This window comes from Mesorhizobium prunaredense (assembly GCF_900156895.1).
Lineage (GTDB): Bacteria > Pseudomonadota > Alphaproteobacteria > Rhizobiales > Rhizobiaceae > Mesorhizobium > Mesorhizobium prunaredense.
In genome coordinates this window covers 113,498-225,531 of the sequence record NZ_FTPD01000082.1, presented here as the reverse complement: position 1 = coordinate 225,531, position 112,034 = coordinate 113,498, and the positions used below count along the sequence as shown (strand labels likewise).

110 protein-coding genes, 1 tRNA gene and 1 pseudogene (1 of these 112 cut by a window edge) are annotated in these 112,034 nt (G+C 62.3%); 37 read left to right on the top strand and 75 right to left on the bottom strand.

What is annotated here, in order from left to right:
• Positions 1 to 214: the beginning of a lysophospholipid acyltransferase family protein gene (locus BQ8794_RS33880; protein WP_077384077.1), read on the bottom strand. It extends 1,085 nt beyond the left edge of the window; only the first 214 of its 1,299 coding nucleotides appear in the window; it begins with the start codon at positions 212 to 214; the stop codon falls past the left edge of the window.
• Positions 215 to 312: 98 nt separating this feature from the next.
• Positions 313 to 1,140 carry a cell envelope integrity EipB family protein gene (locus BQ8794_RS33875; protein WP_077384076.1) on the bottom strand — a complete coding sequence of 276 codons (828 nt, stop codon included), beginning with the start codon at positions 1,138 to 1,140 and terminating at the stop codon, positions 313 to 315.
• A 138-nt stretch (positions 1,141 to 1,278) separates the two neighbouring features.
• Between BQ8794_RS33875 and BQ8794_RS33870 the strand changes: the two genes are divergently transcribed.
• The 4 genes from BQ8794_RS33870 to BQ8794_RS33855 all read left to right on the top strand — a co-directional run bounded on the left by BQ8794_RS33870 (position 1,279) and on the right by BQ8794_RS33855 (position 4,295).
• The gene (locus BQ8794_RS33870; RefSeq protein ID WP_077384075.1) at positions 1,279 to 1,743 is read left to right on the top strand and encodes a RidA family protein; all 465 of its coding nucleotides are present in this window, start codon (positions 1,279 to 1,281) and stop codon (positions 1,741 to 1,743) included.
• Between the two features lie 7 nt (positions 1,744 to 1,750).
• A complete protein-coding gene (locus BQ8794_RS33865) occupies positions 1,751 to 2,479 on the top strand; it encodes a glycerophosphodiester phosphodiesterase (protein ID WP_077384074.1) in 729 nt (242 codons plus the stop codon).
• A gap of 41 nt (positions 2,480 to 2,520) precedes the next feature.
• The gene (locus BQ8794_RS33860) at positions 2,521 to 3,738 is read left to right on the top strand and encodes a GNAT family N-acetyltransferase (RefSeq protein WP_077384073.1); all 1,218 of its coding nucleotides are present in this window, start codon (positions 2,521 to 2,523) and stop codon (positions 3,736 to 3,738) included.
• A gap of 122 nt (positions 3,739 to 3,860) precedes the next feature.
• Positions 3,861 to 4,295: an HIT family protein gene (locus tag BQ8794_RS33855; protein WP_077384072.1), complete on the top strand. Its 435-nt coding sequence runs from the start codon at positions 3,861 to 3,863 to the stop codon at positions 4,293 to 4,295.
• 83 nt (positions 4,296 to 4,378) lie between these two features.
• On the opposite strand, the gene clpA is transcribed toward BQ8794_RS33855, so the two are convergent.
• The 6 genes from clpA to BQ8794_RS33825 form a co-directional block, all read right to left on the bottom strand.
• Positions 4,379 to 6,844, bottom strand: coding sequence for an ATP-dependent Clp protease ATP-binding subunit ClpA (gene clpA, locus BQ8794_RS33850; RefSeq protein ID WP_077384071.1), 2,466 nt, complete (start codon positions 6,842 to 6,844; stop codon positions 4,379 to 4,381).
• A 6-nt stretch (positions 6,845 to 6,850) separates the two neighbouring features.
• Complete coding sequence (gene clpS, locus BQ8794_RS33845; protein WP_023801212.1) at positions 6,851 to 7,177, bottom strand: ATP-dependent Clp protease adapter ClpS; 327 nt, start codon at positions 7,175 to 7,177, stop codon at positions 6,851 to 6,853.
• Positions 7,178 to 7,481: 304 nt separating this feature from the next.
• A complete protein-coding gene (locus tag BQ8794_RS33840) occupies positions 7,482 to 9,086 on the bottom strand; it encodes an ABC transporter permease (protein ID WP_244555190.1) in 1,605 nt (534 codons plus the stop codon).
• A 116-nt stretch (positions 9,087 to 9,202) separates the two neighbouring features.
• Positions 9,203 to 10,228: an extracellular solute-binding protein gene (locus BQ8794_RS33835; RefSeq protein ID WP_077384154.1), complete on the bottom strand. Its 1,026-nt coding sequence runs from the start codon at positions 10,226 to 10,228 to the stop codon at positions 9,203 to 9,205.
• A gap of 114 nt (positions 10,229 to 10,342) precedes the next feature.
• Positions 10,343 to 11,407, bottom strand: a complete 1,065-nt coding sequence (locus BQ8794_RS33830) for an ABC transporter ATP-binding protein (protein ID WP_077384153.1) — start codon at positions 11,405 to 11,407, stop codon at positions 10,343 to 10,345.
• A gap of 141 nt (positions 11,408 to 11,548) precedes the next feature.
• Positions 11,549 to 11,878 (bottom strand): phasin family protein, encoded by a 330-nt coding sequence (locus BQ8794_RS33825; RefSeq protein ID WP_077384070.1) that lies wholly within the window; start codon positions 11,876 to 11,878, stop codon positions 11,549 to 11,551.
• Between the two features lie 332 nt (positions 11,879 to 12,210).
• On the opposite strand from BQ8794_RS33825, the gene BQ8794_RS33820 reads away from it, so the two are divergent.
• The gene (locus BQ8794_RS33820; protein WP_077384069.1) at positions 12,211 to 13,641 is read left to right on the top strand and encodes a D-alanyl-D-alanine carboxypeptidase; all 1,431 of its coding nucleotides are present in this window, start codon (positions 12,211 to 12,213) and stop codon (positions 13,639 to 13,641) included.
• Positions 13,642 to 13,685: 44 nt separating this feature from the next.
• On the opposite strand, the gene BQ8794_RS33815 is transcribed toward BQ8794_RS33820, so the two are convergent.
• The 4 genes from BQ8794_RS33815 to BQ8794_RS33800 form a co-directional block, all read right to left on the bottom strand.
• Positions 13,686 to 14,387, bottom strand: coding sequence for a DnaJ domain-containing protein (locus tag BQ8794_RS33815; protein ID WP_174654580.1), 702 nt, complete (start codon positions 14,385 to 14,387; stop codon positions 13,686 to 13,688).
• Positions 14,384 to 15,115, bottom strand: a complete 732-nt coding sequence (locus BQ8794_RS33810) for a VWA domain-containing protein (RefSeq protein ID WP_167378939.1) — start codon at positions 15,113 to 15,115, stop codon at positions 14,384 to 14,386. The genes BQ8794_RS33815 and BQ8794_RS33810 overlap by 4 nt, the downstream gene beginning before the upstream one ends.
• A gap of 97 nt (positions 15,116 to 15,212) precedes the next feature.
• The gene (locus BQ8794_RS33805; protein WP_077384066.1) at positions 15,213 to 15,650 is read right to left on the bottom strand and encodes a DUF1489 family protein; all 438 of its coding nucleotides are present in this window, start codon (positions 15,648 to 15,650) and stop codon (positions 15,213 to 15,215) included.
• Between the two features lie 123 nt (positions 15,651 to 15,773).
• Positions 15,774 to 17,177: an L-serine ammonia-lyase gene (locus BQ8794_RS33800; protein ID WP_077384065.1), complete on the bottom strand. Its 1,404-nt coding sequence runs from the start codon at positions 17,175 to 17,177 to the stop codon at positions 15,774 to 15,776.
• Positions 17,178 to 17,338: 161 nt separating this feature from the next.
• Between BQ8794_RS33800 and BQ8794_RS33795 the strand changes: the two genes are divergently transcribed.
• Complete coding sequence (locus BQ8794_RS33795; protein ID WP_077384064.1) at positions 17,339 to 18,094, top strand: DUF599 domain-containing protein; 756 nt, start codon at positions 17,339 to 17,341, stop codon at positions 18,092 to 18,094.
• Here BQ8794_RS33795 and BQ8794_RS33790 read toward each other — a convergent pair.
• The 6 genes from BQ8794_RS33790 to BQ8794_RS33765 all read right to left on the bottom strand — a co-directional run bounded on the left by BQ8794_RS33790 (position 18,031) and on the right by BQ8794_RS33765 (position 22,442).
• Positions 18,031 to 18,840 carry a YdcF family protein gene (locus BQ8794_RS33790; RefSeq protein WP_077384063.1) on the bottom strand — a complete coding sequence of 270 codons (810 nt, stop codon included), beginning with the start codon at positions 18,838 to 18,840 and terminating at the stop codon, positions 18,031 to 18,033. The genes BQ8794_RS33795 and BQ8794_RS33790 overlap by 64 nt on opposite strands.
• Before the next feature lie 28 nt (positions 18,841 to 18,868).
• The gene (locus BQ8794_RS33785; RefSeq protein ID WP_077384062.1) at positions 18,869 to 20,434 is read right to left on the bottom strand and encodes an amidase; all 1,566 of its coding nucleotides are present in this window, start codon (positions 20,432 to 20,434) and stop codon (positions 18,869 to 18,871) included.
• A complete protein-coding gene (locus tag BQ8794_RS33780; protein ID WP_077384061.1) occupies positions 20,434 to 20,892 on the bottom strand; it encodes a GNAT family N-acetyltransferase in 459 nt (152 codons plus the stop codon). The genes BQ8794_RS33785 and BQ8794_RS33780 overlap by 1 nt, the downstream gene beginning before the upstream one ends.
• Before the next feature lie 7 nt (positions 20,893 to 20,899).
• Positions 20,900 to 21,187, bottom strand: coding sequence for an Asp-tRNA(Asn)/Glu-tRNA(Gln) amidotransferase subunit GatC (gatC, locus tag BQ8794_RS33775; RefSeq protein WP_077384060.1), 288 nt, complete (start codon positions 21,185 to 21,187; stop codon positions 20,900 to 20,902).
• A 92-nt stretch (positions 21,188 to 21,279) separates the two neighbouring features.
• On the bottom strand, positions 21,280 to 21,696 hold the full coding sequence (locus BQ8794_RS33770; RefSeq protein WP_077384059.1) for a hypothetical protein: 417 nt from the start codon (positions 21,694 to 21,696) through the stop codon (positions 21,280 to 21,282).
• 38 nt (positions 21,697 to 21,734) lie between these two features.
• Complete coding sequence (locus BQ8794_RS33765) at positions 21,735 to 22,442, bottom strand: metal-dependent hydrolase (RefSeq protein WP_077384152.1); 708 nt, start codon at positions 22,440 to 22,442, stop codon at positions 21,735 to 21,737.
• 100 nt (positions 22,443 to 22,542) lie between these two features.
• On the opposite strand from BQ8794_RS33765, the gene ruvX reads away from it, so the two are divergent.
• Positions 22,543 to 23,028 (top strand): Holliday junction resolvase RuvX, encoded by a 486-nt coding sequence (gene ruvX, locus BQ8794_RS33760; RefSeq protein ID WP_077384058.1) that lies wholly within the window; start codon positions 22,543 to 22,545, stop codon positions 23,026 to 23,028.
• Here the strand turns inward: ruvX and BQ8794_RS33755 are convergent.
• The 5 genes from BQ8794_RS33755 to BQ8794_RS33740 form a co-directional block, all read right to left on the bottom strand.
• A complete protein-coding gene (locus tag BQ8794_RS33755) occupies positions 22,995 to 23,306 on the bottom strand; it encodes a DUF6105 family protein (protein ID WP_077384057.1) in 312 nt (103 codons plus the stop codon). The two genes, ruvX and BQ8794_RS33755, sit on opposite strands and share 34 nt — an antisense overlap.
• A complete protein-coding gene (locus BQ8794_RS33750) occupies positions 23,306 to 23,896 on the bottom strand; it encodes a hypothetical protein (protein ID WP_077384056.1) in 591 nt (196 codons plus the stop codon). The genes BQ8794_RS33755 and BQ8794_RS33750 overlap by 1 nt, the downstream gene beginning before the upstream one ends.
• Positions 23,897 to 23,968: 72 nt before the next feature.
• Entirely contained in the window at positions 23,969 to 24,193 is a 225-nt protein-coding gene (locus BQ8794_RS37240; protein ID WP_342189078.1) for a hypothetical protein, read from the bottom strand.
• A complete protein-coding gene (locus BQ8794_RS37235; protein WP_342189077.1) occupies positions 24,187 to 24,408 on the bottom strand; it encodes a hypothetical protein in 222 nt (73 codons plus the stop codon). Before BQ8794_RS37235 ends, BQ8794_RS37240 begins: the two co-directional genes overlap by 7 nt.
• A 153-nt stretch (positions 24,409 to 24,561) precedes the next feature.
• Positions 24,562 to 26,190 carry a DNA alkylation response protein gene (locus tag BQ8794_RS33740; RefSeq protein ID WP_077384055.1) on the bottom strand — a complete coding sequence of 543 codons (1,629 nt, stop codon included), beginning with the start codon at positions 26,188 to 26,190 and terminating at the stop codon, positions 24,562 to 24,564.
• 158 nt (positions 26,191 to 26,348) lie between these two features.
• Between BQ8794_RS33740 and BQ8794_RS33735 the strand changes: the two genes are divergently transcribed.
• The 5 genes from BQ8794_RS33735 to BQ8794_RS33710 all read left to right on the top strand — a co-directional run bounded on the left by BQ8794_RS33735 (position 26,349) and on the right by BQ8794_RS33710 (position 31,117).
• Positions 26,349 to 27,329, top strand: a complete 981-nt coding sequence (locus BQ8794_RS33735) for an aspartate carbamoyltransferase catalytic subunit (protein WP_077384054.1) — start codon at positions 26,349 to 26,351, stop codon at positions 27,327 to 27,329.
• Entirely contained in the window at positions 27,326 to 28,612 is a 1,287-nt protein-coding gene (locus BQ8794_RS33730; protein WP_077384053.1) for a dihydroorotase, read from the top strand. The genes BQ8794_RS33735 and BQ8794_RS33730 overlap by 4 nt, the downstream gene beginning before the upstream one ends.
• Before the next feature lie 19 nt (positions 28,613 to 28,631).
• A complete protein-coding gene (gene plsY / locus BQ8794_RS33725) occupies positions 28,632 to 29,219 on the top strand; it encodes a glycerol-3-phosphate 1-O-acyltransferase PlsY (RefSeq protein WP_077384052.1) in 588 nt (195 codons plus the stop codon).
• Entirely contained in the window at positions 29,216 to 30,340 is a 1,125-nt protein-coding gene (dprA, locus tag BQ8794_RS33720) for a DNA-processing protein DprA (RefSeq protein WP_077384051.1), read from the top strand. The genes plsY and dprA overlap by 4 nt, the downstream gene beginning before the upstream one ends.
• 492 nt (positions 30,341 to 30,832) lie before the next feature.
• Positions 30,833 to 31,117 carry a hypothetical protein gene (locus BQ8794_RS33710; RefSeq protein WP_077384049.1) on the top strand — a complete coding sequence of 95 codons (285 nt, stop codon included), beginning with the start codon at positions 30,833 to 30,835 and terminating at the stop codon, positions 31,115 to 31,117.
• 203 nt (positions 31,118 to 31,320) lie between these two features.
• On the opposite strand, the gene BQ8794_RS35375 is transcribed toward BQ8794_RS33710, so the two are convergent.
• Positions 31,321 to 31,545, bottom strand: coding sequence for a hypothetical protein (locus tag BQ8794_RS35375; RefSeq protein WP_143744830.1), 225 nt, complete (start codon positions 31,543 to 31,545; stop codon positions 31,321 to 31,323).
• 519 nt (positions 31,546 to 32,064) lie between these two features.
• Between BQ8794_RS35375 and BQ8794_RS33695 the strand changes: the two genes are divergently transcribed.
• A complete protein-coding gene (locus BQ8794_RS33695; RefSeq protein WP_077384047.1) occupies positions 32,065 to 32,349 on the top strand; it encodes a DUF982 domain-containing protein in 285 nt (94 codons plus the stop codon).
• Between the two features lie 427 nt (positions 32,350 to 32,776).
• On the opposite strand, the gene BQ8794_RS33685 is transcribed toward BQ8794_RS33695, so the two are convergent.
• A tRNA-Lys gene (locus tag BQ8794_RS33685) sits at positions 32,777 to 32,852 on the bottom strand.
• Between the two features lie 440 nt (positions 32,853 to 33,292).
• On the opposite strand from BQ8794_RS33685, the gene BQ8794_RS37535 reads away from it, so the two are divergent.
• Complete coding sequence (locus tag BQ8794_RS37535; RefSeq protein WP_425293612.1) at positions 33,293 to 33,598, top strand: BA14K family protein; 306 nt, start codon at positions 33,293 to 33,295, stop codon at positions 33,596 to 33,598.
• A gap of 83 nt (positions 33,599 to 33,681) precedes the next feature.
• Here the strand turns inward: BQ8794_RS37535 and glpK are convergent, their stop codons facing one another.
• From glpK to coaD, 22 genes are all read right to left on the bottom strand, one after another.
• Positions 33,682 to 35,175: a glycerol kinase GlpK gene (glpK, locus tag BQ8794_RS33675; protein WP_077384045.1), complete on the bottom strand. Its 1,494-nt coding sequence runs from the start codon at positions 35,173 to 35,175 to the stop codon at positions 33,682 to 33,684.
• An 88-nt stretch (positions 35,176 to 35,263) separates the two neighbouring features.
• Positions 35,264 to 36,988, bottom strand: coding sequence for an ABC transporter substrate-binding protein (locus BQ8794_RS33670; protein WP_077384044.1), 1,725 nt, complete (start codon positions 36,986 to 36,988; stop codon positions 35,264 to 35,266).
• Between the two features lie 77 nt (positions 36,989 to 37,065).
• Complete coding sequence (locus BQ8794_RS33665; RefSeq protein WP_077384043.1) at positions 37,066 to 37,347, bottom strand: DUF2160 domain-containing protein; 282 nt, start codon at positions 37,345 to 37,347, stop codon at positions 37,066 to 37,068.
• 1 nt (position 37,348) lies between these two features.
• Positions 37,349 to 38,227: a carbohydrate ABC transporter permease gene (locus BQ8794_RS33660; RefSeq protein ID WP_077384151.1), complete on the bottom strand. Its 879-nt coding sequence runs from the start codon at positions 38,225 to 38,227 to the stop codon at positions 37,349 to 37,351.
• 43 nt (positions 38,228 to 38,270) lie between these two features.
• Positions 38,271 to 39,137 (bottom strand): carbohydrate ABC transporter permease, encoded by an 867-nt coding sequence (locus BQ8794_RS33655; protein WP_077384042.1) that lies wholly within the window; start codon positions 39,135 to 39,137, stop codon positions 38,271 to 38,273.
• Positions 39,138 to 39,139: 2 nt separating this feature from the next.
• Positions 39,140 to 40,210: an ABC transporter ATP-binding protein gene (locus BQ8794_RS33650; RefSeq protein ID WP_077384041.1), complete on the bottom strand. Its 1,071-nt coding sequence runs from the start codon at positions 40,208 to 40,210 to the stop codon at positions 39,140 to 39,142.
• Positions 40,211 to 40,222: 12 nt separating this feature from the next.
• Positions 40,223 to 41,305: an ABC transporter ATP-binding protein gene (locus BQ8794_RS33645; RefSeq protein ID WP_077384150.1), complete on the bottom strand. Its 1,083-nt coding sequence runs from the start codon at positions 41,303 to 41,305 to the stop codon at positions 40,223 to 40,225.
• A gap of 28 nt (positions 41,306 to 41,333) precedes the next feature.
• On the bottom strand, positions 41,334 to 42,860 hold the full coding sequence (gene glpD / locus BQ8794_RS33640; protein ID WP_077384149.1) for a glycerol-3-phosphate dehydrogenase: 1,527 nt from the start codon (positions 42,858 to 42,860) through the stop codon (positions 41,334 to 41,336).
• A gap of 139 nt (positions 42,861 to 42,999) precedes the next feature.
• Positions 43,000 to 43,767 (bottom strand): DeoR/GlpR family DNA-binding transcription regulator, encoded by a 768-nt coding sequence (locus BQ8794_RS33635; protein ID WP_077384040.1) that lies wholly within the window; start codon positions 43,765 to 43,767, stop codon positions 43,000 to 43,002.
• 125 nt (positions 43,768 to 43,892) lie between these two features.
• Entirely contained in the window at positions 43,893 to 45,302 is a 1,410-nt protein-coding gene (locus BQ8794_RS33630; protein ID WP_077384148.1) for a pyridoxal phosphate-dependent decarboxylase family protein, read from the bottom strand.
• Positions 45,303 to 45,357: 55 nt separating this feature from the next.
• Entirely contained in the window at positions 45,358 to 46,089 is a 732-nt protein-coding gene (locus BQ8794_RS33625; protein WP_077384039.1) for a proteasome-type protease, read from the bottom strand.
• A 31-nt stretch (positions 46,090 to 46,120) separates the two neighbouring features.
• Positions 46,121 to 46,915 (bottom strand): transglutaminase family protein, encoded by a 795-nt coding sequence (locus BQ8794_RS33620; protein ID WP_077384038.1) that lies wholly within the window; start codon positions 46,913 to 46,915, stop codon positions 46,121 to 46,123.
• 61 nt (positions 46,916 to 46,976) lie between these two features.
• Positions 46,977 to 47,918 carry an alpha-E domain-containing protein gene (locus BQ8794_RS33615; RefSeq protein ID WP_077384037.1) on the bottom strand — a complete coding sequence of 314 codons (942 nt, stop codon included), beginning with the start codon at positions 47,916 to 47,918 and terminating at the stop codon, positions 46,977 to 46,979.
• Between the two features lie 63 nt (positions 47,919 to 47,981).
• Positions 47,982 to 48,341 (bottom strand): four helix bundle protein, encoded by a 360-nt coding sequence (locus BQ8794_RS33610; RefSeq protein ID WP_077384036.1) that lies wholly within the window; start codon positions 48,339 to 48,341, stop codon positions 47,982 to 47,984.
• Positions 48,342 to 48,396: 55 nt separating this feature from the next.
• Positions 48,397 to 49,809: a circularly permuted type 2 ATP-grasp protein gene (locus BQ8794_RS33605; protein ID WP_167378938.1), complete on the bottom strand. Its 1,413-nt coding sequence runs from the start codon at positions 49,807 to 49,809 to the stop codon at positions 48,397 to 48,399.
• 418 nt (positions 49,810 to 50,227) lie between these two features.
• Complete coding sequence (locus BQ8794_RS33600; RefSeq protein WP_077384035.1) at positions 50,228 to 50,464, bottom strand: Lrp/AsnC ligand binding domain-containing protein; 237 nt, start codon at positions 50,462 to 50,464, stop codon at positions 50,228 to 50,230.
• Between the two features lie 220 nt (positions 50,465 to 50,684).
• Positions 50,685 to 51,815: a tRNA guanosine(34) transglycosylase Tgt gene (tgt, locus tag BQ8794_RS33595; RefSeq protein ID WP_077384034.1), complete on the bottom strand. Its 1,131-nt coding sequence runs from the start codon at positions 51,813 to 51,815 to the stop codon at positions 50,685 to 50,687.
• Complete coding sequence (gene queA, locus BQ8794_RS33590) at positions 51,812 to 52,924, bottom strand: tRNA preQ1(34) S-adenosylmethionine ribosyltransferase-isomerase QueA (RefSeq protein WP_077384033.1); 1,113 nt, start codon at positions 52,922 to 52,924, stop codon at positions 51,812 to 51,814. Before queA ends, tgt begins: the two co-directional genes overlap by 4 nt.
• Positions 52,925 to 52,936: 12 nt before the next feature.
• Positions 52,937 to 53,335 (bottom strand): hypothetical protein, encoded by a 399-nt coding sequence (locus BQ8794_RS33585; RefSeq protein ID WP_077384032.1) that lies wholly within the window; start codon positions 53,333 to 53,335, stop codon positions 52,937 to 52,939.
• Positions 53,332 to 53,844 carry a peptidylprolyl isomerase gene (locus BQ8794_RS33580; RefSeq protein WP_077384031.1) on the bottom strand — a complete coding sequence of 171 codons (513 nt, stop codon included), beginning with the start codon at positions 53,842 to 53,844 and terminating at the stop codon, positions 53,332 to 53,334. The genes BQ8794_RS33585 and BQ8794_RS33580 overlap by 4 nt, the downstream gene beginning before the upstream one ends.
• A 28-nt stretch (positions 53,845 to 53,872) precedes the next feature.
• A complete protein-coding gene (locus BQ8794_RS33575; protein ID WP_077384146.1) occupies positions 53,873 to 54,463 on the bottom strand; it encodes a peptidylprolyl isomerase in 591 nt (196 codons plus the stop codon).
• A gap of 75 nt (positions 54,464 to 54,538) precedes the next feature.
• Positions 54,539 to 55,039, bottom strand: coding sequence for a pantetheine-phosphate adenylyltransferase (gene coaD / locus BQ8794_RS33570; protein WP_077384030.1), 501 nt, complete (start codon positions 55,037 to 55,039; stop codon positions 54,539 to 54,541).
• A gap of 325 nt (positions 55,040 to 55,364) precedes the next feature.
• Between coaD and BQ8794_RS33565 the strand changes: the two genes are divergently transcribed.
• Positions 55,365 to 55,517, top strand: coding sequence for a hypothetical protein (locus BQ8794_RS33565; RefSeq protein WP_077384029.1), 153 nt, complete (start codon positions 55,365 to 55,367; stop codon positions 55,515 to 55,517).
• Positions 55,518 to 55,579: 62 nt separating this feature from the next.
• Here the strand turns inward: BQ8794_RS33565 and gyrA are convergent, their stop codons facing one another.
• Together gyrA and BQ8794_RS33555 are read right to left on the bottom strand one after the other, a co-directional pair.
• Positions 55,580 to 58,390, bottom strand: a complete 2,811-nt coding sequence (gyrA, locus tag BQ8794_RS33560; RefSeq protein ID WP_077384028.1) for a DNA gyrase subunit A — start codon at positions 58,388 to 58,390, stop codon at positions 55,580 to 55,582.
• Positions 58,391 to 58,582: 192 nt separating this feature from the next.
• A complete protein-coding gene (locus BQ8794_RS33555; RefSeq protein ID WP_077384027.1) occupies positions 58,583 to 59,437 on the bottom strand; it encodes a helix-turn-helix transcriptional regulator in 855 nt (284 codons plus the stop codon).
• Between the two features lie 85 nt (positions 59,438 to 59,522).
• Between BQ8794_RS33555 and BQ8794_RS33550 the strand changes: the two genes are divergently transcribed.
• Together BQ8794_RS33550 and BQ8794_RS33545 are read left to right on the top strand one after the other, a co-directional pair.
• On the top strand, positions 59,523 to 60,059 hold the full coding sequence (locus tag BQ8794_RS33550) for a hypothetical protein (RefSeq protein ID WP_077384026.1): 537 nt from the start codon (positions 59,523 to 59,525) through the stop codon (positions 60,057 to 60,059).
• Positions 60,060 to 60,137: 78 nt separating this feature from the next.
• The gene (locus BQ8794_RS33545; RefSeq protein WP_077384025.1) at positions 60,138 to 60,767 is read left to right on the top strand and encodes a MarC family protein; all 630 of its coding nucleotides are present in this window, start codon (positions 60,138 to 60,140) and stop codon (positions 60,765 to 60,767) included.
• Between the two features lie 87 nt (positions 60,768 to 60,854).
• On the opposite strand, the gene BQ8794_RS33540 is transcribed toward BQ8794_RS33545, so the two are convergent.
• Both BQ8794_RS33540 and BQ8794_RS33535 read right to left on the bottom strand, forming a co-directional pair.
• Positions 60,855 to 61,280 (bottom strand): OsmC family protein, encoded by a 426-nt coding sequence (locus BQ8794_RS33540; RefSeq protein ID WP_077384024.1) that lies wholly within the window; start codon positions 61,278 to 61,280, stop codon positions 60,855 to 60,857.
• A gap of 129 nt (positions 61,281 to 61,409) precedes the next feature.
• Positions 61,410 to 61,925 carry a single-stranded DNA-binding protein gene (locus BQ8794_RS33535; RefSeq protein WP_027151956.1) on the bottom strand — a complete coding sequence of 172 codons (516 nt, stop codon included), beginning with the start codon at positions 61,923 to 61,925 and terminating at the stop codon, positions 61,410 to 61,412.
• A 221-nt stretch (positions 61,926 to 62,146) separates the two neighbouring features.
• Here BQ8794_RS33535 and BQ8794_RS33530 point away from each other — a divergent pair, with 221 nt between their 5' ends.
• The 7 genes from BQ8794_RS33530 (at position 62,147) to BQ8794_RS33500 (ending at position 69,129) form a co-directional block, all read left to right on the top strand.
• The gene (locus BQ8794_RS33530; protein ID WP_143744827.1) at positions 62,147 to 62,536 is read left to right on the top strand and encodes a cupin domain-containing protein; all 390 of its coding nucleotides are present in this window, start codon (positions 62,147 to 62,149) and stop codon (positions 62,534 to 62,536) included.
• Positions 62,537 to 62,612: 76 nt separating this feature from the next.
• Positions 62,613 to 62,927, top strand: a complete 315-nt coding sequence (locus BQ8794_RS33525) for an ArsR/SmtB family transcription factor (RefSeq protein WP_077384023.1) — start codon at positions 62,613 to 62,615, stop codon at positions 62,925 to 62,927.
• Positions 62,924 to 63,418 (top strand): SRPBCC family protein, encoded by a 495-nt coding sequence (locus tag BQ8794_RS33520; protein ID WP_077384022.1) that lies wholly within the window; start codon positions 62,924 to 62,926, stop codon positions 63,416 to 63,418. Before BQ8794_RS33525 ends, BQ8794_RS33520 begins: the two co-directional genes overlap by 4 nt.
• Positions 63,419 to 63,439: 21 nt before the next feature.
• Positions 63,440 to 64,045 (top strand): ATP-dependent Clp protease proteolytic subunit, encoded by a 606-nt coding sequence (locus BQ8794_RS33515; RefSeq protein ID WP_077384021.1) that lies wholly within the window; start codon positions 63,440 to 63,442, stop codon positions 64,043 to 64,045.
• 115 nt (positions 64,046 to 64,160) lie between these two features.
• Positions 64,161 to 64,379 carry a hypothetical protein gene (locus tag BQ8794_RS33510; RefSeq protein WP_342189065.1) on the top strand — a complete coding sequence of 73 codons (219 nt, stop codon included), beginning with the start codon at positions 64,161 to 64,163 and terminating at the stop codon, positions 64,377 to 64,379.
• A gap of 815 nt (positions 64,380 to 65,194) precedes the next feature.
• Entirely contained in the window at positions 65,195 to 68,116 is a 2,922-nt protein-coding gene (gene uvrA / locus BQ8794_RS33505; protein ID WP_077384020.1) for an excinuclease ABC subunit UvrA, read from the top strand.
• 206 nt (positions 68,117 to 68,322) lie between these two features.
• Positions 68,323 to 69,129: a DUF72 domain-containing protein gene (locus tag BQ8794_RS33500; protein WP_077384019.1), complete on the top strand. Its 807-nt coding sequence runs from the start codon at positions 68,323 to 68,325 to the stop codon at positions 69,127 to 69,129.
• Between the two features lie 33 nt (positions 69,130 to 69,162).
• Here BQ8794_RS33500 and BQ8794_RS35915 read toward each other — a convergent pair whose 3' ends face one another.
• The 6 genes from BQ8794_RS35915 to urtA form a co-directional block, all read right to left on the bottom strand.
• Complete coding sequence (locus BQ8794_RS35915; RefSeq protein WP_077384018.1) at positions 69,163 to 69,339, bottom strand: hypothetical protein; 177 nt, start codon at positions 69,337 to 69,339, stop codon at positions 69,163 to 69,165.
• A gap of 309 nt (positions 69,340 to 69,648) precedes the next feature.
• Positions 69,649 to 70,344: an urea ABC transporter ATP-binding subunit UrtE gene (urtE, locus tag BQ8794_RS33490; protein WP_077384017.1), complete on the bottom strand. Its 696-nt coding sequence runs from the start codon at positions 70,342 to 70,344 to the stop codon at positions 69,649 to 69,651.
• 69 nt (positions 70,345 to 70,413) lie between these two features.
• A complete protein-coding gene (gene urtD, locus BQ8794_RS33485) occupies positions 70,414 to 71,160 on the bottom strand; it encodes an urea ABC transporter ATP-binding protein UrtD (RefSeq protein ID WP_077384016.1) in 747 nt (248 codons plus the stop codon).
• 3 nt (positions 71,161 to 71,163) lie between these two features.
• A complete protein-coding gene (urtC, locus tag BQ8794_RS33480) occupies positions 71,164 to 72,408 on the bottom strand; it encodes an urea ABC transporter permease subunit UrtC (protein WP_077384015.1) in 1,245 nt (414 codons plus the stop codon).
• Positions 72,405 to 74,021: an urea ABC transporter permease subunit UrtB gene (gene urtB, locus BQ8794_RS33475; RefSeq protein WP_077384014.1), complete on the bottom strand. Its 1,617-nt coding sequence runs from the start codon at positions 74,019 to 74,021 to the stop codon at positions 72,405 to 72,407. Before urtB ends, urtC begins: the two co-directional genes overlap by 4 nt.
• Positions 74,022 to 74,145: 124 nt before the next feature.
• The gene (gene urtA / locus BQ8794_RS33470) at positions 74,146 to 75,456 is read right to left on the bottom strand and encodes an urea ABC transporter substrate-binding protein (protein ID WP_077384013.1); all 1,311 of its coding nucleotides are present in this window, start codon (positions 75,454 to 75,456) and stop codon (positions 74,146 to 74,148) included.
• Positions 75,457 to 75,758: 302 nt separating this feature from the next.
• Between urtA and BQ8794_RS33465 the strand changes: the two genes are divergently transcribed.
• Complete coding sequence (locus BQ8794_RS33465) at positions 75,759 to 76,154, top strand: hypothetical protein (RefSeq protein WP_077384144.1); 396 nt, start codon at positions 75,759 to 75,761, stop codon at positions 76,152 to 76,154.
• Positions 76,155 to 76,220: 66 nt separating this feature from the next.
• Here the strand turns inward: BQ8794_RS33465 and BQ8794_RS33460 are convergent, their stop codons facing one another.
• The 3 genes from BQ8794_RS33460 to BQ8794_RS33450 all read right to left on the bottom strand — a co-directional run bounded on the left by BQ8794_RS33460 (position 76,221) and on the right by BQ8794_RS33450 (position 78,864).
• Entirely contained in the window at positions 76,221 to 77,792 is a 1,572-nt protein-coding gene (locus BQ8794_RS33460) for a GMC family oxidoreductase (RefSeq protein WP_077384012.1), read from the bottom strand.
• A gap of 48 nt (positions 77,793 to 77,840) precedes the next feature.
• Positions 77,841 to 78,389 (bottom strand): Twin-arginine translocation pathway signal, encoded by a 549-nt coding sequence (locus BQ8794_RS33455; RefSeq protein ID WP_077384011.1) that lies wholly within the window; start codon positions 78,387 to 78,389, stop codon positions 77,841 to 77,843.
• 79 nt (positions 78,390 to 78,468) lie between these two features.
• Complete coding sequence (locus tag BQ8794_RS33450; protein ID WP_077384010.1) at positions 78,469 to 78,864, bottom strand: VOC family protein; 396 nt, start codon at positions 78,862 to 78,864, stop codon at positions 78,469 to 78,471.
• 278 nt (positions 78,865 to 79,142) lie between these two features.
• Between BQ8794_RS33450 and BQ8794_RS33445 the strand changes: the two genes are divergently transcribed.
• Positions 79,143 to 79,448 carry a ribbon-helix-helix domain-containing protein gene (locus BQ8794_RS33445; RefSeq protein WP_077384009.1) on the top strand — a complete coding sequence of 102 codons (306 nt, stop codon included), beginning with the start codon at positions 79,143 to 79,145 and terminating at the stop codon, positions 79,446 to 79,448.
• On the opposite strand, the gene BQ8794_RS33440 is transcribed toward BQ8794_RS33445, so the two are convergent.
• Together BQ8794_RS33440 and cckA are read right to left on the bottom strand one after the other, a co-directional pair.
• Positions 79,445 to 80,155, bottom strand: a complete 711-nt coding sequence (locus tag BQ8794_RS33440; RefSeq protein ID WP_077384008.1) for a purine-nucleoside phosphorylase — start codon at positions 80,153 to 80,155, stop codon at positions 79,445 to 79,447. The two genes, BQ8794_RS33445 and BQ8794_RS33440, sit on opposite strands and share 4 nt — an antisense overlap.
• An 84-nt stretch (positions 80,156 to 80,239) precedes the next feature.
• Positions 80,240 to 82,810 (bottom strand): cell cycle histidine kinase CckA, encoded by a 2,571-nt coding sequence (gene cckA / locus BQ8794_RS33435; protein WP_077384007.1) that lies wholly within the window; start codon positions 82,808 to 82,810, stop codon positions 80,240 to 80,242.
• Positions 82,811 to 83,182: 372 nt separating this feature from the next.
• Here cckA and BQ8794_RS33430 point away from each other — a divergent pair, with 372 nt between their 5' ends.
• Positions 83,183 to 83,953, top strand: coding sequence for a flagellar biosynthetic protein FliO (locus tag BQ8794_RS33430; RefSeq protein WP_167378937.1), 771 nt, complete (start codon positions 83,183 to 83,185; stop codon positions 83,951 to 83,953).
• A 200-nt stretch (positions 83,954 to 84,153) separates the two neighbouring features.
• Here the strand turns inward: BQ8794_RS33430 and dksA are convergent, their stop codons facing one another.
• Positions 84,154 to 84,570, bottom strand: a complete 417-nt coding sequence (gene dksA, locus BQ8794_RS33425) for an RNA polymerase-binding protein DksA (RefSeq protein WP_006202025.1) — start codon at positions 84,568 to 84,570, stop codon at positions 84,154 to 84,156.
• Between the two features lie 263 nt (positions 84,571 to 84,833).
• Here dksA and BQ8794_RS33415 point away from each other — a divergent pair, with 263 nt between their 5' ends.
• The 6 genes from BQ8794_RS33415 (at position 84,834) to BQ8794_RS33390 (ending at position 91,444) form a co-directional block, all read left to right on the top strand.
• A complete protein-coding gene (locus tag BQ8794_RS33415; protein ID WP_077384005.1) occupies positions 84,834 to 85,337 on the top strand; it encodes a SixA phosphatase family protein in 504 nt (167 codons plus the stop codon).
• A 65-nt stretch (positions 85,338 to 85,402) separates the two neighbouring features.
• Complete coding sequence (locus BQ8794_RS33410) at positions 85,403 to 86,917, top strand: YcjX family GTP-binding protein (RefSeq protein ID WP_077384004.1); 1,515 nt, start codon at positions 85,403 to 85,405, stop codon at positions 86,915 to 86,917.
• Complete coding sequence (locus BQ8794_RS33405) at positions 86,914 to 88,002, top strand: YcjF family protein (protein ID WP_077384003.1); 1,089 nt, start codon at positions 86,914 to 86,916, stop codon at positions 88,000 to 88,002. Before BQ8794_RS33410 ends, BQ8794_RS33405 begins: the two co-directional genes overlap by 4 nt.
• A 189-nt stretch (positions 88,003 to 88,191) precedes the next feature.
• Positions 88,192 to 88,746 (top strand): hypothetical protein, encoded by a 555-nt coding sequence (locus BQ8794_RS33400; protein WP_077384002.1) that lies wholly within the window; start codon positions 88,192 to 88,194, stop codon positions 88,744 to 88,746.
• A gap of 294 nt (positions 88,747 to 89,040) precedes the next feature.
• A complete protein-coding gene (locus BQ8794_RS33395; RefSeq protein WP_077384001.1) occupies positions 89,041 to 90,876 on the top strand; it encodes a monovalent cation:proton antiporter-2 (CPA2) family protein in 1,836 nt (611 codons plus the stop codon).
• Positions 90,877 to 90,895: 19 nt separating this feature from the next.
• Positions 90,896 to 91,444: a DUF924 family protein gene (locus BQ8794_RS33390; RefSeq protein WP_077384142.1), complete on the top strand. Its 549-nt coding sequence runs from the start codon at positions 90,896 to 90,898 to the stop codon at positions 91,442 to 91,444.
• Between the two features lie 175 nt (positions 91,445 to 91,619).
• Here BQ8794_RS33390 and folK read toward each other — a convergent pair whose 3' ends face one another.
• From folK to folP, 3 genes are all read right to left on the bottom strand, one after another.
• Entirely contained in the window at positions 91,620 to 92,132 is a 513-nt protein-coding gene (folK, locus tag BQ8794_RS33385) for a 2-amino-4-hydroxy-6-hydroxymethyldihydropteridine diphosphokinase (protein ID WP_077384000.1), read from the bottom strand.
• On the bottom strand, positions 92,116 to 92,475 hold the full coding sequence (gene folB / locus BQ8794_RS33380) for a dihydroneopterin aldolase (protein ID WP_077383999.1): 360 nt from the start codon (positions 92,473 to 92,475) through the stop codon (positions 92,116 to 92,118). Before folB ends, folK begins: the two co-directional genes overlap by 17 nt.
• Positions 92,476 to 92,584: 109 nt before the next feature.
• On the bottom strand, positions 92,585 to 93,427 hold the full coding sequence (folP, locus tag BQ8794_RS33375; protein WP_077383998.1) for a dihydropteroate synthase: 843 nt from the start codon (positions 93,425 to 93,427) through the stop codon (positions 92,585 to 92,587).
• 84 nt (positions 93,428 to 93,511) lie between these two features.
• Between folP and BQ8794_RS33370 the strand changes: the two genes are divergently transcribed.
• Positions 93,512 to 94,129, top strand: a complete 618-nt coding sequence (locus BQ8794_RS33370; protein WP_167378936.1) for a DUF922 domain-containing Zn-dependent protease — start codon at positions 93,512 to 93,514, stop codon at positions 94,127 to 94,129.
• Positions 94,130 to 94,170: 41 nt separating this feature from the next.
• On the opposite strand, the gene BQ8794_RS33365 is transcribed toward BQ8794_RS33370, so the two are convergent.
• From BQ8794_RS33365 to BQ8794_RS33355, 3 genes are all read right to left on the bottom strand, one after another.
• A complete protein-coding gene (locus tag BQ8794_RS33365; protein ID WP_077384141.1) occupies positions 94,171 to 95,199 on the bottom strand; it encodes an NAD(P)/FAD-dependent oxidoreductase in 1,029 nt (342 codons plus the stop codon).
• A 208-nt stretch (positions 95,200 to 95,407) separates the two neighbouring features.
• On the bottom strand, positions 95,408 to 95,728 hold the full coding sequence (locus BQ8794_RS33360) for a 2Fe-2S iron-sulfur cluster-binding protein (RefSeq protein ID WP_006334837.1): 321 nt from the start codon (positions 95,726 to 95,728) through the stop codon (positions 95,408 to 95,410).
• A gap of 101 nt (positions 95,729 to 95,829) precedes the next feature.
• Positions 95,830 to 96,198: an Hpt domain-containing protein gene (locus tag BQ8794_RS33355; protein WP_077383996.1), complete on the bottom strand. Its 369-nt coding sequence runs from the start codon at positions 96,196 to 96,198 to the stop codon at positions 95,830 to 95,832.
• Positions 96,199 to 96,487: 289 nt separating this feature from the next.
• Between BQ8794_RS33355 and BQ8794_RS33350 the strand changes: the two genes are divergently transcribed.
• On the top strand, positions 96,488 to 103,381 hold the full coding sequence (locus BQ8794_RS33350) for a kinesin (RefSeq protein ID WP_077383995.1): 6,894 nt from the start codon (positions 96,488 to 96,490) through the stop codon (positions 103,379 to 103,381).
• Positions 103,382 to 103,612: 231 nt separating this feature from the next.
• Here the strand turns inward: BQ8794_RS33350 and BQ8794_RS33340 are convergent, their stop codons facing one another.
• From BQ8794_RS33340 to BQ8794_RS33325, 4 genes are read right to left on the bottom strand one after another with little or no spacing between them, the layout of a single operon-like run.
• Positions 103,613 to 104,296, bottom strand: coding sequence for an ABC-type transport auxiliary lipoprotein family protein (locus tag BQ8794_RS33340; RefSeq protein WP_244555188.1), 684 nt, complete (start codon positions 104,294 to 104,296; stop codon positions 103,613 to 103,615).
• A 46-nt stretch (positions 104,297 to 104,342) separates the two neighbouring features.
• Entirely contained in the window at positions 104,343 to 105,716 is a 1,374-nt protein-coding gene (locus BQ8794_RS33335) for an MlaD family protein (RefSeq protein WP_077383993.1), read from the bottom strand.
• Positions 105,717 to 105,730: 14 nt separating this feature from the next.
• Entirely contained in the window at positions 105,731 to 106,549 is an 819-nt protein-coding gene (locus BQ8794_RS33330) for an ABC transporter ATP-binding protein (protein ID WP_077383992.1), read from the bottom strand.
• Between the two features lies 1 nt (position 106,550).
• Positions 106,551 to 107,738, bottom strand: coding sequence for an ABC transporter permease (locus tag BQ8794_RS33325; protein WP_077383991.1), 1,188 nt, complete (start codon positions 107,736 to 107,738; stop codon positions 106,551 to 106,553).
• 99 nt (positions 107,739 to 107,837) lie between these two features.
• On the opposite strand from BQ8794_RS33325, the pseudogene dgcA reads away from it, so the two are divergent.
• Positions 107,838 to 108,820 (top strand): annotated as a pseudogene (gene dgcA, locus BQ8794_RS33320) (N-acetyl-D-Glu racemase DgcA).
• On the opposite strand, the gene BQ8794_RS33315 reads toward dgcA, so the two are convergent.
• Both BQ8794_RS33315 and BQ8794_RS33310 read right to left on the bottom strand, forming a co-directional pair.
• On the bottom strand, positions 108,791 to 110,008 hold the full coding sequence (locus BQ8794_RS33315; RefSeq protein WP_077384140.1) for an MFS transporter: 1,218 nt from the start codon (positions 110,006 to 110,008) through the stop codon (positions 108,791 to 108,793). The pseudogene dgcA and the gene BQ8794_RS33315 overlap by 30 nt on opposite strands.
• Positions 110,009 to 110,244: 236 nt before the next feature.
• Positions 110,245 to 111,075 (bottom strand): UDP-2,3-diacylglucosamine diphosphatase, encoded by an 831-nt coding sequence (locus BQ8794_RS33310; RefSeq protein ID WP_077383990.1) that lies wholly within the window; start codon positions 111,073 to 111,075, stop codon positions 110,245 to 110,247.
• Between the two features lie 119 nt (positions 111,076 to 111,194).
• Between BQ8794_RS33310 and BQ8794_RS33305 the strand changes: the two genes are divergently transcribed.
• The gene (locus BQ8794_RS33305; RefSeq protein ID WP_077383989.1) at positions 111,195 to 111,974 is read left to right on the top strand and encodes an SDR family oxidoreductase; all 780 of its coding nucleotides are present in this window, start codon (positions 111,195 to 111,197) and stop codon (positions 111,972 to 111,974) included.
• The last annotated feature ends 60 nt before the right edge of the window (positions 111,975 to 112,034 follow it).

Here is a 112,034-nt window from a genome sequence, read left to right as displayed (position 1 = left end):
CGCCGCAACAGGCCTTCAGCCGCTGCCGGTCGTCGTCGGGGAAGTCGATATGGCGGACATTGGCGACTCCGCGCAATCCGGCCACGCGGTTGAACGGCAACAGGTCGCGAAACCCGGGAATGCCACGCAGCATGACGACCCGGTTGACGACAGTCATGATCCTGATCAGCGCCGGATTGGGCGTCGGCGCCACGAACACATCGATTTTGCTCAACCCACCCCCCGATCGATCCCTCGGCGTAGAGGTTGAAATGCAATTGCGGCGTGTTCAAGTCATTCGCCGCCGCCTTGCGGCGTGGCTAACCCCAGGCTCTATTTCGGCGGACAGGGTTTCGTCTGATCGAACAGCGAAAGATTGACCAGCTTGCCGGTCATCGAGAAGTCGTTGTAGTCCATGAGGAGGTCGCGCGTGATGCCGTTCTCATGCAGCTTGAAGCTGATCCGGTATTCCGGCACCTCCTCGCCCGACTTGTCGGTGCTGTCGAAATAGGCGATGTCGACTGGCCAGTATTTGTCGGTGGCGAGTTTTGCCAGTGCCGGCACTTCCGGATCGGTCTTGTCGGCATCGGTTTTCTTGCCGACGACGACGGTGGTGGTCATCACCTTGTTGGCATCTTCCGAACCGTCGAACAGGTTGGTTTCGTAGAAATTTTCGCCCTTTTCGGCCTTGTCGATCAGTTCGACCAGATGCTGCGTCGGAAACTGTGTGGCCGGCAGTTCGACGCTGCTCTGCTCCGGCTTGTCGATGTCGACCTTGAGGCCGTTTGTCTCCTTCGTCGCGGTGCCCTTGACCTCCTTGTCGAGATTCTGGTCGACGAAGGATTTTGTCACGAACGAGAAGGTCTCGCCTTCGGCGTCCTCGAAAGTGGTCGTCTGCTGGTCGGTCAGCCTTGTATTCTCGTTGGTGACGATCTGGGTGACGAAACGGAACTTCACCGTATAGCCTTCGCAAGGCGAGCCGTTGAACTCGTAGACCATGCGGCCGGAAATGCCGGTGATGCCGGAGCGGTCGGAGGCCTTGTCCAGGGTCAGATCGTAAACCGCGCGATGCGCCTGCAGCGCCGGTACGGCAAAAGCCGGCGCCATCGAGAACACCGCTGGCAGCAGGACAGCGTGGAATGCGAGGCGTGTTGCGCGCATGAGGGGCTCCGATCATCGCGCCTGATGGCAGGCCGCAGGGAAAGAGGGTCCAGCTTAAAAAAAGTCGTGGCGGAAGCGAGGCAAAAATTGCAATTTCGGCCCGGCCTGCGCAGCGTCATCAAGCAATAGGGAATTACCATGAGTGAAACAATCGAAAAGCGGCTAAGCGATCTCGGTGTGACGCTTCCGGTCGCTGCCGCGCCCGCCGCCAATTACGTGCCCTATTGCAGGTCAGGCAATCTGCTGTTCATCGCCGGACAGCTGCCGCTCAGCGAGGGCAAGCTGCAGGCGAGCGGCCTGCTCGACCGCGATGTCGACATCGCAACTGGCCAGGAAGCGGCAAAATACTGCGCGATTAACATATTGGCGCAGGCCAAGGCGGCACTTGGCGATCTCGAGAAAATCCGCCGCGTGGTGAAGATCACCGTCTTCGTCGCCTCGGCGCCGGATTTTTTCGAGCAGCACCTGGTTGCCAACGGCGCCTCGGATCTTCTGGTTGCAGTGCTCGGCGATCCCGGCAAGCATGCCCGCGCCGCCGTCGGTGCCGCCTCCCTGCCGCTTAATGCCGCAGTGGAAATCGAAGCCATCTTCGAAGTCGAATGAGCCCGGCATGACCGACCTTTCCTGGCTGACCGCCCGACCGATTGCCCATCGCGGCCTCCACGACATGAACAAGACGCGCTGGGAGAACACGCTTTCCGCCTTTGCCGCTGCGGCTGAACGCGGCTATGCGATCGAATGCGATGTGCATCTGTCGTCAGACCGCATCCCGGTGATCATCCACGATAGCGATCTGAAGCGGCTGACCGGCCAGGACGGTTTCGTCTGGCAGCGCACGGCAGCAGAAATGACGGCCCTCAAGATCGGCGGCACATCAGATCGTCTGCCGACGCTGCAGCAGGCCCTCGACCTGGTCGATGGTCGCGTGCCGGTGGTCATCGAGCTGAAAGGGGTTCCCGCCCGTGACGAAGGCTTGGTGGAAAGCGTCGGCAAGATGCTCAAGAACTACAGGGGCAAGGCGGCGATCATGTCGTTCGACCACTGGCTGATCCGCGACTTCCCGAAACACGCGCCCGGCATTCCGGGCGGGCTGACCGCTTATGGCAACGAAGTCAAGCTGATCGAGGCGCATTTCGCCATGCTGGCGCACGACATCGCCTTCACCTCCTACGCCGCAGGCGACCTGCCGAACCGGTTTGTCAGTTTTGTGCGCGAAAGGCTCAAAATGCCGGTCATCACCTGGACCGTGCTCGACCAACCGGCGGTCGACCTGACCTTCAGATATGCCGACCAGATGACGTTCGAAGGATTTGAGCCGGATCTTGTGCAGGTCGCATGAACCGAGCTTGCATGGACCGGCACGGAGCTTAAATAGGCTTCATGGATCAAGGCGATGAAGGCGACGGGCAAACGGCGAATGGGGCGTATTCGATCCGGGTTGCCTCCGGCATCGGAGCCTTCACCTGCGCTGAATGGGATGGCCTCGGCGGGACCTCATGCGGCGACACAGAAAACGGCTACAACCCGCTCGTTTCATTCGCTTTTCTGAGCTCTCTTGAGGATTCTGGCTGCGCCGTGCGGCGCACCGGCTGGCAGGGCCATCATCTCAGGCTCGAGACAGCGCAGGGAAAGCTGCTCGGTGCCATTCCCTGCTACCTGAAATCGCACAGCCAGGGCGAATATGTTTTCGATCACGGCTGGTCGGACGCGTTCGAGCGCGCCGGCGGGCGTTACTATCCAAAACTGCAATGCGCCGTGCCGTTCACGCCGGTCACCGGCCCTCGCCTGCTGGTCAACAAGGGCGAGGACAGTCGCGCCGTGAAGGCCGGCTTGGCAGCCGGCCTGAAGGCGGTGACCGACAAGCTCGGCGTTTCCTCCGCGCACGTGACCTTCGCGCAGCTGAGGGATGTCGAGGCGCTGGAAGCGGCGGGCTTCCTGCACCGCACCGACCAGCAGTTCCACTTCTTCAATGAGGGCTATTCGACCTACGACGATTTTCTCGCCACTCTGGCATCGCGCAAGCGCAAGGCGATGAGGAAGGAGCGGCGCGAGGCGCTCGCTCACGGCATCTCGATCGACTGGCTGACCGGCAAGGACCTGACCGAAAGGGTCTGGGACGACTTCTTTGCCTTCTACATGGATACCGGCAGCAGGAAATGGGGGCGGCCCTATCTCAGCCGCGAGTTTTTCTCGATGATCGGCGAGCGCATGGCCGACGACATCCTGCTTGTGATGGCCAAGCGCAATGGACGCTACATTGCCGGCGCTATCAATTTCATCGGTTCCGATGCGCTCTACGGGCGCAACTGGGGCTGCATCGAAGACCATCCCTTCCTGCATTTCGAGGTCTGCTATCACCAGGCGATCGACTTCGCGATCGACCGTAAGCTGAAGGTGGTCGAAGCCGGCGCGCAAGGCGAGCACAAGCTGGCGCGCGGCTACAGGCCGGTGACCACGCATTCGGCGCATTACATTGCGCATCCCGGCTTGCGTAACGCGGTCGCCGACTATCTCAGGCGCGAGCGCCGCGAGGTGGAGCGGATGGCCGGCTATCTCGAAGAGCGCACCCCGTTCCGCAAGGATCTGGCGGACGATTAGTTGGAGCGACGTGCGTCCAATTGGACGCACAAAGTACGCTCTAAAGCATCGTACTTTCCGAAAATCGATTCCGATTGTCGGGTCGATGCGGTAGGAGCAAGACACAATCCGGAGCGCACGCCATGGCCGAAAAAACCACCTACGACAGCAACAATATCTTCGCGAAAATCCTGCGCGGTGAAATCCCGTCACATAGCGTCTATGAAGATGACGCGGTTGTCGCCTTCATGGATGTGATGCCGCAAGGGCCGGGTCATACGCTGGTTGTGCCGAAGGCGCCGTCGCGCAACCTGCTTGACGCAGATCCGGGAACGTTCGGCCCACTCTTCGCCGTCGTGCAAAAGGTAGCGGTGGCGGTGAAGAAGGCCTTCGGCGCCGATGGCGTCACCATCCTGCAGTTCAACGAGCCCGCTTCGGGCCAGACCGTCTACCACCTCCATGTCCATGTCATTCCACGCTTCGAGGGCATCCCTTTGAAGCCGCATAGCGGGCAGATGGAGAAGCCGGAAGTGTTGGCTGAGAACGCCGGCAAGATACGGACGGCGCTGGCAAACTGACGCCGGGCGTCGCGCGTCCGGCCACCCACCAGCGCCTCGAAGCAAAAAACCCCCGTTTCCGGGGCTTTTTAGCTTTTAGGCCATCACCCCTTGCGGGGCAGTTGCGGCACCAGGCTGCGCTTGCCGCCATCCTTGCCCTTGGGCTCCGCCTTCTGCGCGACCGCCTTTTTCGCGGCCGGCTTCTTGCCGGCAGCTTTCCTGGGTTTCGGCGTGTCGTCCGGTTCTTCCTTCTTCGGCTTGACCGGCGCCTCGTCGGCGAGCGACTCGAGCTTCAGCCCGGTTTCGCCGGTCTCTTTCTTGTCGACGGTGACACGCACCGTGCCGCCCTTCTTGAGCTTGCCGAACAGCACCTCGTCGGCCAACGGCTTCTTGATGTGCTCCTGGATGACGCGGCCGAGCGGCCGTGCTCCCATGCGCTCGTCATAGCCCTTCTCGGCCAGCCAGGCGATCGCCTCCTGCGACAGGTCGAAGGTGACGCCACGCTCGGAGAGCTGGGCCTCGAGCTGCATGACGAACTTCTGCACCACCTGGTGGATGACCGGCACCGGCAGCGATCCGAACGGGATGATCGCATCGAGACGGTTGCGGAACTCCGGCGTGAACAGCCGGTTGATCGCCTCGACATCGTCGCCTTCGCGCTTGGTCGAGCCGAAACCGATAGCCGCGCGCTGCGCATCCGAGGCGCCCGCATTGGTGGTCATGATCAGGATGACATTGCGGAAGTCGATCTGCTTGCCGTTGTGGTCGGTCAGCTTGCCATGGTCCATGACCTGCAACAGGATGTTGAACAGATCCGGATGCGCCTTCTCGACCTCGTCCAGCAACAGCACGCAATGCGGATGCTGGTCGACGCCGTCGGTCAACAGGCCGCCCTGGTCGAAGCCGACATAGCCGGGAGGCGCGCCGATCAGCCGTGAGACGGTGTGGCGTTCCATATATTCGGACATGTCGAAGCGGATCAGCTCGACACCGAGCGAGGCGGCGAGCTGCTTTGCCACTTCGGTCTTGCCGACGCCGGTTGGCCCCGAGAACAGGTAGGAGCCGATCGGCTTCTCCGGTTCGCGCAGGCCGGCCCGCGCCAGCTTGATCGCCGAGGTCAACGCCGTGATCGCGGTGTCCTGACCGTAGACGACGCGCTTCAGCTCGACGTCGAGACCGGCCAGCACCTTCTCGTCGTCGGCGGAAACCGTCTTCGGCGGAATGCGGGCGATGGTGGCGATCGTCGCTTCGATCTCCTTGATGCCGATGGTCTTCTTGCGCTTGGCCTCCGGCAACAGCATCTGCGAGGCGCCGGTCTCGTCGATCACGTCGATCGCCTTGTCCGGCAGCTTGCGGTCGTTGATGTAGCGCGCCGACAGTTCAACCGAAGCCTTGATCGCCTCAGACGTGTAGCGAACCTTGTGGAATTCCTCGAAATACGGCTTGAGACCCTTCATGATCTCGATGGCGTCCTCGATGGTCGGTTCGTTGACGTCGATCTTCTGGAAGCGCCGCACCAAGGCGCGGTCCTTCTCGAAGAACTGGCGGAACTCCTTGTAAGTGGTCGAGCCGATGCAGCGGATCGTTCCGGACGACAGCGCCGGCTTCAACAGGTTCGACGCATCCATGGCGCCGCCAGACGTCGCCCCTGCCCCGATCACGGTGTGGATCTCGTCGATGAACAGAACCGCGCCCGGATAGTCCTCGAGCTCCTTGACGACCTGCTTCAGCCGCTCCTCGAAATCACCGCGATAGCGGGTGCCGGCCAGCAATGTCCCCATGTCGAGCGCGAAGATGGTGGCGTTGTGCAGCACTTCCGGCACGTCGCCCTCGACGATGCGCTTGGCGAGGCCCTCGGCGATCGCCGTCTTGCCGACGCCGGGGTCGCCGACATAGAGCGGATTGTTCTTGGAACGGCGGCACAGCACCTGGATGGTGCGGTTGATCTCGGACTCGCGGCCGATCAGCGGATCGATCTTGCCGGCCTTGGCCTTGTTGTTCAGATTGACGCAATAGGCGGTCAGCGCGTCCTGCTGCTGCTTTTTCTTGCCGCCGTCCTCTTGCGGCTCGGCGCCGCTCTGGCCCTGCTCGTCATCGGCGCCGCGCGGCGACCGCGTCTCGGATGCGCCGGGCCGCTTGGCGATGCCATGCGAGATGTAGTTGACCGCGTCGTAGCGGGTCATCTGCTGCTCTTGCAGGAAATAGGCGGCATGGCTCTCGCGCTCGGCGAAGATGGCAACGAGCACGTTGGCGCCGGAGACTTCCTCGCGGCCGGACGACTGCACATGGATCACCGCGCGCTGGATGACGCGCTGGAAACCGGCCGTCGGCTTGGAATCCTCGTCATAGCCGGTAACGAGATTGTCGAGCTCGGTGTCGATGTAGGTGAGAACCGTATGCTTCAACTCGTCGAGATCGACGTTGCAGGCACGCATGACCGCGGCCGCCTCGGTGTCGTCGATGAGCGCGAGCAGCAAATGTTCAAGGGTTGCGTATTCGTGGTGCCGCTCATTGGCGAGCGTCAGCGCCTGGTGAAGCGCCTTTTCCAGGCCTTGGGAGAAAGCCGGCATGTTACCTCACTTCTTCTCCATCACGCATTGCAGCGGATGCTGATTCTGTCGGGCGAAATCCATGACCTGAGACACTTTGGTCTCGGCCACCTCGAATGTATAGACCCCGCACTCGCCCACTCCATGATTGTGAACATGAAGCATGATGCGTGTGGCGGCTTCACGGTCCTTCTGGAAAAAACGCTCCAGCACATGAACCACGAATTCCATGGGCGTGTAGTCGTCGTTGAGAATGAGGACCCGGTAAAGGCTAGGCTTCTTGGTCTTGGTTTTGGTGCGCGTGATGACGGCCGTGCCGCGACCGGTCTCGTTGCCGTCGCTGCCGTTTTGCATCCGCACCACATCTGTTGTGGCAGTCAAACCTGTCGTCACGTAACCCTGCCTTTTCGAATCCCCATGCGCGTTCGACATGTAGGTGTTCGATGAATGATTTTAAGCCCTTCTGTTTAGCTGACAATATGGCTAGGTGGCCAAACTTGACCGATTTTTCGAAATCGTGAAGGCAGCAGAGCCCCTGATTTCAAAATCGAGGGCATTGACGCGATCCGACAGGCGTGGAGCCCTTACGGTTTATCGTGGATGCGTCAGCTAACAGACGCGCTTTAGGTGCCAGCGAGACTGTTAAGGCCGGGCACACTCAGGATTTCCATCGTCCAACACGAGCAAGAATAGCGACAGGCAAGGTGCCGACGAGAACTATGGCAAGTGCGGCGATCGACGCTTCCTCGTAGGTCCCGCGCGCCGCCTCGCCGTAGAGATGCGTCGCCAGCGTCTCGAAATTAAGCGGCCTCAACAGAAGCGTCGCCGGCAATTCCTTCATGCAATCGACAAACACGAGCAAGCCCGCAGCGACGAGCGACGGTTTCGAAAGCGGCAGATGAATATGCCGGAATGTGCCAGTCACATTCTGGCCGAGGCTGCACGCGGCGTGATCGAACGAGCGCGGAATGCGGCTGAAGCCCGCCTCGACCGAACCGACCGCAATCGCCAGGAAGCGTGCGACATAGGCGTAGCCGAGCGCTGCTCCGGACCCGATCAGCAGCAGGCCGGTTGGCGCGCCCAGCCATGCGAGCGCGGCTCGGTCGATCATCTGATCGAGCGCCGCGACGGGCAACAATATTCCTATGGCCACCACGGTGCCGGGCATCGCATAGCCGACCGAGGAAATCCGCTGCAAAGCCGCCGTGATGCGGCCGGGAAGCGAGCGCGCCGTATAGGCGATAACCACGCCGAAGAGCAGGATTGCGAGCGTAGCCATGGCCGACAGGGTGACGGTATTGAGCGTTTCCGACAAAAGCCGGGGCGACAGTCCTGCGAAACGGACGCGTTTCCACGCCTCGACGACAAGGTAGCTCGCCGGGGCGATGAACCCGATGAACACCGGCAAGAGGCCGAGTGCAAAAACGACCAGACCGGAAACGGTGCCGAGACGATGCGGTGTGAAACTCCGCGCCTTTTGTGCGCTCGACCAATAACGCTGACGACGACGCGCCCAACGCTCGATGGTGACGAGCGCGACCACCAATGACAGCATGGCGAGCGCAATCTGCGCCGCGCCCGGCAGGTCGGACCGCGTCACCCATGTCGTGTAGACCGAGACCGTCAGTGTCTTCACGCCCAGGAATTCCGAGGCACCGATGTCGTTCAGCGCCTCCATCAGCGCGAGGCTGACGCCGACAGCGATCGCCGGGCGCGCCAGCGGCAGCGCAACGCGCCACAAGACGCCGCCTCGGCCACTTCCAAGCGTGCGCGACACCTCGACCAGATTGGCCGCTTGGGTGAGAAACATCGCCCGCGTCGTCAGGTAGACATAGGGGTAGAGCACGAAGCCGAGCAGCACGATGCAGCCGGCCGTCGACCGGATGTCGGGAAGGCGGAATTCGTGTGGGCTGGTGTAGCCAAGGGCCGCTCTGACCGCACCCTGGACCAAGCCGATCGGATGGAGAAGATCGAGATAGACGTAGGCGATTATGTAAGTCGGCACCGCGAGCGGGAGGAGCAGCGCCCATTCGAGAAACCTGCGGCCGGGAAAGTCATAGGCGGTGACAAGCCAGGCCGTCGAGGTGCCAAGAAGCGTGACGACGACACCGACGCCGACGAGCAGCGCCGTGGTCTGCTGGAAGGCCTGCGGCAGCACATAAGCGAGGAGATGCGGCCAGAGCCCGCTCGATCCCCGCAGCGCCTGCCAGATAAGGGCGAGAACCGGGATCGCCACCAGCAAAGCGATAAGCGCGGTCGCCATGAACCACAGTCGCCCGGACCTGTATCGGGCGACCTTCAGAGTGGAGGCTTTACGCAGGCCGACATCCGACATCGGGAGTTCACCGGGCGCAGCACTGCCCACGCCCGGATCGCCCATCAGTTGTCGAAGCCGACCTTCTCGGCCAGTTCGCTTGCCTGCTTGCGATGCTTGACGATTTCCGTCATCGGCACGGGATCGACCTTCAACGCGCCTAATGAGGCGATGATCGGGTCGATCGGAGCGCCGGCCTTGACCGGGTATTCGAAATTTGCCTTGGCATAGAGTTTCTGGGCGTCGTCGGAGACCAGATATTCCAGCAGCTTCACCGCCTCACCCTTGTTCGGCGCATGCTTTGCGACGGCCGCGCCGCTGACGTTGACCTGCGTGCCGCCATCCTTGAACGTTGGCAGGACGACCTTGATCGCGTCGCCCCAGGCGACCTGCTCCTCACCGCCCTTGCCGGAGCGCATCAGTCCGACGTAATAGGAATTGGCGATGCCTATCTGGCAAATGCCGCCGAGGATGTCCTTGGCCACATCGCGGTCGCCGCCGCCCGCCTTGCGGGCGAGATTCCCCTTGACGGCGGCAAGCCATGCTTCCGTCGCCTCGGCGCCGTGATGTGCGATGTAGTCGGCGAAAAGAGCGGTGTTGTAGGGATGCTGGCCGGACCGGATGCAGAGCTTGCCCTTCCATTTTGGATCGGACATGTCCTCGTAGTTGAACGCGGCAAGATCGAGATCCTTGGCCGCGTAGAGTACGCGGGCCCGCATCGACAGAGCAAACCAGTTGTTGGCCGGGTCACGCAGGTTCTCCGGGACCGCGGCTTTCAGAACATCGGACTCGACCGCCTGCGTGAGGCCTTTTTCGGCCAGGTCGGCGAGGTTGCCGACATCGACCGTCATGAGAATATCGGCAGGTGAGCTTTCCCCTTCCGAGGCCACACGCTCCGCAAGACCATCCTTCATAAAGACTGTATTGACCTTGACGCCGCTCGAGGCGGTGAAGGCGTCAAGCAGCGGCTGGATCAGCCCAGGCTCACGCGTGGTGTAGATGTTCAGTTCGGCCGCCATGGCGCTGGCCCCGCCAGCGAGGGCGAAGACGCCGCCCACCAGGGCTAGTCGCAATGTGGAAAGGCTCTTCATGCAGCGGTCCTCCATTAATTGATTGGTGCGGCCGGCATGGTTGACAGCCCGGGAATTGCTCGATCATATATGACTAATTTAGTCAAGTTACTTTGCGACCAAAGCGCTTGCGACTTATGCCGCAGCGAATATCAGGACGCCGCCTGCATCGATGGTCAGGTGGATCGGCTCACCCGGCTTTACATCGATCCGGCTGGTGGTGCGCAAGCGCAAGAGATCAGCAACGCCCTCGATCCTGACCAACAATTCTTCGATCTCACCCAGAAAAGAACGGTTGACGACAAGCGCCGGCAGACCTTCGTCCGGACCGGAAAGGCAGAGAGCCTGCGGACGGATGCAGGCAAACGCCTTGCCGCCTTCCGGAAGACCGAGTCGGGCTGGAAAGGTGCCCAGCACCGTTTCGACCCGGCCATCGCGGTAGATGCCCTCTACCCTGTTGCACGGGCACAGAAATTCGGCGGCGTAAAGTGAATTGGGATGATCATAGATATCGTAGCCCGTCCCGACCTGCACAACACGCCCCGCCTGCATCAGCACAACCCGGTCACCGACGGAAAGGGCCTCCTCTGGGTCGTGCGTGACGAGGATCGCCGTCGTCCCCAAGGCTCTCAACGTCGAAATGGTCTCGTCGCGCACCCGCTCCCGCAGGCCACGATCAAGATTCGAGAAAGGCTCGTCCATCAGCAGGATGACGGGTTTTGGGGCAAGCGCCCGAGCCAGTGCGACTCGCTGCTGCTCGCCACCCGAAAGCGTGTGTGGGTAACGGCCGGAAAGCGCCTGGATGCCGATTCGGGCGATCACCTCGGCCGCACGGGCGCTCGCCTCGCGCCGCGACAGCCGCCTGAGCCCGAAGGCCACATTCTCCTCGACGGTCAAGTGCGGGAACAGGGCGTAATCCTGGAACATGAAACCGATGTTGCGGTCTTCGGGCGCGACAAAGCTGTTCGCGCCCGCGATCTCAGTGCCATTGAGCAGAATTCTTCCGCTGTCGGCAGTATCAACTCCTGAAATGATCCGCAAAAGCGAGGATTTGCCGCAACCGGACTGGCCGACCAGGCAGACGATCTCTCCGGGCGCAATCGAAAGCGAAACATCATCCAGCGCCAGGGTGTCGCCGAAGCGTCGGCTGATATGTTCCAGCGTTAGCGGAGCGCCGGCATCATTTATCGACCCATGCATCATTCGCCCTCCGACAAGCTGGCTCATTGCTGTTTAGATCAGCGTCGATCGGCTGGAAACTTAATGCCATGAAAAAACCCGGCCGCACATTCGCGACCGGGTCCGCTGGCCCGAGGGCCGTGTTCACATCTTATAGCGAGATTACTTCGCCTTTGCGACGATCGATTCGAACGGCTTGTAGGCTTCCTTGGCGAGTTCGGCATAGAGATCACCGATCTTGGTGGCTTCGGTGACGAAGGATTCGTACGACTGCCTGGCAAAATCGGACTGGATCTCGATCGCCTTCTCCAGCGACTTGGCCGACAAAAGTTTCTCGGCTGCTGCGCTGCCGGCCTCGAAGCTTTTCTTGGTGTACTCGCCCGCCTCGGTGGCGATGGCCTGCGCACCCTTCGAAAGGGACGCGAAGCTCTTCAAGCCGCTATCCGCAAACTCCTTGCCGTATTTGCTGAAATCTTCATAGGTCTGGGTCATTCACGCAATCCCTTGCCAGTTGTCCTTGAGCGGTGGACGCGGCCTTGTCCCGGGCCGCGTTGTGCAATGCAAGTAATATATTGTGCACTGCACAAAAGTCAAGTTTTTACCGAGTGCGGGTTTAGTGCGGCCCCGGCCATCCGGCCAGCAAATCGGCGCAACCATCGGGCAATGGCGAAAATTCGAATAAAGAAAAGCTCAAGCTCGAAGAAAATGGTGAACGCCGCGGTTACCATAAACGGATTGGTAACGCTGGCTGCGATAGCTTGGCTTGAAGTGAGGCAGGACCCCTTTGCCGCCTCCACCGCAACAAAAATTCAAAGGAACCATCGGTGCGTCAGGCGTTGTCGGGCATTCTCTCCAAATCCGCGTCCTTTTTGAAAACGATCATGATCCTCGCTTTGGCGACGACATTCGTCGTTGCCGGCTCTGCTTCGTCCATGGCGGCGAGGTCGGCGGCCATCGTCATCGACGCCAAGACCGGCAAGGTGCTTTACTCTTCGAATTCCGATGGCCGACGCTATCCAGCCTCGCTCACCAAGATGATGACGCTTTACCTGGCCTTCGAGGCCATGGCGAACGGCAAGATCGGCAAGAGCTCCCGGGTCGTCTTCTCGGCCAATGCTGCTGCCGAGCCGCCGACCAAACTCGGCGTCAAACGGGGCGGCGCGATCACCGTCGAGACCGCGATCCTGTCGATGGTGACCAAGTCGGCAAACGACTCGGCAACCGCGCTCGGCGAACTTCTCGGCGGCAATGAAGCCAATTTCGCCCACATGATGACAGCCAAGGCGCGGGCACTGGGCATGAAGGGGACCGTTTTCCGCAACGCCCACGGCTTGCCAAATCCCGGTCAGTTCACCACCGCGCGCGACATGGCGGTGCTCGGCATCGCGCTGCGGGAGCATTTTCCCCAGTATTACGGCTATTTCTCGCAGCGTTCCTTTCTCTACGGCCGCAGGCGCATCAACGGCCACAACCGCCTGCTTGGACGCATCAAGGGCGTCGACGGCATCAAGACTGGCTACACCCGCGCCTCCGGCTACAATCTCGTCTCCTCGGTCGACGACGGCGACCGCCGCATCGTCGCGGTGGTCATAGGCGGAAAATCCGGCGGCAGCCGCGACAACCAGATGGCCGCATTGATCAAAACCTACATGCCCAAGGCGTCGTCGCGCGGCAGCGGCATGCTGATCGCCAAGGCTGGCGGCGGCAACCCGATCACCGCTCTGGCGAAAGTATTCCTGCCCAAGCGCGACGCGCCGACGCCGGACAGCAGGCCGGACGACGATGCCCCGTACAACGAGGCCCCGGACGGCGATGCCATTGCCTCCCTGGTGGAGGAAACCGAGCCCGTCGTTGAAGAAGCCACCCCCGTCGTTGAGACCAGGCCCGTCTCTCAGACCAGGAAGATCGCGACAGTGGCCGCGGCCACGGCGGACGATGTGGCGACCGCACGGGTCGCAGCAGCCTATGGCGAACCGGCAACGGTTGATCCCGTCAACACGGCATCGGTGCCGTCCGGCTGGGCAGTCCAGGTCGCCTCTTCGCCAAAACAGTCCGAAGCCCAGGCTCTCCTGGACGAGACGAGCAAACAGGCGCCTTCGGTCCTGGCCGATGCTGTGGGCTTCACCGTCGCCTTCGAAAAGGACGGCGTCACCTACTACCGCGCCCGGTTCGGTTTTGGCTCGAAGACTGCCGCCTCGAAAGCCTGCAATGCCCTGAAGAAAAAGAAAATCGAGTGCTACGCCGTCCACCAGTAGGAGGCGTCGAAACATCTCCCGGAAGAATTCTGCGTCGAAGGAGACTAGTTGTGATTGGAGAGCAAGACGTCCTTGGCTTCGTTGATCCGCGCCGCCAGAAACGAAGTGCCGCCGAGATCGGGGTGCAGGCGCTGCATCAGGCGGCGGTGCGCCTTGCGGACATCCGCCGCGGCGGCCCCCGCTTCAAGACCAAGGATCTTGTAGGCCTCCTCCTTAGTCATGGCGCCCGAACCTGGCGAAACACCCAGCCCGTCGCCACCATTCGCCTCCGCGTCTTCGCGCCAGATGGGAAATCTGCCGTCAAGATACGTCTCTAGCAGCTGGCGGCTCTCCGGGTCGCCGGGGAGCTCGCGATAAAGCTGCTGCAATTCCGCAAGGCTCATCGTTCCCAGCATCTTGCCTTCATGGCGGCCGGCGAGCACGAGGCCCTCCAGAGTGCCGGTATCGTGATCAAGCTCCATTTCGAGTGCCGCGGTGCGCACCGTCGAATACTTGCCCGGCTCCAGTTTCGCAGTCGGCCGCTTCATCCGCATCGAGCCATACCAGGCGAGCGCCGTCGACAGGATCAAGCCGCCGATGCCTGCGCGTCCAACCAGAAGCGCGGCGACGCCGATCAGTGCCAGCAGGACGGGCCCAAGCGTCCTCATCCAGCTTGCGAGTTTCGCGGGGTCGGCGCGCAGAAACACCATGGCCACGCCGAGCAGCACCAAAAGCAACGCCACGAATGCGATAGTCGCGCCCATCATTTCCTGCCGCTCCGCAGATGCTCGATCATCAGCCGGTCTTCCGGCCTGCCCCTGGCCTCCAGAGCCTTCAGCCCGCCGGTCGCAAACACGGCGACCGCCGATAGCAGGCTGGCCAAGGTTGCGGCGGCCCGCCGGTCAAATCGGAACCAGGCGCCTTTGGACAGCCGCGCAATTTCCTTGAACGCCTTTTCCGCGCCGGCATCATGGCCCTCCTGAAAGACGAAGACAGGAACGCCGTGCAGGCCGAGGCTGCCGGCCTTTTTCGCCAGATCGTCGATGTTTTCCTCCATCGCATCGCCGATATAGACCAGCGCGTTGACCTTGGCCGCCGCCGTCTGTTTCAGCGCATGGGCGAGCACCTTGCCGATCTGGGTGTGGCCGCTACGGCATTCGATCCGCGTCATCAGCTGCTTCAGCGCGTTCGTATCGGTGACGAATGCGGATGAGCGGCACTCGCCAAGACCGCGAAAATAGACCAGTTGGACCTTGAGCGCCCCGGCCTTGCCGACGGCGTCGAACATCTCGCCCTGCAACGCACAGGCGAGATCCCAGGTCGGCTGGCGGCTCATCGTCGCGTCGAGGGAAAGGATCAGCCGGCCAGTACCGGTCGCGGACGCAGCGAGCGTCCTTGCCTGACGGATAAACGCATCGATCTCACCGCTGCTCGATTGGGATTCGACCGGCGCAGGATTGGCCTTTGCGGGCACGGGCTGCTTCTTGTCGCTCATGACATTCAAGATGTGGCGTTGTCGCACAGCTTGCAAGCCCAGCATGAGGCGATCTGGAGGGCCGGCGAACACCGCAGCTTTGAATTTTGGGGTCTTCCTAGAGAAGGCCGAGATCGGCAAGCTCGCGCCTGAGTTTCGGCGGCATTTCGACCAATCCCGCTTTGCCCTTGGAGAGATCGGCCGGTGCGTCCGACGGTTTCAAATATCGCCAGCCCTGAAAGGCGCGGCGCGGCTGCCATTCAGTCAGCACGACCGCGGGATCGAGGATCAGGTGACAGCGGCCGATACCCTCGTCATCGGTGAAAGGACGGATTTCGGTGATCAACTGGCGGCATTGCACATTGCCCTTGATCACCCAGTAGAGGGAACCGCCATCGGTGACCTCGGCGCTGCGCGTCGGCATCATGCGGGTGGTGTGGTAGTGCTCGACCGGTTCACCGGCGCGCCACCGTTCGTCGAGGCGGAAGGCGATCCACTCTTCGAGATCTTCGACGCTGTCGCAGCCAACGCAGAGCTTTATGAGATTGAGGGACATGGATTAAGGTTTAGTCCGGCGCGCGAAGGCGTCAACTGGCCCAATCGACTTTCTCCACAGTGCCGACTTTCTCCACAGGTGCCGCTGTTCTCCACGGCGCCAATCCACAGTGCAAAGTTTGGCTCAGCATTCCACGATATTGACGGCCAGTCCGCCGAGGCTGGTTTCCTTGTATTTCTCGTTCATGTCGAGGCCGGTCTGGCGCATGGTCTCGATTGCGGCATCTAGCGGCACGAAATGAACGCCGTCGCCCTTGATGGCCAGCGACGCGGCAGTCACCGCCTTGACGGCGCCGAGCGCGTTGCGCTCGATGCAAGGCACCTGCACCAGCCCGCCGACCGGATCGCAGGTCATGCCGAGATGATGCTCAAGCGCGATCTCGGCGGCGTTCTCGACCTGCTCGGGCGTGCCACCCATCACGGCGCACAGCCCCGCTGCCGCCATCGCCGAGGCCGAACCGACTTCGCCCTGGCAGCCGACTTCGGCGCCCGAGATCGAAGCGTTGGTCTTGATGATGCCGCCGATCGCTGCCGCGGTCAGCAGGAAATCGCGGATGCTTGGCTGGTCGGCCTCGGGGTGGAAATGCAGCCAGTAGCGCAGCACCGCCGGCAGCGTGCCTGCAGCACCATTGGTCGGCGCGGTGACGACGCGCCCGCCGGCGGCGTTCTCCTCGTTCACCGCCATGGCATAGATCGACAGCCAGTCGTTGGCGAGCAGTGGATTGGGCCGGTTCTGCCGCCACTGCTCCTGCAGCTTGTCATGCAACTGACGCGCGCGTCGGCGCACCTTCAGGCCGCCCGGCATGATGCCGTCCTGCGACAGGCCGCGCTCGATGCAACTCTTCATGGCGCTCCAGATGCCGTCGAGGCCGGCGTCGAGCTCCTCGCGCGTCATCAGCGTCTCTTCGTTGACGCGCTTCATGTCGGCGACGGAAAGACCAGTTTTCGCGGCCATCGACAGCATCTCGACGGCGTTCTTGAAGGGGTATGGAACCTTCTTGCCTTCCGTCGTCACCGAGCCCTTCGCCTTCATCCGCTGCAGCTCTTCTTCGGAAACCACGAAGCCGCCGCCAATCGAATAGTAGATGCGCTTGAGCAGCAGGCGGTCGTCGGCATCATAGGCGGAGAAAGCCATGCCGTTGGCGTGGCCGGAAAGCGGCGTCTTGCGATCCAGCACCAGATCCGTGGCCGGGTCGAAGCGATAGGACGGATGGCCTGGCGGCGAAATCCGCTTTTCTGCGGCGATACGGTCGACGATGCCGTCCGCCTGATCGGGGTCCACCGTCTGCGGCGTCTGGCCGGCAAGCCCGAGCACGACGGCGCGATCTGAACCATGGCCGATGCCGGTATAGGCAAGCGAGCCGTGCAGGCTGGCGGCGATGCGGTCGACCTTGGCGCCGGCCGGGCGTGGCCAGTCATCTCCCGCGACCTCGTCGAGAAAACGCCGCGCAGCCGTCATCGGTCCCATCGTGTGCGAACTCGATGGTCCAATGCCGATCTTGAACAGGTCGAAAACCGAAAGGAACACGCGCCGCTCTCTCCTATTGGAATTTACATATAGGAATTCCTGTGATGTTTCCGCTCTTTCGAAGATTGCGGCGCTGCACCTGCCGACCTTGTTTGCTCCGGCAGCGACATCGTTGCGTTCCGCCATCGAAGCGCAGTCACCGCTTGTGGTAAGAGGGTTGCATGGGCGATTCCTTCCATTTGTCGACGGCAGACCTCGTTGCGCTGGGTTTCTTCCTTTTCGTGTGGGTGCTGCATACGCTCGCCTCCGACGGAAAGCTGGTCGGGCGCATGTCGCTGACGACGGCGATGAACGTCCAGCGTCAAGCCTGGATGCGAAACATGGCCGAACGCGAGGTCCGCATTGTCGACACCGCCATCATGGCCGGCCTTCAACAGGGAACCGCCTTCTTCGCCTCCAGTTCGCTGATTGCGATCGGCGGCTGTTTTGCCCTGCTCGGCGCCTCCGATCAGGTTGTTTCGGTGCTGAGCGATCTGCCGCTCGGCGCGACGTCGTCCCGCTCCGCCTTTCAAATGAAGGTGTTCGGATTGGTGCTGATCCTTGCCTATTCCTTTTTCAAATTCGGCTGGGCCTACCGGCTGTTCAACTATTGCTCGATCCTGATCGGTGCGGTGCCGATCCCGCACGGCGAGGCTTCGCGCAACCCGGTCAGCGAGACGGCGGTATGGCGGGCGGCGCGCATGAACATGCTGGCCGGAAAACATTTCAATTCCGGCATGCGCGGCGTGTTCTTCTCGATCGGCTATCTCGGCTGGTTCGTCGACCCAAAAGTGTTCGTGCTGTCGACGCTGCTGTTGCTGGCGGTTCTGGTGCGTCGCCAGTTCTTCTCGGCGGCGCGGCAAGCCGTGATCGGTCAGCCGCCCGAGCCGACGCCCGGTCCGGGAAAAAGCCGATCGATGCGGCCCGACAGCCGGTAGGCGACGAGCCCGATCCATTCACGGACCGCCGCGCTGGTGGTCTGCAGCGAACCGAAGGGATCGTCGCGAGACAGGCCGATGCCTTCCTTGCCGGAGGTGCGGAAATCGACCGGCCAGGCAACGGTGGCAAAGCCGACCTTGTCGAAAAGCGCCTTGGCGCGGGGCATGTGGAAGGCCGAGGTCACCAGCAGCCAGGTCTCGCCCGGTTTCGGGGTGACCAGTTCCCGGGTGAAGGCGGCGTTCTCGTCGGTGTTGCGGGATTTTTTCTCGAGGATCAGCCGATCGGCCGTCACACCAAGCGCGGCGAACAGACGCGGCGCTGTTTCTGCATCGCCCTCGCCATCGCCGATCATTGCGATGCCGCCCCCGGAGATGACGACTTTCGCTGTCGGATAATGCCGTGCCAGCACGGCCGCCGCAACCATCCGATCGCCGCTTGCACTCAGTTCATAGCCGCCACGCACGAAATTGACGGCGCCATCCATGCCGCCCCCGAGCACGACGATGCCATCGACCTTCTCCGGCAGCGGCGGGCGCGGAAAGCGTTCTTCCAACGGATTGAGCATCAGTGCCCCGATCGAGGTCCAGGTCGAGAGGGCGAGGATGAGAAACGCCAGCCCGCTGCCGGTGACAAACAGCTTTCTGCGCCCGACCGAGGCAGCGAGCAACGCGACCAGCAGCAGGATGATCGCCAGATTCAACGGCTGGACGAGGAGCCAGAATACCTTGGAAAGGTAGTAGAACATCCCTCACCCCTTCAGATGGGAGACGACACTACCACCACTTTTCCGGCTGGAACGTACCCGCCGCCTGTTCGATGACATGGGCGGTCTGGAACAAGGTTTCCTCGTCGAACGGCCGGCCGATGAGCTGCAGGCCGAGCGGCAGGCCCTTGGCGTCGAGCCCTGCGGGCACGGCGATGCCCGGCAGTCCGGCCATGTTCACGGTCACGGTGAAGATGTCGTTGAGGTACATCTTGACCGGGTCGGCGGCCATGTCCTCGTCGGCGATGCCGAAGGCCGCCGACGGCGTCGCGGGCGTCAAGATGACGTCGACGCCGGCAGTGAATGCGTTTTCGAAATCCCGCTTGATGAGGTTGCGCACCTTCTGCGCCTGCAGATAGTAGGCGTCGTAGTAGCCGGCGGAGAGCACATAGGTGCCGATCATGATGCGGCGCTTGACCTCGCGGCCGAAGCCGGCGGCGCGGGTCTTCTCGTACATGTCGACGATGTCCTTGCCCGGCACGCGCAACCCGTAACGGACGCCGTCATAGCGGGCGAGGTTCGACGAAGCTTCGGCGGGCGCGACGATGTAATAGGCCGGCAGCGCGTATCTGGTATGCGGAAGCGAAATGTCGACGATCTCGGCGCCGGCATCTTTCAGCCAGGCAATGCCCTTCTGCCACAGCGCCTCGATCTCGTCGGGCATGCCATCGACGCGGTATTCCTTGGGGATGCCGACCTTCATGCCCTTGATCGGCTTGCCGATCGCCGCCTCGTAATCCGGCACCGGGCGGTCGACCGAGGTGGTGTCCTTCGGATCGACCGAGGCCATGGATTTCAAGAGAATCGCGGCGTCACGCACGTCGCGGGCGATCGGACCGGCCTGGTCGAGCGACGAAGCGAAGGCGACGATGCCCCAGCGCGAGCAGCGGCCGTAGGTCGGCTTGATGCCGACCGTGCCGGTGAAGGCGGCGGGCTGGCGGATCGAGCCGCCGGTGTCGGTGGCGGTGGCGCCGGCACACAGGAACGCCGAAACGGCGGAGGCCGAGCCACCCGACGAGCCGCCCGGCACCAGCTGGGCGTTATCCAGCGTGCGCGCGGTCCTGGTGCCGCCGGCCGAGACAAAACCGCCATCGCCCTGATGCGTGGTCGGCATCACCATCGTGTCGACGCGTGAACGCCGCCACGGATTGACGACAGGGCCGTAGTAGGAGCTCTCATTGGACGAGCCCATGGCGAACTCGTCCATGTTGAGCTTGCCGAGCATGACGGCGCCGTCGGCCCACAGATTGGCGGTGACGGTCGATTCGTAGTGCGGCTTGAAGCCGTCCAGCACATGGCTGCAGGCCTGGGTGTGGATGCCTTCGGTGCCGAACAGGTCCTTGATGCCGAGCGGAATGCCCTCGAGCGACCCGCCCTCGCCTTTCGCAAGCTTCGCGTCCGAGGCCCTGGCCATGTCGCGGGCCTTGTCATCGGTTATGACGACATAGGCGTTGAGCGCCGGATTGGCCCGCTCGATTGCCTGGAGATAGGCTTCGGTGATCTCGGTTGCGGTGATTTCCCTGGCGCGCAGCTTGGCGCGGGCCTGCGAAATCGTCAGGTGGGTCAGGTCGCTCATCAGGCAAGGCTCTTTTCGTAAAACACCGACCACCCGGAATCGGGATAGTCCAGCACCGGGCCGCAGCGCGAAAATCCGGCGCGTTCATAGACGGTCCACGCAGCCGGATGGCGGTCGCCGGTTTCCAGCACAAGACGCTTCAGTCTTTCATTGCGCGCCAGCGCCTCGATTCGCTCGACGATCCCGGCGCCGATCTTCTGCCCGCGATGCGAAGGCCGCGTGTACATGCGCTTGACCTCGCCGACGGCGCCGTCGTGGCGCTTCAGCGCGCCGCAGCCGACGGCAAGACCGTTGTCGCGAGCGATGAAGACAGTCGTGTCGTTGTCGGCCATCTGCTCGACGGTCATGTGGTAGCAGTGCTCCGGCGGCGTCAGTTCCAGCAGCGTGTCGTTGAGCTCCTTGACCAGCCCGCGCACATCGTCCTGCAGCGGCGTTTCGATGGCGATCTCGATTGCCATCGGCCCGCTACTCCACGACCTTCGGAACGAGGAAGAAATTCTCTTCGGTGGCCGGTGCGTTGGCGACGATGTCGGCCGCCTTGCTGCCGTCGGTGACGACGTCCGGGCGCTTCTTCATCTCCATCGGGGTCACCGAAGTCATCGGCTCGACGCCGGAGACGTCGACCTCGTTCAACTGCTCGACAAAGCCGAGAATGGCGTTCAACTCGCCGGTCATGCGCTCGGCATCCGCCTCGCTCACCGCAATGCGGGCGAGACGCGCGACGCGCTTCACTGTCTGCAGATCAACGGACATATTTGCTTGTGCCTCGGGAAAACCAGTCCGCGCTATAGCGGCGCGGCGCTTGCCGCGCAACATGCATCGTGCCGAGAACCGGCCCAGAAGGTCTATGGCAGGGCAACGCCGTCGCAGAGGAAATAGCTGCCGCTGTTGCTGCCCCCTTCGCTTTCGTCTTCCGCGGGTCGGACCGAAACCAGATCGATCTGCTTCGCGCTCATTTGCGTTACGGAGAGAACGTCCGGAAAGACGTGGCCCGGCTCCTGACATATGGCTGTCACCGCCCAGCTCGGCGAGAGCGTCGCCTTGGTGATCTGAAGGAACTCGCAATCGTATTCGACGCTTTGCAGGCCACGCGCCGAGAGCACGATGTTGCCGGCGTCGATCAGGGTCTCCAGTGTGTCCTTCTTGGCCTGCGCACAAAGGTCCTCGGACTGGAGATAGACGCCTTTGATGAAGTCCTCCGCGGCGGGAGCCGGGGAGGCCACAGAAAGAACAGAAATGAAAAGAAAGCCCCTCAAAACCATGTTTTCACTCCATTTTGGCGCCTTATACCTAGCGTCTTCTACAAGCTAATCGTCCCGCCGATCTCCGGCAATGCCACCTTCACGCCGGATCCCTCCAACCCCGCGACAAACTTGTCGGCGGTCTGGTCGATGATCGGAAATGTGCCGAAGTGACTGGGAATTACCGTCTCGAACTGAAAGAAGCGCCGGCAGGCAAGGGCTGCCACCGCGCCGCCCATGGTGAAGCGGTCGCCGATCGGCACGATGCCGATCTTCGGCTCGTGCAATTCGTTGATCAGCGCCATGTCGGAAAAAATGTCGGTGTCGCCCATATGGTAGAGCGTCTTGTCTTCCTGGAAATGCAGCACGAGGCCGCCGGGATTGCCGAGATAGGTGTTCTGGCCCTTGTCGCCCGGGAACGACGAGGAATGCAGCGCCTGGACGAAGGTGGTGGTGAAGCCGCCGCAATCGATCGTGCCGCCGATATTGCCCGGATTGATCTTCTTGTCGCTGACGCCCTTGCCGACCAGATACATGCAGACCTCGAAATTGGCGACCAGCATGGCGCCGCTTTTCCCAAGCACTTCAAGCGCACCGCTGATGTGGTCGCTGTGGCCGTGGGTCAACAGAACATGCGTGACCCCTTCCGCCGGCTCTTCCCAGCCGCCCGTCCATGACGGATTGCCGATCAGATAGGGATCGATGAGGATTTTCGCATCGGTGGTTTCGACGCAAAATGCGGAATGTCCGTACCAGGTCAGTTTCATGAATGCCTTCCTCGATTCTTGCTTCGCCAAAGGATAGAACGCCGGCAGTGAAATTAAAGTCCCACAGCGTCCTTTGCGGCGTATAGTCCGAGGAAAGCCGTTGAGCATCATCACCATCGAGGAGTTGCCGGCGCGGCTCGGCGGCGGCAAGACGCTGGCCGGGCTCGACCTTGGCGACAAGACGATTGGCGTGGCGGTTTCCGACCGGGGCTTTGCCTTTGCCCACCCGCGGCCCGTCATCATGCGCAGGAAGTTCTCGCTGGATGCCGCAGTGCTGCTCGCCTTGCTGCAGAAAGAGAATGTCGGTGCCGTGGTGCTCGGCCTGCCGGTCAACATGGACGGGTCGGAAGGCCCGCGCGCCCAGAAATCCCGCGCCTTCGCCCGCAACATGGCTGGTGTGACCGACCTGCCCTTCGTTTTGTGGGATGAGCGGCTGTCGACGGTGGCGGCCGAGCGGACGCTGATCGAGATGGATTTTTCGCGCCGCAAACGCGCCGGCAAGATCGATTCGGCCGCGGCGGCCTTTATTCTGCAGGGCGTTCTCGACCGGCTTCAGGCGCTCGGCGTCGACGCCTGGTCGAAATAGCGGTCGCGCATTATCCTGATCCAGCCACCAATCACGCGGCGGCGGCGAAACGCCCAAAACGCCATGAGCAGCAGGCTGTCGAGGATGCAGGCCTTTGCGACCATGCCGGGGATGAGCGCCGGATCGATGCCAAGCATCTCGCCATAGAGCTGGAAGACGAGGTCATGCAATTGGCGGCTCAGCATGACATAGCCGAAATTGATGTCGTTGAGCGACAGGAAGAACCAGCCCCAGAACAGGGCGAGCGGGGCCGCCCATAGCGCGAACAAGGTGCGCATCAGCGGTCCCTCAAGTTCGTGTCCGGCCACAAGTTCGTGTCCAGCCGGCCGGAAATGCGCGAGAGCGCCGAGTTGTGCGCCGCCGCCTTCGCCATCACATGCGCGGCGCCACTGATTTCACCCGTGCCCGGAACCGCTGCGGCCAGGGCCGACCGCCGCTCTGCGAGCATGGCGACATAGGAAGCCAGCAGTGCCGCCAGTTGCACCGCGACAACCATGAATAGCCCGTTGATGCCTTGCGCGGCGCCGCCGACGACAATCAGCGACAGCACACCGGAGGCGGAGATGAAGGCGACCCGCACGACGTTATCGGTCGCGTCCGGATTTTTCGGGTCGCTAAACAGAGCCTCGACAAAGGCCCAGCAGAACAGCACCGCTACGACCAGCAGCGCTACGGCAAGCAGCGCTACGGCAGGCGGCGCCACCAAGACGGCGTTTTCGAGGCCGACGAAGCGGGTGTTCTGGATGGCGACGCCGAGCACGCCAAGCGCTGCCGCAACACCGCGATTCCCATCGATGCAGATGAACGCCAGCAGGGCGAAAACGACCGCCCAGTGCAAGGCCAGAAAGGAGCTCAATATATGCCGCATAGCGTTCCTGCTTCCGTAAACAGGACAGTGGGCTTTGCGGCCTGCCGCTGCAATGGAAACCATTTGTTAAGGTTAACGGTCATCCACAGCGGCGGTGAGCGTTATCTTGATGTCGTTATCCGCGCACCAGGTCTTCAACGCTTCTTCCGTGGCTTTTTGCTCGAAGTCGTACCATCGATCAACGGCGCCCCTGCGCTCCAAAAGATCCTTGAAGCGGGCATAGGCACCCGCCCGGCTGAAGATCTCCCGAACCTTATCGCAATCGTCGGGCAGGTGGTGGCGCGCGAATGTCAGCACCAGCGGTTTGCCGAGATCGAGTTCGCGCTTGTCCGGGATGGGATGTATCTCCCGCTGTCCTCGACGTCGTCAGGCAGTTCTTCAACATCGTCCGCCCAGTCGGAATGCCAGTAGATCTTGCCTGTCTCCTTGCACAGATAGGCCGTATTTTCGCCGCCTCCGCCGGAATTCACGAATTCGAACGCCTCCAGAAGCTCACTGAAATTGACTGTCATTGCCATCTCGCTGCGCATGAGCCTGTCGTCGCCGTATACAACCCGACCTAATCGGAGCAAATGTGGGAGTCTCCCACAGTCTCAGATTATTTGCGCCGCGCTCGCAATCAACTAGCGGCGCGACAGACGACGAGAAATCTTGCCGGTGTCGCTTCAGGTGACCGGTGGGTAGAGCGTGTCGATGATCATGCGCGCGTCGTGACGTGAATCGAGCATGCCATAGGTGTTGCGCCACTGGCCGGCGAGGCGCGTCTCGACGAAGGCGTCGGCGATCCGCCCTGCCCCCAACCTGCGAAGCTCCGCCGCTGCCGCCGACAGCGCCAGTTGCTCGGTGAGCAGACGGGCCGAGCCCTCATCGGTTGCCGCGACCTGCATTGCTGCCTTGAGCACACCGACGGTGCCGCGCCCGCCGGCGCCGAGATCGCGATCGATGCCGGCCAGCACCTCCTCGAACAGGCCGGGTGCACGCCCCAGCACGCGCAGCACGTCGAGTGCCATGACGTTGCCGGATCCCTCCCAGATCGCGTTGACCGGAGCTTCGCGATAGTAGCGGGCGAGCGGCGCCTCCTCGACATAGCCATTGCCGCCGAGGCATTCCATCGCCTCATAGAGCAGCGGCGGTGCGATCTTGCAGACCCAGTATTTGACGACCGGCGTCATGGCGCGAGCGAAGGCCGCCTCGCCGCGGTCGCCGGCCGCCTCGTCGAACGAGCGCGCCAGTCGGAATGACAGCGCGGTGGCGGCCGCGACGTCGAGCGCCATGTCGGCCAGCACGCGCTGCATCAGAGGCTGCTCGATCAGATTGGTTCCAAACACCTGGCGGTGACGGGTGTGGTGGACGGCTTCGGCCAGCCCGGCTCGCATGATCGCCGACGAGGCGATCGCGCAGTCGAGCCGGGTCAGCGTCACCATATCCATGATCGTCTTGACGCCTGCCCCGGGCTCGCCGACCATCTCGCCGATGGCATTGACGAACTCGACTTCGGACGAGGCGTTGGAGCGGTTGCCAAGCTTGTCCTTCAGCCGCTGGAAGCGGAAGCCGTTGCCCGAGCCATCGCCGAGAATGCGGGGAACGAGAAAGCACGAAAGTCCTTCCGGTGCCTGTCCAAGCACCAGGAACGCATCCGACATCGGCGCCGACATGAACCATTTGTGGCCGGTCAGCCGATAGAAGCTGCTGCCGGCGCGCTCGGCCCTGGTGACGTTGGCGCGGACGTCGGTGCCGCCCTGCTTCTCGGTCATGCCCATGCCGAGCGTCAGCCCGGCTTTTTCGACCGGCGGCTTCTGGCTCTGGTCGTATTTGCGTGTCGTCACCCGCGGCGCCCATTCGCGAAACAGTTTTGGGCTTGCCATCAGCGCGGCCAGCGATGCGCTGGTCATGGTGATGGGACAGAGATGCCCGGTTTCGAGCTGCGCCGTCAGGTAGAAACGGGCGGCGCGCACCTGATGGCGGCGGCCGATCTCGGCATCGCCATTTTCCCAGACCGACGAATGCAGCCCGTTCGCCACCGACCGGCGCATCAGCGCATGATAGGCTGGATGGAACTCGACCAGATTGATGCGCCTGCCTTGGCGGTCATGGGTCCTGAGCTTCGGCGTTTCGACATTGGCGAGGCGAGCCAGCTCCTGCGCCTCCTGCGTCAGCACGAAACGGCCAAGCCCATCGATATCCTTGCGCACCGGATCGGAAAAACGCTCGGCAAGCTGGATCAGCAACGGATCGCCTCGCCAGGCGTTGCCACCTGCCAGCGGCGGCGGCTGGTTCGTCACGTCGTCGGTCACACACTGTCCTTATCATCACAAGGCCACGAATCCGAAGCCATCAGCTAGATATAGCCCAAGCCGCGCAACGCGCGCGACGAAAATACCGGGGAGAAAGCCCGCAATCCAAAGCTGGTGCTTGCAGCCAAAGGTCCTCCACCCTATAGCAGCGCCTTGAGATGACCGACGCTTCGTCCCTGCCACTCTATCCCCACCGCCATCTTCTGGGCATCCGCGATCTTTCCCCCGCCGACATCGAGCTTTTGCTGGACAGGGCGGACCGGTCGGTCGCGATCTCGCGGCAGTCGGAGAAGAAGGCCTCGACGCTGCGTGGCCGCACCCAGATAAACCTCTTCTACGAAGCTTCGACCCGGACGCAATCGTCGTTCGAACTGGCCGGAAAACGGCTCGGCGCCGACGTCATGAACATGTCGGTGGCCAGCTCTTCGGTGAAGAAGGGCGAGACGCTGATCGACACGGCGATGACGCTGAACGCCATGCATCCCGACATCCTGATCATCCGCCACCAGTCGGCGGGTGCCGCCGCGCTGCTGGCGCAAAAGGTCGGCTGCTCGGTGATCAATGCCGGCGACGGCGCCCATGAGCACCCGACGCAGGCGCTGCTCGACGCGCTGACCATCCGCCGCGCCAGGGGCCCGCTGTCGAAGCTGATTGTGGCGATCTGCGGCGACATCCTGCATTCGCGCGTGGCGCGTTCCAACATCATGCTGCTCAATGCGCTCGGCGCGCAGGTGCGCGTCGTGGCGCCGTCGACGCTTTTGCCCGCCGGCATCGAGAAAATGGGCGTGATCGTCACCCGTTCGATGGCCGAAGGGCTCAAGGATGCGGATGTGGTGATGATGCTGCGGCTGCAGCGCGAGCGGATGGAAGGCGCCTTCGTGCCTTCGGTGCGTGAGTATTTCCACTATTTCGGCCTCGACGCCGAGAAGCTGAAGGCGGCCAAGGACGGCGCTCTGGTCATGCACCCCGGCCCGATGAACCGCGGCGTCGAGATCGCCTCAGAAATCGCCGACGGTCCGCAGAGCGTCATCCAGGAACAGGTGGAGATGGGTGTTGCCGTGCGCATGGCGGTGATGGAAGCGCTGCTCGATCCCCGCCGCAATTATGAGGGCCGCACCCTGGAGGGCCGCGGCGCATGAGCACAACGGTCTTCAGCCAGGCCCGCATCGTCGATCCGTCGCGCGGCATCGACGAGGTCGGCACTGTCATCGTCGAGGGCCGCAAGATCGTCGCCGCCGGCAAGGCGGCCTTGAACCAGGGCGCTGCGCAAGATGCTACCGTCATCGACTGCGCCGGCAAGGCAATCATTCCCGGCCTGATCGATGCGCGCGTTTTCATCGGCGAACCGGGCGGCGAGCACCGCGAGACCATCGCTTCGGCCAGCGTGGCGGCGGCGGCCGGCGGCGTCACTTCCATCGTCATGATGCCCGACACCGACCCGGTGATCGACAATGTCGCGCTGGTCGAATTCGTGCTGCGTACCGCCAAGGACACGGCCGTCGTCAACATCTTTCCGGCGGCGGCGATCACCAAGGGCCTCGAAGGCCGCGAGATGACCGAATTCGGCCTGCTGCGCGAGGCCGGCGCGATCGCCTTCACTGACGGGCGGCACACCATATCAAGCGCACTGGTGATGCGCCGGGCGCTGACCTATGCGCGCGATTTCGGCGGCGTGATCGCGCATGAAACCCAAGACGCCGACCTCGCTTCGTCAGGCGTCATGAACGAAGGCCTCTATGCCAGCTGGCTCGGCCTTGCCGGCATTCCGCGCGAGGCCGAGTCCATTCCTCTGGAGCGCGATCTTGCGCTGGCGCGGCTGACTGGCGGCGCCTATCACGCGGCTAAGATTTCGACTGCCATGGCGGCAAACGCGGTAACGAGGGCTAAGGCCGACGGCGCCAATGTCACAGCAGGCGTCTCGATCCACAATCTGTCTCTCAACGAAAACGATGTTGGCGAATACCGCACCTTCTTCCGGCTGACGCCGCCATTGCGCGCCGAGGAAGACCGGCGGGCGATGATCGAAGCGGTCAAGGGCGGCACGATCGACATCATCGTATCCTCGCACGACCCGCAGGACGTCGACACCAAGCGCCTGCCTTTCGCCGACGCCGCGGCCGGTGCCATCGGACTGGAAACGCTGCTCGGCGCGGCGCTACGCCTCTACCACAATGGCGATTTGACGCTGCTCAGGTTGGTTGAGACGTTGTCCACCGCCCCGGCAAGGCTGTTCGGCCTGCCCGGCGGCACGCTGAAGCCGGGTGCGGTCGCCGACCTTGCGCTGGTCGATCTCGACGAGCCATGGATCGTCAGCGAAAGTGGCATCCGTTCGCGCTCGAAAAACACCTGTTTCGAAGGCGCGCGGCTGCAGGGCAAGGTCTTGCAAACGATGGTGGCGGGCCGCACAGTGTTTTCGGCCTAGGTGCATATCCGGGGGAACAATGGCTTACGGCATCGTCTTGGCGCTGGTGTTCGGCTATCTGCTCGGCTCGATCCCGTTCGGCCTCCTGATCACCCGTGCCGCCGGCCTTGGCGACGTCCGCAACATCGGCTCCGGCAACATCGGCGCCACCAATGTGCTGCGCACCGGCAACAAGGGCCTGGCCGCCGCCACGCTGCTGCTCGACGCGCTGAAAGGCACGGCGGCCGTGCTGATCGCCGGTCGCTTTGCCCCGGAACTCGGGCTCTGGGCCGGCCTCGGCGCCTTTTTCGGCCATCTCTTCCCGGTCTGGCTCGGTTTCAAGGGCGGCAAGGGGGTCGCCACCTATCTCGGCGTGCTGATCGCTCTTGCCTGGCAGGTGGCGCTGATCTTCGCCCTCGTCTGGCTGGCCATGGCCTTCCTGTTCCGCTATTCCTCGCTGGCGGCGCTGACGGCAGCAATCGTCGTGCCGATCGCGCTCTTTGTCCTCAGCACGCCCGAGATTGCCGGGCTGTTCGCGCTGATGAGCCTGATCGTCATCATAAAACACCGGGCCAACATTACCCGGCTGCTGGCCGGCACCGAGAACAAGATCGGAGCCAGGGAGTGAGCCAGCGCGCCGCCGGGACGCGGCTCAGCGACCGGCAGCGGTTGAGCTGGCTTCGTTTGATCCGCACGCCGAATGTCGGTGCGGCCACCTTTCGCGACCTGATCAACCGTTTTGGCTCGGCCGAGACCGCGCTCGAGATGCTGCCCGAGCTGATGATTTCGGGCGGCGCCAGAAAGACCGTCCGCATCCCGACGATGGCCGAGGCCGAGGCGGAACTGGAGACCGCCCGGCGCGCCGGCGCCCGCTTCGTCGGCATTGGCGAGGCCGACTATCCGCCGCTGATGAAAAGCATGGACCATCCGCCGCCGCTGCTCGCGGTCAAGGGCGAAGGCGCGGTGTTCCGGCTGCCGGCGGTCGCCATAGTCGGCGCCCGCAACGCCTCGCTGGCCGGCATCAAGATGGCGCGGACGCTCGCCGCCGAACTCGGCCGCGGCGGCTTCAGCATCGTCTCCGGCCTGGCCCGCGGCATCGACACGGCAGCACATCAGGGCAGCCTTGCGTCAGGCACGATCGGTGTGCTGGCCGGCGGCCTCGATCTGCCCTACCCGCCCGAGAATGCCGCATTGTGCAACGAGATTGCCGAGCGCGGCGGCGCCATCATTTCAGAGATGCCGTTCGGCTGGCAGCCGCGCGCCCAGGATTTTCCGCGCCGCAACCGCCTTGTCGCCGGTGCGGCATTGGGGCTGGTCGTGGTCGAGGCGGCGCTACGTTCCGGCTCGCTGATCAGCGCCAGGCTTGCTGGCGAGATGGGCCGGCTGGTCTTCGCCGTCCCCGGCTCGCCGCTCGATCCGCGCGCCGCCGGCGCCAACGCCTTGCTCAAGGACGGCGCCACCCTGGTCACCGAAGCATTGGACGTTACCAGTGCGATCGCGCCGCTCGTCGGCGCACTGGCGCCAAGGACGCCGCTGCTCGAAGAGCCGCCCGACTTTTTGGCAACACCGCCACCCGGCTTAGACGACCGCGCCCGCGTCATCGAAGCCCTTGGCCCGACGCCGGTGGCGGTCGACGAAATCATCCGCCACACCGGCCTGCATCCCGCCCAGGTTTTCATGGTGCTGTTGGAACTGGACCTCGCCGGCCGGCTGGAGCGCCACGCCGGCGGGAAGGTCTCGCTGGTATGATCGAAGTCTTCCGGATCTCTCAGCACACGATTCTTGGGAGAACCTGCCCCGATGCTCGCCTCATCCGCCTCTTGCGGTCGCGTTTATCGTAGCAGTGACCCCGTGAGCGATCTGAACGAAAAGCAAAGGCAGACCCTGTTCACTCGTGCGACCGCTCTTCTGTGGAGCTGAGCGTTGTGCTGGCCTGCAATGGTCGAGAGAACTCCGCATGCTGGGTTTTCCGGATGGGGTATATATCGCCCTTCGCAACAGCGACCAGATGCGCCAGATAAGGAGAAAGGTGGCCGGCGCCGGCTGGGGTGGCATTCTAATCCCCTTCATGCGCAGTAAGGCGGATGCGGCATGCGAGATCCTTCTCCCATTGCAGGTGCCGGCTACCCCCAATCTCCAAGTTGATCAAACGACAGTTGCTCCCTTAGCCTGCAAAAATTGCAGGTATCAGCAACGCCGGGTGTTGGAACCCGGAATTGGGGGCAATTGGGGAGACGCATCATGACCGATCCCATCATAGACTTAGTCGAAACGGCCATCATCCCCGATGTCTTCATTTCAGGGATGGCCGACATGGAAAATTTGGGAGACGGGAATTTCCGGTGCATATTTTACAGCCGGCAGCGAGCGATCTACGAGCGTGGAAAGTTCGAACACGTGATTGTGTGCCGCCTCGTCATGTCGGCTGGCGCGGCTCATGCGATGCTGAAACAAATCGCACATGCCGTTGAACGAGGATCGGATAACACAGATTCCATCGGCTTTCCTGGTGGGGCACTTCAATGACAATCCTTCGTCTGCACCCCACCATCGCCTAAAGGAATTAACGAGCCCCTGCTTGAAGTGCACACCGAGCACTTGCCGAAGCGCCTGGTGACCCATAAGCCGATGAAGGTGGTGGGTGGCAAATAGCGTGGTTCACCGAACGATTTCGTGGATGATTTTGTGAGCGACTGTCAGTCGCTTGCGGAGGGTGGCCGGCGCCACGCTCAGTCCTTTGCATCGTCACCGTCTTGCACAGAGCCATCGTTTTCATCTGCCGGGCTTTCTAACCCGGCCAGTTGCCGGTCGGCCATTTCTTTGGCGAGGCCGACCAGGGCATCGACCTCTTGCATCTGGTCCACGTGACCGCCATTGGCGACGCGTTTGCGGATCCTCTTCAGTTGGTCAGAGGTAAGTCGCAATATTCCGGTGATGGACGGCTTCTTGGCCACGCCTGCATCTCTTTCATCTCAACCCACGAGACAAGCAAGCGTTCCGGCCCGAAACTTTTTACGGCAAAAGTCGACATTCAATCGACCCGCTTTTAATCCGGGTCATGAACCCCGCCATGCGTTACGCAAGCTCGATCGGCCCAGCGGCTTGGGAGATCGCTGGGCCTGACCAGCGAGCCTTAGGGGAGCTCGCCTGGCTGGCGCGTTGCCCGTCCGTCTCACTTTCCTCGTCTATCGTGCGCACAGGCAGATAGGCGTTGGTTCCAGCCATTCGCGCAGCACGATCTAATGGTCTAAATGAGGTCGGGCCATGAGGTCGGGCCGACCAGAGCGCGTCCTCCGTTGCGGGCTCCAGCGGCACGCCTGAGACGTTCCTGAGCATCAATGCGGCGCGACGCAGGATGATCTGTAGATCCGCGCGCGACATGTCCGCGATGCGATCGGCAGCGTTAGTCGCGATGATGCAACCACCGCCATGGCCTTCGCGTTTAACCGCCTTATTCCTGGCGAGCGATAAAAATGGCGGCGTTTATTCCGATTACAGTCTACCTGAATCACAAGCCGATGGTGGTCGCTTCTATAGCCGACGCCGAGATGGCGCTTCAGCAACCATGGCCACTCTTGGAAAAGCCGTCCCGGCTTGAGGCAATCCGAATGATCAAGGAATGCCTGGCCGGACATTGCAGTCACCAAGCTGCGTTCGCTGCTTTCAAGGTGGCCGCATCTGAACAGGGACTTCTTAAGCGAAAGCGCCCAAGCGTAGGCCTCAAGAAATTTGACGGGGTTGCTGAAGACCTGATGTAATGAGCTGGAACGCCCCGCTCCGACGGGCATCTAGGGCGCGCTTAAGGCTTAGCGGCTTCCCCGACATAGTGTTGTTCGAGCAGATCCTTGAAGTCTCGGCTTCCTTGCTCGTCGCTCTGAACATAGATCAGCAAAGCAGCCCAGTCCTGCAAAGCAGGGCACCGACGATTTTCAAAGCGTCATTTCCTCAGCCTCACGCCAGCGCCGCCGTCGACGCATTGGCCATCATCTAAGAATACGATGCCGCTAGCCTCGAGAGCGCCCTTCAAACCCCGCTTCGGCGGGGTTTTTCATGTGCCGCGTGCGCCATTCATGCGCCAGCAAATCCCCGCTAACCCATGAAAAAGCCCGGAAACGCTGGTAATTCTGGTAAATGGCAATGGCGCATTAGACAACGCCGGATTTTTCTCTAAAGGCTTGATTTTGTTGGTGAGCGCGCAGGGATTCGAACCCTGGACCTACTGATTAAAAGTCAGTTGCTCTACCGGCTGAGCTACGCGCTCCCGCGGGCTCAGGATGCCGCCCTCGAAATTGCGCGGAACATAGGGAGAGTGTCTCGAACGGTCAACCGGAAAAAGAGGCCTCGCAAGCCGGACTTTTCGCGGTCTCCTGACGCCTCGCAAACCGTCTCGACAAGATCGGAGCGGCTGTGTCGCACAAATGCCGAGACGTATTACAAATCAGCAGCTTGCTATTTTTCGCGGAACAATTGCGCAACATCCCCGTTTTTATCGCTACAAGGGACGACGCTATCAAGGAGAAGGCCATGAACAAATCATGTCGGGCTTGCTGGCGACCGTGCTGTCAGCGTCATTCGCTGTAGCGCAAATCGTGCCCGTCAACGCCCAGCCCATCTACGTGCCGCTGGGTCAGAACGTCTCGTCGGATGTCCAGACCGTTCAGGATGAACGGTGGAGGTGGAGGAATCGGGATTTCTCCCGCCGTGATTTCCGTCGCAATTTTTTCCGTCGCGATTTTCGTCGTTTCGCCCGTAACGACGATTTCAGGTATTATCGCGGCTATCGCTACTATCGTCCTGGCTATCGTCGCTACGGCGACTTCTGGTTCCCGCTGGCTGCCCACTGGGGCGCTGATCACCGGCGCGATCGTCAACAACCAGTATCGCCGCGTCTATCGAGGCGATGCCCACATGGAGTGGTGCTACAGCCGCTACAGATCTTACCGGGCCTATGACAACACGTATCAGCCTTACTACGGCCCCCGCCGGCAGTGCTTCTCGCCCTATTGATAAACCCGGGCAGAGTTGAATAAAGCTTGTTGAAGAGCCTGCGCTGACAACGGCGCAGGCTTTTTCTTTTCGGTGCGCGAAATCTACGGCGTGCTCAGTGTCCGGCGCACAGCATGGCGCCAACCCGCCAGCTTTGCGGAACGGACCGATGCATCCATGTCCGGTCGAAACCGTCGCTCCAGCGCCCAGCTCCTGGCGAATTCCCTTGTCTTCGGCCAGACGCCCGCCCTCGAGCCGGCCAGCCACGCCGCGCCGAGCGCCGTCGTCTCCAGGATGGTCGGACGGTCGACCGGCGCATCGAGGATGTCGGCCAGCCGCTGCATCGTCCAGTCCGACGCCACCATGCCGCCATCGACCCTGAGAACGGTCTTCGCTGAAGCGCCCTTCCAGTCCTTGCGCATGGCATCGAGCAGGTCGCGGGTCTGGAAAGCCACGGATTCCAATGCGGCGCGGGCAAATTCGGCCGGGCCCGAATTGCGGGTCAACCCGAAGATGGCGCCGCGCGCCTCGGCGTCCCAGTGCGGCGCGCCAAGCCCGACGAAAGCCGGCACCAGATACACCTCTTGAGTCGGGTCGGCACTGGCTGCCAGCACGCCGCTCTGCTCGGCCTTGCCGATCACCTTGATGCCGTCGCGCAGCCACTGAACGGCAGCACCTGCGATGAATATCGACCCTTCCAGCGCATAAGTGGTCTTGCCGTTCAGCCTGTAGGCAATGGTCGTCAACAACCGGTTCTTCGAGCGCACCAGATCACTGCCGGTGTTGAGCAGCGCGAAGCAGCCGGTGCCATAGGTGGATTTCATCATGCCCGGCTCGAAACAGGCCTGGCCGATGGCCGCCGCGTGCTGGTCGCCAGCCACGCCGAGGATTTTTATCTCCGAACCAAAGAGATTTTTTTCCGTGATTCCATAATCATCAGCGCAATCCTTCACCTGTGGTAGCATTCTTGCCGGTATGCCGAGAATGGCCAGCAGCTCGTCGTCCCAGGCATTATTTTCGATGTTGTAGACCAGCGTTCGCGAGGCGTTGGTGGCATCGGTGGCGTGAACCTTGCCGCCGGTCAGCCGCCAGATCAGAAAGCTGTCGATGGTGCCGGCCAGCAATTCGCCCTTCTCGGCGCGTTTTCTGGCGCCCTTCACCTTGTCCAGCATCCAGGCGATCTTGGTGCCGGAGAAATAGGGATCGAGCAGCAGGCCGGTCTTTCTGGTGAACTTCTTCTCCAGGCCCTGCTTCTTCAATTTCTGGCACAGCGGCGCGGTGCGGCGGTCCTGCCAGACAATCGCGTTGTGGATCGGCCTGCCGGTCGCCCTGTCCCAGATGACGACGGTCTCGCGCTGGTTGGTGATCCCGATCGCTGCAACCTCCGACGCGTCGCGGCCGGCGCTCTTCAGCGCAGCCTTCGCCGTCGCCACGACACTCGACCAGATTTCGTCCGGATCATGCTCTACCCAGCCGGAGGCCGGATAATGCTGGGTAAACTCTTCCTGTCCGCTGCCCATGACCTTCATGTCACCGTCGAACAAGATCGCCCGGCTCGACGTCGTCCCCTGGTCGATTGCTAGGATAAAGCCACTCATTCTCACTCCCTCGGCGCAAACAGGGGAGACGGCAAGATGCCGCCTCCCCCGATTGGTGCGATGCGGGCGCGAACGCCCGGACCGATGCTCAGTTGCTCCAGCTCTTGACCAACTCGTCGTAGTTGATGGTCTGCGGCTTGTCCTTCTCCGGCTCGATCTTCAGCTGCGGCGCGAGATTGCCCTTGGCGATGGCATCGGCGTTCCATTCTTCGAGGGTCTTTTCCTCCGCCATCTTGGGGCCGATGTCGCCCTGCACGCCGGCGCGCTCGAGGCGCTCGAGCACCTTTTCCTGCTCGGCGCAGAGCGAGTCCATCGCCTCCTGCGGGGTTTTGGCACCCGACGAGGCATCGCCGATCGCCTGCCACCAAAGCTGTGCCAGCTTCGGATAGTCAGGAACGTTCGTACCCGTCGGCGACCACTGGACGCGGGCCGGCGAGCGGTAGAACTCGATCAGGCCGCCGAGCTTCGGGGCACGGTCCGTGAAGCTCTTGTGCTGGATCGTGCTCTCGCGGATCAGCGTCAGGCCGACATGGGCTTTCTTAACGTCGACTGTCTTCGAGGTGACGAACTGCGCGTAGAGCCAGGCTGCCTTGGCGCGGTCGTCAGGCGTCGACTTGAGGAGCGTCCACGAACCCACGTCCTGGTAGCCGAGCTTCATGCCGTCCTTCCAGTAGACGCCATGCGGCGACGGAGCGAAACGCCATTTCGGCGTCCCGTCCGCGTTCACGACGGGAAGGCCGTCCTTGACCATGTCGGCGGTGAAGGCCGTGTACATGAACATCTGCTGGGCAATTTCGCCCTGCGCCGGAACCGGTCCGGATTCCGAGAAGGTCATGCCCTGGGCCGCGGCCGGAGCGTAAGCCTTCATCCAGTCGAGATATTTCTGGATGGAATAGACCGACGCCGGACCGTTGGTGTCGCCGCCGCGAGCCACGCAAGAGCCGACGGGCTGCGACTTCTCGTCGACCTTGATGCCCCATTCGTCGACCGGAAGACCGTTCGGCAGCCCCTTGTCGCCATTGCCGGCCATCGAAAGCCAGGCATCGGTGAAGCGCCAGCCGAGCGACGGGTCCTTCTTGCCGTAGTCCATATGGCCGTAGACCTTCTTGCCGTCGATCTCGCGGCCGGTGAAGAATTCGGCGATGTCCTCATAGGCCGACCAGTTGACCGGCACGCCGAGATCGTAGCCGTACTTCGCCTTGAAATCCGCCTTGTTCTTCTCGTCGTTGAACCAGTCGTAGCGGAACCAGTAGAGGTTCGCGAACTGCTGGTCGGGCAGCTGATAGAGATCGCCGTCCGGAGCCGTCGTGAACTTGGTGCCGATGAAGTCGGCGAGGTCGAGGTTCGGGTTGGTGACGTCCTTGCCCTCATTCGCCATCCAATCGGTCAGGCTGCGCGCCTGCTGATAGCGCCAATGGGTGCCGATCAGATCGGAGTCGTTGACATAGGCGTCGTAGATGTTTTCGCCCGACTGCATCTGCGTCTGCAGCTTTTCGATGACATCGCCTTCGCCGATCAGGTCATGGGTGATCTTGATGCCCGTTATGTCGGAAAACGCCTTGGCCAGCGTCTTCGATTCATATTCGTGCGTCGTGATGGTTTCCGAGACGACCTTGATGTCCATGCCCGCAAAGGGTTTTGCAGCATCGATGAACCATTGCATCTCGGCTTCCTGGGCAGCGCGATCGAGCGTCGACATGTCCTTGATTTCTTCGTCGAGAAACGCCTTGGCTTCGTCCATTCCGGCATAAGCGTTGCCTGCCCCGAGCAACAGGACAAGCGCAGTCGTTGATGTCAAAAATTGCCGTCTCATGTGTTTCCTCCACTGTTTCAGTTTCAAGTGCGATCGGAGCAGCCGCCGGCACGCGGCCGCTCCAACAGTTTCCCCCTCTATACGTAGCGGAACACGCCGATGGCGTAGACCACGGAGAGAGCGAGAGCCCACCACAGGTTGGGTCCGACAAGACCCAGCCAAGCGAGATGGATAAAGGCGCTGCCAAGCAGCGATAGGAAGAGACGATCGCCGCGCGTCGTCTCGAACCGCAGCACGCCAACCCGCGGATTGCCGCCCGGCGAGACGTACTCCCAGATCGCCATGCCGCAGAGCAGCGCCAGGATCGTGATGAAAAAGACCGCCGTCGGCAGCGTCCATGCCATCCAGGTGAGGTTCATGTCACACCCTCCCCAGGGCAAAGCCCTTTGCGATGTAGTTGCGTACGAACCAGATCACGAGCGCGCCCGGAAGGATGGTCAGCACGCCGGCGGCGGCCAGCACGCCCCAGTCGAGGCCCGAGGCCGAGACCGTGCGCGTCATGATCGCGGCGATCGGCTTGGCGGCGGTCGTGGTCAATGTGCGCGCGATCAGCAGTTCGACCCACGAGAACATGAAGCAGAAGAAGCAGGCCACGCCGATACCGCTCGCGATCAGCGGCATGAATATCCTGAGGAAGAAGCGCGGGAAGGAATAGCCGTCGATATAGGCGGTCTCGTCGATTTCCTTCGGCACGCCCGACATGAAGCCTTCGAGAATCCAGACCGCCAGCGGCACATTGAACAGGCAATGCGCGAGCGCCACGGCGATGTGCGTGTCGATCAGGCCGAAAGCCGAATAGAGCTGGAAGAACGGCAGCGCAAACACCGCCGGCGGCGCCATGCGGTTGGTCAAGAGCCAGAAAAACAAATGCTTGTCGCCGAGGAAGCGGTAGCGCGAGAAGGCATATGCCGCCGGAAGCGCCACGGTTACCGAAATCACCGTGTTCATAACCACATAGATGATCGAGTTGATGTAGCCCTTGTACCAGGACGGATCGGTGAAGATCACCATGTAGTTGGCGATCGTCGGGTTTCTCGGCCACAGCGAGAAGGCGCCGAGGATCTCTTGGTTGGTCTTGAAGCTCATATTGACCAGCCAGTAGATCGGCAGCATCAGGAAGATGATGTAGATCGTCGGCACCAGCCACCAGAACCGCGACTCCTCGCCCCGCCGCCGCATTTTGCGGGCCAGCGTAGCGTTCGCCGTCTGTGCTTCCGCGCTAGCCGGGGTTTGCCGCATCAGCGTTCGTCCGTCGGCCGTGGTTTCCTCGAGGCGCGCCATCTCACTGCTCCGCGTCGTAGGCTGTCATGACGGTGTAGAACACCCAGGACAGGAGCATGATAATCAGGAAATAGACGATCGACATGGCCGCCGCCTCACCGAGGTTGAACTCGCCGATGGCCAGCTTCACCAGATCGATCGACAGGAAAGTGGTGGTGTTGCCGGGTCCGCCGCCGGTGACGACGAACGGCTCGGTGTAGATCATGAAACTGTCCATGAAGCGCAGCAGAACGGCGATCAGCAGCACGCGGTTCATCTTGGGCAACTGGATGTAGCGGAAGATCGCCCAGCGCGACGCCCCGTCGATCTTGGCCGCCTGGTAATAGGCGTCGGGGATCGAGACCAATCCTGCGTAGCAGAGCAGGACGACGAGGCTCGTCCAGTGCCAGACGTCCATGACGATTACGGTGATCCACGCGTCGAACGGGTCGTTGACATAGTTGTAGTTGAAGCCGAGCGCCCGCAGCGAATATCCGAGCAGGCCGATGTCGACGCGGCCGAACACCTGCCAGATCGTACCGACGACGTTCCACGGGATGAGCAGCGGCAGCGCCATCAGCACTAGGCAGACCGGAACGCCCCAGCCCTTCTTCGGCATGTTGAGCGCAATGAAGATGCCGAGCGGAATCTCGATGATGAGGATGATGGCCGAGAAGACCAGGTTACGGCCCATCGCCTCCCAAAAACGGTCGGAATGCAGGATTTCGTCGAACCACTCCGAGCCCGCCCAGAAGAAGTCGTTGTTGCCGAAAGTGTCCTGCACCGAATAATTCACGACCGTCATCAGCGGGATGATCGCCGAGAAAGCCACCAGCAACAGCACCGGCAGCACCATGAACCAGGCCTTGTTGTTCCAGGTCCTTTCCATGCTCAGCCTCCCATTTCGACGCGCCAGGAATCGGCATAGATGTTGATGCCGGCCGGGTCGAAAGCGATCTTCGGATCGGCGGGAATGTCCTCGTCCTCGCCGATGATCGCCGCGATGTCGCGGCCTTCGAAACTGGCGCGCACCACCTTGTGTCGACCGATATCCTCGACCTTGCGGATTGAAACCGGCATGCCGCTGGCGCCAAGCCTGATATATTCGGGGCGGATGCCGAGTTCGATCGCACCGGTGATCCCGGCCCTGGGCGCGCCCGGCAGTTCGATGGTCTGGCTGCCGAGCCGCGCGCTCCTGCCTTCGACCGCGACCGGCATGACGTTCATGCCCGGCGAACCGATGAAATAGCCAACGAATGTATGCTTGGGACGCTCGAACAGTTCGGCTGGAGAGCCGATCTGCACGATCTCGCCCTCATACATGACGACGACGTTTTCGGCGAAGGTGAGCGCCTCGGTCTGGTCGTGCGTGACATAGACCATGGTGAAACCGAAGCGCCTGTGCAATTGCTTCAACTGCGAGCGCAGCACCCACTTCATATGCGGGTCGATGACGGTCAGCGGCTCGTCGAACAGGATCGCGTTGACATCGGAGCGCACCAGCCCGCGTCCGAGCGAGATCTTCTGCTTCTGGTCAGCGGTCAGCCCCCTCGCCTTTCGCTTGGCCATATCGGCCAGACCGGTCATGTCAAGGGTTTCGCGCACCTTGCGGTCGACGTCGGGTTCCGGAACGCCGCGGTTGCGCAGCGGGAAGGCCAGATTGTCGTAGACGGTCATGGTGTCGTAGATGACCGGGAACTGGAACACCTGAGCTATGTTGCGCTCCTGCGTCGACAGATTGGTCACGTCCTTGCCGTCGAACAGAAGCTCGCCGTGCGACGGATACAACAGGCCGGAAATGATGTTGAGCAGCGTGGTCTTGCCGCAGCCCGACGGCCCCAGCAGCGCATAGGCGCCGCCGTCCTCGAAGGCGTGATGCACCTCCTTCAGCGCATAGTCCTTATCCGACTTCGGATGCGGCCCGTAGGCGTGGCGGATGTGATTGCAGTCGATGCGCGCCATGTGCCCTCCTCCTCAAGCCGCCAGCATCTGTGTCGGCGCGGCCGAGCGGCCGTTCGCGTCGAACACCATGATGTGCCGCGGGTCGATGAACACCTCGATGGTCTGGTCCGGCTCGAACACCAGGATGCCATGCTCCAGCATGACCCAGCGGACATCGGCGAAATCGAGATGCACAAAACTTTCAGAACCGGTGATCTCGGTGACCGACACCTTGGCTTTCACCGGAACCGCTGACGGGCTCGGCCGGGCAAGGGAGAGATGGTGGGGCTGGAAGCCGATCGTGTAACTCGTATCGGCAATACCGGCGAGTTCAGCCGGCACCGGGAGGCTCACCCCACCATCAAGAAGGAAGCTCGAACCGCTCTTCTTCAGCACGATCGTGTTGAGCGGCGGATCGGCGAACGTCCTGGCCGTGACGAGGTCGTTCGGCCTGCGGAAGACGTCGATCGTCGGGCCGAACTGGGTGATGCGGCCTTCGGAAAGCGTCGCCGTGTTGCCGCCGAGCAGCAAGGCTTCGTGCGGCTCGGTCGTGGCGTAGACGAAGATAGTGCCGGTTGCCGCAAAAATCTTCGGCAATTCCGCGCGCAGCTCCTCGCGCAGCTTGTAGTCGAGGTTGGCAAGCGGCTCGTCGAGCAGCACGAGGCTGGCGTTCTTGACGATGGCGCGCGCCAGAGCGGTGCGCTGCTGCTGGCCGCCGGAGAGGCTGAGCGGCGTGCGGTCGAGAAAGGGCGTCAGCTTGAGAAGGGCTGCGGCATTGCGCACCTCCTTGTCGATCTTTGCCCGCTCGGCACCGGCCACTCTCAGCGGCGAGGCGATGTTCTCGTAAACGGTCATCGCCGGATAGTTGATGAACTGCTGGTAGACCATGGCGACGTTGCGCTTCTGCACCGGGATGCCGGTGACATCCTTGCCATCGAACCAGACCGAGCCGGATGTCGGCACATCAAGGCCGGCCATCAGCCGCATCAGGCTGGTCTTGCCGGAAAGCGTCGGCCCGAGAAGGACGTTGAGCGAGCCGTGCTGAAGCGTCAGAGAGACGTCGCGTAAATGCTCCGTTGCGCCGACCGTCTTCGTCACGTTTCTCAGTTCCAGCATGATGCCTCCTCCCAGGCTTTCTGCATGACTATTCGGCAGCCGCGACATGGCGCCGGCTTATCCCGCGCATGAATTCGTCGAGCGCTGCCGCCTGCTCGCGGCTCAGTTGCAGGCCGCGCTTGGTCCTGCGCCACAATACATCTTCGGCCGTCATCGCCCATTCATTTTGAACGAGGTAGCGCACCTCGGCCTCGTAGAGATCGGCGCCAAAGTTGCGGCCAAGATCGGCATTCGATCTGGCGAGTCCCAGCAGCATCCTTGCGCGAGTCCCGTAAAGCCGGGTCAGGCGGCGCGCCAGACGCGCATCGAGGAACGGATAGGCCGTTTTCAGTTTTGCCACTTCGGCGTCGAAGCCGCTGGCCGGGAAATCGCCGCCCGGCAGCGGCGCGTTTGCCGTCCACGGCTTGCCGCGCTTGCCGAGAAAACCCTCGATTTTCTCGAGCATCGATTCCGATAGCCGGCGATAGGTGGTGATCTTGCCGCCGAAGGTGTTGATGATCGGCGCCGTGCCATCGCCGCCGTCGGTCTTCAGTACATAATCGCGGGTCGCTTCCTGGGCTTTCGAGGCGCCGTCGTCATAAAGCGGGCGCACGGCGGAATAGGTCCAGACGATGTCCGGACGCTTGACCGGTTGCGCGAAATATTCACTCGCCGCAGCACAGAGGTAATCGATCTCGGCGTCGCTGATCTTCACGTCGTGCGGGTCGCCGGAAAAATCCTGGTCGGTGGTGCCGATCAGCGTGAACTCTTCCTCGTAGGGGATGGCAAAGATGATGCGGCCATCCTTGTTCTGGAAGAAATAGGCGCGCGGATCGTCGAATTTCTTGCTGATGACGATATGGCTGCCCTGTACCAGCCGGACATTGTGCACGTCGTTCAAGCCGACCGTAGCCGACAGCACGTGGTCGACCCATGGGCCGGCGGCGTTGACCAAAAGCCGCGCCTTGACCTCCTCGGTGTCGCCGGTCTGCGTGTTTTCCAGCCTGACCGTCCAGAGTTCGCCTTCACGGCGTGCGCTGATGACTTTCGTGCGGGTTCGTATCGTTGCGCCGCGATCGGCGGCGTCGCGGGCGTTCAACGCCACCAGCCGCGCATCGTTGACCCAGCCGTCGGAATATTCGAAGGCCTTGCGAAACAACGGCTTCAGCGGCTTGCCGGCTGGGTCGTTTGCCATATCCAGCGTCTTGGTCGCCGGCAGCAATTTGCGCCCGCCAATGTGGTCGTAGAGGAAAAGGCCGAGCCTGATCAGCCAGGCCGGGCGCAGGCCCTTGGCATAGGGCAGCACGAAGCGCATCGGCCAGATGATGTGCGGCGCGTTCTTCCAGAGGGTCTCGCGCTCCATCAGCGCCTCGCGCACCAGGCGGAACTCATAGAACTCCAGATAGCGCAAGCCGCCATGGATCAGTTTGGTCGAGCCCGAGGACGTGCCGCTGGCCAGATCGTTCATCTCGGCAAGAAAGACCGAGAAGCCGCGCCCAACCGCATCGCGGGCAATGCCGCAGCCGTTGATACCGCCACCGATGACGAAGATGTCATGGATCGGGGATGCGCTCACAAAAAGTCCTCCCGGATTTCGCATTGCAGCATTTTTAGGTTTTTACGAAACCGTGTCGGGATTATTTCGAAATAGGAACGAATGTCAAACGAAATATAAACAGCAGGAGTTGCCGCTACGGCACCATCAACGGCACCATCTAGGAGAGCGAGGTTTCGATCAGTTGTACCTCTGCCTCCTGGCAGATCTTGCGCACCGACGGAATATCGCAGCGGTCGGTGATGAAAGTGTTGACCTGCGACAGATGGCCGATACGCACCGGCGCCGTCCGCTCGAACTTGGTCTGGTCGGAAACGAGGATGACATGCCTGGCATTGGCGATGATCGCCTGCGCCACCTTCACTTCGCGAAAATCGAAATCGAGCAACGCACCGTCATGGTCGATCGCCGAGGCGCCGATCACCGCGTAGTCGACTTTGAACTGCCTGATGAAATCGACCGCCGCCTCGCCGACCACACCGCCGTCGGAGCCGCGCACGACGCCGCCGGCAATAACAACCTCGATCGAAGGATATATGCGCATCCTATTGGCAACATTGATATTATTGGTGATTACCATCAGGCCGGCATGATCGAGAAGCGCCTTGCTGACCGACTCCGTCGTGGTGCCGATATTGATGAACAGCGAGGCGTTGTCCGGGATCAGCCTGGCTGCGGCGCGGCCGATCGCCTCCTTCTCGTCGGCGGCGATCTTGCGCCTCGCCTCATATTCCATGTTCTCGATGCCGGACGGGAACAGCGCCCCGCCATGGATACGGGAAAGCAGTCGCTGGTCGCACAGATCGTTAAGGTCCTTGCGGATGGTCTGCGGCGTCACGTTGAAATGCGTTGCCAGATCGTCGACCAGCACGCGGCCATTGTCCTTGGCCATCTGGATGATTTCGGAATGACGGGGCGACAGATACATTGGGGACCTCCCGTTTTCGTTTTTCTTGTCTATATCGGAAAACGAAAGTGATGAAAAGGCATGAGCCGGCTAACGAAATTGCATGCGTCCAAAGACAAACCTCGACGCAACTTTGCCGACCAATTTCAGGCCAGCCGGCGGGCGATTTCGGTGATGACCTCGAAAGCGATGTCGACGTCCGCCGCCGTCGTCTCGAACTGACCGACCTGAAAGCGGATCGCGACCTGCCCGTCCACCCGTGTCTGCGTCAGGTAGATGCGGCCATCGTCGTTGATCGCGTTGACCAGCCGCAGATTGTGTTGGCCCGAATCGGTGCCGGCCACCAAATGCCGGAACGAGAACAGCGACAGCATCGGCTCCGAGACGATCTCGAAATCCGGTTCCCCGGCCAGCCGCTCGGCCAGCCCTTCGCTCCAGGCGACATGGTTGCGGATCATGGTGCGCAGATTTTCCAGCCCGTGGGCGCGCAGCAGGAACCACAGTTTTAGCGCACGAAAACGCCTGCCGAGCGGCACCGACCATTCGGAATAGTTGATGATGCCGTCACGCCCATGCGTCCTCAGGAATTCGGGCTTGATGGCCAGCGTGCGAACGAGATCCTCCGGCTGGCGGATGAACTGAACCGAGCAATCGAACTGCGCACCCAACCATTTGTGCGGATTGAAGACGATGGAATCCGCGTGCTCGGCGCCGGCCCAGAAATGGCGAAACTCGGGGCAGATCATCGCTGATCCGGCCCATGCGGCATCGACATGCAGATGGAGCCCATGGCGCTTGGCCACCGCGGCAACGCCGGCAACGTCATCCGTGCCACCGGTGCTGGTGCCGCCCACGCTGGCGATGATGCCAGCCGGCAGCATGCCATTTTCGCGATCGGCGACGATTGCTGCTTCTAGGGCGATGACATCCATGGCGCGGAAGCGGCCGGCAACAGGAATGCGCACGAGATTATCCTCGCCAACGCCCGACACCCAGATCGCCCGGTCGATGGAGGTGTGGACCTGATCGGAAGAATAGACGCGCAAGATCGGCTGGCCTTGCAGGCCCTTCTTGTTGCCCTGCCAGTCGAGCGCGCGCTCGCGCATGGTCAGCACGGCGGCGAGCGTCGCCGACGATGCCGAATCCTGCATGACGCCGGAAAACCCTTCCGGCAGGCCAAGCGCCTGACGCATCCAGTCGACGACGCGCGTCTCGAGTTCGGTCGCTGCGGGCGAAGTCTGCCAGAGCATGCATTGCGCGGCCATCGCCGAGACCAGATATTCGGCCACCACCGAGACCGGTGCGGCATTGGCCGGGAAATAGGCGAAGAAGCGCGGATGCTGCCAATGCGTCATGCCCGGCAGGATTTTTTGCTCGAAATCGGCGAAGATTGCCTGCATCCTTTCGCCATGTTCCGGCGGCGAGACGTCTATGCTTCTAGAAATTTCGCCCGGCTCGACAAGCGGCCGCACCGGCCTTTCGCGAAGTGTGCTCCTGTAGTCGGCACCCCATTCGGCCGCGTGCAGCGACCATTCCCGGAATTCGTCGCTATTCATCATGCTCTCCGTCGCATCGAGCCCAGTGATCAAAGAGCACGAAAAACGGAGGCTTTCACTCGGGAAAGTCAGGCAGGCTCGCAAAAGCAGCCTTCAATGCATTCGACCAGCCGTCCGAGATGGTCCGATAATATTGGTCGTCCTGGGCTATCCGCTTCTTCAGGCTGACCTTGAAGGCGTCCTTTTCGTAGAACAGCAGGTCGAGCGGCAGACCGACCGACAGGTTCGATTTCAGCGTCGAATCGAACGACACCAGCAGCAGTTTCACCGTCTCGGCGAAACTCATCGCCTTTTCATAGGCGCGGATGATGATCGGCTTGCCGTATTTGGTCTCGCCGATCTGGAAAAACGGCGTGTCTTCGGTCGATTCGATGAAATTGCCTTCCGGATAGATCATGAACAGGCGCGGCGCGCTGCCCTTGATCTGGCCGCCGAGGATGAAGGAGGCATTGAAATAGGAATCGGCCTTTTCGCCCGCCGGCGACGAACTGGCGATGACTTCCTTGACGGTGTCGCCGACCAGCCGCACCGTCTGGTACATCGACGGCGTTTCAAGCAGCGTGGCGTGGCGATCGGCCACCGCCTTGGTGCGCTCGTCGAGCAGGCTGACGACAGCCTGCGTCGTCGCCAGATTGCCGGCCGACATCAGCACGATGACGCGCTCGCCCGGCTCCTCCCAGACATGCATCTTCTTGAAGGTCGAGATCGAATCCATGCCGGCATTGGTGCGTGTGTCCGACATGAACACGAGCCCACGATCGATCTTCAGGCCGACGCAATAGGTCATCGAATCTCTTTGGCAGCAATCTTGCCCTGGATTACTGCTCCACGGTGACGGTCACCGCAAGCTGTTCTTCCGCTTGTCCCAGTCGAATTCCCGATACAGGCGTGGCGTCGCGGTAATCACGGCCGGTTGCCACCTTCACATAGCGTTCGTCGGGCGAAATCCCGTTGGCGACGTCGAACGCGACCCAGCCAAGGCCCGCAACATGCGCTTCGGCCCAGGCATGGCTCGCCGCCTGCTCGACCGCCGCATCCATCATCAAATAGCCGCTGACGTAGCGGGCCGGAAACCCCATGGCCCGCGCGGCGGCGGCAAAGATGTGGCTGTGGTCCTGGCAGACACCGGTCTTGAGCGCCAGCGCGTCCTCGGCCGGGGTCGCCGCGTTGGTGGTGCCCGGCGTATAGGCGACGCGTTCGCCGATCACCGCCATCAGCCGGTGCAACCTTTCGATATCGGCGCCCTCGCCGACCGAGGCCGCGAGTTCGCGAATGCCGCTGCCGATCGTGGTCAACGGTGTTTCATGGCCAAACAGCCAGAGCGGCGCGAACCCCTGATGTGGCCCGCAGACGCCTGATGTGTCGCGTGTCACAACCTCGCCTGATGCCTCGACGGTGATGAAATCGCGGTCGCCTTCGACGCTCAACAGCCGCGTGTCGTTGCCGAAATGGTCGGTGAAGCGCACTTCTTCGCGCGCCCCTTCGATCTTCAGCGCCCAGGACAAGACGGTCTGCGTCGGTCCGCTGACTGGTAGCAGCCGCAGCCGCTGCAAGAGATAGTGCACCGGCGCATCGTAGCGATATTCGGTCCGGTGAGTGATCTTCAGCCGCATTGCTCTCGTCCCCTGAGCATGATCTTTTCCGGAAACCGGCTTCCACTTTCCGGGATCATGCTCAATTAAACCTGTAGTCCTGCGCGATCTCGTCGCCGAGCCTGATGTTGTCACGGATGAAATTGGCGAGGAATTCATGCAGGCCGGCGTCGAATATGTCCTTGATCGAGCCGGCGGCCAGCATCGCCTGGGTCTTGCCGGCTGTCACATGACAGGCATGGCGCTCACCATAATCGTCGCCCAGGAATCTGAGATGCTCCGTCAGGAAGCGGTAGCAGAAGGTCAGTGAGCGCGGCATGCGAACGTTGAGGATCAGATAGTCGGCAATGTTGGTCGGCTTGTAGTCGGCCTCGTAGACCCAGCGATAGGAGCGGTGCGCCGACACCGAGCGCAGGATCGATTCCCACTGGTAGTTGTCGAGGGTGGAGCCGACCCACGAGATCGAAGGCAACAGCACGTAGTATTTCACGTCCAGGATGCGCGCCGTGTTGTCGGCGCGTTCGACATAAGTGCCGAGTTGGGAGAAATCGAAGATCTCGTTGCGCAGCATGGTGCCGTAGAACGCGCCGCGGATCAGCGCCGTTTCGCGCTTGATCGCGTCGAGCACGCTGGGCAAATCACGTTCGTCGATCGGCTTGGCCAGGATGCGCTTCAGCGACATCCAGGCCTCGTTGATGCTTTCCCAGGTTTCGCGCGTCAGCGCGGTGCGCACCATGCGGGCATTGTTACGGGCCGTTTCGATCGACGCCATCGTGCTCGACGGGTTGGATGTGTCGCGCAGCAGGAAATCGGCAACGTTGGCGGCGGTATAGTCGGAATATTTCTGCGTGAAGGCAGCGTCCGAACCGGCACTGAGCAGCACCGAATTCCACTCTTCGGAGGCGTTCTGGGTGCGGGTCAGCGCCATGCGCAGCCCGGCATCGACCAGCCGCGCCATGTTTTCCGCCCGCTCGATGTAGCGGTTCATCCAGTAGAGCCCATTGGCGGTGCGGCCGAGAAGCATCTCAATCTGCCTCGATCTCGAGCGAATAGCGAATAGCGAATAGCGAATAGGGGAAAAAAGACTTCATGACTTTTGTTGCAGACTCCTGATCATCGAACGCAACATTTTCCCGATCTCCTCGGTTTGATTAAGCAACCGACCACCCTCTTTCTCAACCACCAGGCCCACTCTCCCGGACAAGATCAGGTGCGTTTCCAATTCTTTAAGAGAACCTTGAGCAATGCGCAGAAATTGAATGAAGGCTCCCGTATTTTCTCGTCCGTGACCCTCCGCGATGTTAGCTGCGATTGACGCCGCCGAGCGCCTTATCTGAGAGGTCATTCCGTATGCTTCCTTGCTCGGGAACCCTGTCGTCACGGAATAGCAATCTACCGCCAATTCGATGGCTGCCTTCCAAACTATCAGGTCCCTGTATGAATTGATCGCCGTCGCACACCCCTATTCGCTACTCGCTATTCCCTACTCGCTACTTCCCACTCTAATCATCCAGCACCCACGTATCCTTCGTCCCGCCGCCCTGGGACGAATTGACCACCAGCGAGCCTTCCTTCAGCGCCACACGCGTCAGCCCGCCCGGCACGATCTGGATGCGATCAGATACCAGCACGTAGGGCCTGAGATCGACATGGCGCGGCGCCAGTCCCTTGTCGGTCAGGATCGGACAGGTCGATAATGCCAGCGTCGGCTGGGCGATGTAGTTCGACGGCTTTGCCGCGAGTTTCTTGGAAAAATCCTCGCATTCCTTCTTGGTCGCCGCCGGCCCGACCAGCATGCCGTAGCCGCCGGAGCCATGCACCTCCTTCACCACCAGCTCGTCGATATGTTCGAGCACGTATTTCAGGCTGTCCGGCTCCGAGCAGCGCCAGGTCGGGATGTTGCCGAGGATCGCTTTACGACCGGTGTAGAATTCAACGATCTCGGGCATGTAGGAATAGATCGCCTTGTCGTCGGCGATGCCGGTTCCCGGCGCATTGGCGATGGTGATGTTGCCGGCGCGGTAGACATCCATGATGCCCGGCACCCCCAGTGCCGAGTCCGGGCGGAAGGTCAGCGGATCGAGAAAAGAATCGTCCACCCTTCGATAAAGCACGTCGATCTGCTTGTAGCCTTCGGTCGTGCGCATCGCGACGTGGCCATCGACGACGCGCAGATCCTGTCCCTCGACAAGCTGCACACCCATCTGGTCGGCAAGGAAGGCATGTTCGAAATAGGCGGAGTTGAAGCTGCCCGGCGTCAGAACGGCAATGGTCGGCGCGCCCTTGGTGCCTTGCGGCCGCACTGCCGCCAGCGACTGGCGCAAGAGCTGCGGATAGTTTTCCACCGGCCGCACCTTGATCTGCTGGAACAGCTCGGGAAAGAGCTGCATCATCGTCTCGCGGTTCTCCAGCATGTAGGAGACGCCGGACGGCGTGCGCGCATTGTCCTCCAGCACGTAGAATTCGTTCTCGCTGATGCGAACGATATCGACGCCGATGATATGGGTGTAGACGCCGGCCGGCGGCCGCACTCCGATCATCTCCGGCAGGAACGCCTCGTTCTTGGCGATCAATTCCTTGGGGACGCGCCCGGCGCGCAAAATCTCCTGGCGGTGGTAGATATCGTCGAGAAAGGCGTTCAGCGCCTGGACGCGCTGCTCGATGCCTTGCGTCAGCCGTCGCCATTCATTGCCGGAAATGATGCGCGGAACGATGTCGAAGGGAATAAGGCGCTCGGAGGCTTCCTGCTCGCCATAGACGGCAAAGGTGATGCCGGTCTTGCGAAAGACGCGTTCGGCGTCCTGCATCTTTTCGCTAAGCCTGGCCGGATCCTGCTCCTTCAGCCAGCGATCGTAAGCCGAATACGGTTTTCTCAATCCGGAGATTTCCGGAAGCATTTCGTCGAACGCTGCCAATCGCTTACTCCCTGTGAGGCCATTTCACTGGCGTCACCGGAGAAAATCAAGCGCAATCGGTGATTTGGAGGATGTTGGCGATCAGTATGTCACGGCTTGCCTAAAATTAGGGCAGCGCCGATAAGCCTGGGTCAGGCTTTGCCTTGTGCCCGGGCAGGCGGCAGGCGCCGCTCAGAGACTGTTTCGAAATTCGCTCTGGCGAGTCATATGGTGGTGGTTTCGAGAACCGGCGCGCAGCGGACATTAGAGCGCCGCGCGTCCAATTGGACGCGCAAAGGACGCTCTAACACTCTGCATTTGCGCATGATCCTTTCCGGAAACCGAAATCGGTTTCCGGGGTCATGCGCTGGTCCGTGAGCACCGGAAGCGCAGAAAACGCCATCAGATGGCCGCCAGAGTAGAGTTTCCAAACGGTCTCTCAGAACGCGCGGAAGGTGACGACCGTGAACGTGTCCTTGATGCCTGGAAGAATCTGCACCTTCTCGTTGACGAAGTGGCCGATGTCTTCCCCGTCGTCGACGTAGAATTTGGCGAGCAGATCGTAGTCGCCGGCTGTCGAGTAGATTTCCGAGGCGATCTCGGCATCGGCCAACGCGCCGGCAACGTCATAGGACTTGCCCAGATCGCACTTTATCTGCACGAAAAATGCCTTCATTGCCCGGTCCTGCTCAAGCTTGCACGCATGAGCCGCCCTTGTGGCAGACTGCCGCCCGGCTTTCAAGCTTCAGGACGGAGCTCCGGCAGAACGCAACTTAGGTGAGCCAATCGCCGAAATGTGCCGATCGTCGGGCCGGACGGCAAGGATTGCTCAACGGAAGTTTCCGCATCACTGGCTGCAACCTGCGCGCGGTACTTCGCTGAGCACCAGAGCACCATCACATCCCTGGGATATCGCCCCTAGCCCAGCGTTCGGAAATCTCTGCCGCCCGCGCCTCAAAGGCGCCTGCTTCGATGGCGGCACGAATGTCCTGCATCAGCTTCTGATAGTAGGAAAGATTGTTCCAGGTCAGAAGCATCGCCCCCAGCGCCTCTTGCGAGCGAACCAGATGGTGCAGGTAGGCGCGTGAATAATCTCTAGCGGCCGGGCAGTCGCTCTCCTCGTCCAGCGGCCGCGGATCGTCGGCATGGCGGGCGTTGCGCAAATTGACCTTGCCGCGCCTTGTATAGGCGAGGCCATGACGGCCGGCGCGTGTCGGCATCACGCAATCGAACATGTCGATGCCGCGCGCCACCGATTTCAATATGTCGTCAGGCGTGCCGACACCCATCAGATAGCGCGGCCTGTCCGCCGGCAGCTCCGGGCAGGTGATGTCGAGCATTTCGAGCATCACCGGTTGCGGCTCGCCGACCGCCAGCCCGCCGATCGCGTAGCCCTTGAGGTCCATCGCTTTCAGCGCCTGCGCCGAGCGCAGCCGCAGGGCCGCTATGTCGCCGCCCTGGACGATGCCGAACATCGCCTTGCCCTGCTGGTCGCCGAACGCCGTCCTGCAACGCTCGGCCCAGCGCAGCGACAGCTCCATCGCCCGCTCGATCTCCTTCTCCATGGCCGGCAGCGCGGTGCATTCGTCGAGCTGCATCTGGATGTCGGCGCCGAGCAGTCCCTGGATTTCGATCGAGCGCTCGGGCGACATCTCATAGGCGGCGCCGTCGATATGGGAGCGGAAGGTGACGCCCTTTTCGGTCAGTTTCCTCAGCTTCGACAGCGACATCACCTGGAAGCCGCCGCTGTCGGTCAGGATCGGATGCGGCCAGCGGGCGAATTCATGCAGACCGCCAAGCCGCGCCACACGCTCGGCGCCCGGCCGCAGCATCAGATGATAGGTGTTGCCAAGGATGATGTCCGAGCCGACGCCGCGCACTTGATCCATATACATGGTCTTGACCGTGCCGCCGGTGCCGACCGGCATGAAGGCCGGCGTGCGGATTTCTCCGCGCGGCATGGTGATGGAGCCGCGCCGCGCTTTGCCGTCGGTCGCCAGCACCTTGAAGGTGAACGCTTTAGTCATTGAATTCCTTGTTCTATGCCGGGCGCGCGTCCATCGTTCTCCTGCTTGAACAGCAGACTTGCATCCCCGTAGGAGTAGAACCTGTAGCGGTTCTCGATGGCATGCGCATAGGCCGCACGCATCGTTTCCAGACCACAAAACGCCGAAACCAGCATGAACAGCGTCGAGCGCGGCAGATGGAAATTGGTCATCAGCATGTCGGCGGCCTTGAAGCGATAGCCGGGCGTGATGAAGATGTCGGTCGGACCCGACCATCCGGCCAGCGTGCCGTCCTCCCGCGCGGCGCTCTCCAGCAGGCGCAACGATGTCGTGCCGACGGCGATGATGCGCCCGCCACGCGCCTTTGCCGCGTTCAGCGCCTTGGCGGTTTCCGGGCTGACCGACCCGATCTCGGCATGCATCTTGTGATCGGCGGTGTCGTCGACTTTCACCGGCAGGAATGTGCCGGCGCCGACATGCAGGGTGACGAAGCGCCGTTCGACGCCCTTGGCATCGAGCGCGGCGAAAAGCTCGGGCGTGAAATGCAGGCCGGCAGTGGGTGCCGCCACAGCCCCCTCTTCCCTGGCATAGATGGTCTGGTAGTCGCTGCGGTCGCGTTCGTCGTCGTCGCGCTTCGAAGCGATATAAGGCGGCAGCGGAATGTGGCCGACGGCGTGCAGCGCCTCGTCGAGAAACAGACCTGAGAGGTCAAAACCAAGCAAAGCCTCGCCGGCCTCGCCCTTCTCGATCACCGTGGCATCGAGCTGGCCGAGAAAGCAGGAATTGGCGTCATGGCCGAAATGAATGCGGTCACCGGCGGCGATGCGCTTGCCCGGCCGCATGAAAGCCAGCCAGCGGTCCGGCGCCACCCGCATGTGCAGCGTGGCTTCGATTTGCGCCGCCGCTTCACCGCGCCGCCTGATGCCCTTCAACTGTGCCGGAAGGACCTTGGTGTCGTTGAAGACCAGCACGTCACCGGTCTCGAGCAGCGACGGCAGCTCGCGCACCGTCCGGTCTTCGAGGCCCTCACCCGGCCTGACAACCAGCATTTTGGCGCTGTCGCGCGGTTCTGCCGGTCGAAGCGCGATGCGCTCCTCCGGCAGATCAAAGTCGAAAAGATCGACGCGCAAGAAAATCCCGCCTCAAAATTCCGGGCAGGTCACCGCCCAGGCGCCAACACCGGCGATGCTAAGCGTGCCGCCCATTGCGGAATCGGACTGTTCCTTGGCCTTGACCAGTCGCAATTTGGCGACGATCGAGCTGATGCCCTCGTCGGTGAGATCGATCGCCACGTGCTGGTTGTCCTCGAATGCCTGTCCGACGATGACTTTCGTCGAACCCGGCTGACCGTCGGTGGTCCAGTTCCTGCCGCCGGCATCAAGCCATACACGCGCAACCGCGATGACGGCAGTGTGCCCCATCAGGACGTCGATCGATGCCGCGTCGCCTTCAGCGCTGCAAACGATCGATTCCGTCGCCAGCGCCGGAGCGGCCGCCGCCGCAAGCATCAGAGTGATAGCCGCGACAGCCCAGGAGGTCATTCCACGTCGGCCGCGACCTTCAGCGACACGATCTTGTCGGGATCCGGCACCGGCTCGCCGCGCTTGATCTTGTCGACATTGTCCATGCCTTCGATAACCTGGCCCCAGACCGTGTATTGGCGGTTGAGGAAGGCGGCATCGTCGAAGCAGATGAAGAATTGCGAGTTGGCCGAGTTCGGGTTCTGCGAGCGCGCCATCGAGCAGGTGCCGCGGCCATGATTGGCGTTGGAGAACTCTGCCTTCAGGTCGGGCTTGTCGGAGCCGCCAGTGCCGGCGCGCGCCGGTGCGAAAGAGGGCTTGCTGGAATTGCCGAATTTCACGTCGCCGGTCTGCGCCATGAAGCCGTCGATGACGCGGTGGAACACCACGCCGTCATAAGCGCCTTCGCGCGCCAGTTCCTTGATGCGGCCGACATGGCCAGGCGCCAGATCGGGAAACAGTTCGATGACGACCTTGCCCTTGGTCGTTTCCATGATGAGTGCGTTCTCGCGGTCCTTGATCTCGGCCATGTCAGAATATCCTTTGAAATAAATGGGTTTACTTGCCGTCGGCGGCGATGCGCACCTTGATCATGCGATCGGGATCGGTGACGACCCCGTTCTGCGCCGCGTCGCCTTTCTTGATCTTGTCCACCAACTCCATGCCGGTCTCGACATTGCCGACGATGGTGTACTGGCCATCGAGCGGCGGCGCCGGCGCGAACATGATGAAGAACTGCGAATTGGCGGAATCCGGGTCCTGCGAGCGGGCCATCCCGACCACGCCACGCTGATAGCGCTCGGTCTGAGAGAATTCGGCCGGCAGGTCGGGAAGATCGGAACCGCCGGTGCCGACAGCGTCGGCGCTGAAGCCGCTGTTCATGTTGCCGAACTTCACGTCGCCGGTCTGCGCCATGAAGCCGTCGATGACACGGTGGAAAGCGACGTTGTCATAAGCGCCCTGGCGCACCAGCTTCTTGATCTGCTCGACATGCTTCGGCGCGAGATCGGGCCTGAGCGCGACGGTCACGTCGCCGTCCTTCAGCGTGATGATCATGGTGTTTTCCGGATCGGCGGCGTACGCCGAAACGGAGGCGGTCACAAGACCGAAAACAACGACAAAGCAGGTGGCGAGCCTTTTGAGCTGCATGGATCTTTCTCCGAAAACCTTTGTTTCACGCATGTCGTTGCCCCAAAACCGGGTTCCACGTTTGGGCGACATGCATTATTTCGCGAATTTGGCGGTGAGCGCGCCAGCCACGGCCGCCGGCACGAAGGGGCGGATGTCGCCGCCCATCGAGGCTATCTGACGGACAAGTGTGGCGGTAATGGTTCGCACCGAAGGGCTGGCGGGCAGAAAAACCGTCTGCAGTCCCGGCGCCATGGTCTCGTTCATCCCGGCCATCTGCATCTCGTAGTCGAGATCGGTGCCGTCGCGCAGGCCACGGATCATGATCGAGGCGCCCTGCTTCCTGGCAGCGTCGATGACCAGCCCGTCGAAAGCGACGACCTTGATGCGCACACCGTCGCGGCCGAATTCGGCCTTCGTCGCAGCTTCGATGAGGCCGACCCGTTCCTCGAACGAAAACAGCGGCTTCTTGCCGGGATGAATGCCGATCGCCGCATAGACGGTGTCCGCCACAGCCAGCGACGCCTTCAGCACGTCGAGATGGCCGTTGGTCGGCGGGTCGAAGGAGCCGGCATAAAGGGCGATGCGTTCGGTCATGGCAGGTGCTTCTAGCGAGCCTCTCTCGCAAAGGCAAATCCGATCAGCGAGCCGCCAATGCAAGTCGCCGCAAAAGCCTGCCCTATGGCCTGACCCGAGGGTGCGCAGCGGTTTGGAACAGCGGCGCCCACCCAAACGGGAACTTCAAGGCGCATCGCCTGAGCCACGATAATCGCGATGCGCTTTGAGTGAACCTTTTGGCCGAGATGAACGACCAATGAATGGGCCGATCACGAAGGCTTCACGCAGCGTTCATTAGATTGCAGCTTCAGAAGATGAAACCAAAACCCCATTTGATCGTTGCTAGGTGCAGGAGAACACGCACATGCTGATCTACATGCTCGCCACCGCAATGACCGTCGCCACGCTGATCGCCACCGTATTCGGGCTGCATCAGGAAGCAGAGCGCGTCCGCGCCAAGTCCAATGCCAAGCGGTTCGGAGGCTTCGGTATCCGCAAGCCTTCACGCCACTTCTAGACCGGCCGCTATCTGTTGACGGCGCCGGTCCATCGGGCCGGCACTCCCCAATCAATCAAGGACTAGTCGGCGTTGTTGTCCGGGCCAGCGCCTTCAGTACCGGTATCCAGAGTTGCGTCGCCCTCGACACTCTCTTCGGCTTCCTCGTCCGACTGCGGTTCCGTTATCCGCTCCACCGAAACGACCTTCTCGCCGTCAGCCGTGTTGAAGATGGTCACGCCCTTGGTGGCGCGGCTGGCGAAACGAATGCCGTTGACCGGCACGCGGATGACGGTGCCGCCGTCCGAGACAAGCATGATCTGGTCGTCATTGCCGACCGGGAAAGTCGCCACCAGGCGGCCGATCTCAGCCACTTTCGACACATCGGTGGCGCGGATGCCCTTGCCGCCGCGCCCTGTCAGGCGGAAATCATAGGACGACGAGCGCTTGCCGTAGCCATATTCCGTCACCGTCAGCACGAACTGCTCGTGTGCCTTGAGGAATTCGTAGCGCTCGTCGGAAAGCTCCGTCTCCTCGCCGACCTCCTCATTGGTGAGCTGGAAGTCATCGTCCTCGCCCGCCGCAATGCCGGCGGCGAGCCGCCGTTCGGCCGCCACCCGCTTGAGATAAGCGGCGCGCTCGGCCGGCGGCGCATCGACATGTTCGATCACCGCCATCGAGATCACCCGGTCGGTGGCAGCCATGGCGATGCCGCGCACGCCGACCGAGTTGCGGCTCTGGAAAACGCGCACGTGGCTGACCGAGAAGCGTATGCACTGGCCGGAGCTTGCGGTCAGCAGCACGTCGTCATTGTCGGTGCAGGTCTCGACGCCGAGTATCTCGTCGCCTTCCTCTTCCAGCTTCATGGCGATCTTGCCGTTGCGGTTGACCTGGACGAAGTCCGACAGCTTGTTGCGGCGCACCGTGCCGCGCGTCGTGGCAAACATCACGTCGAGCTCGCCCCAGCTGGTCTCGTCCTCGGGCAGCGGCATGATGGTGGTGATGCGTTCGCCCTGCTCCAGCGGCAGCATGTTGATCAGCGCCTTGCCGCGCGACTGCGGGTTGCCGATCGGCAGACGCCACACCTTTTCCTTGTAGACGATGCCGCGCGAGGAGAAGAACAGCACCGGCGTGTGCGTGTTGGCGACGAACAGCCGGGTGACGAAATCCTCTTCCTTGGTCGACATGCCGGAGCGGCCTTTGCCGCCGCGGCGCTGCGCCCGGTAGAGCGACAACGGCACACGCTTGATGTAGCCGGAATGGCTGACCGTCACGACCATGTCCTCGCGCTGGATCAGGTCCTCGTCTTCCATATCCGCCCCGCCCTCGGAAAGCTCGGTGCGGCGCGGCGTGCCGAACTCGTCGCGCACGGCGGCAAGCTCGTCCTTGACGATCTGCTGGATGCGCGCGCGGGACGACAAAATGTCAAGATAATCAACAATTTCCGCGCCGATCGTGTTCAACTCGTCGGCGATCTCGTCGCGGCCGAGCGCGGTCAGCCGCTGCAGGCGCAGTTCGAGGATGGCGCGCGCCTGTTCCTCGGACAGATTGTAGGTGCCGTCCTCGTTGATGCGGTGGCGCGGATCGTCGATCAGCAGGATCAGCGATTCGACGTCGCCGGAGGGCCAGCGCCGCTCCATCAACTGCTCGCGCGCCGTCTGCGGATCCGGCGCGCTGCGGATCAGCTTTATCACCTCGTCGATGTTGGCCACGGCTATGGCAAGGCCGACCAGCACATGGGCACGGTCGCGCGCCTTGCGCAGCAGGAATTTCGTGCGCCGGCTGATCACGTCCTCGCGGAAGGCGACGAACGCCTTCAGCATGTCGGTCAGCGTCAGCAATTCCGGCTTGCCGCCGTTCAGCGCCACCATGTTGGCGCCGAACGACGTCTGCAGCGGCGTGAAACGGTAGAGCTGGTTGAGGATGACGTCGGCGACCGCGTCGCGCTTCAGTTCGATGACGACACGGTAGCCCTGGCGGTCGCTCTCGTCGCGGATGTCGGAAATGCCCTCGATGCGCTTGTCGCGCACCAGCTCGGCCATCTTCTCGATCATCGACGACTTGTTCACCTGGTAGGGAACCTCGGTGATGACGATCGATTCACGGTCGTTGCCGCGCGCCTCGACGTTGACGCGGCCGCGCATGACGATGGAGCCGCGGCCGGTCGAATAGGCGCTGTAGATGCCGGAACGGCCGAGCACGATGCCGCCGGTCGGGAAATCCGGCCCTGGAATGATCTCCATCAGTGCCGGCAGATCGATCGCCGGATTGTCGATGAGCGCAATGGCGCCGTTGCAGACCTCGCCCAGATTGTGCGGCGGGATGTTGGTGGCCATGCCGACGGCGATACCGCCGGAGCCGTTGACCAACAGGTTCGGAAAGCGCGCCGGCAGGACTTTCGGTTCGCTGCCGGACGCATCATAAGTGTCCTGGAAATCGACGGTGTCCTTGTCGATGTCTTCCAGCAACTCATGCGCGACCTTGGTCAGCCGCGATTCGGTGTAACGCATTGCCGCCGGCGGATCGCCGTCGATCGAGCCGAAATTGCCCTGCCCGTCGATCAGCGGCACGCGCAGCGACCAGTCCTGCGCCATGCGCACCAAGGCGTCGTAGATCGAGGCGTCGCCATGCGGATGGTATTTACCCATCACGTCGGCGACCGGGCGCGCCGACTTCACATATTTGCGGTTCCAGTGGTAGCCGCTCTCATGGGCGGCGTAGAGAATGCGGCGATGCACCGGCTTCAACCCGTCGCGCACGTCGGGCAGCGCACGGCTGACGATCACGCTCATGGCGTAATCGAGATAGGAGCGCTGCATCTCCTCGATGATGGATATCGGCTCGATGCCGGTCGGGCCGCCGTCGGCGCCGCGCGGTGTCTTCTGGTCGGTCAAATCAGGTCACAATCTAATCAGGAATCACTTGGTGCTTATATAGGATGCCGGGTCGAAACTCCAACGTCCCCGGCAGTTTTCCAGTGGCGATTTTTGTGGTGATTTCAAAAGGATATCACTGATTGCGACGATATGGCCGAGGCGCTTTCGTGGCCGCCGGGGCAAAGCTCATTGTCACGCCAGTTTCTTGCTTCACAAAACCGGCACCACGGATGCGTTCGGCAATTTATCGCCTCGCCGCCGGAGCCGGTAGGCACCGGGTGCCGCCCCCATCACGCGCCGGAAACGGCGGTTGAAGGTCGACAAATCGTTGAACCCGGCCTCGAAGGCGATCGTCGAGATCGCCTCATCCGACATGCACAGCCGCACCGCCGCCCTGTGCAGCCGGGTTTTCAGCACGAACTGGTAGGGCGTCATGCCCGCGACATGCCGGAAGCTGCGCAGGAAATGGTAAGGACTGGTCGCCGTTTCGCTTGCAAGCTCGGCGAGCGAGACCGGCCTTTCGGCATCCTTTTCGATGCGCCGCACCGCCTCCGCGACGCGTTTCTGATCACGGCGGCTCGGTGACCGGGCAGCGGACGTGATACCGGAGGCGACGGCTGCGCCGGCAATCCGCAGTCCGAGTTCCTCGAACGCCTCGATGTCGGCCATTTCGCGCGCGGCTTCCGCCTCGGCCAGCAGCTGTGCCAGCGCCGGCAAGGGCGGCAGAAGCGGCGTCTCGAAGGCCAGCTGCTTCGCGCCCGGCGTGTCGGCGACGATCTGTTCCATATAGGCCGGGCTGAAATGATAGGAGATGCAGCGGTCGCCGGCGCCATGCTCGTGCCCACACTCGTAGCAAGTGCGGGCGTTGCCGAGCAGAATTGCGCCCGGCGTCAGCATCGCCGTGCCCTGGCGTGCGCGGTAGCGGAAGGTGCCGTTGGTCACCACTGCGACGCAGAAGTTGCGATGCTCTTCCTCGAACGGGCGATCAGCAACGCCTGCAGTGCAGACCACGTCCGACACCCGCCAGCCTTTTCCGGACGCCAGTGCATGCACGCTCGTCGTCATGGCCGAAACATAGCAATTTTTCCCAAGCGCAAGAAGCCTGGCGCGGCCTATTCTTCCCGGTCTCCTGACAAAGTGGGCAGAAACCATGTTCAATTCATCCTCCTTTGCCGAAGCCCTTCACAGTGACGGGCCAGCAGCAGACCTTGCCGAAAAACTGAACCTTTACGGCCGCTTCGTCGGCGCCTGGACGTTCGATGCCACGCGCCGTCTCGAAGACGGCCAAGTGCTGACCGGGCGCGGCCAGGTGCATTTCGGCTGGGTGCTCGAAGGCCGCGCGATCCAGGACGTATGGATCTTGCCCGCGCGGAACACTGGCGCACAGAGCTCGCTCGGCAAATGGACCTTTTATGGCACGACACTGCGCGTCTATGACCCCGGCGTCGACGCCTGGCATATCTTCTGGAGCGATCCGCGCACCCAGTATTACAGCCGCCAGCTCGGCCGCGCCGAGGGCGACACCATCGTCCAGCAAGGCGCCGACGGCACCGGCGCCGCGGTGCGCTGGAGTTTTTCCCGGATCACCGAAGATTCGTTCCGTTGGCTGGGCGAACGCTCGCAGGACGATGGCGCGACCTGGCGGGTCGAAGTCGAGTTCCTGGCGCGACGCGCCGCCAGCACCTGACCTGCACGGTTTCCCCTGACACCGCTTTGCTCTACCAATGCTGGGGTCTCGGGCACGGCCCGGCGGGGAGGGTCAGAGATGCCGAGCTTCGACAGCCTGTTCAACGCCTTCGTCACCATTCTGGTGACCATCGACCCGCCCGGCCTGGCGCCGCTCTTCCTCGCCGTGACGCGCGGCATGAACCGCGAGGAGCGCAACCAGGTTTCCGTGCGCGCCTCGATCATCGCTTTCCTGGTGATGGCGCTGTTTGCAATCGCCGGCGCGTCGATCCTGTCGGTGTTCGGCATCACGCTGCCGGCGTTCCGCGTCGCCGGCGGGTTCCTGCTGTTCTTCATCGCCTTCGAAATGGTGTTCGAGCGCCGGCAGGACCGCAAGGAGAAGATCGGCGACGTCGCCATCACCAAGGACATGATCCACAATATCGCCGCATTTCCGCTGGCAATCCCGCTGATCGCCGGTCCGGGCGCGATTTCAGCGACCGTCCTGCTGTCCGGCTCGTTTCCAGGTTTTGGCGCGCAGGCAGCCCTTGTCGGCATCATCGCGATCTGCCTTGTCATCACCTATCTGGTTTTCGTGCTGTCGGAGCGCATCGACCGTATCCTCGGCCAGACCGGCCGCTCGATCCTGACACGGCTGCTCGGCGTCATCCTGGCCGCACTCGCCGTGCAGTTCGTCGCCGACGGTATCAAGGCGCTGATGGCAGCATGAAAATGAAAGCGCCCCCGCGCTTGATTGCTGACGCCGTCTTTTTCGTCGTCCAGCTCGCGCGACGAACCGCCGCCACCGGGCGCTATCCTACTTCGCCGCTGTATCGACAATCTCGAAATCATGCGTGACAGCGGCGGTCTTGGCCATCATCGCGGTCGCTGAGCAGTATTTTTCGATCGACAGGTCGATCGCCCGCCTGACCTTGTCATGCGAAAGCGCTCGGCCCTTGACGATGAAATGCATATGGATGCGGGTGAACACCCGCGGCTCCTTCTCCGCCCGGTCGGCATCGAGTTCGACCACGCAGTCTTCGACCGCCTCGCGCCCCTTTTCGAGAATGTGGACGACATCATAGGCCGAGCAGCCGCCAGTGCCGAGCAGCACCAGTTCCATCGGGCTCGGCCCCGGCGTCTTGCCATCCGGTCCGAACGCGGTCCCCAGCACCACCTTGTGACCGCTGCCGGACTCGCCGACGAAAGTGCGCTCCTCGACCCATTTGATCCGTGCTTTCACCTGATACGTCCTTTCACCGCACACCGCTCAAACGCACAACGTCCCGAAAATCCAATATAGATTTTCGGGACGCCAATGCGTGGCCTCAAGTAGCTGGTGTCAGCTCGCCCAGAGCCGTTCGCTCCGGGATCAGAACGGAATTTCGTCGTCGAGTTCGCGCGACGAACCGCCGCCACCCTTGCCGCCACCGCCGCCGCGATTGAGACTCTCGCCCGGGCCGGACTGGCCGAAATCGGAACCGCGGCTGCTGCCGCCACCGGCATAGCTGCCGACCTGACCGCCCTCGCCCTGCCCGCGTGCGTCGAGCATCTGCAGCTCGCCACGGAATTTCTGCAGCACGATTTCGGTCGTGTAGCGGTCATTGCCGGTCTGGTCCTGCCATTTGCGCGTCTGCAACTGGCCCTCGACATAAACCTTCGCACCCTTCTTCAGATACTGCTCGGCGACCTTGGCGAGCTGCTCGTTGAAGATGACGACATTGTGCCACTCGGTCTTTTCCTTGCGCTCGCCAGAAGTCTTGTCGCGCCAGCTTTCCGACGTGGCTACGCGGATATTGACGACCGGCTCACCCGAATTCAAACGGCGGATTTCCGGGTCCGCCCCGAGATTGCCCACCAGAATGACCTTGTTGACGCTACCCGCCATGATACTTCTCCACGCTCATCCGAAAACAAATTTTTCTCGCTCTCACCTTATAGACTGCGGACAATCCCCGCCTGCCGTGGCTGGCTTTTCCCACAAGGTTTTTGTTCTCTTTTCGTTCTAGTCTCATTTGACCCTTATTGTCAAGGAATGTCAGCAACAAGTAGTATCTTGGGCCTGGAAATTCCACGATATCTGGCCGCCGGGATCGAAGGTCGAACACAATGAAGACAGTTGCACATGAGGACCAGCCGCAAGAAGAGTGGCGAGCGGGAGTACAAACCCGCATGCACGTCTCGGCCCGCAACGGCGCAACTCAACTTTGCATATTTGAACAATGGGTCGAGCCCGCGGTTGGCGCCCCGACACATTGGCACCCGGTCGAGGAAGTGCTTACCGTGGTCGCTGGCAAGGCCGAAATGTGGATCGATGAGGAGCGTGTCGTCTTGATTCCCGGGCAGTCCCTTGTTGTTCCCGCGCACAGCAAACATGGCTTTCGGAACGTCGGCTCAGAAATGCTTCATATCCACGCCGTGCTCGCGTCACCAATTTTCGAGGCGACGTTCGACGGGTCCCCCAAGATGGTGAGACGCTGGCTTCCAGCGAGCCTCTAAAACAGCACCCTGCTAAATCACCGCCAGCCTAAAACACCGCTTGCCAAATCAATAAGTGTCGACTTATGCTTCTGCCATGATCGCAGCCGAGATTTTTCGAGCGCTTGCCGACCCGACGCGCCGCGCCGTCTTCGAACGGCTCGCCGCCGGCGAGATGACGGTGTCGGAACTGCGCAACGGCATGAGCGTGTCGCAACCGGCCGTCTCGCAGCATCTCGCGGTGCTGCGCGGCGCCGGCCTGGTGGCCGAGCGGCGAGCCGGCCGCAACGCCTATTATCGCGCCGATCCGCAAGGGCTTGACCCTCTGCTCGGCTGGATCGAGCGTTACCGTGCGTTCTGGCCCGAGCGTATCGAACGGCTCAAGGCGGTTTTGAAGGATATGGACCAATGACGGCAAAACAGCATTCGGACATGGCGGCAGACTCGATCGAGTTCGAGTGCGAGCTTCCAGACCCGCCGGAAAAAGTGTGGCGGGCGCTGACGGTGCCGGACCTGCTCGCGGCCTGGATGATGCCGAACGACATCAAGCCGGAGATCGGCAGCCGCTTTGCCTTTGCCAAGGCGGATGCACCGATCGAGTGCGAAATCCTCGACGCCGAGCCCGAACGCCTGCTGCGCTACTCCTGGCGGGAGCGGCCGGCGCCTGGCAATACAGCGAATCCGCTGGACAGCCCAATGGATAGCCCAATGGACAGCATCGTCACCTTCACGCTCGACCGCACTGTGTCGGGTGGCACGCATCTGCGCATCGTCCACGACGGATTTGCGCGAGTAGCCACGCCTGCGGTTGCCGGCGCCGGTTGCCGGCTTTCGTTCAACGCACACAACCCCAGACAGACAATAGCCGCAAACACGCCTCGCCTCGTCCTGCGCGCGGCCTGAGCGGCACAACGGAGAAAAGCGATGAGCGGTTTTGCCAATTTGGTGCCGATGGTGATTGAGCAGTCGAGCCGCGGCGAACGCGCCTTCGACATTTTCTCGCGGCTGCTGCGCGAGCGCATCGTCTTCATCAACGGTCCGATCGACGACAATGTGTCGGCGCTGGTCTGTGCCCAGCTTCTGTCGCTGGAATCCGACAATCCCGACAAGGAGATTTCCCTCTACATCAACTCGCCGGGCGGCGTGGTGACCAGCGGCTTCGCCATCTACGACACGATGCAGTACGTTTCTTGCCCCGTATCCACCGTCTGCATGGGCTTTGCTGCGTCGATGGCCTCCTTCCTGCTGATGGCCGGCACACCGGGGCGACGCATCGCGCTGCCCAACACCAGCATTCTGCTGCACCAGCCTTCAGGTGGTTTCCAGGGCCAGGCCTCCGACATCCAGCGCCACGCCGAAGGCATCCTCAGGACCAAGCGGCGCATGACCGAGCTTTACGCGCACCACTGTGGTCGCACGTTCGAAGAGGTCGAACGCACGCTCGACCGCGATCATTTCATGACCGCCGAGGAGGCAAAGACATGGGGCCTTGTCGACCATGTTTTTGATACGCGCAAACAGGCGGCTTGAAAGCCGAACGCCATGAGCGATAACAACCAAGCCATTCGGCCAGTTTGATCGCCACCGGTCTGGCTTCGGCCAGAGTGCGGCGATACAGTCCGCCGATGTCCGAGATTTCACGCATTTGCTTGAACCGGCTGATTATCGGTATCGCCGTCGCGGCGATTACCTCCGGCTCGCCGAAGACAATTCAACGCCGCCGCACGAAGGCACGCTGCCCGGCGTGACCAACGACTACCGCATCGCCACGCCGGCTGACGAACCCGACGATGCCATGCCCAGCAGCAACAGCCAGTTCAAGATTGGCGATACCGATGTCAGGATTTCCGGCAGCATAATCTAATCTTGGATGTCGGCGCCGGCGCAATTAAAGGCCCCCGGCGATAGGACAGGTCCATCGGCCATCATCGCTGCCACAATGTCAGGAATGTCAGGTACTCGTGCGCGCTTGCGCCACTGAAACGAACAGCCCCGCCGCTGCTTCCGCAAACGGTCGGGGCTTTTTTGGATCTGAAATCCAAACTGGCCGGGAGTACACTGCCGGCTTTTGATTTCGGATGCTTCGCGGCATTCAGCCGACGATCCGACTAGTAGTCTCTGATTTTAATGGGATCGGCAGGTCACGGTTTGTCTGGCGGCGCAAAACGCCTGGCCCTGGCACTTATGCCTGCCGCGGCTCCAGCGACACGTGGAGCCTCAAGGGACTGTCCGGTGGAGTCATTCCTCTGCTCTCCTTTTCTGTCCACTGCGACTGGTGTCGTCCGAAGCGCATATCGCAAAAGCCTGCGGCGTCTCGCAGGCCGCCTTGGGGCGGCGAGGCCATCGAAAGACGGTCGGCTTCGGTGACGTCTGGAGTCTGCCCCCCTGCGCCCGAGACGTCAACAGCTGGATAGCCGATTACAAAAAACGTGATCGCTTGTGTGGCGAATCCGAAATTTGCATCCGTTTTGAGCAGCGCGGCGTCGGCTGTGGACTACATGGAAGCATTTTGTCAGGAGCGTGTTCGGCCTTTGTTCTTTCCGCTTGCTCGCCCGCGCGAAAGACGGTTAAAGGCTTGGTCGAGAGTTCTCTCGAAACGGTGGCGAAGTTACCTACATAGGGGATGGCCGGGACAACCCGCCATCCCACGAGATTCCAGATCTGAGGCGGCGACCGGCGATGGCCGACCATAAATATCTTTCCATTCGCGGGGCGCGCGAACACAATCTGAAGAATGTCGACCTCGACCTGCCGCGTGACAGCCTGATCGTCATGACCGGCCTGTCGGGGTCCGGCAAGTCGTCGCTCGCCTTCGACACCATCTATGCCGAGGGCCAGCGCCGCTACGTCGAGAGCCTGTCGGCCTATGCGCGGCAGTTCCTCGAAATGATGCAAAAACCTGACGTCGACCAGATCGACGGCCTGTCGCCGGCCATCTCCATCGAACAGAAGACCACGTCGAAGAACCCGCGCTCGACGGTTGGCACCGTCACCGAAATCTACGACTACATGCGGCTGCTGTTCGCGCGCGTCGGCATCCCCTATTCGCCGGCCACCGGCTTGCCGATCGAGAGCCAGACGGTGTCGCAGATGGTCGACCGCGTGCTGGCGCTCGAGGAAGGCACGCGGCTGTTCATCCTGGCGCCGATGGTGCGCGGCCGCAAAGGCGAATACCGCAAGGAACTGCTGGAACTGCAGAAAAAGGGTTTTCAGCGCGTCAAGGTCGACGGTGTCTTCTACGAAATCGCCGACGTGCCGGCGCTGGACAAGAAGTACAAGCATGACCTCGACGTCGTCGTCGACCGCATCGTCGTGCGCGGCGATCTGGCGACGCGGCTTGCCGATTCCATCGAAACCGCGCTGAAGCTCGCCGACGGGCTGGCGGTGGCCGAATTCGCCGACCGGCCGCTCGACGCCAGCCAGACCGGCGAGGATTCGGTCAACAAATCGAAGAACGAGACGCATGAGCGCATCCTGTTCTCCGAAAAATTCGCCTGCCCGGTGTCCGGCTTCACCATTCCCGAGATCGAGCCCAGGCTGTTCTCCTTCAACAACCCGTTCGGCGCCTGCCCGACCTGCGACGGCCTCGGCAGCCAGCGCGCCATCGACGCCAGCCTGATCGTGCCCGACGACAATCTGTCGCTGCGCGCCGGCGCCGTCAGCCCATGGGCGAAATCGACCTCGCCCTATTACGTGCAGACGCTGGAGGCGCTGGGCAAGGCCTATGGCTTCAAGCTCGGCGACAAGTTCCGCGACCTGACCGCACAGGCAAAGCAAGCCATCCTGCACGGCACCGGCGAGCGCGAGGTCACTTTCCAGTACGATGACGGGCTGCGCTCCTACCAGACGACAAAGACCTTCGAAGGCGTCATCCCCAATCTCGAACGGCGCTGGAAGGAAACCGAATCTGCCTGGATGCGCGAGGAGATCGAGCGCTTCATGTCGGCCACGCCTTGCCCGGCCTGCCGCGGCTATCGGCTGAAGCCGGAAGCGCTGGCGGTGAAGATTGCCGGCAGGCATATCGGCGAGGTCACCGAGCTGTCGATCCGCAAGGCCGACCAATGGTTCACCGAGCTGCCCTCCGCACTCAGCGACAAGCAGAACGAGATCGCGGTGCGCGTGCTCAAGGAAATCCGCGAGCGGCTGCGCTTCCTCAACGATGTCGGGCTCGACTACCTGACGCTGTCGCGCAATTCCGGCACGCTGTCGGGCGGCGAGAGCCAGCGCATACGGCTGGCCTCGCAGATCGGCTCCGGCCTCACCGGCGTGCTCTATGTGCTGGACGAGCCGTCGATCGGCTTGCACCAGCGCGACAATGCGCGCCTGCTCGACACGCTGAAGCATTTGCGCGACATCGGCAACACGGTGATCGTCGTCGAGCATGACGAGGACGCCATCCTGCATGCCGATTATGTCGTCGATATCGGCCCGGCCGCCGGCATCCACGGCGGCCACATCATCGCGCAGGGAACGCCGCAGCAGATCATGGCCAGCCCCGCCTCGATCACCGGCAAATACCTGTCCGGCGAGCTCGAAGTGGCGACGCCGGCGGTGCGGCGAGAGGCCAAGAAGAACCGGCGCCTGAAGATCGTCGGCGCGCGCGGCAACAATCTGAAGAACGTCACCGCCGAAATCCCGCTCGGCACCTTCACCGCCGTCACCGGCGTCTCCGGCGGCGGCAAGTCGACCTTCCTGATCGAGACCTTGTTCAAGGCGGCGTCGCGCCGCATCATGGGCTCGCGCGAGCACCCGGCCGAGCACGACCGCATCGAGGGCCTCGAGTTCCTCGACAAGGTCATCGATATCGACCAGTCGCCGATCGGAAGGACGCCGCGCTCTAATCCCGCCACCTATACCGGCGCCTTCACGCCGATCCGCGACTGGTTCGCCGGCCTGCCGGAGTCCAAGGCGCGCGGCTATCAGCCGGGTCGCTTCTCGTTCAACGTCAAGGGCGGCCGCTGCGAGGCCTGCCAGGGCGACGGCGTCATCAAGATCGAGATGCACTTCCTGCCCGATGTCTACGTCACCTGCGACGTCTGCCACGGCAAGCGCTATAACAGAGAGACGCTCGACGTCCTGTTCAAGGGCAAGTCGATTGCCGACGTGCTCGACATGACGGTCGAGGAAGGCGTCGATTTCTTCGCCGCGGTGCCCGGCGTGCGCGACAAGCTGGAGACGCTGAAGCAGGTCGGCCTCGGCTACATCCATGTCGGCCAGCAGGCGACGACTTTGTCGGGCGGCGAGGCGCAGCGCATCAAGCTGGCCAAGGAACTGTCGCGCAAGGCGACCGGCAAGACGCTCTACATCCTTGACGAGCCGACCACCGGCCTGCATTTCCACGACGTCGCCAAGCTATTGGAAGTGCTGCACGAACTGGTCGACCAGGGCAACACGGTGGTCGTCATCGAGCACAATCTCGAGGTGATAAAAACCGCCGACTGGGTGCTCGACCTCGGTCCCGAAGGCGGCGACGGCGGCGGCGAGCTGGTGGCCTCAGGCACGCCGGAGGATATCGTCCGCGAAAAACGCAGCTACACCGGCCAGTTCCTCAGGGAATTGCTGGAGCGGCGGCCCGGAGGCAAGCGCGAAGCGGCGGAGTGAGTGAAGGCTGGCTGACGTTTGAAAGACCTCCAAATGAAGATAAGAAGAGCCCTTGCCGGTGATCTTGATGCTGTCGTCCGGCTGACGGAAGCCGCCAATGCGCCCTACGCCCAATCCGCACCGGCCAGGACAGACGCTTGTCGACATGGCTAAAGCTGTCGAGACGCTCGCTACGGCCTGATCCATTTCAACCCGGGAGGACGACAGTGACTCAATCTGGAAAAATCCGCGCCGGCATGGGCGGCTGGACCTTCGAGCCGTGGGACACGTCTTTCTATCCGGACAAGTTGTCCAAGGCGAAGCAGCTGCACTACGCAACCCGGCAGGTGCCAAGCATCGAGGTCAACGGCACCTATTATTCGAGTTTCAAGGAGCCGACCTTCGTCAAATGGGCAAACGAGGCGCCGGACGGTTTTATCTATTCGCTGAAAGGCAACCGTTTCGTCACCAACCGCCGCGTGCTCGGTGAGGCCGGCGAGTCGATGACGCGTTTCCTGGGATCGGGCGTCGTCGCGCTCGGCGACAAGCTCGGGCCGATCCTGTGGCAGTTCGCGCCAACCAAAAAATTCGACCGGGATGATTTCGAGGCTTTCCTCAAGCTGTTGCCTGAAAAGCAGGACGGCATTGCGCTCCGCCATGCGGTCGAGGTGCGCAACGACAGTTTCGTCGTGCCGGAGTTCGCCGCCCTGGCGCGCCAATACAAGGTCGCGATCGTCTACGCCGACCACGCCAAATATCCAGCAATCGCCGACGTCACCGGCGATTTCGTCTATGTCCGGCTGCAGACCGGCAGCGACGACAATCCCGACTGCTACACGCCAAAGGCGCTCGACGAATGGGCGGCGCGGGCAAAGACCTGGGCGCAGGGCAAGGCGCCGGCCGACCTGACGCGCGCCGATCCCTCAACCGAAGCACCGGTCAAACCGCGCGATGTGTTCGTCTACTTCATCACCGAAGGCAAGGCCCGCGCGCCGTTCGGCGCCATGGCGCTGATGACGCGCGCCACAGGCTGACGTTGGGGCGGCACAGCGCATCCACCCTTTCTGTCACGCCGCCACCACGACTTCGTTGTAGACATCGAGATCGACGAAGAACACCTTGGTGAGTTCCGCGATCAGTTCGTCGTGGTTGTATCCTTGCGATTTCAGAATATCGATGGCGGTCATGATGTCGACGCGCTCGGTAAGCCGTCGTTTCTGGTGGTCCTCGAGGTAACGTTCCATCGGCTGCCCTGGCCCAAGTGCCCCAAATGCGTTTGACAACGATCAGATCGCCGGAAAGGACTGCTTGCACGGAACGTGCCGGCTGAGCCTGCGCCTCACCTTGATCTGTCGACGAGACTGATACGGAAAGCGGCCGACTCAACAAGGCCAAGTAAAGCCTAGCATGCAATCTTCAGCGCGCCAGAGGCGTTCAGGAAAGACTGAGCGGGCCTTCGTGATTTCGGTCGAGTAGAGGCGATGGGCGACCATCGCCTCTACTCGACCGACGCGAGAGCGAGAGATGGTTCGGCTAATCTCGAGGGTCTGCGATTAAACCGTAAGAAATTTCCTCACATCCGCCCGGTCGAGATCCTCGGCCGGGCCGGAGTGGACGATCAGGCCGCGGTCCATGATGTTGACCTCGTCGGCCAGTTCCCGGCAGAAATCGAGATACTGTTCGACCAGCAGCACCGCGATATCAGCCTGGTCGCGCAGATAGCGGATGGCGCGGCCGATATCCTTGATGATCGACGGCTGGATGCCCTCGGTCGGCTCGTCGAGCACCAGCAGTTTCGGCCGCATCACCAGTGCCCTGCCAATGGCAAGCTGCTGCTGCTGGCCGCCGGACAGGTCGCCGCCGCGGCGCGCGAGCATCTGCTTCAGCACCGGGAACAATTCGAAAACGTGGCCAGGAATGTTGCGGTCGGCGCGCTTCAATGGCGCAAAGCCCGATTCGAGGTTTTCCCGCACGGTAAGCAGCGGGAAGATCTCCCTGCCCTGCGGCACGAATGCGATGCCCGACCGGGCGCGATCATACGCCGCGCTCCGGTCGAGCGCCTTCCCCTCGAAGGCAACGCTTCCGCTCGTCAGCCTGTGGTGGCCGACGATCGATCTCATCAAACTGGTTTTGCCGACGCCGTTGCGGCCGAGCACGCAGGTGATCTTGCCGGCGCCGGCCTTCAGCGAGACGCCACGCAGCGCCTGGGCGGCGCCATAGTGCAGCGTGGCGTTGGAAACTTCGAGCATGTCAGCGCCTTCTCCAGCGCCTGAAGAACGAAAGATCGAAATGATGGAACGGAATGCGCCAGACCATGATCATCTCCCCAGATAGACTTCGACGACACGTTCGTCGGCCGAAACGAAATCGAGCGAACCTTCGGAAAGCACCGAGCCTTCGTGCAGGCAGGTGACCTTGACGCCGAGCTCGCGCACGAAATGCATGTCGTGCTCGACGACGATGACCGAGTGGTCGCGAGCAATATCCCTAAGCAGCCGCGCTGTCTCCTCGGTCTCGGCGTCGGTCATGCCGGCGACCGGTTCATCGACCAGCAGCAGTTTGGGATCCTGCGCCAGCAGCATGCCGATCTCGAGCCATTGCTTCTGTCCGTGGCTGAGATTGGCGGCGAGTTCGTCGCGCTTGTCACCGAGCCGGATGATGCCGAGGATGTCGTCGATCTGCCGCGCCTCCGCCGCCGATCGGCGATGGAACAGTGCCGGGAAGATCGAGCGTGGGCCCTTCAGCGCCAGCATCAGGTTGTCCTCGATCGTGTGGCTTTCGAAGACCGTCGGCTTCTGGAATTTCCTGCCGATGCCCATCATGGCGATCTCGGCCTCGTCATGTTTCGTCAGGTCGACCTGCCCGTCGAAGTAAACCTCGCCCGCGTCGGGACGCGTCTTGCCGGTGACGATGTCCATCATCGTGGTCTTGCCGGCGCCGTTCGGACCGATGATCGCCCGCATCTCGCCCTTGTCGAGCACCAGCGACAAATTGTTGATGGCGCGAAAGCCGTCGAAGGAAACCGAGACGCCGTCGAGATAGAGGATGGTGTTGCTCTTCGGCATTGCTCACTCCGCCGGCTGCGGTTCGGGACCGGATGCGGACCAGTCGCCAGGCGTTCTCGCAGCCGAGCGAACGATCTTCGGCGGTGGCGGGACGGCAGGATCGGTGCCGGCCTCCCCATTGATCGGGTTCGTGATCGAGGCTGCGCGCAGCGCCCTGGCATTGCCGCGCCAGGAATCCCACATGCCGACAATGCCCTTGGGCAGGAACAGCGTGACGGCGACGAACAGTCCGCCCAACGCAAACAGCCAGAACGCCGGCAGCACGCCGGTGAACCAGGATTTGCCGGCATTGACCACGAGCGCGCCGATGATCGGCCCGACGATGGTGCCGCGCCCGCCGACGGCCGCCCATACCACGACCTCGATCGAATTGGACGGCTCGAACTCGCCTGGATTGATGATGCCGACCTGCGGCACGTAGAGCGCGCCGGCAATGCCGGCCATGACAGCCGACACGGTGAAGGCGAACAGTTTGACGTTCTCGGCGCGCCAGCCGAGAAAGCGCGTGCGGCTCTCGGCGTCGCGCACCGCCATCAGCAGCTTGCCGTATTTGGAACCGACGATCGCCCAGGTGACGAAGACGGCGAGCGCCAGCGTGACGGCGCTGGCCGCGAACAATGCCGAACGTGTCGCATCGGCCTGCACGTTGTAACCGAGAATATCCTTGAAGTCGGTCAGGCCGTTGTTGCCGCCGAAACCCATGTCGTTGCGGAAAAACGCAAGCAGCAGCGCATAGGTCATCGCCTGGGTGATGATCGACAGATAGACGCCGGTGACGCGGCTGCGGAAGGCGAACCAGCCGAAGACGAAGGCGAGCAGGCCGGGCACCGCAAGCACCATGATCGCGGCAAACCAGAACTGGTCGAAACCGTACCAGAACCACGGCAATTCCCCATAATTCAGGAACACCATGAAGTCCGGCAGCAGCGGATTGCCGTAGACGCCGCGCGAGCCGATCTGGCGCATCAGATACATGCCCATCGCGTAGCCGCCGAGCGCGAAGAAGGCGCCGTGGCCGAGCGAAAGGATGCCGCAATAGCCCCAGACGAGATCGAGCGCCAAGGCGAGCAGCGCGTAGCAGAGGTATTTGCCGGTGAGCGCGACGACATAGGACGGCACGTAGAACGCACTTGTTGGCGAGACCGCAAGATTGAGCAGCGGCACGATGATGGCGATCGCCAAAAGGATGAAGATCGTGATGGCGATGCGGCGGTCGGCGCCGGCGGCGAAGAAGCGTCCCGTGATCATGCTTCCACCGACCTGCCCTTCAGCGCGAACAGGCCGCGCGGGCGTTTCTGGATGAACAGGATGATGAGGACCAGCACGACGATTTTGCCGAGGACCGCCCCGGCATAGGGTTCGAGGAACTTGTTGACGATGCCGAGCGAGAAGGCGCCGACCAGCGTGCCCCAGAGATTGCCGACGCCGCCGAAGACGACGACCATGAAGCTGTCGATGATATAGCCGCGGCCGAGATTGGGCGAGACATTGTCGATCTGGCTGAGCGCGACACCGGCGATGCCGGCAATGCCGGATCCCAAGGCAAAGGTCAGCGCGTCGACCCACGGCGTCCTGATGCCCATCGAAGCGGCCATGCGGCGATTGGCGGTGACGGCGCGCATCTGCAGGCCCCAGGGGGTGCGCTTCATCACATAAAGCAGCACCGCGAACACGCCGAGCGCGAATACCAGTATCCAGAGCCGGTTCCAAGTCACCGCAAGCTGGCCGATATAGAACGAACCCGACATCCACGACGGATTGCCGACCTCCTGGTTCGTCGGCCCGAAGATGGTGCGCACCGCCTGCTGCAGGATCAGCGAGACGCCCCATGTCGCCAGCAGCGTCTCCAGCGGCCGGCCGTAGAGGAAACGGATCACGCCCCGCTCGATGACGAGGCCGACGAGCGCCGCGACCGAGAAGGCGAGCGGCAGCGCGATAACCAGCGACCAGTCGAACAGGCCGGGAAAGGAGTTTCGGATCACCTCCTGCACGACAAAGGTCGTGTAGGCGCCGAGCATCACCATTTCGCCATGCGCCATGTTGATGACGCCCATGACGCCAAAGGTGATGGCGAGGCCGATCGCCGCCAGCAACAGCACCGATCCGAGCGAGATGCCGTACCAGATGTTCTGGCCCGCATCCCACAGCGCCAGCGTCGAGTTGATGTTGGCGATCGCCGCCGTCGCCGCGTCCTTGACCGCGCCTTCGGAATTGGCCTCGACGGCGGTGAGCAGGGAAAGCGCATTGCGATCGCCGCGCCCGCCGATCAGGGCGACAGCCGCCAGTTTGTCGGCCTCCGGCCTGTCGGACACCAGAACCGATGCGGCGCGGGCCTGTTCGAGCAGCGCTTTGACGCTTGCCACGGTCTCGCTGGCGATTGCGGCATCGAGCGGCTCGATGTTTGTCGCATCGGGCGTCTTGAACATGGTGTCGGCGGCGGCAATGCGCGCGGCCGGATCTTTTGCGCCGAGCGTCAGCGTGCCCAGCGCATCGCGGACGGCGCGGCGCAGCGTGTTGTTGACTTTGATCTTGGTGATCTCGCTTTTGGCCGCGTCGCCGGATTTTTCACCGCTCAGCGGGTCGAGCAACTCAACGCTGCCGCCAGCTGCCTTACCGATGAAAACCAGCGAATCGGCTTTGCGGACGTAGAGATCGCCCTCGGCAAGCGCGCCAAGCGGACGTTCGACGGCAGTGTCACCGGTGGCGGCCAGCTCCCGCACGACAGCTTCGGTGGCCGAGAAATTCGAGGCAGTGGCAAATTTGGCGATGATGGCGCGCAGGTCCGCTTCGGCAGCGTTCGACGGCGACAGCATCCCCAGGAGGAGCAGCAGCGTCAGGCCGATCGCACGGGTGAGGATCATCGATTTCTGGCGACTCTTGAGGGTTGAAACTTCGCGTCCGGGCGGACTGGAGGAGAGACGAGCTCGCCCGGACGCGTCGCGGTCCCGGTCGTGGAGAAATCCACGACCGTCAGACCCGGGAGGATCAGTTGGTTCCCTTGCCGCCGCACTTGCCGGTTGCGACATTGAAGTTCCCGCAGGACAGAGGCGCGCGCCAATCGGAGATCAGGTCCTTCGAATCGGCCAGATAGTCGGACCACTCGTCGCCCATCACCAGGCCAGACGTCTGCGAGACGGTCTCGAACTGGCCGTCGGCCTGGATTTCGCCGATCAGCACCGGCTTGGTGATGTGATGGTTCGGCATCATCGTCGAATAACCACCGGTCAAGTTCGGCACCGAGACTCCGACCACGGCGTCGATGACCTTGTCAGGATCGGTGGTGCCGGCCTTCTCGACCGCCTTCACCCACATGTTGAAGCCGACATAGTGGGCCTCCATCGGGTCGTTGGTGGTGCGCTTGTCGTTCTTGATGAATTTGTGCCAGTCGGCGATGAACTTGGCGTTCTCGGGCGTATCGATGCTCTGAAAATAGTTCCAGGCGGCGAGATGACCGACGAGCGGCGCGGTGTCGAGACCGGCAAGCTCTTCCTCGCCGACCGAGAAGGCCATGACCGGGATATCCTCGGCCTTGATGCCCTGGTTGCCAAGCTCCTTGTAGAACGGCACGTTGGCGTCGCCATTGACCGTCGAGACGACGGCGGTCTTCTTGCCGGCGGAGCCGAACTTCTTGATCGCCGCGACCTCGGTCTGCCAATCGGAGAAGCCGAACGGCGTGTAGTTGACCATGATGTCTTCGGCGGCGACGCCCTTGGCTTTCAGATAGGCTTCGAGGATCTTGTTGGTGGTGCGCGGATAGACGTAGTCGGTGCCTTCAAGCACCCAGCGCTTCACCGAACCGCCGTCCTCGCTCATCAGATAGTCGACAGCCGGGATAGCCTGCTGGTTCGGCGCCGCACCGGTGTAGAACACGTTGCGCTCGCTCTCCTCGCCCTCATACTGGACGGGGTAGAACAGGATGTTGTCGAGCTCGCTGAACACCGGCAGCACCGACTTGCGCGACACCGAGGTCCAGCAACCGAACACCGCCGCGACGTTGTCCTTGGAGACCAGCTCGCGCGCCTTTTCGGCGAACAGCGGCCAATTCGAAGCCGGATCGACGACGACCGCTTCGAGTTTCTTGCCGAGCAGGCCGCCCTTTGCATTCTGCTCTTCGATGAGCATCAGCATGGCGTCCTTCAGCGTCGTCTCCGAAATCGCCATGGTCCCCGACAGCGAGTGGAGAATACCCACCTTGATCGTGTCGTCAGCCGCCCTGGCCGGGACGCTCATCAGCAGGCCGGCCGTGACCGCGCCTGCCGAAAACATCTTTGTTATTGTCGAGAAACTGCCCCGCATATTTCAAAACTCCCTGACTGGTTGATCGCATCGCAAACAGACCATGCAACGGCTGTGCCAACCACAGGAGCAAAACCAAGGGAGCTTGGATTTCCTAGCCCTATCAGCCGGTTAATATATTAGCCGCCAAAGATAAGCGCCGCTGCCAGTGCTCTGCTTGAGAAAAAACTCCCCGCCCTCGCCTAATTTTTGATCACTCGCGAATTAATGCATGAAATTTGAGCAAAACCGCCTCAAAGACGGCGAACCGTTGCAGCGCTGCAGGAAAATGGGGCAAGATCGATCTTCAAAAGAGCGACCGCATGACCTCCAGGATTTCTCGCATTTTCAGCACCATGCTTCTGGTTGCGGCAACCGGCAGCGCCCGCGCCGACTTCGCCGATGGCAAATTGCCGGACGGCAGCTATCACTGCGAAGTCTATCTGCTTGGCATGTTCCTCAGCCTTGGCGACATCACCATCAAGGGCAATGTCTATAGCGGCCCGGTGAGCTTCGGAACCGCTGGGCAGGGCTACAACTATCAGATGAATGCAAATGGCGAGATCACCTGGTTGGGCCCGTTGGGCGGCTACACGACCGGCGGCAACTCGATCTCGCTCACGCAAGCCACCCTGGACGGTCAAACCAGCCCGTCCTTCGACATCATCATGAAGCAGCCTGACGGCGCCTTCACCGCCTCGACCTGCACGAAGCGTTGAACGGCCGGCAAGAAGAGGCGCGAAACCTTGTGAGGTTCCGCGCCAGCAGCAGTCGGGAGGGTATGGCTAGATGCTTTTGGCCGACATTTGTCCGGCAATGTACTCGGCCTGACGGATCGCCAGCGACACGATCGTCAATGTCGGATTTTCAGCCCCGCCCGTGGTGAACTGGCTGCCATCCGACACGAACAGGTTCTTGATATCGTGCGCCTGGCCATGCTTGTTGACGACGCCGTCGGCCGCCTTCTCGCTCATCCGGTTGGTGCCGAGATTGTGGGTCGACGGATAGGGTGGCGTCGGGAAGGTCCGCGTCGCCCCGACCGCCTCGTAGAGCGCCGAGCCCTGTTTGTAGGCGTGGTTGCGCATTGCCGTGTCGTTGGCATGGTCGTCGAAATGGACGTCCGCCACCGGCATGCCGTGCGCGTCCTTGATATCGGCATGCAGCGTGATGCGGTTTTCCTGGCGCGGCATGTCCTCGCCGACGATCCACATGCCGGCCATGTGGTCGTAGTGGTCGAGCCCCGTGGTGAAGGAACGCCCCCAGCCGCCGGGATTGAGGAAGGCGGCCATGAACGGCAGGCCGAGCGACAGCGTCTCGAGTTCGTAGCCGCCGACGAAGCCGCGCGAGGGATCGTTGCGGGCCTCATCGCGGATGATACCGGCCATGGTGGTGCCGCGATACATATGCACCGGCTTGTCGAAGATGCCGTAGACCGAGCCGGTGGTGTGGCGCATGTAGTTCTTGCCGACCTGCCCCGACGAATTGGCAAGGCCGTCGGGAAACTGACTCGATGCCGAATTGAGCAGCAGCCGCGGGCTCTCGATCGAATTTCCGGCGACGGCGACGATGCGGGCCTTCTGTTCCCTCAGTCTGCCGTCCTTGTCGGCATAGACGACCCCGGTTACCTTGCCTGACGCATCGTGGTTGATCTTGATGGCCATGGCATTCGGCCTGACCTCGAGATGGCCGGTCGCCTCGCCCTTGGGAATTTCGCTGTAGAGCGTCGACCATTTGGCGCCCCATTTGCAGCCCTGGAAGCAGAAGCCGGTCTGCTGGCAGGCATTGCGGTCGTCGCGCGGCTCGGAATTGATTGCCATCCGGCCGGTGTGGCACTCCTTGTAGCCGAGCTTGTCGGCGCCGGCCTTCATCACCTTGAAGTTGTTGTTGCCGGGAAGGCCTGGGATGTTGTTGGTGAGCGTCACGCCGAGCTTGTCTTCGGCCTTTGCGTAGTAGGGCTCCAGCTCGGCAAGCGTGATCGGCCAGTCGAGCAGGTTTGCGCCGTCCAGTTTTCCGTAGGTCGAAAGCGTTTTGAATTCGTGCTCCTGAAAGCGCAGCGAAGCGCCCGCCCAGTGCGTGGTCGAGCCGCCGACCGCCTTGACGATCCATGCCGGCAGGTTGGGGAAATCCTTCGCCACCCGCCAGTCGCCCGAGGTCGTGCGCTTGTCCGTCCAGGCGAGCTGGGCGAATGAATCCCACTCGTCATTGATGAAATCCTCGTATTCGTGACGGGCGCCCGCCTCCAGCATGACGACATCGATGCCCTTCTGCGCAAGCTCATTGCCGAGCGTGCCGCCGCCGGCGCCCGAGCCGATGATGACGACCACGCCGTCGTTGTTGAGATCAAATGGTGGTGCCAAGGTTTCCTCCCGTTATGTCTGTTGTGTGCGGTTGCGACGACGGGGGGCTCAGAGCCACTCGATGTCGTCGAACCCGCGCGCCATATAGCCGCCCTTGGAGTAGGATTCGCCCTCGTAGCCGAAGATCGGCCAGACCTCCTTCTGATTGTAGAGGCCGACAACAAGCCCGCCGCGGACGGCCTGGAAGAACGGCGTGTCCTGGATATCCCTGAGCACCGCAACGCGCTGCTCCTCCCAGCCGAGACCGGTGTAGCCGCCCTTGCCCGATTTCAAGTCGAGATCTGCGATGCCCTTTTCGATAAGGTCCTTGTGGGCAGGGTCCTTGCCGGCCTGCTCATCATGCGCCTTGACGGCGATTGCGTAATATTTGTCAGGCACTTGGTCGTGCGGGTAGATGTCGCGCGCCATCTGGATCAGGGTCGCCATGGTTTCGGGCTTGAGCGCGGATGTTTCGAGACCCCAGGCATGTTCCGGGCTGATGACGGCACTGCCTGAAATGACCAGCAAAGCGCCGACACCGCCGCGCTTCAGAAGCTCGCGGCGCGATAGCGCTGGCTTCGTTTCATGGACCGGCTTGCTCTCATAAATCGTGACCAATTGTTCCTCCCTTGCTTGCTATTCGCACCCGAACGTGCCCTGGCTGGCGCCGCGCTGGCCGGCGCGGCCGTAGTATCTCCTATTTGAACCGGCCCTGACGCTGCAGAACCTCGATCTTGTAGCCATCGGGATCCTCGATGAAGAAGAAGCGTGCGAGCAGTGCTCCGTCGCGGTTGAGCTCGACGATCTTCTTCGGGTTCAGGCCAAGCGCGCCGAGCCGGTCATGTTCGCTGTCCAGATCGGCGACCGAAACCGCGAGGTGGCCGTAGCCGTCGCCGAGCGCATAAGGCTCCTGGCGGCCCTTGTTGACGGTGAGCTCGACTTCGAGCTCCGCCTCGGCATTGCTCAGATAGACGAGCGTAAAGGTTTCGAAATCGAGCCGTTCGGCGACGTCCAGTCCAAACGCTTTCCGGTAGAAGTCGACGGACCGGGCCTCGTCGAGAACCCGGATCATGGTATGGATCGCCTTCGCCAAATGACACTCCGTGCGGTAAGCGCGATGTGCGCGTCGGCGTGATTATGCGCGGGTTGCGGCAAACGTGGTGGCAGCCGATTACCACGCGCTAATCTAACGACGGGGTGGGAACCGCCTAAGGACGAAAGTCCGATTGCTGTTTTCCGCTTTCCAGCTGAAGATAATTGGCCACGACAGGCACTGCCCAAAGGCGCGAATCACCTCTGATTGCGCCCAAAATCAACAAGGATGGCCAGAACCGACAAGAACGGCCAGATCAATAAGAACGGGAGGTAACGATGTGCAGGGTTTTTGCCGGGCAGGATCCGGAGGGCTACCGGCAGATCAACCGGTCGATTCGTATCGACGGGCATTCGACCAGCATCCAGCTCGAGGCGACGTTCTGGGCATTGCTCGACGAGATCGCCGACAGCCAGGGCCTGACGACGCCGAAATTCATCTCGAAGCTCTATGACGAGGCCATCGAGATCAATGGCCAGATTCCGAACTTCGCCTCGATGCTGCGCACGACCTGTGCTCTCTATCTGCGCGGCCATCGGCCCGGCATCGAAGAACACACGGCGCCGAAGCGGCAGGCAGCTTAACTTTCGATCGCGACATCGAGCGCCAGGCGGGCCATATCGGTGAAAAGCGCCTGGCGTTCGGAATAATCTGTTTGCTCGCCGGTCACCACATTGTCGACGACAGTCAGCATCGACAAAGCCCTGGCGCCGAAATGCGCGGCGATGCGATAGAGCGCGCTGGTCTCCATATCCACGGCCAGCGCGCCCTGTGCCTGCGCTTCGGCGAAGCGGTCGCGCCCCTTGGGATGATAGAATATGTCGCTGCAGATGGTCAGCCCGGCCTGATGTTCGATGCCGATTTCGGCAGCCCGGGCCAGGGCTTGGGAAACCAGCTCCGGATCGGGTCCGGCATCGGCACCATAGAGCCCAAAAACCTGGCCGCTCTCGGCACTTTCACCCCGCACCGCTTGCGAGATCACTAAACTGCGCAGTTTAACCGCGGCAGTCAGGGCACCACAGGTACCGGTGCGGATCAGTGTCCTCACGCCATGGAAGTCCAGCAATTCATGCGCGTAGATCAGGAATGACGAGACGCCGATGCCGGTGGACTGTATGCTGACGGGCTTGCCGCGAAACAGGCCGGTAAAACCGAGGGCCTGCCTTCGACGGTTGACGCAGCGCGGCGCCTCGAGAAAGGTTTCCGCCATCCATTCGGCACGCTGCGGATCGCCCGGCAACAGCACTGTTGCGGCATAATCGCCCCTGCCTGCCTCGTTGTGCGGCGTCACGGCATGCTCCCCCAAAACCCGCCGCCTGTTTCCCCCATAATCATGGCAGTCTCACGCCATTTCGCAAGTGCGAATTAGTGAGCCCTAAGATTCCAGCACATCCTTGACGATTGTGGCCAGTTGCTTGAGCGAAAACGGCTTCGGCAGGAAACCGAAATGCGCGTCTGCCGGCAGGTTCTTGGCGAACGCGTCCTCCGCATAGCCGGAAACGAAGACGAATTTGATGTCCGGCTGCCGCTTGCGCAATTCGCCAAGCAGCGTCGGCCCATCCATTTCCGGCATCACCACATCGGAAACGACAATGTCGACCTTGCCGCCGAGCGCCTCGAAGATTTCCAGCGCCTCGACGCCCGAGGACGCTTCGTGGACGGTGTAACCGCGCGACGTCAGCGCCCGCATGCCGCCCATGCGCACGGCATCCTCGTCCTCGACCAGCAGCACCGTGGCCGAACCTGACAGGTCCTTGGCTGCGTCGGCGATCTTTGCCGGTGCAGCCGGCGCCTCGCCGGGCTCGCCTGCCGTTCTCGCCTCAGCAACGTAGCGCGGCAGGAAGATGCGGAACACCGATCCTTTGCCGACCTCGGAATCGCAGAAGATGAAGCCGCCTGTCTGCTTGATGATGCCATAGACCATCGACAGACCGAGGCCGGTGCCCTTGCCGACCTCCTTGGTGGTGAAGAACGGTTCGAAAATCTTCTTGAGCACTTCGGGGGCGATGCCGCTGCCGGTGTCTTCGACTTCGACCACCACATAATCGGCCGGCGCAAGTTCGCGGTAGGGAAGGCTCTTGCTCTCCTCTGTGGTCACGTTGCGGGTGCGCACGGTGAGCTCGCCGCCGTTCGGCATCGCATCGCGCGCATTGACCGCCAGATTGACCACCACCTGCTCGAACTGCCCGATGTCGACCTTCACCGGCCACAGATCGCGGCCATGATCGACCTTCAGCTTGATGTCGTTGCCGACCAGACGGGCCAGCAGCATCCGCAGATCGGCAAGCACGTCGGTCAGGTTGAGCACCTCCGGCCGCAGCGTCTGCTTGCGCGAGAAGGCCAGAAGCTGCCGCACCAGCGAGGCCGCCCGGTTGGCGTTCTGCTTGATGTTCATGATGTCGGGGAAGGACGGGTCCGACGGGCGGTGGTTGGTCAACAAGAGGTCCGACGCCATGATGATGGCGGTCAGCACATTGTTGAAGTCGTGTGCGATGCCGCCGGCAAGCTGGCCGACTGCCTGCATCTTCTGGCTTTGCGCCATCTGGCCCTCGAGCGCCTTCTGCTCGGTGGTCTCGACGGCGTAGACAATGGCCGATTCTTCGGCGCCCTCGCCGGTGCCGTCGGCAACCGCGTTGACGTAGAAGCGCATGTGCCGTTCTTCATTGCCGGGCAGCAGCGTATCGATCGGTTCGATATCGGCCTGCCGTTGTCGCGCTTTTTCGAACGCCGCGGCAAAGGCGGGGCGGTCGCGCTCATGGATCACCGTGTCCAGCCGTACGCGCCGATCGACCGCGTCCCCGTCGACGACGGAGGAAAACAGCGACAGGAAAGGCGCGTTGGTGCGCAAGATGCGCCCGCGGTTGTCGACAGCCGCTATTGCCATCGGCGTCGAATTGAAGAAGCGGGTGAAGCGTATCTCCGAGGCGCGCAGATCGGCGGAAGCGTCCTCGCCTTGCGTGCGGTTGAGCACGATGGTGCGCGTCGGACCGTTGGCGCCTTCGCGGCTGGCCGAAACCCGATGCATGAAACGCACGGGCAGCGCCTCGCCCTTCACTGTCGTCAGATCGAGATCGATGACCGCATTGCGGGTGGTGCCGGGATCGGCCTTGACCGAGCGGACCAGCGCCATGCCGTCGCCGGCGACGATCTCCGAAAGCGTGACGGCACCAGGCGTGAAGCTCGTCAGGTCGATGCCCAGCCACTCCGCAAGCGTGGCGTTGATGTAGGTGACGCGGCCTTCCTGGTCGGCCGAAAAGAAGCCGGCAGGCGCATGGTCGAGATGGTCGATGGCCTCCTGCAGATCAAGGAAGAACCGCTCCTGCTCGGCCCGTTCTTTCGAGATGTCGGCGAGTTGCCAGGCGAGCAAGGGCAGCCGCTGGCCGGGAACGCTGAAGGCGCGGGCGCGGACACGGTACCAGCGCGCGCCCGGCTCGGCGCCAGGTCGAATGGATTGGGCAAGCCGAAACTCACCGTCGCCGGGCTGGCCGTCGCGCAGGCCGGAGGCGAGCCGGTATATGGTCACCGAGGCCTCGGGAACATCGGACAGCAACCCTTCGACGGTCTTTAGGTCCGCCGCAGAAGCCGCGCCCGTCATGTCGGCATAGGCCCGATTGGCGTAGACGACACGACCCTTGGTGTCGGTGACCAGAAGGCCTTGCGACATTGAATCGACGAAGGCTTTCGACAGTTCGTCACTCGTCGAGCGCGGCGTGATCTGCACGAAGCCGATGGCGGTGGCGAACAGGAAGCCGACACCGATCATCGCCAGCACGCCAAGCATTCCAAGCAGGAATGGATCGCCAAGACGTTCTCGGAAAAGGCCGAAAACGATCGCGGCTCCTGTCAGCACAACGATGAAGACGATGAGCCGGGTGACCGCGCCCGGTCGCGTGTTCTGGTCGACGATCGGTACCGGATAGAAATCGCCGCGCGCTTCCTTGGCCATGTGCCCCCTGCTCGTGAATTCCGGTACTTGCCCCTGCCCGGTTGAATCACATTCTCAGGGTCCGGAAAAGGCCTTGGCGGCAACTGTCCGCTAAAAACGACACCCCGTTCGGCGCCTGGTGCGGTGATTCCGAAATTCGCATCCATCCTGGTCCGACGCGAGCGAATTTCGGATTCATCACACCGGCAACTTGCTGATAAATCCAGTGTCGTGGATTGAAGTGGGAACGCTGACGCCCTCAATTCGCAGAAACTTGAAATCCACCACATGGGTGTTTCAAGGCTGTTCACGAAGCGCGAAACGTAACTTGCAGTCGCGTGCCGCAACAGTCTAGTGTCGCGTCTTCTTCGAAAGCTGATTTTGGGGGCACCAATGCTGCAGTGGCTTGATAGCGTGGCGGGTCCTGGTTATGCCGCGGCAATCCTGTGGACCTTTGTCGCGCTTGTCCTTGTGGTCATCGTTCTCCTGATCATCAAGCTGGTCCGCAATCTGACCTTTGGAACATTCGTTGCCGGCGGCAGGAACCGCAAGACGCGGCTGGCCGTGATGGACGCCACCGCAGTCGACAGTCACCGCCGATTGGTGCTGGTGCGCCGCGACGATATCGAGCACCTGCTGCTGATCGGCGGCCCGACCGACGTCGTCGTCGAACGCGACATCAGGCTGTCGGCGCTGCGCCGGCCTGCACTGACCGGAGATGGCGGCGGCCATCAGCCGGCGCCGCCGCCGCGCGCGCCTCAACCGGCCCCCGCGCCAGTGAGGCAAGCACCGTCTCCGCAGCCGGCAAGCACGGCCCCAACGCCTGTCCGGCCGCATCAGCCCGCACCGGCGCCGGCGCCGAGGCCAGCAGCGCAAAGCCCTCAATCGGCGACCATCACGCCGCTGCCCGCCTACACCAATGCCGTTCGGTACGCGCCATCGCCGGCAAGACAGGATTCCCCGGCAAAGTTGGATTCCCCGGCTAAGCAGGATTCCCTGGCAAAAGAGGATTCCATCGACGATACGCTGATGAGGGAGCTCGAGGTCCCGTTTGATGACCCGCACCCCGCCAAGCCGGAGAGCAAGCCGGCGGCGAAAGCGCCGTCGTCTCTCGATGACGAGATGACGAAGCTTCTCGGCGAGTTGTCCAGCCAGAAAAGATAACCGGCCAACGACTAAAGCGCGTCGCGTTTGAAGGGATTCATGCGACGCGCTTTAAGTTCTTGTTTTATGCATGTCGTTATCGCAAAACCGCTGCGCACTTTTGCGCGACATGCATTAAATGGCCGGAGACCGGCCATGAAACAAATTCGCTATTGGCTGCTTTGTAGACGCTTCGCCCGTTTCGACGCTTCGCCCGTGCTTCAGTCGTCGCGGTAGACCTTCTCGCGGCGTTCGTGGCGCTCCTGCGCCTCGATCGACAGGGTCGCGATCGGACGCGCATCGAGCCGCTTCAGCGCGATCGGCTCGCCGGTTTCCTCACAATAACCGTAAGTGCCTTCATCGATTCGCTGAAGCGCAGAATCGATCTTTGAAATGAGTTTCCGCTGGCGATCTCTGGCGCGAAGTTCGATGGCGCGGTCGGTTTCCGAAGAGGCGCGATCGGCGAGATCGGGGTGGTTGGCGTTTTCCTGCTGCAGGATTTCGAGAGTTTCGCGCGCTTCGCGCAGTATGTCGTTCTTCCAGGTGACGAGCTTCAGGCGAAAGTAGGATTTCTGCCGCTCGTTCATGAACGGCTCGTCTTCGGAGGGTACGTAATCGGCGGTAACGATGTCGTTCATTCGACTCACCCAGACAGCCCCAAATTTGGCGCCTATATATTCACGGACCGAATGCTGCACAAGCGCAATCGACGACAGTTTCACGCAATTGTTAATCTCGGGCAAAATGCCATGGGCCGCATCATTCGCATGAAGGGCGCGACCGAATTCGCGTATGATTCGTTGGGTTTGTGGCGGCCGGCCATTGTGCGCAAGGCCTTTCTCATGACTAATCCCGCAGCGCCTTTTGACGAGTTTCGGTGTTTGGCACAAGCGAGGGACCGGTGAGCAAGCTTTATCTGCTGAGGCATGCGAAGGCCGGATGGGCCCTGCCGGGCATGCGCGATTTCGATCGTCCGCTCGACGCATCCGGCGTCGCCGACGCCGAAACAATGGGTGCGGTCATGCGGGCCTGCAACTACGTCCCGGACCTAACCCTTTGCTCGAATGCAAAGCGAGCGCGCCAAACGCTGGAAGGCCTGGCCGGTCACACCGATACGGGCCGGGTCCTGTTCCTGGAGACGCTCTACAGCGAGGATGCCGCCGGCTATCTCAACCTCATCCGCGGCAATGGCGGGCCCGGCTCGCTGCTCATCGTCGGCCACAACCCGATGACGGAAGATCTCACCATCGCGCTTTCGGGCGAAGGCGACGAGGCTGCGAGGGGAATGCTGAACCACGGCTTCCCGACCTCCGGCCTCGCGATCGTCCGTTTTCCAGGCAGTCTTGCCAACGCCGCGCAAGGCACCGGCTATCTCGAAGCCTTCCTGTCGCCGGCCGATATCTGACGCCATTTCAAACGTAGCCGGCAGCGCCTATATCGGGGCGGACCGAAGCCCCGAGAGACCGCATTTTGGCATCATCGCTGACCACTTTCACCGACGAGGCGAAGATTGCCCTGGATACTCTGTCGGGGCGTGCTACGGCGCTTTTTTCGCCATCGCTGCGGCTGGGTGTTACCGGCCTCTCCCGCGCCGGCAAGACGGTGTTCATCTCAGCCTTTGTCCACAATCTGATCCATGGCGGGCGGTTGCCGCTGTTCGAGGCGCAGAAATCGGGGCGTATCGCCCGTGCCTTCCTCGAAGAGCAACCCGATGACGCCGTGCCGCGATTCCAGTACGAGGACCACATCGCGGCCCTGGTCAACGACTGCCTGTGGCCGGATTCGACACGTGCCATTTCCGAGCTGAGGCTTACCATCGAATATGAATCGGCCTCCGGCTGGAGCCGCATGTTTTCATCAGGCAGGTTGTCGGTCGATATCGTCGACTATCCTGGGGAATGGCTGCTTGACCTGCCGCTGCTCGGCAAATCCTACGCTGATTTCTCACGCGAAGCCTTTGACATGGCCGTGCTGCCGGTGCGCGCCGACCTTTCGCAGGAATGGCGCGCGCTCTCCGCCGCAATCGACGCGAATGCCGACGCCGACGAGATGACGGCGCGACGCCTCGCCGAGAGCTTCGCCGCATATCTCAAGGCATGCAAGCTCGACGAGCGGGCGCTTTCGACCCTGCCACCCGGCCGTTTCCTGATGCCCGGCGATCTTGAGGGCTCACCGGCGCTGACCTTCGCGCCGCTGCCGGGCCTGAGCGAGCGGCGGGCGCGGTCCGGGTCGCTTCAGGCGATGATGGAGCGGCGCTACGAGGCCTACAGGACGCATGTCGTAAAGCCGTTCTTCCGGGAGCACATCACCCGCCTCGACCGTCAGATCGTGGTGATAGACGCCCTGCAGGCCTTGAATGCGGGGCCCGGCGCGATGGCCGATCTCGAACGTGCGGTGACCGAAATCCTCGCCTGCTTCCGCCCCGGTCGCGGCAATTTCCTGACGGACTTTTTTTCAAGACGCATCGACCGCATATTGGTGGCGGCGACAAAGGCGGATCATCTGCATCACGAAAGTCACGACCGGCTGCAGGCGATCGTGCGGCGGCTTGCCGACCGTGCCGTGGCGCGGGCGAATTTCACCGGCGCCGATGTCGACGTGGTCGCCCTGGCGGCGGTGCGAGCGACCCGCGAAGGCACGGTCAAGCAAAGCCGTGAAACGCTGCCGGTCATCATCGGCACACCGTTGAAAGGTGAAAAGATCAACGGCGAAACATTTGATGGTAGAACAGAGACAGCCATATTTCCCGGTGACTTACCGGAAAAAATTGATGCAGTGTTCGATGTCTCTGGACCAGACCGTCGGCAGAACCCGGGCCATCGGCAGAGCCCAGGCCATCGGCAGGGCAATCAGGACCCGGCGATCCGCTTCGTGCGCTTTCGCCCGCCAAAACTCGAACGCACTGCCGAAGGCGTTACGCTGTCGCTGCCACATATCAGGCTCGACCGCGCCCTGCAGTTCCTGATCGGAGATCACCTGGCATGACCGCGCCCCGCAAGCCCGCGGCATTTCGCATCGAGCCGGAAGCCCCGCCAAAGCAACAGGCGGCCTTGCGCCAGCCCGACGCCGCCGCGGCCAGAAAACCACGCACCGTGAACGCTGACCTTGCCGTCGTCACGCCGGCGGAAATCGACGTTTTCGACGAGCCGGACATCATCGCCGCCGAACCGCCGCCGGCGACCGCGCCGCGGCAGCGTTCGATATCAGGCAGCCTGTTTTTCGGCGCATTGGGCGTTCTGGTTTCGCTGGCCCTCGGCCTTTGGACCGACCAGCTGATTCGCGATCTGTTCACCCGTGCCGAATGGCTGGGCTGGCTGGCCGCCGGCATGGCCGTGATCGCGCTGCTCGCGCTCCTGGTCATCCTAGCCCGCGAGTTCCTGGCGATCGCCCGCCTCGCCGAGGTCGAAAAGCTGCAGAAGCGGGCGCTCGACGCCATCGCCCGCGACGATCCGAAAGCCGCTCGCGCCGTGGTCGACGAACTGTCGGCCTTTGTCGCGGCCAAGCCCGAAACCGCGGCCGGCAGACGCGCCCTGGCAGACTTGCGCGACGAGATCATCGACGGTGGCAATCTGGTGCGCCTGGCCGAGACCGAAATCCTCGGTCCCCTCGATGCGCGCGCCAAGGTGATGATCCTCGAAGCGGCAAAGCGTGTGTCGCTGGTGACGGCGGTCAGCCCTCGCGCTCTGGTCGACGTCGCCTATGTCGTGTTCGAAGCCGGCCGGCTGATTCGCCGGCTGTCGGAGCTTTATGGCGGCCGGCCGGGCACGCTGGGGTTCTTCCGGCTGGCACGCAGCGTCCTCGCCCATCTGGCGGTGACCGGCTCGATTGCCGTCGGCGACAGTTTCGTGCAGCAGATCGTCGGCCATGGCCTTGCCGCCCGGCTCTCGGCAAAACTTGGCGAAGGCGTCGTCAACGGCATGATGACGGCGCGCATTGGCATTGCTGCGATGGAAACCGCAAGGCCCCTGCCCTTCAGCGCCGCGAGGCGTCCCGGCATGGGCGATTTCCTGTCCGCGCTGACATCATTTGCAACCAAAAAGCAGAAGGAAACATCCGCTTCCGACACGTGACAACCGTCTCCGACGCCGCACGTCCTGGTGGCGCGCAAAGGGGTGCTGCAGCACGGTCGATTCGCCCATGATCTCAGCGCAAATCGCGCCGGTTTTCGGGGCCATGCGCAAGCGGTGACGAAGCATTAACCAATCTTGTTCATGGTCGGACGGGTTCCAAACTAGTCTCTTTGTTGCCGGGTGTCGTCGATGAAAAGCGTGATCTTGTCTAGCGTCCTGCCCATGGCAGTCGTGGTTTCAACAACTGCCGGCATGGCCGAAAAGACCTTTGCGGCAGAACGGGACAAGAAGTTCTTTCGATCGGTGGAAGGCGAATGGGTCGGCCCGGGGGAAATTGTCGCCGGCAAATACAAGGGCACGAAATTCACCTGCAATTTCACCGGTTCGACGCCGGACGGCAAGATCGGCATGTCGCTCGACGGCGGTTGCCGGGTCGGCATGTTCACCCAGCAGATGTCGGCGACGATCCAGCACAAGGGCCGCGAGGGCTACAAGGGCAGCTTCATGGGCGGTGCCGCCGGTTCCGGGCTCGACATCATCGGCGGCAACGTGGTCAGCGCCAACAAGGTCGTCTTCACCATCAACCGTAACCAGTTGCGCGGCGTCATGCAGGCTCTTGTCCCCAACGACAATTCGATGACAGTGACGGTTGCGGTGCGCGTCGACCAGCAATTGGTGCCGGTCATCGGCATGAAGCTAAAGCGCGTCGATACGCTCGAAGTCGGCTCCATCGCGCCGAACTGACCGATCGCCTGCGCATCCAGTGGACTTGCGGCGCGCTGTGCAATTAGTGAATGGTGAATGGTGAATGGGATTAGATATCACTTCAGACTACTACTGACTACTGACTACTGACTACTGACTATTCACTATTCACTATTCACCAAAAAAGCGGCAGCCACGGCCACCGGAGCGCGCCTGCAACACTGCTGCACCAGTTTCCGGATTCGGACTGTTCGATCTCAGCCGAAGCCCCTATCTTGGCCGCTCGATGCCGCAGCACGTGCAGCGGTCCTTAGAGAGAACGGAACGGCAGGCATGGCGGCAGAAGCAGCGGGCAGCGATCTGATCCACGTCGTGGCGCTGCTCGCCGCCGGTGTTGTCGCCGTGCCGATCTTCAAGCGCATCGGGCTTGGTTCCATCCTCGGCTATCTGGCGGCCGGCGTGGTCATCGGCCCGTTCGGCGTCGGCATCTTTTCCGAATCGGAAGCCATTCTTCACGTCGCCGAGCTCGGCGTCGTCATGTTCCTGTTCATCATCGGGCTGGAGATGCAGCCGTCACGGCTGTGGGGCCTCAGGCGAGAGATCTTTGGCCTTGGGGCATTGCAGGTCGGCGTGTGCGCGCTGTTGCTGACCGGCGTCGGACTGGCGGGAGGTTTTCCGGTCTCGCAATCCTTCGTCGCCGGCGCCGGTTTCGTGCTGACCTCGACGGCGATCGTCATGCAGCTTCTGGAGGAACGCGGTGAGATCGCCGCGCCCAAAGGCCAGCGCATCGTCTCCATCCTGCTGCTCGAAGACCTGGCGATCGTGCCGCTGCTGGCGCTGATCGCTTTCCTGGCACCGGGCGGCGCCGATATGAGCTTGACGCAGCGGCTGACGGAGGTGGGCATCGGTCTTGCCGCCATCGTCGGGCTGGTGCTGGCCGGGCGTTACCTGCTCAATCCGTTCTTCCGCATCCTGGCGGATGCCCGCGCCCGCGAAGTGATGACCGCCGCCGCCCTTCTGGTCGTTCTGGGGTCGGCGCTTTCCATGCAGCTCAGCGGCCTGTCGATGGCGATGGGCGCTTTCCTGGCCGGCGTGCTGTTGTCGGAATCCAGCTTCCGCCATCAGCTCGAGGCCGACATCGAACCATTCCGCGGTGTGCTGCTCGGGCTGTTCTTCCTCGCTGTCGGCATGTCGCTCGACCTGCACGTGGTTGCCCAGAACTGGCGGCTTGTCGCCATCTACGTCGTCGCCTACATGGTGATAAAGGCGATCGGCATCTACCTTGTCGCCCGCATCCTCAAGACCGGCCACCGGGAGGCGCTCGAGCGCGCCGTCTTCATGGCGCAAGGCGGCGAATTCGCCTTCGTTCTCTATTCCGCCGCCGCGGCGGTCGGCATCATCGACAGCCAGGCTAACGCGACGCTGACGGCGATCGTCATCATCTCCATGGTGCTGACGCCGCTGGCCATTCTGGCATTGCGGTATCTGACGCCGCGCGACGAGCAGTCGCTCGAAGGCGTCGACATCGCCGATGGCCTGACCGGCAGCGTGCTGATCATCGGCTTCGGCCGCTTCGGCCAGATCGCCAGCCAGCCGCTGCTGTTGCGCGGGATCGACGTCTCGATCATCGACAATGAGGTCGAGATGATCCAGGCGGCGGCCGATTTCGGTTTCAAGGTCTATTATGGCGACGGCACGCGGCTGGACATTCTGCGTGCCGCAGGCGCCGGCCGCGCGCGCGCCGTGTTGATCTGCGTCGACAAGCCCGATGTCGCCGTCCGGATCGCAAAGCTGATCAAGGCGGAGTTTCCCCTGCTCACCGTGCTGGCACGCGCTTTCGACCGCGGAACCGCATTGCAGTTGATACGTGCCGACGTCGATTTCCAGATTCGCGAAACCTTCGAATCAGCGCTTGTCTTCGGCGGCTCCACGCTGGAAGCGCTGGGCGTCGACCCCGAGGAAGTCGCCGAGGTGATCGAGGACCTCCGCCACCGCGATGCCGCCCGTTTCGAGTTGCAGCTCGCCGAAGGGGTTCGCGCCGGAGCGCGCTTCCTCAAGGGCAATATCGGCACACCCATTCCGACACCGCTCAGCCAGCCGCGCCGCACCGGTCAGGCGCTCAATGAAGAGACCGCCGGCGTTCTGCACAAATCCGAGCCTGCCGACTAAACACGTGGAGACCAAACAGATGACCGTACTGGACGAGCGCGCGCTCTCCGTCACCAAATTCTGGCGTAACGCCGGGAAAGATGCATGGTTCGAGAAGAATGACGCCTTCGACGCAGAGTTCCGCAACCGGTTTCTCGACCTGCATTACGCTGCCGCGCGGCGTGAATGCGACGACTGGTCGGAGCATGCCGAAGGCTCACTGGCGCTGATGATCCTGCTCGACCAGTTCCCACGAAACTGTTTTCGCGGCACCGGCCATATGTATGCCACCGACCCGCTGGCAAGGCATTTTGCCGAAAAGGCGATCACCGCCGGCCAGGATCTGGCGCTCGACGAAGAGCTTCGCGTCTTCCTCTATTTGCCTTATGAGCATTCGGAGCATCTCGCCGACCAGCTCAAATCGGTGGACCTCACCACCGCCAAAGCCCAATCCTATCTGAAGTATGCCGTCGAGCACTTGGAGATCATTCAGCGCTTCGGCCGCTTTCCGCATCGAAACAGGATGCTTGGCCGAGAGACGACGCCGGAGGAGCAGGTGTTCCTCGACGGCGGCGGGTTTTCCGGCTGACTTCGCGCAGGTCAATCGCCTCAGACAAAGATTGCTGGACATTGGCGAAATCCTTTGCGAAGGCGTCCTTCTCCCCGTCACTATACGGAGAGAAGTGCCCGGCAGGGCGATGAGGGGCAGTGCAAACCTGAAGCGATTGCCGTTGACGATTGTGGCCTTTCCGGCATTTATGACGTCAAGCCAGCCACCAATCCCGGCCGGACGGCAGTCGCTCGATGCCGGCGCTGTCGAGAGCGGCAAGCCGCTCCGCCACGCTTCTGCCGTCGACGGTGAGGTCAGGCGCGATCTCGGCCAGCGGCGCCAGAACAAAGGCGCGCTCCAGCATGCGCGGATGCGGCACTTCCAGACCGGTTTCGTGGATGATCCGATCGCCGAACACCAGAATGTCGATGTCGATCAGCCGTGGACCCCAGCGCTCCTCGCGCACCCGCTTCAGCCTGCGTTCGACGTCGAGACAGAGATCGAGCAATGCATGTGGCGCGAGCACGGTCGAAATTTCGGCGGCCGCATTGAGAAAATCCGGCTGGTCGAGCTTGCCCCAGGGCGGCGTGCGGTAAAGCGAGGAGACGACAACGACGCGCGTGTTCCCGTCGGCGTCCAGCATGCGCAGCGCCGCGCCCATCGACCTTGCCGGGTCGCCGAGATTGCCGCCAAGGCTGAGGTAGACCGTGTTATTCGGGCCAGGCAACGGTCACCTCGACATGATCGAGCACGCCGGGCACCGGCGCGTTCGGCTTGCGCACAGTGATCTCGGCCTTTTTGATCTGGGGAAAGCGGGCAGTCAGCGCCCGGGCCACCTCCAGCGCCAGCGCTTCAATCAGAAAACGCCTCTCCCCGGTTATGATCTTTTCGATCACCCCGAAAGCAACGCCATAGTGGACGGTATCCTCGATGGAATCATCGACCAGCGCGCGGCCGGGTTCGACGGTGAGCGCGGCGTCGACATAGAAACGCTGGCCGAGCGTCTCCTCCTCATCCAGCACGCCGTGCCGAGCGAAGAAGGCGCAATTTTTCATGCGGATGATATACATCGCTCAGCGTCCTGCTCGATTGGAGCGATGCGCGTCCGCTTGGCCGCACAGACTACGCTCTAAGGCTTTTAATCTACGCATCCTGCTGGAACCGATTTCGATTTGCGAGCTATGCGGCGGTTTCACGCGCCAGCATAGCATCCGCAACCGCCAGCGCATCCACATTGATTGCGACATCGTGGACGCGAAAAAGCTGCGCGCCCTTGAGCCTCAGTATGACGCTCGTCGCCGCTGTTCCGGCCCCCCTGCCCGAAGCGTCGCGGCCGGTGACGGCGCCGATGAAGCGCTTTCGCGATGTACCGGCCATCAGCGGAAAGCCCAAGACATCGAGCTCGGAAAACCGTGCCATCAGGTCGAGATTTTCCTCCGCGGTTTCCTTGGCGAAGCCAAAGCCCGGATCGAGCACGATCTGGTTGTCGGCAACGCCGCTCCGCCGGGCGATTTCCAGGGACTTCTCGAGGAAGAAGAACTGATCCTCGATCACGTCGGGCAGTTTTTGCCTGTCACGCCCGGTGTGCATGATGACAAGCCCGGCGCCGGTCTCGGCCGCGACCCGCGCGATGCCCGGCTCGCGTTGCAGGCCCCAGACGTCGTTGAGGATATGCGCGCCGGCGGCGACGGCAAGCCGGGCGGTGTCCTCGCGATAGGTGTCGACCGAAATCAGCGCCTCGCCGAGCCCGGCGAGCGCCTCGATGACAGGCAGCACGCGGGCCTGCTCTTCCTCGATGGCTACCGGAGATGCGCCGGGGCGTGTCGACTCCCCACCGACGTCAATGACTGAGGCCCCCTCTTCCACCATCCGGCGCGCCTGGGCGATCGCCTGTTCGGGCGCAACGAACAGCCCGCCGTCGGAAAAACTGTCCGGCGTGACATTGAGGATCCCGACGATCACCGCCTTGCCGGCAAGGTCGAGATGGCGCCCATGCGCCAGCTGCCATCGCCCTGTCGTCATTGTCGATCAACCATGTATGATCCACCGAAGATCAATTCCGTTGCGTCGGCAACGGCCGTAGCGCAAGGTGGGCAAAGAGGCAACATGATGAAACGATCCCTGCTTTGCGCCCTGATGCTTGCTTGTTCCGCCTTGCCGGCGGGCACGGCGAATTTGGTGAAGACATATAGCTATTTCAGCATCGGCGGCAGAACGCTCGATGATATCGGATCCCAGCTTACGAAACTTGGACCTCGGGTGAAAAGCACCGGGATGCGGCATCCAGGCGCCACGCAGATGGCGTTCACCACCCGCGTCAGCTATGCGGAAAAATCGAGCTCCTGCGCGATTGCCGACGCCAACGTCACCGTCAAGGTCAAGGTGATCCTTCCCGAGTGGCGCCGCCCGCGCAAGGCTGATGCCGGCGTAAAGCTGTTTTGGGATACATTGTCCGCCGACATCAAGCGTCATGAGGACCGCCATGTCGAGATCGCCAAGAACCATGCCAGCGAACTCGAGGATGCGCTGAAGGCGACCCACCCGCGCAAGACTTGCCAGGAGGCCAAGGCCAAGGCAGCGGAGATCTCCGCCGCTATTCTTGCCAAGCACGACCGCGCCCAGATGCAGTTCGATCGCGTCGAAACCATCAATTTCGAAAGCCGCATCCTGCGGCTGCTGCGCTATCGCATGAAGCGGATCGAAAACGGCCGGCTGCCGGGTTAGCTTCGGCCAGACGGTAAGGTCGATTCTCGGGGAGTAAAAGCTCAGCCGGCGACGCCGAGCTTCTTCTGCAGGCTGGTCGACGACGTCGTATACTGGAATACGATGCGCTCGCCGGGGCTGACGATGCGCTTGGCGGCCTGCGCCATCAGGGCGACCTCATGGAAGCCCGACAGGATCAGCTTCAGCTTGCCGGGATACCAGTTGATGTCGCCGACGGCGAAGATGCCCGGTACCGACGTCTGGAATTTCTCGGTGTCGACCGGGATCAGGTTCTCATGAAGATTGAGCCCCCACTCGGCGATCGGTCCGAGCTTCATGGTCAGGCCGAAGAACGGCAGCAACCGAGTGCATGGCACCTCGGTGTCACCGTCGGGTCCCTTGATGGTCGCCGCCGAGAGATGGCCGTCCGTGCCGGTCAGGCCGGTCACCTGCCCGACCTGGAAATCCAGTTCCTTCATCTCCTGCATGGCGTACATCTTGTTGACGCTGTCGGGCGCCGCGCGGAACTCCGGCCGCCGGTGGACCAGCGTCACGCTCTTGGCCACCGGCTGCAGGTTCAGCGTCCAGTCGAGCGCCGAATCGCCGCCGCCGACGATAACCAGGTCGTGGCCGCGGAATTCCTCCATCCGGCGAACCGAGTAGAAGACGCTCTTGCCCTCATAAGGCTCGATGCCCGGAATTGGCGGCCGCTTCGGCTGGAAAGAGCCGCCGCCGGCGGCGATAACCACAACCTTGGCTTCAAACACCTCGTTCTCGTCGGTGATGACGCGAAAGCTGCCGTCCTCAAGCTTTTCGAGGCTCGAGACCATGCGGTTAAAGGTGAAGTCGGGCTTGAACGGCGCGATCTGCTCAAGCAGTCTGTCGACCAGGCCCTGGGCCGAGATCGATGGCCAGCCGGGAATGTCGTAGATCGGCTTTTCCGGATAGAGTTCGGCGCATTGCCCGCCGGGCCGATCGAGTATGTCGATCAGATGGCATTTCATGTCGAAGAGGCCGAGCTCGAACACGGCGAACAGGCCGACAGGCCCTGCCCCGACAATCAATACGTCCGTCCTGATGATATCGGTCATGAATGCGCCTTCGATGCGCATGACCCCGAAAATCGGAATCGATTCTCGCCGGGGATCCTGCGCCAAAATCACGGTGCTACAGCGCGCTTTGCGTGTTCCAGGGAACGTGCGGCGCTGTAGAGAACGGCGCGACACTGCATGACCATTGGCCCACTGCCAAGCCGGGGCCGGAAAAATCGGCGATATCTATCGCTTAAGCCTCCACGCTTCAGCCCTGGCGGGCGGGCACACGCACAACCAGGCCGTCGAGAGCGTCGCGTACCTTGATTTGACAGGAGAGCCGTGAGTTCGGCTGGACGTCGTAGGCGAAGTCCAGCATGTCCTCTTCCATCGCTTCCGGCTCGCCGACCTCCGCCGTCCATGCCTCATCGACATAGACATGACAGGTCGCGCAGGCGCAAGCGCCGCCGCATTCGGCCTCGATCCCCGGCACGGCGTTGCGGATCGCGTTCTCCATGACGGTCGAGCCGTTTTCGGCATCCACGTCAAAATGTGTGCCGTCATGGGCGATGAAGGTCAGCTTGGTCATTTGTCACCTGAAGGGAGTCCCAGCCGAGATAATCACTCCCGCTGACAAGTCAACTGCGGCGCGAAAGCGGCGCTCTATGCCGTTTTTTTTCGGAAATGGGTTTAACGGCTGATGGCGGCGACGAAATCGCGGACTTCTTCGATCAGGGAGCCAAGCCGCTTGAGGGTATTGGTATCTTCAGGTTGAAGTTCGATCGCGCCGGCGCAATCGGCAACAGCGAAGGCGCCGACGCCGCGCGCCGAGCCTTTCAGCCCGTGCGCCAGGAGCAGTCTTTGCTTCACATCGGCGTCGACGATCCTGTCGCGAACCGACAATGCCTGCTGCACGAACAGCGCCAGCACCTCCTGTTCGAGGCTGCGGTCGCCCATCGTCTGGCGCGCCAGATGCGCCAGGTCCACGGGCCGCGACCCGGCCGTTCCCGACACATCGCCGCCGGGCATCGAGAAGGCAATGCCGTCTTCGCCACGCATGGATCTGCAACTCCGTTCTTCCAGCCGCCAAAAAATAGGCAGCCGCCAAAAAATAGGCCCATCCTGTGGACGACGGGTTAATGATTGGCCCGGAAAAATGTTGCGGTAGCGGCGCCGGAATCACAGCTCTGTTAACCTTATATTTAAAGTTTTACGTATCGCACCGAATGGATGTTTTCTTTACCCCGGTGTGTCATTACGATACGAAAGGTCCATTTTCAGCCTCTTGCGTGGGACACGAAAAGCAAAATCAACAGTCCCGCGGCAGCTTGTACAGGGTAGCGAAAGCATGGCGAAGAAAACATCGACGACAAGAACGCTCGACAACGACGTAGCCAGGGAACTCGAAAAAGCACTTGAAATCGATCTGAGCGGCGATGCCGGCGGCGACCTCGACATCGCAGCGTCGATGGAGGATCTGGAAGCGCAGATATCGCAGGCCGCCGACGAGTTGGCACGCGAGGGCCGTGACCAGGATGCCGAGCCTGTCGTCAACCAGAACCAGAATGCCGAGCCTGTCGTCAACCAGAACCAGAATGCCGAGCCTGTCGTCACCCAGAGCCAGAGTGCCGAGCCTGCAGCCAATCAGGACCAGCAAGCCCAGGACCAGAGAGAAGCGGCAAACGCCAGGCCGGCTGAACCGCGCCCTGCTGAACTGCGCCCTGTTGAAACGCGCCCTATTGAGACGCGCCCCTTTGAAACCCGCAATGGCACGCAGCCGGCCGGCTTCACGCCGGCCAACGATCCTCGTCAAAAAGATTACAAGACGCTGCTGCACACCCTCAATCGGCGTGCCTCGAACACGATCTACTGGGTCGTGGCGCTCGTTTCGCTCGCCTGGATCGCGGGCGCCGGTGCATTGGCCAATCTGCTGTTTGGCCCAGGCATTTGGCAAATCCGCACCCCCGACCAGTTTTTCGCCCGTCCCGAACTGATTGGCCTGGCGATCGCTGCGATCCTGCCCGTCCTCCTGTTCTGGGCGTTTGCAGCCATGATTCGCCGCGCGCAGGAGATGCGCATCGCCGCTCAGTCGATGACGGAAGTGGCTTTCCGCCTGACCGAGCCGGAACAAATCGCCCAGGATCGCGTCATGATGATCGGGCAAGCCGTCCGCCGCGAGGTTGCGGCCATGGGTGAAGGCATCGAGCGCACGCTTGCACGTGCTGTCGAACTCGAAACCCTGGTCCACAGCGAGGTCAACCAGATCGAACGCTCCTATTCGGAGAATGAATCCCGCATCCGCTCGCTTGTCGACGGGCTGGGCAGCGAGCGCGAAGCGGTGGTCAGCCACGCCGAACGCGTGCGCGCCTCGATCACCGGCGCGCATGAGACGCTGAAGGACGAAATCGGGGCTGCCAGCGACATCATTCGCGACAGCATCCTCAACGCCTCGACCAACCTGTCGATGACCATCACCAATTCCGGCGACACGCTGATCGACAGGATCAATCAAAGCTCGCTGTCGATCTTCGATTCGGTGGAAGGCCGGCTCGAATCCATCACTGACCGGCTGTCGACCTCCGGCGAAGCCTTCGCCAGCCTTCTCGACACACGCATTGCCAAGCTGACGGAGACGACCGACGGCCTCACCCGGTCGCTGACCGATCTGCTCGACGATCGGACCTCCGGCATGGTGTCGCTGCTCGGCGGCGCCGCACGCACGCTCAACTCCGAATTCGAAGCCAGCCTTGACGGCATCGAGCGGACGCTGGCCGAACGCGGCCAGGTGCTGATCAGTGAGTTCCAGACCCGCGCCGAAGCGCTGGACACCGGCACCCAAAAGCTCAACGCCGCGCTCGAGGCCCGCGCACGCCAGATCAACGAGACCCTGGTCGAGCGCGCGCGCGAAATCGCCCATACCTTCCAGGAGAGCAAGGAGACGCTTTCGGCGATGATCGATCAGGGCAAGACCCAGATCGGCGCCGACATGGCCGACATCGTTTCGTCGACCTCGTCCATGCTCGAAGCACGCGCCGGCGATTTCGCCGGCCGCATGGAAGCGGCCCGTCATGTGGTGTCGCGCGCCTTCGACGCCGACATCCAGCGGCTTGCCGATGCCCGCGTCGGCATCGAGGAGGCTGTCGAGAACCACAGCCGCAAGCTTTCCGAAAGCCGCGAACACATGACGGCGGCGATGCAGGCCGATCTGGAGAAATTCGCCGAAAGCCGCGCCGGCATCGATGCGGCTGTCACCGACCAGGTGCAAAGGCTTGCCGAAGGCCGCAACCTGATCTCGCGCGCCCTCGAGGAGGATCTGCGCAAGGTCAACGAGTCGCGCGCCGCCATCGATGCGTCGCTCGGCAGCCATCTCGAACGGCTCGAAGAGGGCCGCAACAGGCTTTCGCAGGCTTTGAACGAAGACTCCGGAAAACTTATACAAGCCCGCACGATCATTGACGAAATGGTTGCCGGCCATGTTGGCAAGCTCGCCGAAGGCCGCAGCATTCTTTCACGCGCTCTCGATGCCGATCTCGGCAAGCTGGCCGACAGTCGCGCCAGCATCGACGGCCTGGTCGCTGGCCAGGTCGAGAAGATCGCCGAAGGTCGCGCCTTACTCGCCAAGGCTTTGGAAACCGACATTGTCGGCATCAAGGGTCTCATCGAGACCCATTCCGCCAAACTGGCGGAAGACCGCAGCGAGCTTTCGCGTTCGCTCGAAGACGACCTGTCGGGCATCCGAGGCCTGATCGAGGACCATTCGGGCAGGCTCGCCGACGATCGCAGCCTGCTTTCGCAAACGCTCGAGGCAGACCTTGCCAAATTGGCGGAAAGCCGGTCGAGCATCGACGGGCTGGTCGCCGGTCAGGTCGAGAAGCTGGCCGAAGGCCGCAACATCCTCAAGCGCGCGCTGGAATCCGATCTCAACACGATCAAGGAGGTCATTTCAGGGCAGGCGGAAAAGCTGGCGGAAGACCGTGGTCAGCTCTCGAAGGCGTTGGAGGCCGACCTGCAGAGCGTGAATGGCCTTATCTCCGATCACATGAACAGGCTCGCCGAGGACCGCTCAATCCTGTCGAAGGCGCTCGAAGACGATCTCGCCAAGCTGGCGGAAAGCCGGACGAGCATCGACGGGCTGGTCGCCGGTCAGGTCGAGAAGCTGGCCGAGGGCCGCGACATCCTCAAGCGCGCGCTGGAATCCGATCTCAACACGATCAAGGAGGTCCTATCAGGCCAGTCGGAAAAGCTGGCGGAAGACCGTGGTCAGCTCTCGAAGGCGTTGGAAACCGACCTGCAGAGCGTGAACGGCCTTATCTCCGATCACATGAACAGGCTCGCCGCAGATCGCTCGACCCTGTCCCAGGCGCTCGAAGACGATCTCGCCAAATTGGCCGAAAGCCGGTCGAGCATCGATGGGCTGGTTACCGGGCAGGTCGAGAAACTGGCCGAGGGTCGCGACATTCTCAAACGCGCGCTCGAATCCGATCTCAACACGATCAAAAGCGTTTTATCAGACCAGTCGGAAAAGCTTGTGGAAGACCGCTCGATCCTGTCGAAGGCGCTCGAAGACGATCTCGCCAAGCTGGCCGAAAGCCGGTCGAGCATCGACGGGCTGGTTGCCGGCCAGGTCGAGAAGCTGGCCGAGGGCCGCGACATTCTCAAGCGCGCGCTCGAATCCGATCTCAACACGATCAAGGAGGTCATTTCAGGCCAGTCCGAAAAGCTGGCGGAAGATCGTGGTCAACTGTCACAAGCGTTGGAGACCGACCTGCAGAATGTGAATGGCCTGATCTCCGATCACATGAACAGGCTCGCCGCAGACCGCTCGACCCTGTCCCAGGCGCTCGAAGACGATCTCACCAAATTGGCGGAAAGCCGGTCGAGCATCGACGGGCTGGTTGCCGGCCAGGTCGAGAAGCTGGCCGAAGGCCGCGACCTGCTCAGACGCGCGTTGGAAGCAGACCTCAATACCATCAAGGGTGTCGTCGCCGACCAGTCTCAGCAGTTGACCGACAATCGCGCAGAGTTTGCGCGGGCGCTGGAGGCCGACCTCGGCAGCGTCAACGGTCTTGTAAACAGCCACGCCGAGAAGCTCATCCAGGACCGCTCGATCCTGTCCAAGGCGCTTGAAGACGATCTCGCCAAGCTGGCGGAAAGCCGGTCGAGCATCGACGGGCTGGTTGCCGGCCAGGTCGAGAAACTGGCCGAAGGCCGCGACATCCTCAGACGTGCGCTGGAAGCAGACCTGCAGAAAATTGCGGCGAGCCGCAGCGACATAGACGACATCATCGCCGGGCACGTCGGCAAGCTGGCCGAAGGCCGCGACGCGCTGACCCGTGCGCTGGAGGACGATCTCTCCAAGCTCGCCGACACGCGCAAGGAAGTCGACCGTTCCCTGTCCGGCCATATCGACCAGATCGCCGCCAGAAGCACCGACATCACGGACGCCATTGCCGCCGACGTCGAAAAGATCGAGCAGGCGTTCAGCCGCCAGACCGGCATCATCGAGGAGCGCGCCGGGACCATGGAGCGCGCGCTGTCGACCGGCGTCGACAACGTCCGCAACGTGCTCGAAAAGAGCGCCGTCTTCGTTGCCGGAGCGCTGCGCGAAAAGGTCATGGAAGTCACCAGCGCACTGCATGAGCAGGCAGGCGCGGCTTTCAGTGACGCCGATCGCAAGATCGCCGAACGGGCGGAGCAGACCTCCGCTGCCCTGCTCGCCAGGGCGGAGGATATCGCACGCACCTTCGAGGAAGCGGATCGCCGCCTCGCCGCACGTGCCGAAGACACGTCGAGCGCGCTCGTTGCCCGGGCCGAGGATACATCGAGCGCAATCATGGCCCGCGTCGACGACACCTCAAACTCGTTGCTGGCGCGCGCCCAGGAAACGGTCGACCAGATGGCTGCCCGTGCCAGCGAGATCGCCGGTACATTCGATGCGGCGGACCAGAAGCTGGTTGCCCGCGCGGTCGAAACGGCGCAGTCGCTGGCGGAACGCGCCGGCGACATCCTGCGCAATTTCGAAGGCGCCGACGAACGGCTCAGCGTGCGCATCGGCGAATCGGCCGAAGCACTCGCAGCGCGTGCATCGGACCTTGGCCGCATTTTCGATGCCGCCGACCAGCAGCTGATCTCGCGCATCGCCGAAGGTTCGGAAGCGCTGTCGGCCCGCGCGTCGGAGATCGGCCGTATCTTCGATGAGGCGGATCACCGCCTGGTGTCCCGTATCGCCGACAGCACGTCGACGATCGGAGAACATGCCGACAACATCGTCGGCGCCTTCGCCAGCACCGAGCAGCGGGTTGCCGAACGCGCCAAGCAGACCGGGCAGGAACTGGCCGTCCACGCCCGTGAGATCGAGCAGGCGCTCGCCGGCGCCGACGAGCGCCTGGCCTCCAGCGCAGCGGCTGCGGCGGCTCGCGTCGAGGAACAGGTTGCCGGCGTCGAAAACCGTCTCGTCTACACCACCGAAACGATAGGCCAGAAGCTCAACGAGCAGGTTTCGACCGCTGAGGCGCAGCTCATTTCGCGCGCCAACTCGATCGCCGAAACCTTCACTGCGGTCGGCCAGCATATCGGCCAGAGCACCAACGACGCGGCGAAGACCATCGGCACCAACACCCGCGAGCTCAACACCATGCTTGCGGCACGTTCGGCCGAAATCTCGAAAATCCTCGACGAAACGGCACGGCCTCTGGTCGAGCGCTTCGCCCTGGGCGGCTCGGAACTGCAAAAGAGCATGGAAGAGGTGACCGAACGCGCCACCGAGAAGCTGCGCAGCGAAAACGCCGCCTTGGTCGATGCGCTCGCCAGCCGCACGGCCGAAACATTGTCGGCCGTCGAAGGGGCGCGCTCGACGCTCGCCGACAGCGTCGCCGAACTCATCGGCCGCATGAGCACCTCGAGCACACAGCTCGGCCAGCTGATCGAACAGGCGGCGGCCAATCTCGGCCAGGTTGACGAACGCCTGACCGGCAGCACGCAAAGCTTTGCGGCGACAACGGAAAAAGCCGCGCAGACTTTCGCCAGCTCGGCGCGTCTGGTCGATTCGAACACGACACGGCTTACCGAGCTGTCATCCTCGACCTTGCGCGAGGTTGCCTCGATCGCCACCAAGTTCGACGAGCACAGCCGGTTGCTGTCGAGTGCTTCGGATCTGTTGAGCTCGGCCCAGAGCAACCTCGAACACACGCTGGAAAGGCAGTCGTCGCTGGAGGACCTCGCCGTCGGCCTGGTCAAGAAGTCGGAGGATCTCGAAAAAGTCATGCGCTCGTTCGAGGATCTGGTCGGCCAGACGTTGCAGAACGCCGAAGGCAAGACGCTGGAGTCGGCGGACAAGATCCGTACCTCCATTGCCGACGTCGTCGATTCGGCAACCAAGCGCTTTGCCGACGCGACCGAGGAGATGCGACGCACCGCCAGCTCGATCAAGAGCGAGCTCGACCTTACCCGCGCCGAGCTCAAGAAGGGCGTCATCGAGATGCCGGAAGAGGCAAAGGAATCGACAACGGCCATCCGCCGTGCCGTTTCCGAGCAGATCAACGCGCTGAAGGAACTCTCGGAAATCGTTGCGAAATCTGGCCGCAGCACCGACTCCTCCGAGCCGCGCAACCTGCGTCCGGCACAGCAGACGCCTGCCCCGCGCGCCACTGAGCCGCTGCGCCGTCCTCCGGCACCGGAACCCCTTGCCCCGCAGGCGCCGTCGGGTGACACCGCACTGCGCGGCGACCTGGAACGCTCGTCGGAGACAGCGCCGCGCCAGCGCGACCCTAATGGCCGCACGCCGCAGGGCGGCTGGGTGCGCGATCTCTTGACCGGGGCATCGCGCGAAGAGGCCGCCAAGCCCGCTGCACCTTCGGAAGCGCCACGCTCGGCGGCCCCTGCCCAGCGCTCGCCGCTTCATGTCGTGGAGTCGCTCAACTCGCTTTCCGTCGACATCGCCCGTGCCATCGATCACGACGCCTCGATCGAGCTGTGGAACCGCTACCGGAGCGGCGAGCGTGACGTCTTCACCCGGCGTCTCTACACGCTGAAGGGCCAGCAGACGTTCGACGAGATCCGCCGCAAATATCAGATGGAGGCGGAATTCCGCGCCGCCGTCGACCGTTACTGCGACGACTTCGAAAAGCTGCTCAAGGACGTCTCGCGCAACGACCGCGACAACATGATGGCGCAGACCTACCTGACGTCGGACACCGGCAAGGTCTATACGATGCTAGCCCACGCCAGTGGCCGCCTGCATTGATCAGCGTTGGCGCTGCCCCCTCATCCGCCTGCCGGCACCTTCTCCCCGTAAACGGGGAGAAGCCCGATGGCCACAACCTCGGCACCTTCACTGCAACGCTGGAGATTGGCGAAATCCTTTGCGAAGGCGTCCTTCTCCCCGTCACCATACGGGGAGAAGTGCCCGGCAGGGCGATGAGGGGCGGCGCCGGCTTCGACAATTGAGTGCCGTGCCCGGCCGCTACGGCTGTGGTCAGATCACCGAATCGGTCCAGCGGACGATGTCCTTGGCGGCATCGCCGAACGCCCTGTCGAGCGCGTCGACATAGGCCTGGTTGCCGCTGCCCGAGACGGGCGCGGTCGCGTTGAAGCTCTTGGAGGCGCGCACCTCGCCATTGCGGTCGTTCAATATCCGCACGAACAGCTCGACCTCGGCATGTTCGCCGCCGTCGACGCGGACTTCGAAGGAACGGACCTCGACGATCACCTGATAGTCGATCGCCAGGCCCTCGCCCGGCTTGCCGACGCCGGCGAAACTGCCGGAGCGCTGGAATGTCTCGGCCAGCCGCGCCTGCACAATCAGCGGCAGCCGGTCGGCCCATTGCGCTCCCTTGAGGTACTGGATCGAGCGCACCGACGGCTTGATGACGATGTTCTGGCTGTCCAGCGCCTTGAGCGCGGAAGGCTGGGCGATGAGGATCTGCTGGCGGCCGCGGCCGCGCGCATCGAGCGACGGCGCCGACAGCTCGAATGTGTCCAGGGGCGCCGGCCCGCCGCCCGGCAAAAACGCGCAGCCGGCCAGCGAAAACGCAAGCAATGCCACACCCGCTTTGAGCCCGCCCGCTTTGACCCCGCCCAATTTAAGCACGCCCAATTTAAGCACGACCGACTTCACACGCGATCCCCATTGTCCCCGAATCGAATGAGCAAATCGCATCCGCAGCGTACTTGCCTGCCGTTCTTGGGGCCGGCGAAAGCCGAAGTCAACGCCGCACCCTGCCATCGAATTGCCGAACCTCGCCTTCGCCGCCTGACAGGATTCGCTGCGGATTGCGGCTGAGATCCGTCACCGCCTCTTCGATGCGGTTGATCGAACGGCGGCTGTCCTGGACCAGCGCTTCGACGTCCTGCAGGCCCTGGCCGGAGAATCGCGCCAGATTGTCGGTGATGGTGCCGAGGCGGGCGTTCAGCGTGTCGGCGACCTGCTTGAATGATTTCAGTGTATTCCTGGCATCGGCTATCATGCCGTCGGCCTGGCCTGAGCCGAGCAATGTATCGACTTTGGCGAGGATGCCGTCGACACGCACCGAAGCGTCGTTGAGGCGCTCCGCGAGCTGCTGCGCGTCCTTGATCGTCTGGTCGATATCGTCGGCCCGGTTGGCGAATTTGTTGGTCACCTTGGCGATGTCGGCGGCAGCCTCGTTGGCATTTTCGCTGGCCTTCTGGATGTTGGCCAGCGCGGTGCGGACCTGTGCCGGGTCGATGCCGTCGAGAACGCCGTCGACCTTGGCCAGCGTGCCCTGCGTCCTTTGGGCGAAATCGTTGATCGACCCCACCGCGGTGTCGACATTCCTGACGACCGTGTCGAACTGCTTGCTGGTTTCCTTCAGGTTCTTGGTCACGGTATCGACATTGGCGACAATGCTCTTGATCTGATCCTTGTCGACGGCGTTGAGCAGCCCTTCCGCCGCCTTCAACGTGCCGTCAAGCTTGCCCGAGACGCCCCTCAGTTCCTCCGACAGCGAACTGACGCTGGCGAGGAATTTGTCGATGCCGTCGGAGTTCTTGGCCAGCGCATCGGAGAAGGTCTGCACGTTGGTGACGGTCTGCGTCAGCGGTCCGCGAACGTCCCTGGTGAAGTCTTCGAGCTGGGTGAGAACCGTATCGGCGCGGGTGAAGATATTCTGCGCCGTCTGCAACAGGTTGGTGACCGCAGACGGGTTGGCGACGATCTCGGCGACGCGGCCCTCCTGTTCCGCCTGGTCGAGAAGGTTTACCTCCTTGGGGTCAGCGCCCCTGAGCTCGATACTGGCCTGGCCGGCGAGGCTGACGATCCCGATATCGGCCTGCGTCGATTTGGTGATCGGTGTCGTGCGGCCTATTTCGGCTTCGGCTATGGCGTCGTTCGGATTGGCGGGGTCGATATAGACGCGCCTGACATCCCCAACCCTGACGCCGTTGAACAGCACGAAACTGCCGCGGCCGAGGCCGGAAGCCGATCCCGGAATGCGGACCTTCAGCATCGCCGTCTCACCCCTGTCGCCGATCGCGGCCGTCCAATAGACGAACGCGAATGCTGCCAGGATCGCGGCTAGCGTGAAAATGCCGACAATGACGTAGTTGGCTCTGGTTTCCATTTATCCACTTATGGCTATTCGCGGGCCGCAAGATCAAGTTGCCGCGCACGTTTTCCGCGAAAATAGGATTTCACCCAGGGTTCCTCGCTCTTGAGCATGTCGTCGATCGTGCCTTCGACCAGCACTTTCTTTTTGCCGAGCACGGCCACCCGGTCACAAGCGGTGAACAGCGTGTCGAGATCGTGCGTGACCATGTACACCGTCAGATCCATGGTATCGCGCAGCTTGACGACCAGTTCGTCGAACTCAGCCGCGCTGATCGGATCGAGGCCGGATGTCGGCTCATCGAGAAACACGATGTCGGGGTCGAGCGCCAGTGCGCGCGCCAGCGCCGCACGCTTGATCATGCCGCCGGAAAGCTCGGACGGGAATTTCTGCGCCGCATCCGGCGGCAACCCGACCAGTTCGACCTTGAGCATGGCCAGCTCGTCCATCAGCTTTTTCGGCAGATCGAGGTATTCGCGCATCGGCACCTGCACGTTTTCGAGGACCGTGAGCGCCGAAAACAGCGCGCCGTGCTGAAACAGGACGCCAAGGCGCATGTCGATGCGAAGGCGCTCCCTCTCGCTCGCCTTTTCGACGTCGACGCCGAACAGCTTGATCGTCCCCGACTGCTTGTGCACCAGCCCCAGTATGGTGCGCAGGAGAACCGACTTGCCGGCGCCCGAGGCGCCGACGAAGCCGAGAATTTCGCCGCGCCGGATATGGAGCGACAATTTGTCGAGAATGACCTTGTCGGCGAAGGAGACGGTGACGTCGTGCGCGGAAAGCACGATCTCGTCCTCTTCGGCCGTTTGCGTAGTCCTGGTCGGCTTTGTGCCAAGCAGCGCCATATCAGAACTCGATCGCTGCGTAGAACATGGCGAAAAGCCCGTCGAGGATGATTACCACGAAGATCGACTTCACCACTGAAGCAGTCACGTGCTGCCCAAGCGATTCGGCGCTGCCGCCGACCTTCATGCCTTCGACGGAGGCGATCGTGCCGATGATCATGGCCATGAACGGCGCCTTGATCAGCCCGGCAAAGATGGTGCTGAGATCGATGGCAACGCGCAGCCGGTCGATGAATGCGGCCGGTGCGATGTCGGAATAGAGCCATGCCGCCGCGATGCCGCCGCCAAGTGCGGCGAAATTGGCGATGATCGTCAGGCAAGGCAGTGCGATCACCAGCGCGACCAGCCGCGGAAACACCAGAACGCCGATCGGATTAAGCCCGATGACCTTCAGCGCGTCGACCTCCTCGCGCATTTTCATCGAGCCGATCTCTGCCGTGATAGCGCTGCCCGAACGGCCAGCGATCATGATCGCAGTCATCAGCACGCCGAGCTCGCGCAGGATCAGCACGCCGACAAGGTCGACGACGAAGATATCGGCACCGAAATAGCTGAGCTGATAGGCGCCTTGCTGGGCGACGATCGCCCCGACGATGGCCGACATCAGCACGACCACCGGGATGGCGCCGACGCCCATGCGGTCCATCTGGTTGAAGATCGCCGCCGGATTGACCGCATGGCCGCGGCCAAGCTTCATCTGCGCGCCGCGTATGGTGGCTCCCAGTATGTTCATCGCGGCCAGGAAATCGTCGCGCATCTCATAGACGCGCCGGCCAACCGCCTCGAGCGAGCGAATGACGATATTCGGCGGCCCAACGGTGCCGGAATCAGGTTCGCGTCGAACCGCGTCACCGACGGCGCCGAGCAGGATCGAGGCAACCTCGCTTTGCCCCTGCATCGTGATTTTCACACCCTGCTTTTCGAAGGCGCTGACCAGGCGGTCGATCACCCAGGCCCCGGCGGTATCCATCTTCTCGATATGCGAAAGGTCGAGCGCCAGCGTCTGAAAACCGCTGCGTTTCTCGATCTTGCGCATCTCGGCGTCGACGAGCGCCACGGTGCGTGTCGTCCAGGTCCCGGAGAAAGCGCAGCCGAGGACGCCGCCGTCCTCGCCGACCACAACGCGCGGCTGGTGGTCGGCCTCCTTGGCGGTCGTGCCGCTTGCGTCGCGTTTGCGGATCGTCAACATGGCGTCCTGTTTAGCCTGACGGGCCATCTGTTTATCCTGACAGAACCCACCTGTCGATTTGCCGACAAGCTTGTTGTCGCACAGCCGGAGCAGAAAAATATGGCGCGTGTCATTTCGGTCGAGTCCGAGCGTTTTCCCATCGCCGGGACCTTCACCATCTCGCGCGGTTCGAAAACCGAAGCCGAGGTCGTCACGGTGACGATCCGCGAGGACGGCAAGAGCGGGCGCGGCGAATGCGTCCCCTACAAACGCTATGGCGAAACCATCGAGGGTGTGCGCGATGCGATCGAGGCGATGCGGGAGCAGATTGCGGGCGGCATCAGCCGGGCCGCGCTGCTCGACGCCATGCCGGCGGGCGCGGCGCGCAACGCCGTCGACTGCGCGCTATGGGACCTGGAGGCGAAGATCACAGGCAGGCCGGTGGCTTCCAGCATCTGCACGGCGCCGCCGAGGGCGCTGGAAACGGCTTACACGCTGTCGCTCGGTGAGCCGAAGCCATGGCAGCCCAGGGCCGCGCCAATGCCCTGCGCCCGCTGCTCAAGGTCAAGATCGGCGGCGACAACGATATGGCCCGCATCCGCGCGGTCAGGGAGGCGGCACCAGCGAGCCGCATCATCCTGGACGCCAACGAGGGCTGGAGCGACGACAACATCGTTGCAAACCTGGCCTTTGCCGCCGAGCACGGCATCGCGCTGATCGAACAGCCGCTGCCGGCGGGCCGCGACGGCATCCTTCGCAACATCGCGCATCCGGTGCCGATCTGCGCCGATGAAAGCGTGCATCAGGCAGAGGGCCTTGCCTCGCTTGTCGGCCTTTACGATGCCGTCAACATCAAGCTCGACAAGTCGGGCGGCTTGACCGCAGCCCTCGTCCTTCGCGACCGCGCCCGCGAACTGGGTTTTGGCGTCATGGTCGGCTGCATGGTCGGCACGTCGTTGGCCATGGCGCCGGCCGTGCTGTTGGCCCAGGATGCCGATTTCGTCGATCTCGACGGTCCGCTGCTGCTGGCCCGCGACCGTGCGCCTGGCCTTGTCTACCAGGGTTCGCTGGTGTCACCGCCCGATCCGGCGCTGTGGGGCTGAACGCGCCGCAAGCCCGATCAGCGCAAGGCCGACCAGGGCGATCGGGATCATGGCAAAAAAGCCGTCGACGCCGAAGCGGTCGTAAAGCGGGCCGGACAGGAGCGTCACCACGGCGGTGAAAAAGCCGTTGGAGAAATAGGCGATGCCTTGCGCTGCCCCGGTGCGTTCCTCCGCGACCGTCTCACCGATCATTTTCTGCAGGCCGATCAGCACCAGCGCAACCGAAACGGCGTGCAGCGTCTGGACTGCGAAAAACCCGCCAACGCCAAGGCCAAGCGGCCAGATCAAGGGAAAGGCGATCCAGCGCACGATCGCGCCTATTCCCGCCATCACCATGATCGACACGACCGAGAAGGAACCGAAAACCCGGGTGAAGATCATGAACATGCCGATCTCGGCCAGGACACCCCAACCCCAAAGCAGCCCGACAACCTGGTCGCCGATGCCGATCGATTTCCAGTAGATCGAGACGAAGCCGTAGAGAAACGCGTGGCTGGCGGTTATGACGCCGACGCCGACTGAGAAATACAGGAAATAGCCGTTGAGGAGTTTTGGCGCCGATTGCTGGATGTCGGCAGCCGAAAGCGGCGAGGCACGGCGGGGACGGCCGAGCCGCGGCGCAATCAGTGCGACGCCAAGTGCGGCGCCAAAGGCCACGAAGATGATCACCGGAACAGCCTGCGCGCCGGTCGCCGACAGGATGAACCCGCCGGCAAGATTTGCGCACAGATAGGAGAGCGATCCCCATTTGCGCATGTTGGCATAATTCGAGCCGAAGCGGCGCACCCCCGACAGCGCCAGCGAATCGGCAATCGGCGAATGCGGTGTCCAGGCGACGGTGAGCGCCAGCGAAACGGCCAGCACCATGGCATAGGTCGGCGTCAGGAAATAACCGGCGGACAGCGCCAGCGATGCGGCCGCCAGCGCGACATAGACATGGGCGCGGTCGCTCGCCCTGTCGGCCAGTGCCGTAAGCAATGGCGTCGTCACCACGCGCAGGAACATCGGTGCCGCGAGAATGATCGCTATCTGCTCGGCATCAAAACCGTTTGCCTGCAGCCACAACGGAAAGTATGGCAAATGAATCCCGAGCGGCACGAAAAGCGTGAAGAAGATCAGGCCCATGCGCAGCTCGAACTGACGCGGCTTGACGAGCTGTTCTGGTGAAAGCGGCGGCAGGGAGGACATCAGCAGGCAATCCGTCGGCGCAGCATTCGACCGGCCGGCCAGCCAACGCACGCCGATCCCATAACATGGCGAAAAAAGCGATGAAACCGCTGCGCTAAAGCGCGTCGCGTGCGACGCGCTTTAGGTTCTTGTTTTATGCATGTCGTTATCGCAAAACCGCTGCACACCCTCGGGTCGGGCCCTGGGTCGGGCCTGAGGGCATGCTTTTGCGCGACGTGCATGAACGCATCATCGCGTCAGGCAGCCTGGACTGCCCTACCCTTGATGGCGGCGATGTCGATCGGCACCAGCACTTCGCCGCCGACCGGAGCCTCCGGCAGGACGTGCGCCCAGTGCAGGATCTCCATCTGGCCGTCGAAATGCTCGACCACTGCGGTGCAGCTCTCCACCCAGTCGCCGGTGTTGATGTATTGCACGTCTTCATAGTTTTCGATGGCGGCATGGTGGATGTGACCGCAGATCACGCCGTCGACATGCGAGCGGCGCGCTTCCTCGGTCAGCATGGTCTGGAACGAGCCGATGAAGTTCACCGCCTTCTTGACGTTGACCTTGGCCCAGGACGAAAACGACCAGTAAGGCAGGCCAAGCAGCTGGCGAAGCCGCGTCACCACGCGGTTGACCAGCATCGCCGCGTCATAGGCGTAGTCGCCGAGATAGGCCAGCCAGCGCGCATTGTGGACGACGGTGTCGAACTGGTCGCCATGGATGACAAGAAAGCGTTTGCCGTCGGCGGTCTCGTGGACGACGCGGTCGGCGACGACGATGCCGCCGAAATGCACGCCCTGGAACTGGCGCGCGAATTCGTCGTGATTGCCGGCGATGTAGGTGATGCTGGCGCCCTTGCGCGCCTTGCGCAGCAATTTCTGGACGACGTCATTGTGGCTTTGCGGCCAGTGCCAGTTCCGTCTCAGCCGCCAGCCGTCGACGATGTCGCCGACGAGATAAATGATATCGGCGTCGTGATGGCGCAGGAAATCGATCAGGAACTCGGCCTTCGCCGCCTTCGATCCGAGATGGACGTCGGAGATGAACATGCTGCGGAAAGTGCGGGGCTCTGCGCCAGGCATTGGATTCTCACCGTTGCTTCCGAACAGGCTATGCCTCGATTCATGCAACAACCGTATGACGGTTGCGATTGGTCCAGCCCCAAGAGTAGGTTGCGACCCCAATCAGAGGAGAAATCGCCATGGATCTCGGTATTCGCGGAAAAAAGGCCATCGTCTGTGCTTCGAGCAAGGGCCTTGGGCGCGGTTGCGCCATGGCGCTGGCCGAAGCCGGCTGTGATCTGGTCGTCAACGGGCGCAACGCCGACCAATTGGCCAAGACCGCCGCCGAACTGCGCGAAAGATTCGACGTCAAGGTGACCGAGATCGTCGGCGACGTGTCGAAGCCCGAGGTGCAGAAGGCGCTGCTTGCCGCCTGTCCCGATCCCGATATCCTCGTCAACAACAATGGCGGACCGCCGCTTCGCGATTTCCGCGAGCTCGACCGCGAAAAGATCCTCGAAGGCGTCACCCAGAACATGGTGACCCCGGTCGAACTGGTTCAGGCTGTGATCGACGGCATGGCCGAGCGCGGCTTCGGCCGCATCGTCAACATCACCTCGCTGTCGGTCTATGTTCCCATTCCAGGGCTCGATCTGTCGTCCGGCGCGCGCGCCGGCCTGACTTCGTTCCTGGCCGGCGTCGCGCGGACGGTGATCGACCGCAATGTGACGATCAACAATATGCTGCCGGGCAAGCACGACACCGACCGGCTGCGTCCCCCGCATGAAGCCGGCACACCGGAAGATCCGGCTGCCGCCGCCGCACGCAAGACCCAGGCAGCAGTCAACGTTCCGGCCAAGCGGCTCGGCACGCCGGAGGAATTCGGCCAGATCTGCGCCTTCCTGTGCTCGGTTCACGCCGGCTACCTGACCGGGCAGAACATACCGGTCGACGGCGGCCTCTACGTCAGCGCGTTTTAGAGTCCCCGATAGGGGATCAGGAAACCCCACGCCTTTAGGCGGCTGGGATGGAGCCGTTTC

What these genes read in the sequence shown, in the direction of transcription:
- BQ8794_RS33835 (WP_077384154.1), bottom strand. Translation starts at nt 10,228, where the DNA reads ATGAAGAGCCTTTCCACATTGCGACTAGCCCTGGTGGGCGGCGTCTTC.
- BQ8794_RS33545 (WP_077384025.1), top strand. Translation starts at nt 60,138, where the DNA reads ATGCCGAGCTTCGACAGCCTGTTCAACGCCTTCGTCACCATTCTGGTG.
- BQ8794_RS33860 (WP_077384073.1), top strand. Translation starts at nt 2,521, where the DNA reads ATGGATCAAGGCGATGAAGGCGACGGGCAAACGGCGAATGGGGCGTAT.
- BQ8794_RS33370 (WP_167378936.1), top strand. Translation starts at nt 93,512, where the DNA reads ATGATGAAACGATCCCTGCTTTGCGCCCTGATGCTTGCTTGTTCCGCC.
- BQ8794_RS33535 (WP_027151956.1), bottom strand. Translation starts at nt 61,925, where the DNA reads ATGGCGGGTAGCGTCAACAAGGTCATTCTGGTGGGCAATCTCGGGGCG.
- urtE (WP_077384017.1), bottom strand. Translation starts at nt 70,344, where the DNA reads ATGCTCGAAGTTTCCAACGCCACGCTGCACTATGGCGCCGCCCAGGCG.
- BQ8794_RS33315 (WP_077384140.1), bottom strand. Translation starts at nt 110,008, where the DNA reads ATGTCCTCCCTGCCGCCGCTTTCACCAGAACAGCTCGTCAAGCCGCGT.
- BQ8794_RS33815 (WP_174654580.1), bottom strand. Translation starts at nt 14,387, where the DNA reads ATGATGGGCGCGACTATCGCATTCGTGGCGTTGCTTTTGGTGCTGCTC.
- BQ8794_RS33865 (WP_077384074.1), top strand. Translation starts at nt 1,751, where the DNA reads ATGACCGACCTTTCCTGGCTGACCGCCCGACCGATTGCCCATCGCGGC.
- BQ8794_RS33625 (WP_077384039.1), bottom strand. Translation starts at nt 46,089, where the DNA reads ATGACCTATTGCGTCGGCCTGAAGATCGATCGTGGGCTCGTGTTCATG.
- BQ8794_RS33615 (WP_077384037.1), bottom strand. Translation starts at nt 47,918, where the DNA reads ATGCTTCTCGGCCGCACCGCCAATGGGCTCTACTGGATGAACCGCTAC.
- BQ8794_RS33580 (WP_077384031.1), bottom strand. Translation starts at nt 53,844, where the DNA reads ATGGCCGAGATCAAGGACCGCGAGAACGCACTCATCATGGAAACGACC.
- BQ8794_RS33770 (WP_077384059.1), bottom strand. Translation starts at nt 21,696, where the DNA reads ATGGTTTTGAGGGGCTTTCTTTTCATTTCTGTTCTTTCTGTGGCCTCC.
- BQ8794_RS33795 (WP_077384064.1), top strand. Translation starts at nt 17,339, where the DNA reads ATGGGCGATTCCTTCCATTTGTCGACGGCAGACCTCGTTGCGCTGGGT.
- gatC (WP_077384060.1), bottom strand. Translation starts at nt 21,187, where the DNA reads ATGTCCGTTGATCTGCAGACAGTGAAGCGCGTCGCGCGTCTCGCCCGC.
- BQ8794_RS33465 (WP_077384144.1), top strand. Translation starts at nt 75,759, where the DNA reads ATGACCTCCAGGATTTCTCGCATTTTCAGCACCATGCTTCTGGTTGCG.
- BQ8794_RS33550 (WP_077384026.1), top strand. Translation starts at nt 59,523, where the DNA reads ATGTTCAATTCATCCTCCTTTGCCGAAGCCCTTCACAGTGACGGGCCA.
- tgt (WP_077384034.1), bottom strand. Translation starts at nt 51,815, where the DNA reads ATGACTAAAGCGTTCACCTTCAAGGTGCTGGCGACCGACGGCAAAGCG.
- BQ8794_RS33875 (WP_077384076.1), bottom strand. Translation starts at nt 1,140, where the DNA reads ATGCGCGCAACACGCCTCGCATTCCACGCTGTCCTGCTGCCAGCGGTG.
- BQ8794_RS33310 (WP_077383990.1), bottom strand. Translation starts at nt 111,075, where the DNA reads ATGCCTGGCGCAGAGCCCCGCACTTTCCGCAGCATGTTCATCTCCGAC.
- BQ8794_RS33515 (WP_077384021.1), top strand. Translation starts at nt 63,440, where the DNA reads ATGAGCGGTTTTGCCAATTTGGTGCCGATGGTGATTGAGCAGTCGAGC.
- BQ8794_RS33340 (WP_244555188.1), bottom strand. Translation starts at nt 104,296, where the DNA reads ATGCGATTTGCTCATTCGATTCGGGGACAATGGGGATCGCGTGTGAAG.
- clpS (WP_023801212.1), bottom strand. Translation starts at nt 7,177, where the DNA reads ATGCAAAACGGCAGCGACGGCAACGAGACCGGTCGCGGCACGGCCGTC.
- urtB (WP_077384014.1), bottom strand. Translation starts at nt 74,021, where the DNA reads ATGATCCTCACCCGTGCGATCGGCCTGACGCTGCTGCTCCTCCTGGGG.
- BQ8794_RS33785 (WP_077384062.1), bottom strand. Translation starts at nt 20,434, where the DNA reads ATGAGCGACCTGACCCACCTGACGATTTCGCAGGCCCGCGCCAAGCTG.
- BQ8794_RS33730 (WP_077384053.1), top strand. Translation starts at nt 27,326, where the DNA reads ATGAGCACAACGGTCTTCAGCCAGGCCCGCATCGTCGATCCGTCGCGC.
- BQ8794_RS33305 (WP_077383989.1), top strand. Translation starts at nt 111,195, where the DNA reads ATGGATCTCGGTATTCGCGGAAAAAAGGCCATCGTCTGTGCTTCGAGC.
- urtA (WP_077384013.1), bottom strand. Translation starts at nt 75,456, where the DNA reads ATGCGGGGCAGTTTCTCGACAATAACAAAGATGTTTTCGGCAGGCGCG.
- BQ8794_RS33830 (WP_077384153.1), bottom strand. Translation starts at nt 11,407, where the DNA reads ATGCATGGGTCGATAAATGATGCCGGCGCTCCGCTAACGCTGGAACAT.
- BQ8794_RS33335 (WP_077383993.1), bottom strand. Translation starts at nt 105,716, where the DNA reads ATGGAAACCAGAGCCAACTACGTCATTGTCGGCATTTTCACGCTAGCC.
- BQ8794_RS33635 (WP_077384040.1), bottom strand. Translation starts at nt 43,767, where the DNA reads ATGTATCTGTCGCCCCGTCATTCCGAAATCATCCAGATGGCCAAGGAC.
- BQ8794_RS33790 (WP_077384063.1), bottom strand. Translation starts at nt 18,840, where the DNA reads ATGTTCTACTACCTTTCCAAGGTATTCTGGCTCCTCGTCCAGCCGTTG.
- BQ8794_RS33665 (WP_077384043.1), bottom strand. Translation starts at nt 37,347, where the DNA reads ATGAACCTCACCTGGATGGCATGGACGCTGCCGACGGCGGTCTTTTTC.
- BQ8794_RS33525 (WP_077384023.1), top strand. Translation starts at nt 62,613, where the DNA reads ATGATCGCAGCCGAGATTTTTCGAGCGCTTGCCGACCCGACGCGCCGC.
- glpK (WP_077384045.1), bottom strand. Translation starts at nt 35,175, where the DNA reads ATGAGTGGCTTTATCCTAGCAATCGACCAGGGGACGACGTCGAGCCGG.
- BQ8794_RS33645 (WP_077384150.1), bottom strand. Translation starts at nt 41,305, where the DNA reads ATGCTGGAACTGAGAAACGTGACGAAGACGGTCGGCGCAACGGAGCAT.
- BQ8794_RS33695 (WP_077384047.1), top strand. Translation starts at nt 32,065, where the DNA reads ATGGCGGCGTTTATTCCGATTACAGTCTACCTGAATCACAAGCCGATG.
- BQ8794_RS33575 (WP_077384146.1), bottom strand. Translation starts at nt 54,463, where the DNA reads ATGCAGCTCAAAAGGCTCGCCACCTGCTTTGTCGTTGTTTTCGGTCTT.
- BQ8794_RS33805 (WP_077384066.1), bottom strand. Translation starts at nt 15,650, where the DNA reads ATGTCCCTCAATCTCATAAAGCTCTGCGTTGGCTGCGACAGCGTCGAA.
- BQ8794_RS33780 (WP_077384061.1), bottom strand. Translation starts at nt 20,892, where the DNA reads ATGGCAATCGAGATCGCCATCGAAACGCCGCTGCAGGACGATGTGCGC.
- BQ8794_RS33710 (WP_077384049.1), top strand. Translation starts at nt 30,833, where the DNA reads ATGACCGATCCCATCATAGACTTAGTCGAAACGGCCATCATCCCCGAT.
- plsY (WP_077384052.1), top strand. Translation starts at nt 28,632, where the DNA reads ATGGCTTACGGCATCGTCTTGGCGCTGGTGTTCGGCTATCTGCTCGGC.
- BQ8794_RS33325 (WP_077383991.1), bottom strand. Translation starts at nt 107,738, where the DNA reads ATGTTGACGATCCGCAAACGCGACGCAAGCGGCACGACCGCCAAGGAG.
- BQ8794_RS33390 (WP_077384142.1), top strand. Translation starts at nt 90,896, where the DNA reads ATGACCGTACTGGACGAGCGCGCGCTCTCCGTCACCAAATTCTGGCGT.
- BQ8794_RS33555 (WP_077384027.1), bottom strand. Translation starts at nt 59,437, where the DNA reads ATGACGACGAGCGTGCATGCACTGGCGTCCGGAAAAGGCTGGCGGGTG.
- BQ8794_RS35915 (WP_077384018.1), bottom strand. Translation starts at nt 69,339, where the DNA reads ATGGAACGTTACCTCGAGGACCACCAGAAACGACGGCTTACCGAGCGC.
- clpA (WP_077384071.1), bottom strand. Translation starts at nt 6,844, where the DNA reads ATGCCGGCTTTCTCCCAAGGCCTGGAAAAGGCGCTTCACCAGGCGCTG.
- BQ8794_RS33530 (WP_143744827.1), top strand. Translation starts at nt 62,147, where the DNA reads ATGAAGACAGTTGCACATGAGGACCAGCCGCAAGAAGAGTGGCGAGCG.
- folB (WP_077383999.1), bottom strand. Translation starts at nt 92,475, where the DNA reads ATGTATATCATCCGCATGAAAAATTGCGCCTTCTTCGCTCGGCACGGC.
- urtD (WP_077384016.1), bottom strand. Translation starts at nt 71,160, where the DNA reads ATGCCGAAGAGCAACACCATCCTCTATCTCGACGGCGTCTCGGTTTCC.
- BQ8794_RS33365 (WP_077384141.1), bottom strand. Translation starts at nt 95,199, where the DNA reads ATGACCGATATCATCAGGACGGACGTATTGATTGTCGGGGCAGGGCCT.
- cckA (WP_077384007.1), bottom strand. Translation starts at nt 82,810, where the DNA reads ATGGCCAAGGAAGCGCGCGGCGATTTCTATCCGGTACCGATCGTCGAC.
- folP (WP_077383998.1), bottom strand. Translation starts at nt 93,427, where the DNA reads ATGACGACAGGGCGATGGCAGCTGGCGCATGGGCGCCATCTCGACCTT.
- BQ8794_RS33620 (WP_077384038.1), bottom strand. Translation starts at nt 46,915, where the DNA reads ATGCGGCTGAAGATCACTCACCGGACCGAATATCGCTACGATGCGCCG.
- BQ8794_RS33870 (WP_077384075.1), top strand. Translation starts at nt 1,279, where the DNA reads ATGAGTGAAACAATCGAAAAGCGGCTAAGCGATCTCGGTGTGACGCTT.
- BQ8794_RS33825 (WP_077384070.1), bottom strand. Translation starts at nt 11,878, where the DNA reads ATGACCCAGACCTATGAAGATTTCAGCAAATACGGCAAGGAGTTTGCG.
- BQ8794_RS33755 (WP_077384057.1), bottom strand. Translation starts at nt 23,306, where the DNA reads ATGCGCACCTTGTTCGCGCTATGGGCGGCCCCGCTCGCCCTGTTCTGG.
- BQ8794_RS33810 (WP_167378939.1), bottom strand. Translation starts at nt 15,115, where the DNA reads ATGAGCGACAAGAAGCAGCCCGTGCCCGCAAAGGCCAATCCTGCGCCG.
- uvrA (WP_077384020.1), top strand. Translation starts at nt 65,195, where the DNA reads ATGGCCGACCATAAATATCTTTCCATTCGCGGGGCGCGCGAACACAAT.
- BQ8794_RS33660 (WP_077384151.1), bottom strand. Translation starts at nt 38,227, where the DNA reads ATGCGGCAAACCCCGGCTAGCGCGGAAGCACAGACGGCGAACGCTACG.
- BQ8794_RS33400 (WP_077384002.1), top strand. Translation starts at nt 88,192, where the DNA reads ATGAAAAGCGTGATCTTGTCTAGCGTCCTGCCCATGGCAGTCGTGGTT.
- BQ8794_RS33650 (WP_077384041.1), bottom strand. Translation starts at nt 40,210, where the DNA reads ATGGCGCGCATCGACTGCAATCACATCCGCCACGCCTACGGGCCGCAT.
- BQ8794_RS33585 (WP_077384032.1), bottom strand. Translation starts at nt 53,335, where the DNA reads ATGACCTCCTGGGCTGTCGCGGCTATCACTCTGATGCTTGCGGCGGCG.
- BQ8794_RS33750 (WP_077384056.1), bottom strand. Translation starts at nt 23,896, where the DNA reads ATGCGGCATATATTGAGCTCCTTTCTGGCCTTGCACTGGGCGGTCGTT.
- BQ8794_RS33430 (WP_167378937.1), top strand. Translation starts at nt 83,183, where the DNA reads ATGCTGCAGTGGCTTGATAGCGTGGCGGGTCCTGGTTATGCCGCGGCA.
- BQ8794_RS33655 (WP_077384042.1), bottom strand. Translation starts at nt 39,137, where the DNA reads ATGGAAAGGACCTGGAACAACAAGGCCTGGTTCATGGTGCTGCCGGTG.
- BQ8794_RS33670 (WP_077384044.1), bottom strand. Translation starts at nt 36,988, where the DNA reads ATGAGACGGCAATTTTTGACATCAACGACTGCGCTTGTCCTGTTGCTC.
- BQ8794_RS33855 (WP_077384072.1), top strand. Translation starts at nt 3,861, where the DNA reads ATGGCCGAAAAAACCACCTACGACAGCAACAATATCTTCGCGAAAATC.
- coaD (WP_077384030.1), bottom strand. Translation starts at nt 55,039, where the DNA reads ATGACCGAACGCATCGCCCTTTATGCCGGCTCCTTCGACCCGCCGACC.
- BQ8794_RS33520 (WP_077384022.1), top strand. Translation starts at nt 62,924, where the DNA reads ATGACGGCAAAACAGCATTCGGACATGGCGGCAGACTCGATCGAGTTC.
- BQ8794_RS33840 (WP_244555190.1), bottom strand. Translation starts at nt 9,086, where the DNA reads ATGGCGACCGCGCTTATCGCTTTGCTGGTGGCGATCCCGGTTCTCGCC.
- BQ8794_RS33405 (WP_077384003.1), top strand. Translation starts at nt 86,914, where the DNA reads ATGACCGCGCCCCGCAAGCCCGCGGCATTTCGCATCGAGCCGGAAGCC.
- BQ8794_RS33330 (WP_077383992.1), bottom strand. Translation starts at nt 106,549, where the DNA reads ATGGCGCTGCTTGGCACAAAGCCGACCAGGACTACGCAAACGGCCGAA.
- BQ8794_RS33765 (WP_077384152.1), bottom strand. Translation starts at nt 22,442, where the DNA reads ATGAAACTGACCTGGTACGGACATTCCGCATTTTGCGTCGAAACCACC.
- BQ8794_RS33395 (WP_077384001.1), top strand. Translation starts at nt 89,041, where the DNA reads ATGGCGGCAGAAGCAGCGGGCAGCGATCTGATCCACGTCGTGGCGCTG.
- dksA (WP_006202025.1), bottom strand. Translation starts at nt 84,570, where the DNA reads ATGAACGACATCGTTACCGCCGATTACGTACCCTCCGAAGACGAGCCG.
- urtC (WP_077384015.1), bottom strand. Translation starts at nt 72,408, where the DNA reads ATGATCACGGGACGCTTCTTCGCCGCCGGCGCCGACCGCCGCATCGCC.
- BQ8794_RS33355 (WP_077383996.1), bottom strand. Translation starts at nt 96,198, where the DNA reads ATGCGTGGCGAAGACGGCATTGCCTTCTCGATGCCCGGCGGCGATGTG.
- BQ8794_RS33630 (WP_077384148.1), bottom strand. Translation starts at nt 45,302, where the DNA reads ATGAATAGCGACGAATTCCGGGAATGGTCGCTGCACGCGGCCGAATGG.
- BQ8794_RS33600 (WP_077384035.1), bottom strand. Translation starts at nt 50,464, where the DNA reads ATGAAGGCATTTTTCGTGCAGATAAAGTGCGATCTGGGCAAGTCCTAT.
- BQ8794_RS33360 (WP_006334837.1), bottom strand. Translation starts at nt 95,728, where the DNA reads ATGACCAAGCTGACCTTCATCGCCCATGACGGCACACATTTTGACGTG.
- BQ8794_RS37235 (WP_342189077.1), bottom strand. Translation starts at nt 24,408, where the DNA reads ATGACAGTCAATTTCAGTGAGCTTCTGGAGGCGTTCGAATTCGTGAAT.
- BQ8794_RS33445 (WP_077384009.1), top strand. Translation starts at nt 79,143, where the DNA reads ATGTGCAGGGTTTTTGCCGGGCAGGATCCGGAGGGCTACCGGCAGATC.
- BQ8794_RS33350 (WP_077383995.1), top strand. Translation starts at nt 96,488, where the DNA reads ATGGCGAAGAAAACATCGACGACAAGAACGCTCGACAACGACGTAGCC.
- BQ8794_RS33565 (WP_077384029.1), top strand. Translation starts at nt 55,365, where the DNA reads ATGCTGATCTACATGCTCGCCACCGCAATGACCGTCGCCACGCTGATC.
- BQ8794_RS33735 (WP_077384054.1), top strand. Translation starts at nt 26,349, where the DNA reads ATGACCGACGCTTCGTCCCTGCCACTCTATCCCCACCGCCATCTTCTG.